The following is a 115,343-nucleotide window of genomic DNA, read 5'->3' on the forward strand; positions in this document are numbered from 1 at the left end:
ACTTGCATGTATTAGGCCTGCCGCTAGCGTTCATCCTGAGCCAGGATCAAACTCTCCATTGTAAATAATCTTACGGATTCATTTGACTTGCTCTTATAATTAAAATAAGAATTGTCTATCCAATCTTGTTTAGAATGCTACAATTAAATCTTACCCTCTTCGTTTACATCCAAAGAGTAAAATCGTCTACTTCTATCAACACTTCAAAGAACGTTTTATCTGCTAAATTCTATTTTTCAAAAATCCTTTAGATAAGTGCCGCTAAATTCGTCTATCTAGCCTTTTTCCCGATTCCATGCTCCCTATGTCGCTGAATCGGAGTGCAAAGATTACCCTTTTTTTTTCTTATTCCAAATTACCCCCTAAAAAAAATTGAAGTTTTTTTAACCCTTTTTTCTAATTACTTGAAAATTAAACAACTAAGAACTGGTGAACTGGAGAATTGAGGAATTGGAGAATATGAGAATTGAGGAATATAGGAAAAGAAGAATATAGGAATTGAAGAATTAAAATTCTAAAGTTCTTCAGTTCTTATATTCCTATATTCTTCTATTTATTCTTCAATTCCTAATTTCCCAAAAACGGATATCTGTAATCTTCCGGACTAACAAAAACCTCTTTAATAGTTCTTGGAGAAACCCAACGTAACAAATTTAAATAGGAACCTGCCTTATCGTTTGTTCCTGATGCACGTGCCCCGCCAAATGGCTGTTGCCCAACAACTGCTCCAGTACATTTATCGTTTAAATATAGGTTGCCAGCTGCGTTTTCTAAAACTTTTGCTGCTTCGGAAAGTGCATAAACATCTTGAGAGAATATCGCCCCAGTCAAGGCATAGGCAGATGTACTATCAACAAGCTGCAGGGTCTTCTCCCATTCTGAATCTTCGTAAACATAAATTGTCAATACAGGTCCAAAAATCTCCTCTTCCATTGTTACAAAATGAGGATCATCCGTTACAAAAACGGTAGGCTCAACAAAATACCCCTTAGAATCGTCGTAATTCCCTCCCGCAACCAACTCAACCCCACTTGATTTTTTAGCTAAATCTATATAACCTGTTATTTTCGCAAAGGCTCTTGCATCAATCACCGCATTAAAAAAGTTTCCAAAATCTTCTGTTCCTCCCATTTTAATTGTAGCCAATTCTTTAATCAACAATTCTTTCGTTGCCGACCAAATAGATTTCGGGATATATGCTCGTGATGCCGCAGAACATTTTTGTCCCTGGTATTCAAATGCCCCTCTAATCAATGCCGTAACCAATGCTGGTACATTAGCAGAAGGATGAGCAATTACAAAATCTTTTCCACCTGTTTCTCCTACGATACGCGGATAGGATTTATAGTTCGATATATTATTTCCAATTTTTTGCCAAATCAATTGAAACACTTTTGTAGAACCAGTAAAATGGATTCCAGCAAAATCTTTGTGCCCAAAAACAACATCTCCTGCCTCAGGTCCATCAGCGAAAACCAAATTAATAACTCCTTTTGGCAAACCTGCCTCTTCCAAAATTTTCATCAACAAATCTGCTGAATAAATCTGCTGTGGGGAGGGTTTCCAAACAACTGTATTTCCCATTAATGCAGGTGCCGCTGGCAAATTTCCTGCAATTGCAGTAAAATTGAAGGGTGTTAATGCATATATAAAACCTTCTAAGGGTCTATATTCAACACGATTCCAAACGCCTGGTGATGAAATTGGCTGATCTGCGTAAATCTGTGTGGCATAGTGCACATTAAATCGTAAAAAATCTACCCACTCACAAGCCGCATCTATTTCTGCTTGATAAACACTTTTCGACTGCCCTAACATCGTTCGAGCGTTCAATTCCATTCTATATTTCGTTGCAGAAAGATCTGCTGCCTTCAAAAATATTGCTGCACGTTTTTCCCAAGATAAGGAGGCCCATTCTTTACGTGCCGACAAAGCTGAATCTATTGCATCTTGAATTTCTTTTTTCCCACCTTCATAATAGTATCCTAATACATGTTTATGATCATGAGGAGGATTCATTGCTATTTTCTTGTCGCCTCGTACATCTTTTCCATTGATACGCATGGAAACCTCAATTTCCTGAGCTCGCAATTCCTTAATTTTGTTGGCTAATTGCTCCCTTTCCTTTGTTCCTGGAGCGTAGGAAAATATTGGTTCGTTAATAGGATTTGGCACTTGAAAAAATCCAGTTGACATAGTATTATTTATTTGAAGTGTATTGAACCACAAAGGTACATTTTTTTAAATTATTTCTGACTCTCAAAATCTAAATAGGGTCGAAGACGCTCCCAAACCTTACTATCAATCAATTTAATTCCAATTAGTTCCTCCCAATTTTGCACTGACCCGTGCTGTTTTCGATAAGCTAAAAACAGCTTTGCTTGTGGATAGGGAAGATATGGATGTCGAAATTCTTTCCATTCCAATTTATTAACTTGAAATTTTCGATATATACCTTTACCCAAAATCAATCTTCTTTGATTTTCCTTCACCCATAGAGAGTCCAATCCATACACCTCCTTTAGTTGATCTATGGAAAAAAAACCTCCTAATTTGTCGCGAAACATTAAAATTCGATGTGCAAAGCTTGGACCAATTCCTTTCATTCCCACCCAAGTAATAGAATCAGCCTGATTAATATCAACTTTTTTTAGAATTTCAGGTCCAGCCCTTTTCCAAAATACTGACTTTTTAGACCCCAAAGGTTTATTTTTATAAAAGGTTCTGTATTCAAAATTCCTAAATTTCAATTTCGCATATCCATCTTTTCGCCTTTTCTTCGATTCCAACTCTGACACGTATTTATCCAAAAATTTGGGCTCAAACTTTTGAACGGAAAGTGGTTCTATTTGTTCGTTCCAAAACCATTTCAAACCTTTACTAAGTAAAATCAAAATAATCAAAGAGGCAATCCCATAGATCTCCCAACTACTTAAACCAAATACAAAACGAATGAAATAATGAAAATTAGGCAGTTTCATGGGAATGGTTAGGTTTTAATCTGTGTGGTACAAAATTATAAACAACACCTCAAAATCAGTTCCAATAAACTGATAAAGAATTCCAAAAAACTAATAATTTAAACCCTTATATTTGTCGAAATCAACTTTTAACTTTTCACTTAAATATGGTTCATCCACTTTCCACCTGTCTTTGGTTCAACAACAACGCCCTCGAAGGTGCCGAGTTTTATGAACAAGTTTTTCCAGAATTTAAATGGATTTCAAAAAATCCAATGGCAGTCAATTATACCATATTAGGACATAAATTTATGAACCTTAATGGGGGGCCTGGGTTCCCAATTAATCCTTCCATTTCATTTTTTATTCAGTTAACAGATGAAAAACTACTAGAAAGTACTTGGCACAAATTAATGGAAGGAGGAATGATTATGATGGATTTCAATACCTATCCGTGGAGTAAAAAATACGGCTGGGGCTCCGATAAATTTGGTGTAAGCTGGCAATTAATGCTGGTAGAGGGCGAAAATTCCTTGGTTCCAAGTTTTATGTTTGTCCAAGAAAATGTTGGTAAAGCTGAGGAAGCTATGGATTTTTATACCTCAATTTTCCCAAATTCAGCATCATTGGCCAAAGCACGTTATGAAAAAGGAGAACAAGATGTGGAAGGTTATTTGAAATTTTCAAGAACCCAATTAAATGGAACCATCTTCGGAGCGATGGACAGCTCTATGAAACATTTGTTTTCCTTCTCTGAAGGTGTTTCATTTGTAATAGTCGTAGATACCCAAGATGAAATCGATTTTTATTGGGATAAATTGGTAGCAGGAGGAAAAGAAGGAAAGTGTGGATGGCTAAAGGACAAATATGGGGTTTCTTGGCAAATTGTCCCTTCCATTTTACCCTCATTAATGAATAATCCGGAAACTGCTCCAAAAACCATGTACAATTTTATGCAAATGACGAAGTTTATTATTGAGAAATTGTGAATTGGAGAATATAAGAATTGGAGAATATAAGAATAGGAGAATATAAGAATTGGAGAATATAGGAATTGGAGAATATAGGAATTGGAGAATATAGGAATTGGAGAATATAGGAATTGGAGAATATAGGAATTGAAGAATTGAATTAAAGGATTTTCTTAATTTCACCGATTCTTCAATTCCCCGATTCTCCGATTCTTCGATTCTTCGATTCTAATATTCCCCGATTCTTAAATTCTTCAATTCTTTAATAAAACATCCAATTTTCTCCGAAAAAAGTCTTAAAACTCACTTCTTCAGCCTTTAAGTTTGTATTATCTTTTAACCAATCCGTAACTGCCCCTTTATTACCATTAAAAAAGATGCGATGGCCCCATTGTAATTTTCGATCACCTGACTGATAAATTGGGGCATCTGCCATGTTTTCATCAAAGGTACAGCCCAACAAATAAATTTGAGCCTCGCGGTGATACCGACCTAATTTATACCCTTTATCTCCTCTAAATGAACTATTTTTGATAATCGATCGATCGCCTTCTTTAGCAGAACCATCGTGCCAAATTGCGGCCGACATGTTATGACAAATGAACTCACAATTCTCGGCTAATGCATTTCCTCTTGGACAATACATGTCCACATGGCCTTCAAACGAACAATTTTTGAAATAATACAGTCCTTTTTCCACATCCCATGGACTCACTGTATCCCCACCTCCAGAAACAAACGTGCAATTCTCAAAAGCTAATCGGGTTGCTCCGGGCATGCTTCGCATCGCAAATTGGTGCCCATCTGCTCGAACTATTTTCTCTCCCTCTTTTTCACCCTTTTCTCTAGGCAATGCATATTTTTGAACAGTTGTTACAAGCTCCTTACCTGATTCATTCAAACAGGGAATTACCTTATCCTCTTTGTTCAAAAGCCCATAATCATTGATAAAGGTAATCGACTCAATTTGAATATCATGTCCTTTGATATTTAATGTACCAGCACCATAATCATCTGGATTCGAACAACGCCACATATCACGGGCTTGTGCAAATTTTACAACAACCTTGTTTCTACTTTCTCCACGAATTTTTAAAAATGCTTTAGTACTGTCAATAAAAAGTTTTTCCTGATAAAGCCCATTTTTTATAAAAATCTCATTTCCACTTTTAGCAAATTCAATTGCCTTTTGAATTGTTTTAAAAGTGTTTTTACCTTTTGGATCTACCACTAAAATCTGATGATCCTGATTCATAAAATTAGCCATCAAGTTCGCCACCTTTTCCATCCATTGAGCATATAATAAAAAGCTATGAGGCGATTTTTCAAAAGTGTAAACCCGGGTTTTGATATGTAAATCATGCATCTTTTTTCTAAAATCCTCTCGACCCGCATGCATTCGATCTACACCACTATTAATAAATAAAACAGCAGGATCTTTTTTAGAAACATGATTCAATGCAGACGCTTCATTCCAAATTTTTGCCCCATCTTTTTTATTATACCCAAAATATTGCGTAGCTGCACTTAACTTTTTTGAATCATCTCCTTCCCCTGATTCTGGATGAATATAGGCTAATATTCCATCTAAATCTATTACTGAATGAATTTTGAAAGCTGCTGAATGTTTTCCATATAAAGTTTCGTCCCAGGTACTTCCCAACAAGGCCGCCATTTGTCCGCCAGCTGAAAATCCTGCTACTGAAATTTGATTGACATCTACATGAAACTTTTTCGATTGCTCAAACAAAAACCGCAAACCATCATGTACATCCAACATGGCTGCGGGATATAGTGCCTCAGTCGACAATCGATATTCAATCAAAAAGACCCGAAAACCTTTATCCGCTAAGGATTTAGCTAATTCCCGATGCTGACTTTTATCCCCTGTCCTCCAGCCTCCGCCATGAATAAATAGTAAGGCGGGTAAATTATGGTTTGTTTTGGAACCATAATAATCCATTTTCAATTCACGTTCACCAATTTTTTTGTAAGAAAAATTTATGACCGAATCGACTGGGTTTTGAAGCAAATGAACCCCAAGTGTTAAATCAGGAACCGCTTTTTGATCATTTTTTAAAGCATCTTGATTATTATAGGAATGGTCTCGAATACCCGTTATCCCTTGCAAATTTTGACTAAATAGGGCAAATGGTAAAATCAACAATAGCAATAATTTTTTCATAATTCACAGGTAGTATATGTTCCGAACCACTTTTTACGATTCTTGGCTATAAAAGAATAAACTTTATCCAACATACTCTTTGGAAATATCCTGAACAAACTAATTGCTTGCCAAGGACTTTTTAAATTTTTAGCAATTTGAAATATAGCATCCGATTTAACATAGATGCCTGTTTCATCCAAAAAAATAATTGAATCTATTTCTAAATATTCCGCGTGTTTTTTAAGAATTTTTTTTGCAAAATCACCCGTCAAAGATTCAAACTGAAAATCTGACGAAACAGCATTCTTTTTCACCCATTGAACCGCCCAATGGCACAAGTTACATTCGCCATCATATAACAACAGCTTCATTAATAATGAGAGGTATATTTCTCTCCAGCTAAAATTTGAATGGGTAATTTATTTTCTGCAACAGGCAATGGACAGGTTGCATATGGAGTAAATGTACAAGGAGGATTATAAGATCTGTTGAAATCCATTATGACCTCTTCTCCATTTTTAGGCATATCCACATACAAAAATCTGCCTCCGCCATAGGTTTCGTGCTTGTTGCTCGTATCTCCAAATACAATAAACAATTGGTCTCCTTCTTGCGTAGCCAATAGGGCATATTCCTTACCAGCAACATTGAAAACTACTTTCCCAGGCGATTCTTCCTCATAAACTCGACCCGTCACATCCACTATTTTTAGTTTACGACCCTTCGTCGGAACAAATTTGGCCTTCAAAACCAAATTGCTTTGAAACGGAAAATATTCAATCCCTTTGAAATTTTTCACATATTCACTTTCCAAGTCCCGCAAACGAATGGCATATTTTTCGCCTCGCTTAATGATAAACCAACGCAAGGATTGATGAACCAGCACGGGCGACTCTTTCCCTTCTTCAAAAATCAATCCTCCCGAAAATGGAACTCCTTTAACAGTAATAGTTGCGTTAGCAGGCACATCCTTTAAATAAACCTTTCCCTTTTCTAAGTAAATATTTCCCAATTTGCCTACTGAATGTTCGGTCGGAAATTGACAATCATTTCCATCTGCACCTCCAATCGTATTATTCCCGTCTTTTAACCAATACAATCCCGCCAAATTCAACCAACCTGTTTCTGAAAGTAAGCTTTTTAGTCTTTTTGCCTTCCAAATCTCAAATTCAGACTGATCAAAATTTTGGGCAAATCCTAAACTTGGAAGAAATAATACTAAAGCCAAGAAGGAAATTATAATTCTCTTCATTTTAATTATTTAAATAATTCGACAGCTGTTTAATTGATTGGGCAACTTGATGAATTTGTTCTTGCGCCTCATCAAATTGTTTTTGTTCAATGGCCTCACGAACACCTGGAACAGTTTTTACTCCGTAACCTGTATAAAATCCAGGTGCATAAAGCGTATGTTTATACCAAGGGCGTCGTGGCAAGCCTTTTACGTTTAACATTTGTTGTTCTGCTTGGTACAACTTCACATTCAAACCTTGAAGTGCCGCTCCTTGTAAAGTAACTTTTTTTGACTCAATTAACTTTGCTGATTCTTCCAAGGCATTTAATGCATTTAATAGTGGTGAAAAATCAAGGTAGGGTACTTGCTTTTCAATTTTGGGAACTTCGTTTTTTTCTCTTGGGTCAGCAGCTAATAAATATGCTTTAGTTGCAATCAACTCATTTTGTGCCTTTGCCTTATCTCTCTGTTGCTCAACTAATTCTTGCAACTCTCCAACATATCCTTTAATTGTATGGTGTAAACTAGTAAAATCAAATGGTAAAACATCCGCATCCGCCAATCGAAGAGCTGCTCTTCCGGCAGTTTGAGCTAAGGTAACACCATATACAAAATCAGGATCTTTGAATCGAGCATAATGGTCATAGGAATCAAAAATTGAATGGTATTCTCCACCTTCATCTTCTCCACCAAAACTAATATTTAAAGATGGAATTCCGATGTGTTGTATAAAGGACGAATAATCGGAACCCGAACCCATAGCTCCTAGGCGTATGGTTTGTTGTTTCAAAGCATCCAATTTTGCTTTAGGATTGGCAGCACTTATTGCCTGGTGGGCACGAGCCCTTTCAAAAACACTAACTTTTGTTTGTGGATCAACAACAGATTTTGCCACATCACTCATCAACGGAATAAAAGCATGTGAACCTTGGGCTTCTAAAAATCCACGCGCGTTACCATCCGAATTGATATAGGCTACTGCTTTCTGTTTTAACTCATTCTGATGATCTTCCACCCATTCTGTTGAACCGATTAAACCCGGTTCTTCAGCATCCCAAGCACAATACACTAAAGTTCTTTTGGGTTTCCAACCCGTTTTCAATAGTTGTCCAATAGAAATAGCCTCTTCTAATTCAGCAGCTAAACCACTTATCGGATCATTAGCACCATTCACCCAAGCATCATGGTGATTTCCGCGGATCACCCACTGATCAGGAAATTCAGAACCTTTAATGGTAGCAATTACATTTTGTGCATCTGTGATTTTCCAATCAAATTTTAAATTCAAATGTACCGTTGAAACAGAGGGTCCGAAATGATAGGTGAACGGTAAGGCCCCTGCCCAAGATTTTGGCACAACTGCCCCAGCTAAATCCTTCAACAAGGGTGCTGCATCATGATAAGAAATGGGCAAAACAGGTATTTTTAAGAGATTTTCTGCATCCTCATGCTTTATACGCTCAACATTTCCCTTGGAACCTTTAAAAGGTGTACTAGGGTCGCCCGGATACACCACCATGTCCATGATGGAGCCTCGTTGAACCATGTATTCATTTTTAAACGCTCCCTTTGGATATACATCTCCAGCTACATAGCCATCATCTATCGGGTCAGAATAAATCAAACAACCAATGGCGCCATGTTCTTGGGCAACCTTCGGTTTTATTCCTCTCCAACTTCTTCCGTATTTAGCAATAACAATTTTACCTTTTACATCAATTCCTTGCTTTTCTAATTCAATATAATCTTCGGGCAAACCATAATTCACAAAAACCAATTGTCCTCTCACATCACCATCAGCACTCCAAGCGTTGTATGGGGGAAGTTGGTCTGCTTGTCCAGAAGTTGCATCTTCTTTCAAAGGAATTTCTTTCAAAACTGCCTTGAAATTGGTAAGTCCCGACATCTCTAATTGTCGAACTTGTGGACTTGGAAACAAAACTTGATAAGTTTCTATTTTTGTCTCCCAACCGTTTTCTTTGAATATTTTTTCAACATCAGAAATGATTTTTTTTGAGCCGACCGAACCCACATGATGGGGAACAGAAGACAATAATTTGATGTGCTCTCCTACGCGCTTTGCGCTCATGTTTGCATCAAATTGTTTTTCCAAAGATTCCTGTTTGACAGAAATTTTGCCTAGATTTTGCTGAGCAAATCCCAAGGAAGAGCAAGCAAGGAAAAATAGGCCAGTAATTGATATTTTAGTCATGTTGAATAGGTTGATTCAACGGTCAAATTATCAAAATTTTCTGGAAAAGCCTACACGTACTACTTGGGTTTCGTAATAATCCTTAGATGTGTATTTTAAATCGCCACTCTGAATGGATTTGGAAATTACCATAGTATTAAATAAATCAGTTGCATTCAAAAACACTTCATTTTTACCTTTTGAAAATTTCTTACTCAAGCCCAAATCCATTCCATATCGCTCATCAATTTTACCTTGCGGGATTAAATCGGGCGCCAAATAGGAAACAGATGCTTGTGCATCCCATCCATTCATTTTGAAAAAAGTATTCAATTTCAAACTTCCTGAATTAATTTGTTGCTGCACATTTTGTACGCTTCCCAAACGTGGATACACATAATTTGCTGTAAATGCATCAAAAGTATTTTGATAAAAATTCACATTTACATTATATCGAAAATTTGAACTTACCGTTTCTGAATAAAACCATTCTGTGCCACGAATGCTACTTAATCCTGCATTTTGCATTACATTGAAGACGGTATAACTCGATGGATCAGTCACAGCAATTCTAGTAATAGTTCCATTGGTCACGCGTTGATACAATGCACCATATAAATAACCTTTTTCCAAATTCTTTTTGAACCCTAATTCCACATTATTGGTGTATTGCGGTTTTAATGCGGGATTCCCCACTTTCACAATCTCTGCATCGTCATATTTGGGAAAAACTCGAATATCCAATTCAGCCGGACGGTCTACACGTCGATTAAAATTCAATTGAATTTTATCACCATTTTCTAGTTTGAAGCCTAATTTGAAATTAGGAAATGGCTGAAAATATTCATAGCCATCTGTTTTATAAGCTTTGTTATTGGGATCCACCGCATATTGCACATTCACATACTCCATGCGAAGTCCCGCTTCCAATTCTAAATTTTTGGTATCGATCAAATAATTCAAATAGGCAGCCGGAATGGTTTCCTTATAATTAGCCCAGCCCCCTGCACCCATATCGAAAGGGGTGTGTGCTCCTGGGTGAAAAATCATATTGGTTGGAATGAAACGATACCTGGTTTTTAAGCCCGACTCTAGCTTTCCAAATTGTAAAGGCTTTTGGAAATCTACATTCAAATCAAAAACGTTTTCGTCTGACAACAATTTAAAATCGTTTAAATCTGTATAGGTAGGATTTATATCTGTAAAGAAATACTTTTCATCTTCTTGGTGCCAGGTATAATTGAAGGCTACATTTAATAGTTGGCCTGGTTTTGCATAACTGTGTTTATATAGATTGGTAGCCGTTACAGTAGTCTTTAGTTCGTCTTCCAAAAACTGCCAAAGTCGTCTTCGATTCGACAAATCTCCATTGAAAAAGGGCTCATCTCCATCATCTAATATTTTTTCAGAACTAAATAATATCGAATGAGAAAAGGTGTTTTGGTCGTTTATTTTCCAATCCAATCCTGCAATGGCGGTTCCTATTTCCGTACGGCGATTACGTTTTATTTGTTGACGAACTACGTCACTATTCGTATAATTACGATTAATGTATTCATTTTTATTCAAAGTTGGATTGTGGTAATAATCTCCTTGAAAATAAATTTGATACCGGTCTGATTTTTTACTTAAACTTAAAGATGGGTTGAGTTTTAAGGTTGATTGAAACTGGGGGCGAATTCCTGGCAAATTGCTCATTTTTTCCCAAATAGCTCCAGCTCCGCTGACCATTTGCATTTTTCCATTGAAGCCCGTCGCCGTACTTTTTTTGAAAATAATATTTACAACACCTGCATTTCCGTTGGCATCATATTTTGCAGAGGGATTATTGATAATCTCAATTTTTTCAATGGATGAGGCTGGAATATTATCTAAACCCGATTGACTAGAAAATCCAGTTAAAGCAGTTTGTTGACCATTGACCAACACTGCCACATTTGAACTTCCACGAATATTCAGTTTCCCGTCCTGAACCGTTACCCCTGGCAAGGTATTTAACACCTGCAAAACCGAGCCACCAGTCTGACTTTTCAACTCTTCTGCCGAAAATGTTTTTTTGTCTAATTTGGCATCTACTTCATCCTTTTTAGCAAGCACTTTAATTTCTTCAAGTACTTGAATATTAGGCGACATTTGAACTATTCCTAAATCCAAATAATTACTTAATGCCCCAACAAACACATTTTTATCTAATTTCTCAAAACCTACACTTGAAAAAGTGAAAATATATTCCCCAGGCACAATTCCTTCTAATAAAAATTTACCTGCTTCATTACTAATGGCACCCGTAATAAATTTTTGAGTATTGGAAGATTTGACAACTATGTTGACGAATTCAAGGGGCTCTTTGGTTTGACTTTGAATACTCCCTGTTAAATTAACCTTAATTTGTTGTGCGAAAGCCGCAAATCCAATTAAGGTTAAAACTAAGGTTTGATATAAATGCTTATTCATTTGGCGGAAATTTTGACAAATGTAAAAGAATTTACAAAGGCAGATGATTAATTGGGATAAACAGTTCCAAAAAATAGACAAACGGCTAGCTCTTTTCCTTTTTCTTCAAATGTTCTGAAATACTCTCCTTCAAACTTAAAAAGTCTGATAAAATAAAAACGAGGGTAACAAAGGACATAATAACCTCCATTACAATGATCAATTTGCCAGGAATGGTGGTGGGCATGATTTGTCCATAGCCAAAAAAAGAAAAATTAAGTACCGAGAAATACCAAGTTTCAAAAACCAATTCATAGGTATTCAAGTGTTTTTCAATACCCACAAAATTGAGAGGATTCACCTGGTTCAAACAGAAGTAGTCAAGCCCGAATGAAAAAATAACTAGAGAAATATTAACCATCATGAACAACATGAAATCGTGGTACATAACCTCGTGTCGGCTGGCTTCTAAAATCTTTTTGTAACTAAAATAAACATAATAAGCCGATTTCAGGGCGGCCAAAATCACGATCAAGCTGGTGGTCAACAAAGGATTAAAAAATTCTTGGTCGTCTACAATGAAAAGGAAAAATCCTAGCAGTGTCACCAAAAGATATTTAAAAATAATTTGCCGATACTTCATTTTAATTTTTTTCTCGAAGATAAAAAAAAGCGGGAAATTCCCGCTTTTAAAACCTTAATAACTTATTCCTTCTCCAAATTTAAACAGTCCGTATCCCTCTCCTTCCATGAATCCGGGCACGTCCGATTTATTGTCTATTACCACTTGCATATTTTTCGGAGTAGTAAATGGCATTTTTCCGGTTGGATTAAATGCTCCTCTCACAACATCCAACAAGGCATCTTGGGTGGTTCCAAAAGTTGCAATTACAGAAGCTTTTGCAAAATCAATTTCTTCAATCACCCATGGATTTGAGTAATTGATGGCCACAACGGTTGGTTTGGAATTGATCAATTCATTCACATGTTGCACATTTATTCTGTTGGCAGATAAACGAATATCAATTTCTTTGTATGAATTATTAAACAATCCGCCAGAAGTTGGGATCAACCAAAGTAATACCACATCAGCATCTTCTTTTTTATCCACAAATTCTAGACCTTCAACTGTTGGCTTGTTGACTGTTATTGGCGATTTCCCTTGACCTTTGTCATAATACGTTTCAAAATATACTTTCGTAGCTGCTTTGATAGGCAAAGTTTTTTGCTCATTTCTTAACAAAACGATTGATTTACGTAAGGCCAAATCAGCCTTCTTTTGAAACTCAGCACTTCCCACTGTTTTAACTGCATTTTCAACATCTACATAAGGATTTTCAAACAAGCCTAAGTCAAATTTTTCCTTCAATAATTTGGCAACCGATTGATTAATTCTCTCCTCTGTAACCATTCCTTTACGTACTGTTTCTAAAAGCAAGGCTGGATCAGCAGCACCAGAAAAAATATCTACTCCAGCGTTTAAAGCTTTTTGGTAACGCTCATTGATACTTAGGTTTTCCACACCCCAAGGCATCATGTCGATTGGACCTGTATCTGAATTGATAATTCCTTGATAGCCTAATTTTCCTTTTAATAAATCATTCACAATTGCTTTGTTGAACGAGAATCCAACTTCTTCAAATTCTTTTCCCTTCGGTGCAGAATAATAGGGCATTATTGAGGCAGTACCAGCTTCAATGGCTGCTTTGAATGGTTTTACATGGTATTCAAACATGCCACCAGGATAATGCGCAAATTTTCCGTAGTCGAAGTGGGAATCTTGTCCACCCATTTGTGGTCCACCCCCAGGGAAGTGTTTAGTAGTCATTGCTACTGATTCTTTCCCTAATTTATTTCCTTGAAAACCGATCACAATATTTTTTATCATTTCGTATGTCAGGTCTGCATTTTCTCCAAAAGTACCTTCCACGCGCATCCAACGAGGTTCGGTGGCTAAGTCGGCCATGTACATATAACCTTTTCGAAGTCCCACCGCCGACCATTCTTTGGCTGCAATTTGTGCAAATTCACGTGTTAATTTGAAATCACGCATGGCTGCTAATCCCAATTCCCCAGGCCATTTAGAAAATGCAGTAGAACCAACGCTTAAACCAATAGCAGCATCTGTAGTCACATGATTTCTTGGATTAGAAGCTATGATGGCAGGGATTCCCAAACGAGAGGCCTCACAAATTTCTTGTAAATTATTCGACCATTCGGCTAAGATTTTCGGACTCGTATTGGCGCGTAAAATGAAATGGCGCAAATGAAACTGGTTCACTCCTTTGGTAGTTCCTGCTGATGCCATGTTGGGAATTTGCAAAGGCTTGCGCGTAAACATGTTAACCGTTTGCACTAAATCCTCTTCATTAAATCCATTTCCGATTTCTGCTTTTGGAGCATTTTGTTGAAAAGAATAATCTCCCGATAAGCGGGTTGTGCTAATCAACATGAATCCAACCTTTTCCTCTAAGGTCATTTGAGCAACCAGATTCTTGATTCGGGCCTCTACGGGCAAACGCCAATCTTCGTAAGCATCCAGCTTATTGTTTTTGTTTAAATCTTTAAATTTTAATTTGCCAACTGAGATAATTGATGCTTTTTTAGCACCTAAATCGGGCTGTGAAACTTTTTGTGCAAATGCCAAATTAGAAAGCATCGCAAGGCTTAAAACGGATGTTAAAATATATTTAGGGTACATTGGAAAGATGTTTTTCTATAAAAGCAAAAACTATCCAAAACCTAATTGTTTGAAACTGAAAATCTTAAATTTCCATTTCTAAAAGATAAGAAGATAAGGTCTTCCCGTGCGGATCTAGAGATAGAGAGGTGGTCACACCTGATTCCAAGGCATTTTGACAAACAAACAAAAGCGCCTGCACATTATCCATTTCGTACCGAACAATTTCACCTTTCACAATGTGTTGCAAATGAACCTTCAGTTTTTCAATGGTTACTTTTTCTTTCAATAAAGTATAGTTAGATTCCTCGAAAGGAATTAAAGAAAGGGTAGAAATATTTCCTTTGTCACCAGCTCTACTATGTGCTATTTCGTACAATTTCATGCTATACAAAGATTACAGTTTGCTCAATTAATTCTCTTGGGAACAACACAGAAACAATTCCAATTTGTTCAATCGTATTTTTACGAACACCTCCGCCACCTGCTGGACCATTGGTGTACAGCGCATCCACCTCTTCTCCAATAAGGTTCGCTAATTCAGCTGTTGTCGCTTTTCCAACCACTCGTAAACGAACTTCTGTGGGTTTTGAATTTTGCAGGCTTCCTTGGAAAAGGGAATCGACGCCGATTAATTCTATTCGTAAATCCCAAATTTGATCTTTTTTACCCCCAGTTTCACTGAGGGCTATTTGAAGTTCAAGTCCTTCGGACTTGTTATTTGCATTTATTTGAAAAAAACCTTGCTCACTCTGCTCACTTTGCTCACTCTTAAATCTTTGTAAAATAATCTCTCCCGCCAATTTTGCCCTTTCAACCGCATCAGAACCACCATAGGAAATTTCCCCCTCACCCTGAAAAAAGGCACGATACCCAACACTTACTTTTAAGGTTTTGGGTTTTTCATTTCCTCCGCCTGCAAAAAGTTGGACCTGATTGGGTTCTATTTCTTTTAATTGTACCGACATAAAATCGGCACTTACATCGGGAGTTAAATAGGCATGCGGATTGACAACTTCATATAATAACTGTTCCTTGGCCGTTTTCAAATTCAGCAAACCGCCAGTTTTTGGCAGTTTACTAAAAGTCGCTAGGCCATCTTCTGACACATCAGCGAAAGGGAATCCCAAATTGGCAAGGTCTTCTATTTTTTTATGTCTGAGGTCAGCAAAATAGCCTCCAGTTAATTGTCCAGCACATTCTAGTAAGTGTCCAACAATTGTTCCTCGTCCCAATTTTTCCCAGTCGGTGGATTCCCAATTGAATTCAAAAAGCATAGGAGCCAAAAACAAAGATGGGTCTGCCACTCGGCCTGTAATTATAATATCTGCTCCTTGGTGGAGTGCCTCCACGATGCCTTCTGCGCCTATGTAGGCATTTGCAGAAAGAATATCATATTTGGCCAAGGATTTGCCGGTTTCTAGGGTTTGCAGAGAACTTTTATTCAATTCAACAAACTCTAAGACATCATCGCCTAAAACGGCGGCAATTTTAAATTCTAGCCCTAATTCAATAGAAATTTCTTTGATTTTCTTTGCAGCGGCTAGGGGATTTGCTGCTCCTATATTACTAATTAATCGAACTTTATTTTTTTTGATATGTGGCAATAAAGGCCTTATTCTTTTTTCAAGTAATGGGTCATAACCCAAGTCTGGATTCGCCAATTTACGTTTTTGTGCCAAAGCAATTGTTCTTTCTGCCAAGCACTCTAAAACTAAATAATTTAGGTCCGCCTTTTCAGCCAATAAAACAGCAGGTTCAATCCGATCTCCCGAAAATCCTGCCCCCGAACCTATGCGTATTGTTTTCATTTTAAATTGTTAAAGAACCTGCTAAAAGGGCAAAAATTGTCATCACAACACTGGTCCCAACCGCCCATAAAAAGGTATTTTTTTGATGTTCGCCTAATTCAACTTTCGTTAAGCTGATCAACAAAAAAGTTGAAGCGGTTAGGGGTGAAATGGGAAATCCGACGGTCATTTGTCCCAACAAAGCAGCTCTTCCGATTTGCAAGGCATCCATTCCAAAACTTGAAACCGTTTTGGCTAAGACCGGCACCACGCCAAAATAATAGGCATCTGGGGTAAAAAGTAAACTTGCGGGTACGGAAGTAAGTGCCGTTAAGGTTGGAATCCAGTTGGCGTGTGCAGCAGGCACTGCCTCAACCATGGCTGTGGCCATAGCCTCAATCATTTTAGACCCTGTCAAAATTCCAGAAAAAATTCCGGCCGCAAAAATCATCGATGAAACCGAAAAAATATTAGTTCCATGCGATTTCAAAACCTGACTTTGGGTCGACAAATTTGGAAAGTTAATAATTAAAGCCAACATAGCTCCCACCAAAAACAAAACTGGTGTTGGCCAGAAACCTTTAATCAATAGAAAAATCAGAGTGATGGTCAAAAGCGCATTGAACCAAATCAGGCGAGGACGCTTGAAATTTGGTTCAGCTTTTAAATCAACTTCCTCTCCGAAAAATTCTTGAATTCCTAAACGGGCTCTTTCTTTTTTACCCCAAAAATAAGCGACAAACAAAACCCATAAAATTCCTCCTAAAATGGGAATTAAGTTAGGATTAAAAATATGTGTTGCATCCGTTTGAAGCGTTGAAATGGCACGTGCAGAAGTTCCAGACCATGGCACGAGATGAATGGGGCCCACAGCTAATGCTACAATGCCCGCTAAATACACTTTTTTAATTTGAAGTCGCTCGTAAAGTGGCAAAAATGCGGAAATCACAATCATAAAGGTTGCCGTTCCATCGCCATCCAAATGCACCAACATAGTTAGAATGGCTGTGCCCAAAATGACTTTTAATGGATCACCTCCTACGATTTTCAATAAGCGACGAATGACAGGATCAAACAAACCGACATCCAACATAATCGCAAAATACAATACGGCAAATACCAACATAATACCCGTTGGAGCCACTTGCTTGATTCCATCCAACATCATCGGACCTAATTCTTTCACAGGAATACCCATGATCAGTGCAGAAGCAATTGGGATTAAGACCAAAGCTGTTATCACCGAAATCCGCTTGCTGATAATGGCAACTAAAAAAAATAGAATCGTTAAAAATCCTGCTATTGCCATATCAGAATGTCAAATAATCATTGAAAAATGGTAGCAAATCATTTAAGACACGACCATCCTCAGTCCAAATTTTATTGCCATGGTCTCCAATGTATTCTTCCGCAAAATGGTTGATACCTAAATTTTCCAATCGCTGGCTCAACATCCCAATTTGAATAGGGAAACGCTGTGAATCATTTCTTCCCCAATCTAATTTAATGGCCTTCATTTTGCGCAAATTGTCAGCATACTTGCCTACCATGTACACTGGCATATTGGCTTCCCATTTTTCTAAAACCGATTGATTTACCTTCAATTGTCCGTTTTCATAAAAATAGGGGAAGTCGCATTGAAAAGGTTGCACATTTGGATTTGGCGACCATGCACGCCCCACCGCAGTTAAAACTTTTGGATAGTAAGATTTATTCAATTCTTCTTGGGTTTTAATATTTCCCAATTCACGAAAAGAAGTAGAATTAGGTCCAAATTCTTTAACAAATGCAAGCAAACCCGGACTCAAGGCATATATCGAACTGTACACCTCTGGATGCAACATACCCAATTTGAATGAGCCATAACCACCCATGGAGTGGCCAGCAATTCCTCGAGAATCGCGATTTGCCAAAGTTCTGTAATGGGAATCCACATATTCCACCAATTCCTTTACCATGAAATCTTCCCAATTACCTGTCAAGCTCGAATTACTGTAAAAACTACCATCAGCTAAGTTTTTATTATCTGCTTGAACTAATATAAAGGGTCTTATTTTCCCTTTTTCTATTCCTTTATCTAAAATGGAAAGCATTTGCGGTGTAATCACATCAGTTCCAAAAAAACCATGTAAGTAATAAATCACAGGGAATTTTTTAGTTGAATTTTCATAACCATTTGGAAGGTAAATCGAAATATTACGATTAGGATTTTCACCACCTTTATTTATTAAAGCTTTGCTTTCTAAAATCACTCGTTCAACTCGGCCACCTTGAGCTAAGATTTGAAGGTTTGAAAAAAGAATCAAACCAAAAAGAATTATGTTTTTCATTTTAAAGGTTTATTGTTCATATTAAAAAAACTTTTTTAATAACTTCTGATATTTTTTCCACTCATCCTCGTCTAACAAATATTTGACAGTTGGTCCTTGGTCTACTGTAATTAGTAAGTTCGCATTTTTTAATTCCTTTAAATGCTGCGAAATTGTACTCTGAGCCAATGGAATAATTTTCTCGAAATCCTGAAAAGTCGAAACTTTTTGTTTTACCAATAATTTAATTATTTCAACCCTTGCAGGATGAGCAAGTGCCTTTGAATAATTAGCCAATAATTTCGACTTTTGTGATAGCGACATTTTACTTAAATAACTTCGGTGCAAACTCCTCTAAATTATGTCGCCAAGTAATAAATGTATGTCCGGCATCATAATTTGCTTTTTCATATTTAATACCGAATTTATCAAATAAGGCATTACAATTCAAACCATTTTGGTAGGCAATATCTTTTTGACCTCCCATGCAGATCCAAAATAATTTCAATTTATTAATTTCTGGATTGCGTAAAGCATCTGCATATTTTTCTTCCAAAAGTTTAATTTGTGGTGGAAAATAGCCCGTACTTAATGGCAATACATACCCAAATCTTTGTGGACTAAAAAGCGCCATGTTCATCGCTTGCAAACCACCCATTGATAATCCTGCGTAAGCCGTATGATATCTGTCGGTCAAGGCTCTGAATTTTTCTGCTACCAAGGGCATAATTTCATCAAACATTTGTTTGTAATAAGGATCTTCATCAATACCTGGATTCATGAAAAATCCAGCTCCAGGGTGTCCCATGGGCATCACAACAATCATAGGAACAGCTTTTCGAGCAGCATATAAATTGTCCATGATAAAATTTGCACGACCTACTGTTGACCAAGAGGCATCATTATCTCCTCCTCCGTGTTGAAGATATAAGACCGGCAATTTGCCTTTCATTTTCTCATATCCAGGTGGAGTGTACACATGAAATCGTGTCATTTTACCTGTCACCTTTGAGAAAAACCAAACTTTTTGCAAATTTCCATGCGGCACATTTTGGATAGATGCGTAGGCCGATTCAGGTCCAGAAACTTCAAAATAATTAGAATAACCATTTTCACCTTCCTTCAGCAACACATTTTTTGGATCTAATGTTTTCACTCCATCAACCACAAAATCATACGAATAGACATCAGGAGTTACAGCATCAGAGGTGTAGGACCACACCCCAATGTCATTTTTCACCAGTTGAATAGGCTTGTATTCCTTTAAAAAATCACCCGACAAAGTCACTTGACTTGCCTTTGGCGCATAAATACTAAACATTACTCGACCATCTTTCAAAACCTTCGTCGAATTCAGCGTATCATTCGGCGTCGGCGCTGGCCGTGGCGGCTGTGCATTAACTACAAATGCAACCAATGCCGCTAAAAAAAATAAAACTAAATTAATCTTTTTCATAAACCTTAATTCATAATTCATAATTCATAACCCATCCTTCGACAAGCACAGGAACCTAATTAACAATTTACCATTAACAATTAACAATTATAACGCCGCTCTTCCAACTCCATCTGGATTATTCACCAATTGACACACATCATCCAATATCATTGTTTCTCCATTTTCAGTTGAATAAGGTTTCCAATTTGGCAATCCTCCACCATTTGGGTTTCCAGTTTTGATGAAATTCAAGAAAGATTTAGCCATTTTAGTAGATAAAGCTTTCGGCCTTTTACCCCCACCAGTATGTGTCAGCATTAAATCGGTATTGTAAAACCAAAAACAAATATCATCGCAATGGAATGCACGCATTCGATTATCGAAAAGTGGTGGCTGCCAGCCGAACCAAGAAACGTAAACAGGAGCTTTCTTTTGGCCAGCTTTTGCATTAGCAGCGGCAATCGCATTTTTACGATTAGACACTATCATTGCCCATAATTCAATAGGACGAGCCTTGGGGAAATTCTTATGATAAGCCTCCACAATTTTGGCTGAATCCGCACCAAAACGTGCCTTAATTTTCTCCACAACCCCATCTAAAGTAATGCTTTCTAAACTTGCATCTGTGCGATTTGGATTCATTTCATGGAATGTTGTATTGATGATTAATGGAATATCTGCTGAAAAATGGTTGGGATCACTAAAAAACGGTTGATCCAAAAGATCCACACCATCTGAAACTGGTGCATAACCCACACGAATCACATTCATCCGCTTGGCTTCATCTGCTAACTTTTCGGTTGCTCTATTTGCGATATCGATGTATTGTCGCCATGGAATTTGTTGTAACTTATCAATTTCTCCAGGCTTTAATCCTGCTTCCACCAAGATTTGAGCCCCCAATTTTTGCGAATATTCTTTGCTATTTCCAATCAAGGAACTGCCACTAAGTGCAACTGCCTTATGAAACAATCCTTTTGCGGCAGGCATGTTCATTAGAGTTGTTACTTTTGCACCACCACCCGACTGACCAATAATTGTCACATTACTTGCATCTCCACCAAAATTGGCAATATTATCTTTTACCCATTGCAAAGCTGCAACCATGTCTAAAGAGCCCACATTTCCTGAACTTGGATGCCCCCCTACCGTGGCTAAATTAGAAAATCCAAAGGGTCCCAAACGGTGATTAATGGACACAAAAACGATATTTCCTAAACGAGCTAAATTTTCTCCATGATAGCCATCTTGTTCGATTGCATTTCCATTGGTGAAACCACCCCCATGCAACCAAACCACTACTGGTCTTTTGGACGAATCAATTAAAGGCGTCCACACGTTCAATTTCAAACAATCTTCCGACACATCATCATAATTCCAATGATCCACAAAAGAAGCTACCACATTTGCATAGCGCTTTTCCATAATTTGAGGAGCGGTATTTCCCCACCAAAAACAATTTTTGGTATCAGTCCAGGCTTCTGGTTTTTGGGGAGGCATGAATCTGTTCTTCCCAGCGGTATCAGCTCCATAAGGAATCCCTAAAAAGGTTTGAATACCACGTAATTTAAATCCACGCACTTTCCCATATTGGGTATTGGCCAATGATAAATTATCTCCCACAAAAAGTACTTGTCCATCATCTGTAGTTGATTTTGCCGAAGTATCAGCTAAGGCAGTTTGAGATCCTATTCCCAAGGCAGCAGCACCCAATCCAAATGATTGGATAAAATTTCTTCTATTCGATTTCATAGGTTTATTTAATAGGTTTGGTTATAAAGTTACAAGAAAATTTGAATCATCCACTACTATTGTATCATGATGAGACAAAAGCCTTAGAGCAGGGCTTTTATTTCCTTGTATTCTAAAATTTGTTGGCCAATGCCTTGTTTCAAGGATTGTTGAATCATGGCCTTCGCTACCTCCTTTCCTAAAATAGGTTTATAGGATCCAGGAATTAAAAAAGCCAAAGCGCCCATGAGTCCCTGAAAAATGCGTTCCATCAATCGAAATTCTTTTCGATTACCCATTAAAAGGGAAGGTCTAAAAATAGAGAAAGACTCAAAATCTAATTTCGAAATAGCCTCCTCTAGCTCCCACTTCATCTTTAAGTAGTAGCCTTTTGCATTGGGGCTTGTACCAACAGAGGAAACCAGTAAAAGATGTTTTACTCCCAGCTCCTTGGCAATTTTAGCAAATTCAAATGGGATCTCTACATCCACCCAATGGTATAATTTAAGATCGCCTTTTACTTGTTTAAAGGTGGTACCCATGCAAGAAAAAACGACTTCTACACCTTTTAATTTATCTTTAATTAAATCCCAATTGCTAAAATCTACAAGTACATTTTCCACAGTTGCTGGACAATTTTCCAATGGTTTTCTGGTAAAAGCAACAATTTTTGATGCTTCTGTAAATTGTTCAAGAATAAAGTTTCCAATGAATCCTGTTCCTCCGATAATTGCTACTTTTTTATTGTTCAATGTGTCTTGCTTTATGTGGGTCAAAGATAGGAATGCATTTGCAATTGGTCTCAATATTTTACACCTTTATCGCAAAATAATATAATTTTAATTTTAACCTATAATTTAGGTCATTCAACCTAAACCTATTTACACATGAAAATGAAGCCGACCTTAGGTATTGGCCTACTTGGACTCGTAGCATTCGGACTTACCGCATCTCTTTCTGGTAGTTTTTCTTCCAATAGTTTAATACATGACATTATTAATGCCCAACAAGCAGATACAACTAAAAAAATAAAATTACCTGCAGATGCAGACCCAAACTCAGATGACTGGAAGGGCATTGACTTGTCCGAAAAACCTCCCATTCAGCCCTTGAGTCCACAAGAGGAAGCAAAATTATTTCAATTGCCTCCAGGCTATAAAATAGAACCCGTTTTAACAGAACCTGCTATTCAACAACCAGGCGAAATTGTATTCGATAACGACGGCAGAATGTATGTTTTGGAATTACGTTCCTACATGCTGGATGCAGATTCAAAAAATGAATTGGAACCCACCAGCAGAATTTCCCGCTGGGAGGATAAAAACAATGATGGAGTTTATGAATCGGGAACTACGTTTGTTGATAAGTTAATCTTCCCGCGCTTTGTATTGCCTTATGGCAAAAATGCCATATTGACTATGGAGTCGGATCAAGACAATGTGTACAAATACACTGATACCAATGGCGACGGAAAATCCGACAAAAAGGAGCTGTTTACCAATAAATACGGTAGATCTGGAAACGTAGAACACCAACAAGCCTTTTTGTATAGAGGCATGGACAACTGGTTGTATTCCACTGTCAATGCCTTCCGTATGCGTGAAACTCCCAATGGAATTATTCGCGAAAAAACAGGCTCCAATAGAGCACAATGGGGTATTGCACACGATTTAGAGGGTAAATTGTGGTTCCAAGGAGGCGCTTCAGGTGTTCCTTCGTATTTCCAATTCCCTATCCATTATGGAAACTTTGACTACAAAGATGAGTTGGCAAAAGGCTTTACAACTCCATGGGGCGCTCCTGTAAAAATTGCCGACATGCAAGGCGGAATGGATGAGGTGCGTCAACCGGATGGTTCCTTGAATCGTGTTACTGGATCAGCTGGAAATGAAATTTACAAGGGAGATAGATTACCTAAAGATTTGGTTGGCCAATTATTTTATGGAGAACCCGTAGCACGAATTGTTCGACAAATTAATCCGGTTGTGAAAGAAGGGTTAACCACTTTAAATAATGTTTACCAAGACCAAAAATCTGAATTTTTGAGAAGTACTGATCCATTATTTAGACCAGTAGACATGGCCACTGCACCCGATGGTTCTTTATATGTAGTAGATATGTACCATGGTATCATTCAAGAAGGCCAATGGACGCCAAAGGGTAGTTATTTACGTACTAAAATTGAACAATACCAATTAGACAAAGTAGTTGGACTAGGTAGAATTTGGCGAATCACTCACGATTCAAAATCGCGTGATATTAAAAAGCCAAACATGTATTCTGCTACTCCAGCTCAATTAGTAGCCTATTTAAATCATCCCAATGGTTGGTGGAGAGATGCGGCACAACAAGAATTAGTAGCGAGAAAATCGAAATCGGTCATTCCTGCCTTGAATCAAATGGCTCTAAGCAACAAAAATTTGTATGCTCGCATACATGCCATTTGGACATTAGAAGGAATTGATGGATTAAAATCTGCTACAGTAACGCAATTAATGAAAGACTCGAATCCTAAAATTCGTATACAAGCCATGCGAGCTGGAGAAACTTTGGTAAAGAATGGCGACAAATCTTTGGAGTCAAATTATGTTGCCTTATTAGGAGATAAAGATGATGAGGTGGCCGTTCAGGCAATGTTGAGCAATAAGTTTTTGAAAATCCCTGATTTAGAAAAGAACATCAAACAAACGATGGAGAAAAACCCGATTGCTGGGGTTAAATTGGTGGGTGAACAAATCATAAATCCTCCTAAACCAAGAAACATGGGACCCTTTGGTTCACCTGAATTATCAAAAGAGCAAAAAGCAATTTTAGAACGAGGTGAATTAACATTTAACGAATTGTGCTCTCAATGTCATGGAAATACCGGAATGGGAAAAGATGCAGGAGGCGGAAAATTATTGGCACCGGGCTTATCGGGCAATTCAAGAATCCAAGGACATCCAGAATATGCCATTCGAGTGGTTTTACACGGATTGGAAGGAGCTATTGAAAACAAAACGTATACAGGCGGATTAATGGCCCCAATGAAAGACCAAAAAGATGAATGGGTTGCAGATGTTGTTTCCTTTATCCGAAATGGTTTATCGAATGATGCCTCTTTTGTGAGTCCTGCCCAGGTTGCATCCGTTCGTGCCAAAACCTCCAAGCAATCTGTAATGTACAAATATCCACAATTGGTAAAAGAAGTTCCTGAAGAAATTGCCTTGAGTTCTGATTGGAAAATTACAGCTAGTCATACCGCAAATACACGTGTAGGAGGTAATGTTTCCCCAAATACTGCGTTTACCTATGAAGGTTGGTCAACCGGTATTAATCAGGAAAAAGACATGTATTATCAAATCGAGTTCCCTAAAGAGGTTACTTTGTCGGAATTCTTGTTTGTTTCACCTTCGTCAATTAAAAGAGGCTGGCGACCTGACCCGAAATCACCTCCAACAAGCATTCCAATGATAACAACTTTCCCTAAGTCCTATGCTGTTTCCATTTCTAAAGATGGACAAAACTGGGAGACTCTTTACGATAATTTAAAAGGAAGTGATGGTGAAAATACTGTCTATTTGCAACAGAAAAAATCAAAATACTTACGACTGCAACTAAAAGAAACACCTCCAAAGGGCGAAAATGACTTACCTTGGGTCATGCGCTCTGTGAAGGTGTATGGATATAAGTAGTTATGAGTTATGAGTTATGAAACAAGAGGGTAAATTTGTTAATAAGAATAAACCCATAACTCATAACCCATAACACCTTACTTGTCTAATCTAAAAAACCTCATTGCATTATTGTACAAAATATCACGCTTTTGATCATGTGATAAATATTGTGCGTTTTCAATGACACCGATTGAGGTTTCCATTAATTTGGGCCAAACCATGTGGTCGGTACCGTACATAACGCGTTTGCCGAATCCTGCTTGCACCAATCGCTTGATGTAGGCGTGGATTTCTTCTAAAGGATAACTCCAGATCATACCGGCAACGTCTACATACACGTATGCATTTGCCCCCATTAAGGCAACCATTTCATCAATCATCGGATAGCCAGCATGCATCACCCAAACTTTTAATTTCGGATGTTTGGCCAATAAATCTTCTAATAATAAGGGATTACCCATCGATGCACGATATTTTGGAGCAGTTAAATTAGCCATACCGTTTCCTCCTGTTCCCATGTGAATAGCCACTGGAACATTTAAACGTTCTGCTACTTCAAAATACCCATCAACCGAGGGGTCACTAGGAGAAATACCTTGGTATTGTAAACCAATTTCCCCCACAACCTTATAAAATCCAGTTTTTAATGAGTCTTCAAAAGCCTTTACTGAAATTCCCTTATTATCGCTGAATCCAATGGAAGGAATAATTCGTTCCGGATTTGGAGAAGCTTTTTTCCAAGCACGGATTACCGATGCATCACCAGAAACAACAATGGTCATGTTCAAGCGCTTCATGGTTGCCAATAACTCATCTTGGAATTCCTTATCTGACTTAGCAGCCTTTAAAGTAATTGCACCATCTGAGCTTAAAAATTTCGGCATCGGTTCATTTGGGTCTGCACCTGGCATATTGCTCAAAAACCAAGGCGACATGTCGTTTGCAAAATTTGGATTGATTTTTGAGGCATGAACGTGCACATCAAAAATAGGGGCACGTTGCGTACTTGTTTGTGCCAAACTACTTAGGGAAAACAGCACTGCTGCTCCAAATACAAGGATTTTTTTCATTGTTTATTTATATAATTTAATCACTAATTTTCTATTTAAATAATCACCTTCACCTTTCCCGCCTAATGCTTTTTCATGTTCAATCACTTTGATTTTTTCTTTTGAAATATCCAAACCAACAAAAACATCAAACATTTTTTCTGCTCTTCGATGTACCATGGCCAACTTTTCTTCTAAAATCGTTCCATCACTTAATTTCGATTTGCCTCGATAAGCATGAATTTCAATTCTTGCAGGTTGTTGGATCTTCGCCACTCGAACAGCTTCCCCGGCAATTCTTGTTTTATGCAAGGTTAAATAATCCGAATCAAAATCGTATAGAATTTGAAACTCCTTGGTATCGTCAGAAAAAGGCTCATATTTGGGAAAAGGAACTGGCGCTGGGGGCTCTAGTCCATCTTCAGCCGGCAATAAGGTTGTACAGGCCACATCCAATTCTGGCATCACAGAGATCACGATTGGGTCAATCACAATGCCTCCACAGCTTGTTTTCTGCGGATCTTGAATAAAACCTTCTACCAACACTTGGTGTTTCAATTGAGGTGGATAAAATGCTGATGCAGAACTACCTTGTTGTCCTAAATAATACGTTGTGCCATCCTTTTCGGCCAACCAACAAGGCATTGCTTTAGAATCTCGAACGATCGGACAGGCCAAAAAGGCTACATATTTGCCAGTGGTTGTTTGTGCGAATGCACAAAAAGTGGAAATCCAGCAACAAAAAATCAAAATGCCATTTCTCATGTTATAAACTGGATAAAAAATTCACTAAATCTTTCTTTTCTTGATCAGCCAATTTCATATTGAATCGGCGATCATAATAATCGACCACTTCCATCAAATTTTTAGCTGAACCATTGGCAAAATAGGGTGCTCGAGCCGCCAATCCTCTAAATTGCTGCATCACAATGGAGCCAATATCTTTACATTTCCCAGAAATCAAAGCCCGACCTGGGTCTGTTGTGTATACCACCCGACCTAAATACGGATGTGGGTCAGCACTCGGACTGCAAGTACATTTAAAAACAGGTAAATCTGTTTTCTGGTTAAAAATTCTGTTTTCTGTCCAATTGGGATAATTGGTAGTTCCCAAATCGACCCAGCCCGGAGCGATGTCTTGGGCAGTCATTTGGCCATTGTGACAAGTAGAACAGGTTCTTCTCAAGGGATTAGCCAAGCCAATACTATTAATATGCGTAACATCATTGATCCAAAAGGGTCTAAACATAAAAATATCATTTCCTCGGGCAACAGATTGTCGGAATTCCTTTTGTTCTTTGGTCAAATCTTTGGACATCGTTTCAGGATTCTCCCAAGTCTTAAACCAATGAAAAATAGGATCACGATTGTTGTTGGCCAATACGTGCACCTTCCCTTCTTTCATAGCTTTGGCTCCCAATCCTTCTGGTTTGCCATTTTCTACCAATGGGCTTCCCCAAGGGTCATGACTTTGCGCCAAATACAATTGATTCTCAAAATCAACAATTTGTTTTTGTTCGGATGGAGTTAAAAAGGTATGCCCTTGCAAATGTCCATGATAAGCATCAATTGCCTGAGCCTTTTGGGTGTAATGCCTGGAATCTGCCATCATGTTCATTCCAACAACAAGTCCTGTTTCCGGATCAGTGACAGCTAATGTACCTGTTTTAATGTTAAAACGCGGGTCTGGAGACATCACATATTTCATATTTCCCACCACTCGAGGTCTCCGATAAACAGAAATACTTGGCTCTTTTCCTTTCAAACCAAAATCGGGATCTGAATTGGCACCCGTTGGGTCACTTACCACCTCAATCGTAAATTCTGGTTTTACGGGAACTCCATTATCTGGTTTGGGAGGCCAAGAAAGTCCAATTCTGAACAATCCTCTATTCAACAATAAGGAATGACTACTTTTTAATTCTTGAGGCAATTTGGGATTATTTGAACCATCCACTGCGGCAAAAACAGGATCTTTTCCATGGGTTTCTTCCCAACGTTTCTGCAAATTCTCCACAGAAACACTCATGGCATTCGAAGGTTGGTGGCAAGACACACAAGCACGTCCATTGCTGCCAATGGGCTCAAAAAAAGGATGATTTTTCAATTGAACTGGACCGTCCGCATTCAGAATTTCCAATTTTCCATAAGAATTAGGGTAGGTAATTAATTCAGGCAGGACTTGATCTGAACTGGGTTCAATCCATGATAAATCCTTTTTTTCGGAAATAGAAAGCAGGAACGCCAAGCTGGAAACCAGCAAGAGCTTAAGTATTATTTTCATCAATGTAAATAGGTTCCTCAAAAGTAGGACATTATTTTAATAATGCCTGCATTTTCTTTGTGATAAAATCAGTTGCATACTTAGGCGCCAAGCGATACAAAAAATTTAAAAATTTCGAATCGGAGCCAACCAAAATATGCAGTTGATCCTTTTGAATTCCCTCAATAATAATCTGGGCTGCCTTTTCAGCAGGTAAGGCTTGCATACTTGAATTTTTAGATTGTTCTTCAACAGGCATATCCATTTTCACACCGGAATTTGCTGTAATATTTGTTGCAATAGCCCCTGGAAAAACAACTGACACCTTGACTGGGCTATTTTTCAATTCAGCATAAAGTCCTTCGGTAAATAATTTTACAGCGGCTTTGGATGCCCCATATACACTTTGTCCGGGCACTGGTAGAAATCCACCCATGCTCGAAATATTTACCACGTGTGCCTCAGGTCTTTGTAATAAAATTGGCAATGCGGCTTTTGTCAAATAAACTGTTCCATAAAAATTCACATTCATCACTTGAATGATTTTTTCGATGGACAGATCCTGAATTTTAATAAAAGGTTGAATGATACCTGCATTGTTAATTATTCCGTCTAATTGTCCAAAATGTTGTTCAATTGAAGTAACAATTTCACCTGCTTTTTCAAAATTTGTAATATCATGTACAATCGGAAAAAATAAAGATTGATTCCCTCCGCACAAGTCCAAAGTTTCCAACAATGGTCCTTCGTGTAAATCAATCCCGCCTACCTTTGCCCCTTTGGCAATGAGTTGCAATGACAATTGTCGGCCCATGCCACTTCCAGCACCTGTAACAATAATTACTTTTCCGTGAATTTTCATATCTGAAACTTTGCTTTTATTTGCTTTAATTTAATAAATTTTTAGACAGAATTAGTGATAATTTTATATATTTAAGTTAAAATATCGATTATGGAAACAAATTTGCCTTGGGTAGAATCTCCTTTTTTTGAAAAAATATTAGCAAAGAAAAATTTAAGTAAAGAAAACGAGGAACTTGCAAAAAGTTACAACAAAGATGGATACATAGTATTAAAAAATATTTTTTCTGAGCAAGAAATCGACCTTGTAATTAAAGATATGAAGGAAATTGGTTTTAACCCAGATTTTAAAACTGATAATTTCCGAAATGATGTTCGAATTCAAGATCTTTGGATGTATTCTGAACCCGTTAAAAACTTATCAATTAATCCAAAAATATTAAGTGTTTTGGAGATGTTATACGATAGAGAAGTTGTACCGTTTCAAACTCTAAATTTTAAAGTTGGTTCCCAACAGATTGCGCACTCAGATACCATGCACTTTAGCTCCCTTCCTGCAAGATTTATGTGTGGAGTTTGGATTGCTTTAGAAGACATTACTGAGGAGAACGGACCACTTTTTTACTACCCCGGCTCACACAAAACCCCAGAATATACTTTTGCTCAGATTTATAATGATGTAAAGGATTCTAGCTACGATGATTACCCCAAATATGAGGAGTTCATGAGCGAATTAATGGAAGTTTCACCTTTTGAAAAAAAGAAATTTTTTGCAAAAAAAGGAGATGCATTAGTGTGGTCATCAAATATAATTCATGGAGGAAGCCCCGTTTTAAAGGAAGGTAGCACAAGGTATTCTCAAGTAACTCATTACTATTTTAAAGATTGTATTTATTATACTCCAATGTTATCAAATATGGTTACAGGTGAGTATTTTCTGAGAAGACATATTGTAAACATGAGAAATGGAGAGATTGAAGATCAAAATTACAATGGTGAAAAAGTCAATTTCAATAGAACATATAAACAATTATATACTTTAAATCAGCACATAAAAATTGGAAAATACATGAGATTTTTAGCTGAAAAATTTTTAAAATTCACGAAATAAACCTTTTAAACATGAAAATTAAATCAATTTTATCCATTTTCTTATTAGCTATTTCAAGCATTGCATTTGCCCAAAATACTTATCATTTAGGTATAGAAGGTTTCGATTGGGGGCCCAATGCAAACAAGGTTATTATTCCACTTGGAAGTACTCAAAAAGAAATTTCCGCAGCCGATTTTCAAATTTTTGTAAAAAGAAGCTCAACACAAGGTGAAATCCCTGCAGCTGTTGCCGCAGGAAAAAGAGATATTTTAACTGCTTTTATTTCGGATGAAAAAGGCTTTAAAACAGAATCAGGAAATTTTGCAACACTTCTTTTAGCAGTTGGACCAACTAATTCCATCGCATCTCCTATTCAATATTTTAGAACAGGTGGTAATAAATGGATAGATTACAACTTAACCATTTTAAATGCTAAAACGGGACAAATCTGGAACAAAGAGTCAAGCCGTTCCTTAGGATTAACCGACAAATTTGATGTTTCGGGTAAGTTTTCCCATAAAGACATCAACCTAACATACGGTTTATTCAAACCCACAACAGCAAAAGAAAAGTCGCCATTATTGATTTGGTTACACGGTGGTGGTGAAGGTGGCACAGACCCAACTATTGCCATTATTGGAAATAAGGCAAACAATTATGCGTCTGACGCCATTCAAACAATTTTTGAAGGTGCTTATGTATTGGCTCCTCAAACACCCACTCGTTGGATGCATTCGGTGTCAAATGGATCTACTTCAGGAAAAGAAAATGATATTTACAACGAAGCTCTTTTCGCATTAATTCAAGATGTGGTAAAAAACAATCCAGGCATTGATGCTTCACGCATATATTTAGGCGGCTGTTCAAATGGCGGTTATATGTCATTGAAACTTATTTTCCTTCACCCTGAATATTTTGCCGCTGGTTATATTTCAGCTTTAGCATATAAATCTGAATTTGCCACGGATGCTGATATTCAAAAAATTAAAAATATACCCATCTGGTTTGTTCATTCAAAAGACGACAATACAACTAAACCTGACGAAACTGTTGTTCCAATGTACAATCGCTTAAAAGCCGCTGGTGCGAAAAATACGTATTTAAGCTACTACGACCATGTTACAGACGTAACTGGTGTTTTTGGCGGTGAAAATTTTCAATACATGGGTCACTGGTCGTGGATCTATTCGCATGATAATCGAGCTTCCAAAGACATGGACGGCAGCCCTGTAAAAGTAAATGGAAAACCAGTTACAATTATGGAATGGCTTGCGGCGCAGAAATTGCCGACAGGGAAGAAGAAATAATTTGAGGTATGAGGTATGAGGTACGAGGTAAGAGGTATGAGGTATGAGGTATGAGGTCATATTGATCCAGGCTTTGGGAAAAGAAAAATATCAGTTTTTTTTTATTTAAAACTTGTAAATTGCAGGGGGTAAGGGGAGTGTTTTCCCCAACAAAAAAATAAATAAAGTTCCTATCAATTTACTGATATTAATATTCCAAAGTGCCCCTCCCTCTTACCTTTTACCTTTTACCTCTTACCTCTTACCTCTTACCTCTTACCTCTTACCTCTTACCTCTTACCTCTTACCTCTTACCTCCCATAAACGTTTTCCAAAAACCTCACCTCCCCCTTATCATTGAAATCCACCAAGGAATACCATATGATGAGGGGGATGGTGCGTTTTACTGGTAAATAAATCGGACTAACATCAACCTGTTTGGTGTTTGGATTCAAGGTATCTAAGGCAATGGAATTGCCATTTAAAAACAACTTTCCTAATTCAAGAGGTTTTTCTAAACGGATGCAACTGTGACTATAAAAACGTTTCTCCTTTGCAAATAATTTCTTTTCAGAGGTATCATGCAAATACATTTTGAATGGATTGTCGAACAAAAATTTAAGTAATCCCAAAGTGTTCCAATAACCTGTTCGCTGCACCATCCGGTACGGAAAATAATTAGCGTTTAATCGATGCCACGGAACTGATTCCGGAGTCACACGCTCATTGTTCCGGTTGTAAATTAGCAAATGACTTGCATGGAAATACCGAATCCTTTTTTGAATTTCAGGGACTAATTCTTCAACACTTATACTTCTAGGAACCTCCCAAAGGGGAAACATAATCATGGTTTTAATTCTACTTGAAAGGGTTTTAGAAGGTTTTTCAGGCCTACCTACAACTGTTTTCATTGCTAATTTTACCTCCCCCTTTTCAAAATATTTCAATTCTGTGGCAGGAATATTTATCAAAACCAATGGATAATATCGTTTCACTTGATGTAACCAACGAAATTCTTGAATGGCCTTATCGATCAAATTTTTCTGTGAGATTTTCCAATGGGTTGAATCCCTTTTCACTTGTAAAAGGGTTTGCACTTCTTTAGATTCTGTTTCGCTAATTTGTCGAAACAAATCATTCAAATCTCCTTTTGAAACAGCCAAATTGACTTTATTTTTGAAAACGCTTTCCTTCAAATCAAACTTAAAACCTTCAAAACGCAAACTCGGTTTCTGGGTTCCAAACCTGAAATCATGAAAAAATTTATTTGCAATAAGCTCTAATTTTTTCCTAATTCGTGCGCTGTCAGAATCAACCAAAAGGCCGTTTTTTAAGGAATCTAAAAAGACATTCTGATAGGTTTTTGCTTGTAAGGAAACCGTTTCTGATTGAGTTATTAAACTATCTAAATTCTTAGCAACTTTGGTGTATTTCGAGGGATTATTTCTCGAAAATTGTACAAACCCCCAAGCTGAAATACCTAGGATTATGAAACCCGAAAGAACTACCCTAACCTTATAACTCAACAATTTCATCCGGTTCTGGAATATAAGAATCCCAAGCTTTTTTTTGTTTCAAAATCTCCTGCAACTCGAGTGTAGCTTCCTCCTCGCCATGAATTAACATTAATTTTTCGGGCGCTACATGAATATCAGACAACCAATCTAACAAATCATTTTGGTCCGCATGGGCAGAGAACATTTCAAAATTGACTATTCTGGCCCTTACTGGATAATCTTTCCCATATATTCTTAGTGTAGAAGCACCCTCTGCCAATCTTCTTCCCTTAGTACCCACCGCCTGAAAACCAGTTAAAGCCACCGTTGAATCTGGGTCGCTAATATACTTTTGCAAATACCTCAATACACGCCCACCACTCAACATTCCGCTTCCAGCTATAATGATTTTAGGTTCATCTGATTCTACGGAATGCAAAGATTCTTTGAATTTTTTAATGATCGTAAATTGGCTAGATAAAGCATGTAAATCCTCCACTGAAATTTTGTGCCAAGATGGAAAGCGACTAAACAATTCCAAGACCTCTGCGGCCATCGGACTATCCAAGACCATTTTAATGGGTGGAATTTGCTTTTTATTCAACAACTCCCATAGCAAAAACATCATAGTTTGTGCTCTTTCTACGGCAAAACAAGGCAAAATTAAGGTACCTCCTCTTTTAGCATTTTCCAATACTGCATGTTTCAAAGCTTCTTTTCCAGATTCATCTGGATGCACGCGATTACCATAAGTACTTTCAATCAATAATAAATCTGCTTTTTCAGGTTTTTTGTATGATTTAAGTAGTATTTCCTTTTGTCGACCTATATCTCCTGAAAAAACCATTCGTTTACCTTGGTATTCAATTTCAATAAAACAGGCTCCTAAAATATGACCAATGTATTGAAACCGAACCGAAATCTCTGAACTTAATTTGATCCAATCACCCTCCTCCACACGTTGAAAGTGTCGAATTGCTTCCCGAGCATCCTCTGCGGTATAAATGGGGATTTCGGGTTCATCATGTGGGTGAAATCGAGAGTTACGAAGGGCTTCCTCCTCTTGGATTTTACCAGAATCCATTAAGATAATAGCTGCCAAATCAAGAGTTGGACTACTTGCATATATTTTACCACGAAAACCATCCTTAACTAATTTAGGCAAATAGCCCACATGGTCAAGGTGTCCATGGGTCAATAAAACATAATCAATTTCTTCAATTTTAATGGGAAGTGGATCTTCGTTCTTTTCCTTAATTTCCCGATACCCCTGAAATATGCCACAGTCAACCAATATACCAACAGTTCCTAATTTTAAAAAAAACTTGGAGCCCGTAACGGTTTTCGCGGCTCCTAAAAACTGAATACTAAATTGACTCTTACCCATTCTGGAATTATTTTATACTAAGATAAGATAAAAAATAAAAATCCTCTCCGAATAGAGAGGATTTTCAAATTTTCAAAATAGGTTTAATCGATTAATCTCTAAATTACTGCTTGATACGAGTTCCTTCTCCTTCAAACATTCCCATCAAACTTCCACTTGCATGGTCTTCGTCTTTTTTCTTGATGGTCAATGTTACATCATAGCCCTGAGCAGAAAATGCCAACACTAAATCATCTCCTTCAAAGCTCGAACTTGCAATTTTTGATACTTCCTGACCCGCACCATCTGTGATAACACCCGTTAAGTTTCCCTCAACATTCTTTAAATCAAAAATTAATTTCCCATCTCCATTTGGTAAGCCTTTAAATTCAAATGCCCATTTTCCAGCATAATACGTAGGATTAGGGGCAGTTTTGGCAAATGCAGCTACTGAAACAAACATGAATACAACTGCTGCTAAAAACAATTTTACATTTTTCATTTTTTAAATAATTTAAGGTTTATAAAATTTTTGTTTATACTTGCTGAAAATTTATTTACTAAATCTTAGGAAATAAAATTATAGGAGAATTTTATCATTTCCTAATTTTTAACAAATAATCGGATAAATGGAAAAAAATAAGTCATTAGAGGCGTTTTTTACGGAGGGATACAAGAGATTCCGAGATGGCATATCCATTGATTGTGCCATATTTGGGTTTCATAAGGAGAAACTACATGTTTTACTTTCCAAAAATATCATAATTACTCGCTGGGCTTTGCCAGGTGGATTTGTTTTAAAGGAAGAAAATTTAGAACAAGCAGCTAAGAGAATTACTACAGAACGAACTGGAATGGACGAATTGTTTTTTAGACAATTTAAAACTTTTGGAGAGCCCAATAGAAATATTCAAAAAGATTTATTCGATTACAATAAGTTTGCTGAAATAGCAGGATTCGATGTTCCACAAAACACATGGATGACACAACAGTCGATTTCTATTGGCTACTATGCCGTTTCCAATTTGTCAGAATCACAACCACAAATAGATATTTTCAATTCCGAATGTAAGTGGTTTCCCATCGACGAGATTCCAAGCTTGGGTTTTGACCACGAGGAAATTCTAAGTGAAGCTTTACATACCTTAAAAATCCATTTATATCATTACCCGATTGGACAAACCCTCCTTCCAGATAAATTTACCTTGAAAGAAATCAAAAATCTATATGAAATTCTTTCGGGCAAGCATCTTCACGCTTCCAACTTTCCCAATAAATTAATTGGTCTTGGTTTGATTGAAAAAACGGAAGAAAAAAGAAATATTGGAGCACATAGGGCACCCACCTTTTATAAATTCAATCAGGAGGTTTACGAACAAATGCTCAAAGAAGGATTTGTTTTGGTTTAAAAGGACTAAAAACCGTATTTTTGTCCCAAATTTTAGCATTCGTTTTGAAAAAACTTTACATCATTTCACTTGTTGCCTTTGCCGTAGTTGGATTTTTCACCTGGTTCCTTTGGAATTCCGGAAAACAAAAAGGGGAAAAATTAGCGAAAACTCATTGCGCAAGTTGCCACCAATTTCCTGACCCATCTATCCTTCCAAAGTCTGTTTGGGAAAAGAAATTGTTGCCAGAAATGAAAAAAAGAATGGGATTGGGCGACATGGATGAAATGTTGAAAACCCTATCTTACGAAGACTACACGTATTTCACGGAAAAAGGAATTTATCCAATGAATCCGGTAGTTACCGAAAAAGAATGGAAAAACATTGTTGATTATTATGTTACAAATGCTCCTGAAAAACCACTTCCTCAAACCCATAAACAAAGCAGTTCGGAATTGGTAACTATTCCTATTACTGAAGAAAAAGGAGAAAATATTCCCCGTGTTGGAACAACTTTCTTTGGTTCGGAGGGTGACAACATCTACCTATCCAATGTCCAAGGAAAAGTTAAAGTTGAAAATTGGAAAACAGGCAAAGTTTCTAATTTACAGCTTCCAAGTGCATTAGTTCAAATTCATGGTGACCTAATTTTATGCGCCGGAGGAAATATGAATCCCACTGAATCCAAGCAAGGTGGATTATTCAAATTGAATCCTGCAAATCCACAAGGTATAGATCCCGTCCTTATGAATTTGCATAGACCCGTTGATTTCTTGTACGAAGATTTTAACAAGGATGGTATCAAAGATTATTTAATAGCTGAATTTGGCTTTGAAACGGGCGAAATTTCTTTGTTTGATGGAAAAACAAAACAGAAGACGAGTCTAAGTACAATGCCCGGCGCTAGAAACTTTGTGTTGCGTGATGTAAACCAAGACGGATTTATGGACTTTTATGTCCTGATGGCGCAGGCACGCGAACGTGTAAGTTTATTCATAAACAAGAAAAACGGCAAATTTGAAGAGATTGAACAAATCAATTTGCCCTCTTATTATGGAACGAGTTTCCTAGAAATGGCCGATTTGAACAAAGATGGAAAAGAAGAAATACTTTTGGCCATGGGCGACAATGCGGACTACTCCTATTGCAAGAAAAATTACCATGGCGTTCGCATCTATTCTCAAACCCTTGCCAATCACTGGAAAGAAGAAAAATTCTTCCCTATTTATGGGGCAACAACCGTCTTAAGTGGGGATTTCAATGGAGATGGACAAACCGATTTTGCGGCAACTTCCAACTTTGTTGAAGAAGAATTTAGAAAGTCAGAAACGCTTATGATTTTTTACAATCAAGGAAAAATGCAATTTAATATCAAATATATCAAAACCCCTAGGCTTAACCCCTTAACCATGCGATTAGGTAAGGTAAAGGGCAAAAGAGAATTATTTTTAGGGAATTTTCAATTTACATCGATGCCACTTAAGGGAATTCGCTTACCTTTGTAGTCTATTTACTAATTTTTAGTTTATAGCAAAAAATCCAACTTTCATCTATAAATTCAGCCGTTGGTATATTTTTTACCTTGCTATAAAAAAAGAATTAGCAATTTCGCCATCGATTGTTCGACGAAGAATTAATCATCAACATTAGCCTTATGAAAAAAGTAAGTTTATTATTCTTATTTCTCCTAACTTTTGGAGCTTTTGCGCAAATTCCACAAGGTGGAAATATGCCCAAAGGAAGAATATTTGGAAAAGTAGTAGACACCCAGGGAAAACCTGTAGAATTTGCAACGGTTGTTATCATGCGTTCAACTTTTGACGCTGCAACTAAAAAGAACAAGGATGTATCTTTAAAAGCGATGCAATCTGAATTAAATGGAGATTTCAATTTAACCGATTTACCGATGATGGGAAAATTGAAATTGAAAATCAGTTCTATTGGATATAAGTCGTTTGAAAAGGATGTTTCTTTTGAAATGCCAAAGATGGAGGGTGGATTTAAACCAGGACAAGCTCCAGATCCAGCAGTAATAGCAAAAATGATGTCGGCCTTGGAAAAGGATTTAGGAAACATCAAATTAGAAACAGATTCTAAGGAATTAGAAGCTGTGGTTGTTACAGGCACGAAAGCATTGATGGACTTAGATGTTGACAAAAAAACATTCAATGTAGATAAAAACATCGTGACTGCAGGTGGTACTGCTGTTGATTTGATGCGTAATATTCCATCAGTTCAAGTTGATATTGATGGAAACGTGAAAGTAAGAAATGCCGCTCCGACTTTGTTTATTGATGGTCGTCCTACCACTTTATCCCTAGACCAAATCCCTGCAGACGCGATTGAAAAAGTTGAAGTAATTACGAATCCTTCTGCTAAATATGATGCTTCTGGAAGTATGGCTGGTATCTTGAATGTGATCTTGAAGAAAAACAAGAAAAGTGGCTATAATGGAATGATTAATGCAGGTGGCGATAAGTACGGTGGAACCAATTTCATGGGTAACTTCAATGTTCGTCAAGGGAAAGTTAATTTCTCTGCCATGGTGATGAACATGAGAAACCGAATGAATGGTATTGGTAACAGTGAGCGTACAAATACGATTTCAGATGTTACTTCTACTATTTCACAAGATATTACCAACAAAATGAGAGGTAATATGACCTTTGCTCGTGTGGGCTTGGATTATTATGTAACCAACAGAACTACTTTATCTGCTGCTGGAATGTTTCCGAATGGCCACATGGAACCCAATAGCGACATTCAATTAACTACAACTGTTGCTGGTATTACTTCTAAAAGCAATCGTATTTCAACAGGCGAAAGAAGTTTCAAGCCAATGGGATTACAATTAGGTTTTAGACATAATTTCCCGACTCAAGGTGAAGAATTGTCGTCTGACTTAAATTTATTTAGCGGTACAAATGAAGGAAATACCATTACTACCACCAACTATTTAAATAACGCAGGAAACATTACAGGAAACCAAGTACAAAAAAATATAGGCTCAGGAAGCAATTCCATGTTCACTTACCAAATTGACTATGTAAAACCATTGGCCAATGGCAAGAAAATTGAAACTGGTATTCGTATCAATTCAAATACCTTGAAAAACGAAAACCAAAATTTGGTAAAGGGAATTGGATCGGATACGTACGTAAATATTCCTTCGGCATCAACAAATTATGAAAGTACAAACTCGGTTTATGCAGCTTATTTTTCATTGGAAGGAAAGCCTAGCAAAACCTTCTCTTACAAAATTGGTTTACGCCAGGAAAGTTCTTTTTACGATGGTAAATTGTTAGCGACAAGTCAAACATTTAGTAACAAATATCCATTGAATTTCTTCCCATCTATTTTCTTAAGCAAAAGCTTAAAAGGTGGAGATCAAGTTCAGTTGAGCATCACTCGTCGCGTAAATAGACCTAATTTTTTCCAAATTATTCCATTTATTGATTATTCTGACAGTTTGAATATTCAAAGAGGTAATCCAAACTTAGTTCCAGAATTTACTACATCTGGAGAATTATCCTACAGCAAAACAAAGGGATCTGGTACATTTATGACCTCACTTTACTACAAATACACAGATAATTTAATTACACGTTATTTGAGCAAAGATGTGAATCCGGTTAGTGGAAAGACAGATCTAATCAACACGTTTATCAACGCAAATTCAAGTTATAACTACGGAGTTGAATTTACTTACATGAATAAAATTCTTCGTTATTGGGATATTACTTCAAGTTTAAATCTTTACAACTCGAGAATCAACATGAGTAATATTGCAAATACGACTCAACAAGATGCCATGTGGACAGTATTTGGTAAGTTAAACAACAACTTTACTTTACCTAAAAAGTATGTTATTCAATTAAGTTTTGATTACCAAGGAAAGACCAATATGCCAGTAACACAAAATCAAGGACAAGGGGGTCCGGGTGGTGGAGGCCCTCCAGGTATGCAAGCACAAAGTTCATCTCAAGGATACATTATGCCATTCTATGGACTTGATTTAGCTTTCAAAAAATCATTCTTGAAGAATGATTTAGCAACGGTCACACTTTCTTTCAACGACCTATTCCGAACAAGAGGAAACCAACAAGTGAGCAGTGGAGATGGATTTACTCAAACGTATTACCGTTTGAATAATCCTCAAAACATTCGCTTGAACTTGTCGATCCGTTTTGGACAAATGACCAACAGCATGTTCAAAAAAGGTGGCGATAATGGCATGGAACAGTCGAATCAATCGATGCAAACGAATTAAAAAATTATGAGTTATGAATTATGAGTTATGAGTTATGAGGAAATTATTGTTAATTGTTAATTGTTAATTGTTAATTGTTAATTAAAAAATAAATTCATAATTCATAATTCATAATTCATAATTCATAATTACTAAAAAACACCCACTATTTGTCCTACTTATTTGTAATTTTTTTACACAGTCTTCCGATAATTCCACACGGCCCAGCTATTGAAAAAGATGGCAAATCCGAGCATTTTCAATAAATGTCCTGAAATATCCGCAAAGCCACTTCCCTTCAAAACCACCATACGCATCACTTCAATAAAATAAGTAACCGGATTGAATTTTGCCATGGTAATAGCCCAATTGGGCATGCTTTCGATGGGCGTAAACAAGCCACTCATTAACATAAAAATCATCATGAAAAAGAAGGCGACCGACATGGCTTGTTGCTGAGTTTGTGAATAGGTTGAAATCAATAAACCTAATCCTAAAACCGCCACCAAAAAGACCGCTAAAAACAAATACAATAACAAGATTGAGCCTAGCGGACGAATGCCATAAATACCCATTCCGATAAAAAAGAAACCTACCGAAAACACAAAAAATCCGATGATCCAAAAGGGGATTAACTTGCCCAAAATAAACTCATGCTTTTTGATGGGCGTCACATTGATTTGCTCGATAGTACCCAATTCTTTTTCCTTCACAATGTTCAAAGCACACATGTAGGCGCCAATCATGGTCACCAAGGTAACTAATACTCCTGGAACAATGAAAAATGGATAATTCATGAATTTATTGTACCAATTACTGTAGCGCAGATCCACTGGATTTGTCAGCCCAAATTCTTTTTGGATAAATTCTAAATTGTAGGTCTTTAAAATACTTGATAAATAGGTAGCCCCAATATTGGCTTTGGTACCATTGATCGCATTAACAAAAATCAAGACCTTCCCTTTCTTTTCCTTTACCAAATTTTCTTCCAAATCGTTCGGGATTTGCAATACCAAATCGGCTTGATCTTTTTCAATCAATTCTTTCCCTTCTTCAAAACTGCTGGTTTCTTTCACCAATTTAAAAAAGCCAGAGCACGTGATTTTTTGAATCAAATGTTGGGTTTCAGAAGAATAATGACCACTTACAATTGCCAAATTGATATTCTTGATTTCGTAATCGGCTGCCAGCGGCATGATGATCAATTGAATCATGGGTGCCACAAAAATAGCAGGCAAAATCGACCGATTCCGAAGAATATGCTTAAACTCTTTTTCGATGATATACAGGATATTTCTCATAGTCGAATTTTAAACTTTTTTAAACTCAAAGCCAATAAAAAAATAGCCATTCCCATCAGTATCAGCGTTTCCTTCCAAAAGTATTTGATCCCTAGGCCTTTGATCATTATATCTTTGACAATAATATAATACCATTTGGAAGGCATGATATTGGAGATAATTTGAAGGGGTTTAGGCATGTTTTCAATAGGGAACAAAAATCCTGTGAAAATTAAGGTTGGAATCAGCATGCCCAACAAAGAAATCAACATGGCTGCTTGTTGTGAATTGGTTGTGTTGGAAATCAGTAAACCTAGCGATAAACACACTAAAATCAATAGTCCACTTTCTGCAAAAAGCAACAATATACTACCCTCCATCGGCATGTCTAATAAATTTATTGACAAGAAAACGATGATGCTCAAATTAAAGAGAGAGAGCACAAAATAGGGAATCGCCTTGGCTATGATAATGAAGAATGGGTGAAATGGCGACACCAAAAGTACCTCCATCGTTCCCAATTCCTTTTCTTTGACAATCGAAACAGAGGTCATCAACACACAAATCAACATCATGATGAGGGAAATTACTCCAGGCACAAAATTGGTAGTTCCTTTCAAAGATGGATTGTACATCATGTGTACTTCCGGATTAATTCCAGGCAATGTACTTTGACCAAACCATTTCATTTGAAAATCAAATACGATTTGATTGCCATAATTGACCAATGTGGTAGCCAAATTGGGATCAGAGCTATCGGCAATCAATTGCACATCAATTTTTCGTTCGCGAACAGCATTTTTTTCAAATTGAGCAGGAATCACTAGGCACATTTTGATATTTCCATTCTTAAACCATTGGTCCAAGGCATTGGGATCGTGAATTACTTGAACTACCTTAAAATTGCCACTCGCATCAAATTTTTGAATCAATTCGGTGGCTTTTGTTTCGTTCGATAAATTACACACGACCAAATTCACTTCTTTTACCTCGTTAGACAAAGCAAATCCAAATAGGGCAATTTGAACAATTGGCAAGCCAAACAACATCAAGAGGGTTTTTGAGTCCCGGATGACATGTAAAAATTCTTTTTTAATAAAGGCAAAAAACTGTTTCATACTAATCTCCTTTTCGTTGTGCCTTACGTGCTAATTCATAAAATACTTCATCCATCGTCTCCACTCCAAATTGCTTTTTCAAGTTTTCTGGCGTATCCAATGCCTTAATTTCACCATCCACCATCATGGAAATTCGATCACAATATTCTGCCTCATCCATGTAATGTGTTGTCACAAAAACGGTAATTCCACGAGCAGCAGCTTGGTAAATCAAGTCCCAAAATTGTCGACGTGTTATGGGATCCACCCCACCCGTTGGTTCATCCAAAAATACAATAGCTGGATTATGAAAAATAGCTACCGAAAAAGCCAACTTCTGTTTCCAACCCAAGGGGATAGACTTCACTAAGCGATTTGCAAATTGTGAAATCCCTAATTCATGCACCAACTGCTGTGATTTTTCTTTGATTTCAGCTCTAGACATCCCATAAATTCCGCCGAAAAATTTCAAATTCTCCAAGACAGTAAGGTCTTCGTACAATGAAAATTTCTGACTCATGTACCCAATGTTTCTTTTAATTTCTTCGGTCTGAGTCCACACATCAAATCCCGCCACCGTGGCCTTCCCGGAACTTGGTATCGACAAACCACACAACATTTTCATGGCAGTGGTTTTCCCTGCGCCATTTGCTCCCAAAAAGCCAAAAATCTCCCCTTTATACACTTCAAAAGAAATGTTATATGCCGCTTTGAAATCTCCAAAGGCTTTGCATAGGTTTTCGGTATGTATGACGGTTTGCATGCTATTAATTATAGAACTTTAGAACAAAAGAACTTTAGTACTATTGAACATTGGTTTAAATAATTTTATCAAACAACTTTTAATTAAAATAGGTACCTTGCAGGGGGAAAGGGGCGCCCTTGTCCCCTAAAAAAATTACAAACTAAATCCTATCAACTAACTGATAAAATTCCCCCTTCGACAAGCTCAGGGACCAAGTCCTATAGGTCTCTCATTCTTTCAATAAAACAATCCTCAATTCCCGCCGCAATTTCCTTCCAAACAATATTTGTGTGCCCCTTTAATGACAAATAATCAATTAATTGTTCCATTGTATTTCCATCATTAAAAACCAAATGATTCCATTCCCCAAAAATATGTGCACTATGCAACAATTTACTTTCAATCATATCTTTGTGCAGTTTTGCCATTTCTTTCGACTTGATTTGAAACAATGGATATGGGAACGAATCAATAATTCCTTTTGGGGTATCCACTGACAAAATTTTCCCATTTTGAATAAGTGCCACTCGATCACACCTACTTGCCTCATCCATATAGGGAGTTGAAACTAAAATAGTCAATCCGGTTTTTTTCAGCTTGCCCAACATGTCCCAAAATTCCTTTCGGGAAACAGTATCAACCCCAGTTGTTGGCTCGTCGAGCAATAATAATTCTGGCTTGTGAATCAAAGCACAGCACAAGGCTAATTTCTGTTTCATCCCTCCAGAAAGTTGTCCTGCCTTTCGCTTTTTAAAAGGCTCCAATTGGATGTAAATATCCTTGACCAAATCATAATTCTCTTCCACCGTTGTCTCGAACAAAGTGGCAAAAAAATTTAAGTTTTCTTCTACTGATAAATCTTGGTACAGGGAAAATCGACCGGGCATATAGCCTAATTTTCTCCGAATAGCATAAATGTCTTTTACCACATCGAGTCCCATTACGCTTGCCCTGCCAGAGGTAGGTAGCAATAAGGTTGCCAAAATCCGAAATAAGCTGGTTTTCCCGGCACCATCTGGACCAATCAAGCCAAACAACTCTCCCTTTTCGACGTTCAAATTGATGTCGTGCAAGGCAAAATCCTTTTGCTCTTTGTATCGGATATGAAGATTTTGAACTTCTACCATTTTATTTCAACTTCAACTCGCTGGTCATACCAATCTTCAATAATCCTTCCTTATTTGGTACCGCCACTTTTATAACATAGACCAAATTGGCTCTTTCTTTTTTGGTTTGGATGGTTTTCGGGGTGAATTCAGCTTTATCGGAAATCCAATAAACCACTCCTTGATATTCCGCATAATCCTCTCCCTTATCCACAAACACCTTCACTTTTTGCTGCAATTTGATGTCTGAAAATTGATCTCCTGTGATGTAGGCACGAAGGGTCAAAGTATCCAATTTGCCAATTTTATACAAGGGTTTTCCAAGGGCTGCCAATTCCTTTTCGTTTACATATTTGGATAGAATTGTACCACTGGCTGGAGACACCAAGCGATACTTGGTTAATTGATCTTGCAATTGTTCCTTTTGTAAAATCAATGCTTGTGGATCTTGATTTAAACCCTTCAGCTGCACATTCAAATTTGAAGATGCCGCTAATTTTTGTTGCCTCACCAAAGCTACTTGTGCATCTAATTCTTCCATTTGTGCTTCAATATCGTCTAATTGCTTACTTGGCGCTGCCTTTTGTTGTACCAATTTTTCAAACCGAGCCTTCTCCTTTGTCAAAGTTTCTTTTTTAATTTTTAATACAGCGATTTGGTCATCAAATACTTTTAATTGGGTGGCAACCTCTGGCTTCCGTGCTGCAATCGATGCAATTTGCGCATTCAATTGTTGTAATTTTAAGTATACTTGGGTGCTATCTACAAAGCCCAAAAATTGACCCTCTTTCACTTGGTCGCCTTCATTAAAATTAAGTTGCCCAATCTGCCCCATTGCCTCCGAAGAAACCATAATTTCTTCTGCTTCAAAAGTTCCTGTGGCATCAAAATCTAGCTTTGATTTGTTGCATGCACTCAAGAAAAGAATGGACACAAAGGCAGGTACGATATATTTCATTGCTTTCATATTAATTTCCAAATAAATATTGTTGCTGATAAACCGATTGTAATTTTTGTAATTGATGTAATTGAACTTGTTGATTTGCTTGTTCCAATTGATTGATATAAGCCAAGTAATCTAATGATGACAAGGTGCCTTGTCCAAATTGTACTTCTGCGGCTGCTGCAATCCGTTTTCGCGTTTCCACTAATTGTCCGTCCGTACGAAGCAAGGCATCCCATTTTTCAATTTCTCGCTGCACTTGCACATTGTTGAGGTTGGTTTGCTGTTGAAAAACTTCTCGTTGTGCCGCAATCATTCCTTTTTGATTTTCAATTGTTTTGCGTTCCCTTGCGTTGGTGTAAAATGAACTAATCGACCAAGAAAGTTTAAGTCCTCCAATATAGTATTCCTTAAAATCATTGTTCAACATGTTAAGGGCTGGTCTACCGTAGCCAATTTGTCCCATCAAGCCCAAGCGTGGACTCAATTTATTTTGAATTAAGGATTTCTGTTGCTCCAAATTGCCTATTTGCAAATCAAAAAGGGCCAATTCTGGTCGTTTGTTTTCTGGTAAAGCGCTTGTTTGCTTAGGTATTTCGAAGCTTGCAGTTTCTGAAATAGCTTCGTTTATCAAAACACCCAAAGAAGACAGCAAGGATTTTCTTGCAAAATTCAACTCTTCAATTCGTTGTAAAATTTTTATTTTTTCTGCCTCAAAAACTTCTTTGTTCAAGGGATTAACAACTCCTTCTTTAACCCCAATTTGTAACTTATTCAAGTTGGCATCAATCTCTGCTAATAGACTATTACTCGATTTCAGTTGAGAATCGAGCAGTAAAATACCAAAATACAACTGATTAACCGTAGCGTTGATTTTATACAATTCAACTTCCACTTTTTGTGCCTCAACGGCAAAAGTAGACTTACTTACAGCTTGTTGTTTTTTTACCTGTTGACCATCCAATAAGGGCTGATAAACCTCCAAATAGGTTTTGTACTGATCTTTATCCAATGATTTGATCGTCAAATTTGGCAAAGAAATAGGTAATGAAGTCACCTCCGATTGGTAAGTTCCCTGTGCATTGAAATTTAGCTGTGGCAGATAGCCTTTGGATAAATTTTCCAAAGAAAGATCCTTTAAGTTTTCTAAAATTCCCAATTGCTTTATCAAAGGAAAATTAGCTCTGGCTTTCAATTTACAAGTTTCAAGGCTGAGATTTTGGGCTTGTAAACCTATGGTGGCAAGCATAAGTAATCCGAATATCAGTTTTTTGAATTTTTCCATATTAATTTTTTTCAAGGGTGGTTTCAAATAACATATCTTTAAGCCACATGGGCACTAATTTCTTTCGTTGGTCCATGAGCAAATCAAATTCCGATTCCGGAATTTGCGTCACAAGCTTAATCATGGGCGATGCCACAAATGGAAAAACAATCATGCCCGCCAAATTCATTAAAAAATGTGCCGGATGAATATTTTTTACCTTTCCTTGTTTAACTAATTCCTGAAACTGCTTAAAAAAGTGCAATTCTGAAATCATGTGAAACATCGAAAATTTCTTTTGAAATTCTGCCCCATTCGACTTCACACAAGAAAGGATAAACAAGGGAACCTCCGGATTTTTCTTCAGGGTTTCAATATAAGTATTTACAAAACCATCGATTTTATCCATCAAGGAGGTATCAGGTTTATTCAAAATCTGAAATACCATTTGGAAAAAATCTTGAACCGTTTCCATCATGATCATTTCAAACAATGCCTTTTTACTCCGAAAATAATAATTCATCAAGGCCAAATTGATTCCTGCCTCCTTGGCAATATCCCTCGTTTTAGCCCCCTCGAAGCCTTTTTCTTGAAATATCTTCCGAGCCACCTCCTTAATTTTCTCTTCTGTTTGTAATTCTTTATCTGGCATTCCGATATAATTTGAATCAAATTTAAACAAATGTTTTAAACAACTGTTTAAATTTAGTGAAAAATATTCAAAAGGTAAAATTGTAATTTTCTTTTTTTTGTCGAAACTTTCTTTTATTTTCGAATTGAAAACAAAACGAAAATAAACGAAAGATGCTTTTGCCGAATCAAAGAAGAGAGAAAATCTTGGATTTATTGAAAGAAGATGGCTCCGCTAAGGTGGTTAGTCTGGCTAAACTGTTTAAAGTCACGGAGGTAACCATCCGTCAAGACCTTGAAAAGCTGGAAGCCGAAGGACTCATCATCAAAGAACATGGAGGCGCCTTTTTAAAAAACGCATTTGATGCTGCAAGGGGTCTGGCCTTGATGAATCAAGAAAACCTCGACAAAAAAGCCCTCATTGCTAAAAAGTGCATGGAATACATTGAAGTTGGGGACACCATCATTCTTGATTCAGGCTCTACGACCACAGAAATTGCTAAAAATTTAATTGGCTTCAAGCACTTAACGGTCATCACAAATGCCCTCAACATTGCCATGATGTTAGGCTCTGAGCCGGGCATTGAATTAATTGTAACAGGTGGAGAATTCAAACCGCCAACCTTGTCGCTTACCGGACAAAAAGCAGCCGATTTTTTCAAAGGATTAAACGTTCAAAAATTATTTTTAGCCACGGCGGGCATTTCCTTGAAATCTGGACTGACCTACCCTTCCATCAGCGACTTAGTCGTAAAAAAAGCGATGATAGATGCGGCGGAAACTACTTATTTGGTGGCAGATTCGACCAAAATTGGACAAAGTTCCCTGGCCAGTTTAGGAGCATTGTCCTTGATCGACTACGTCATTACGGACGAGGGCATCAGCGAAGCAGAAAAAGAACATTTTAGAAATAACGATATTGAATTAGTCATAGCAGAATAATGAAAACACAAGCAACTTTAGGAATCATCATTGGGAATCGCGATTTTTTCCCAGATAGTTTAGTCGAAAAAGCACGAACAGAAATTTTGGACGTCTTTCAAAAACTAGGAATAAATGCCGTTTTGTTAGACACCAATCAAAGCAAATTGGGGGGAATCGAAACCTTCCAGGAAGCTAAAACCTGTGCCGAATTGTTCAAAAAGCACAGAGATGAAATTTCTGGAATCTTGGTTTTGTTGCCAAATTTCGGAGATGAAAAAGGGGTTGCAGACACCTTGAAATTAGCGGATTTAAATGTGCCCGTTTTAGTTCAGGCTTACCCAGATGATTTAGCCAAAATGAATGTCGTGAATCGTCGCGATGCATGGTGCGGAAAGATTTCTGTTTGTAACAATTTATACCAGTACGGAATTAAGTACAGCCTAACTTCTCAACACGTTTCCGCTCCACAAGATCCAATTTTTCAAAAAGACTTGTTGAATTTCGTGGCAGTTTGCCGCGTAGTAAAAGGTTTAAAATCGGTACGTATCGGGGCAGTAGGTGCTCGTCCGGGAGCCTTCAATACGGTTCGTTATTCAGAAAAAATATTGCAAAGAAATGGTATCACCGTTACGACAGTAGACCTTTCTGAAATCTTAGGCAAAGCCAATAAATTAACGGTAAACGATCAAATTGTAAAGGACCATTTAGACAGCATCAAAGCCTATGCCCCACAAGGCAAAACGCCAAACGAGGCAATGATTCAAATTGCTAAATTGGATGTGGTCTTGAAGCAATTTATGGAGGAATATGATTTGGATGCAACAGCTATTCAATGCTGGACTTCTTTGCAACAAAATTACGGTTGCAACGTATGTACAAGCATGAGTATCATGAGCGAAAACATGCTTCCAAGTGCCTGCGAAGTAGATGTTACAGGGACATTAAGTATGTATGCGATGCAATTGGCATCCTCATCCCCTTCTGCTTTAGTCGATTGGAACAACAATTATGCAGATGATCCGGACAAGTGTGTCTTGTTCCACTGTGGAAACTGGGCAAAATCGTTTTTACCAGATATTGAAATTTCGAATGCCCCAATTTTGGGCACATCTGTTGGAGTAGAAAATACCTATGGTGCCTTAGATGGCAGAACTCCAGCCATGCCTTTAACCTATGGTAGAATCAGCACCGATGACCCGAAAGGTATCATCAAAGCATACATTGGTGAAGGCGAATTGACAAACGATCCATTGAGCACTTTCGGAAACCGTGCCGTTGCACAAATTCCAGATTTGCAAAAATTAATGAATTACGTGTGTAAAAACGGCTTTGAGCACCATGTAGTGATGAATGCCTCTAAAACAGCTGGAATTTTAGAAGAAGCCCTTGGCAATTATATGGGTTGGGAAATTTACAAACATTAAATATTTACCACCCCCGGCGCTTTGCGCCACCCCCTCCTTCACAAGGAGGGGGCTGGGGGGGAGGTCAAAAATTGGGAATAATGACAATTACACAATTAAAAGAAAAATCAAAAACCTATAGGAAAAAAATCCTAGAGTTGATTTTTCATGCGAAAGCCGGCCATACCGGCGGTTGTTTGTCCATCATAGACTTGCTCAATGTATTGTACAACCACGTACTCCGCATTCCTTCACCCAAAGACCCCTCTCGCGATCGCTTTATTCAAAGTAAGGGTCATGCGGTTGAGGCGCTTTATGTGGTCTTGGCCGATCAAGGATTTTTTCCAGAGGAAGATTTAAAAACTTTGGGACAATATCAATCGCCCTACATTGGTCACCCAACGAAGAAAATTCCGGGAATGGAGCAAAATACGGGTGGATTGGGCCACGGTTTATCCATTTGTGCCGGCAATGCCTTAGCAGCGAAAAAAGATAAATCGGACATCAAAGTGTACACCATTTTAGGGGATGGTGAAATGGCAGAAGGCTCCAATTGGGAAGCCATGATGTTTGCGGCACATTACAAATTGGATAATTTATGTGGCATTTTAGACTACAATAAATTACAGATTTCAGGTGCAAATGCGCAGGTAATGGGACTTGAACCTATTAAGCAAAAGATTGAATCCTTTGGCTGGTCGGTGAAAGAAGTGGATGGACACAATATCGAGGAATTGGTGAACACCTTTGATCAATTACCTTTTGAAAACGGAAAACCTTCTTTTATCATTGCCCACACAGTAAAAGGCAAAGGCGTATCCTACATGGAAAATGTGGCGAAATGGCACCACGGCGTACCGAGTGCCGAACAATTAGAACAAGCATTAGCTGAATTAGCATAAAATGAAAGCGAACTTAGAAGTATTTTCAGAAACCTTACAAGCCCTTGCCGAAAAAGATCAGCAGATATTGGCGGTCACCAGCGATTCGCGTGGTTCTGGAAAATTAGTACCCTTTGGTGAAAAATTCCCAGACCAAATCGTTGAAATTGGCATAGCCGAACAAAATTTAGTAGGAGTTGCTGCCGGATTAGCCGCCATGGGAAAAAAGGCATTTGCCGTTTCTCCAGCCTGTTTTCTGACCGCTCGTTCTTTGGAACAAATCAAAAACGATGTGGCCTATTCTAACAATCCCGTTCGTTTAATTGGTATTTCTGCCGGAGTAAGTTACGGTGCTTTAGGCAGCACTCACCACAGTTTACACGATTTTGCAGTAGTTCGTGCCATCAACAATTTACCAGTTGTAGCCCCAGCTGATGCTTTTGAAACAGAAGAGGTCATTAAATATGCGGCAGCAACTGACGAACCTATTTACATTCGTTTTGGCAAGAAAAACATGCCTGATTTAGGTCAGTCTTTGTCCCCAAAATTTGAAATCGGAAAAGCTCGTTTGATAAAAGAAGGAAACGATATCACCTTAATTGGAACAGGAGAAACCGTTTGGCCCTGTCTGGAAGCCGCAATATTATTGAAAGAAAAGGGAATATCTGCAAAAGTGATTTCCATGCATACCATTAAACCCTTGGACACCACATTATTGGCTGAATTAGGAGCGACAAGAAAACCCATCATCACCGTTGAAGAACATTCTATTTTTGGCGGATTAGGAGAAGCCGTTTCCTCCTATTTGTTCCAAAACCAATATTTTGTTCCTTTTAAAATCATGGGATTCCCAGGCGAATATACCGTTACGGGTTCTCAAACAGAAATTTTTGAACATTATGGAATCTCCGACAAAGGGATTCAACAAGAAGCACTAAACCTATTAAAAAAATGAAATACGTTTTAGCCCTTTGTGGACTATTGCTTTTTGGCTGTTCTTCCAAAGAATCGGCCGAAAAACCCAAAATAGCCGTAGTCATTTCAACGCTCAACAATCCATGGTTTGTTGTTTTGGGAGAATCAGCGGTGAAAAATGCAGAAAAATTGGGCTATGAAGCCAAATTGTTTGATTCGCAAAACAATCCAGCCACCGAATCGGACCATTTTGAAAATCTGATTTCTTCCGGATTTGATGCGATTTTGTTCAATCCAACCGACGCCGATGGATCCATTGCCAATATTCTAAAAGCAAAAGAAGCGGGAATTCCTGTTTTTTGCATGGACCGTGAAGTAAACTCTAACGATGCGGCAACTTCCCAAATCCTATCCGATAACTACACAGGCTGCGTGGCCATCGGAGTAGAATTTGTAAAGCAATTGCACGGAAAAGGAAATTATGTGGAAATTTTGGGCTTAGCGGGCGACAATAACACCTACGCACGTTCCAATGGGTTTCATACCGTGGTAGATAAATTCAAAGGCTTGAAAATGCTTGGCCAACAAAATGGCGATTTCGATCGCAATAAGGCCATGGAAGTGATGGAATCGATGATGCAAGCGAATCCAGACTTACAGGCCGTTTTCTGTGGAAACGATGCCATGGCACTGGGTGCTTATCAGGCCATTCAATCGGCTGGGAAATCGCAACAAATTAAAGTATTTGGATTTGATGGAGCAGATGAGGTCGTACAAAAAATCAAGGAAGGAAAAATCGTTGCCACGGGCATGCAATACCCGAAAATCATGGCGAAAACTGCAGCAGAATTTGCGGTTGAATTTTTCAAGGGAAGAAAAGACTTTCCACAACATATACCTATGGCTGTCAATTTAGTTAATTCCAAAACTGCTAAACATTACTAAGATGCTACGAAAAATATTAATCTCAGTCATTGCAATTGTTTTGGTTACCCAATCGGTTCGTTTCGAGAAACTTAGCGAGCATGTCAAAACCGCAGCTGGAAACGCTGATTACGCAAATTTCACCGAAAAGGTAAAAAATATTATACAAAAAGGGGTATTAGAAAATTCTTTGTTGACAGAAGAATCTCAATTAATTAAACAATTAAACAACAATCTAACTAATGCCAAAAAAGAATTGGGAAATCGATTGGGAATTGGTGAGTCGGCCTACTTTTTAGTGAAAGGAAAATCTACCATTGCATCCATCAACGAAAATGAAATTCAATTGGCCAATGGATCCGTGATTGATACACAATTTATTTTCGGAAACGAAATTAGAGATGCTTCCAGAATGGTGAAATTGGAAGATTTTAAATCGCAAAAAGATTTAAATGCCCTGACGGAAGCATTAAATAAGCATGTAAGAGAGGTAATCATCCCCCAAGAAATCAAAGGTCTAAAAGTTGGTGATAACATTTCGTACATTGGGGCCTGTGAGGTGGCGCCAACAGATATTCCCGTAAAAGCATTGACTATTTATCCCGTAGAAATCAAACATTAAGATGTTAGAAGTTCAGAATCTTACGATGGAGTTTCCGGGGGTGAAAGCCCTTGATGGGGTAAACTTATCCTTTGAAAAAGGAAAAATCAATGCGCTTTTGGGAGAAAACGGTGCTGGAAAATCTACCTTGTTAAAAATTTTATCGGGAGTTTATCAAGGCTATTCCGGAGAAATTCGAATGAATGGCCAAACAGTTTCCTTTCCGGACACCATTGCTTCACAAGCAGCGGGCATTGCCATCATCCATCAAGAATTAAATCTTTTCCCCAATCTAACAATTTGCGAAAACATCTTTTTAGGCAAGGAAATTGAAAATAAATTCGGACTACTAGATAAGCAATCCATGAACGCGATATGTCTAGACCTATTAAAACAGGTGGGCGTAAAAGCTAATCCAAATACTCGTGTAGGCGATTTAAAAGTCAGCGAACAACAACTCATTGAAATAGCCAAAGCATTGCACAGCAAAGCATCTGTCATTTTGATGGATGAGCCAACTTCAGCCTTGTCCGACCAAGAAATTGACCGATTGCATCAGCTCATCCGAAATTGGCAGTCGCAAGGAAAAACCATCGTGTACATTTCGCACAAAATGGACGAGCTTTTCCGAATCACAGAATACTACCAAGTACTAAGAGATGGCAAAAGTATTGCTTATGGATGGATGAAAGACACCACCGAAGCCCAACTCATTGCTCACATGGTGGGTAGAAATGTAGTGATTGAAAAAAAGAAGGAAAATTATGTCCAAAAGGAGATTGCCATCGATGTAAAAAATTTGTCATTAAGAAATCAGGACTCCAAAATTTCTAATCGTCTACAAAATATTCATTTCAAAGCCTATAAAGGCGAAATTTTAGGAATTTTCGGACTCATGGGTGCAGGTAGAACTGAATTATTGGAGACTTTATTCGGACTTCATCCAGAATATTCAGACATGCAGATTTTTTTACATGGAAATGTCAAAAAAATTGCAAGTCCAGCTGATGCCATTTTAAACAAAATGGCCTTTGTTACCGAGGATCGAAAAAAGGACGGCTTGGTGATGGAACAGGATTTGACCTTTAATATTAGTTTGCCAAACCTGGAACTTTTCGAATGGCTGAAAGACGAACCGGCAAAAGCTAAAGCAGAACAATATCGCACCGATTTACGTATCAAAAGTTCATCTGTGGAACAATTATGCGGAAAATTAAGTGGGGGAAATCAACAAAAAGTAATCCTAGCCAAATGGCTTTCAACCAATCCTGAAATATTGTTGCTCGACGAACCCACACGTGGAATTGACATCCAAGCCAAAGACGAAATATACCAATTAATGAAGCAAATAGCCTCCAAAGGCACTTGCATCTTGTTTGCCTCCTCCGAAATTCCAGAAATTTTAGCACTTGCAGATCGCGTGTTAGTGATGTGCAACGGACAAATTCAAGCGGAATTAACAGGAGATTTACTCAATGAACATAACCTATTAAAAGAAGCACTACCCAAACTATGATATCTTCTTCAATCCTTAAAAAATCACAATCGCTCATCGCCCTTTTACTGTTGATGATTGTGCTGAGCATTGTCACCGACAAATTCCTAACCGCAGGTAATTTGTGGAATGTATTGCGACAAATATCTGTCAACATGTGTTTGTCCATCGGTATGACCCTGGTCATCCTAACTGCTGGAATTGACCTTTCGGTTGGGGCAGTGTTGGGGCTTTCGGGTGCCATTTGTGCAGGCTTGTTAAAATCTGGCATCTCCATTCCTGCCATGGATTTATGGATTGGCTTTACCGTTTTAGGGGCCATCGTTGCTGCCATTACGGTAGGAACGGCCCTTGGATTATTCAACGGTTGGGTGATTACTCGCTTTTCGGTCCCTCCTTTTGTAGCAACACTTTCTATGTTAACTGTTGCTCGCGGATTAACCTTTTTATACACACAAGGACAACCCATTTCTGATTTAGGGGCGAATTTTGAAAAAATAGGCGCAGCATGGTTTTTGGGTGTGCCCGTACCTGTTTGGATTTCGGCTTTATTTATTTTGGTGTTTTATGTTCTAACCACCAAAACCAGTTTAGGTCGTTTCATTTATGCTATTGGAGGTAACGAAAAAGCCGCTCAGGTTTCTGGAGTACCCATCCAAAAAGTAAAATGGATCGTCTATGCACTTTCAGGCGCCATGGCTGCCATTGGTGGGGTATTAGTTACGTCTCGACTCAATTCGGCCCAACCCAATGCAGGAATCAATTATGAATTAGATGCCATTGCCGCCATCGTGATTGGAGGCACATCGCTTTCGGGTGGACAAGGCTCCGTAAAAGGAACGATCATTGGCGCGATTTTAATTGGCGTATTGAATAATGGTTTGGTTTTACTGAACGTATCGCCTTTTTGGCAGCAGGTTGTGAAAGGACTGGTGATTTTACTAGCAGTTATTGTAGATAAAATGAATCAAAAAGCTAAATAAATGGAAGACTTAATTTTAGCGATTGATCAAGGAACCAGCAGCACAAAAGCGCTGCTAATGAATGCACAGGCAACAGTGGTTAGTGAAGGAATTTCAGACCTAGAAACAACTTATTTTCCTAATGGTCTTGTTGAGCAAGATCCTTATGCTATTTTAGCCAGTGTTGAAAAAGCTGTTCGAGCATGTGTAGAAGGAATTGAAATTGAAAAAATAAAAAGCATAGGCATCAGCAACCAGCGAGAAACTTTTGTCTTGTGGAATGCAAAAGGTGAACCTGTTTTCCCGGCAGTTGTTTGGGCCTGCAAACGATCTACACAAATTTGTGACGACCTAAAAGAGCAAAACGAATGGATTCAGGAAAAAACAGGCTTAATTATAGACCCCTATTTTTCGGGCACAAAATTATTGTGGATTTTAGAAAATCATCCTCAAATAAAAACTGAATTAGAACAAGGGAATTTATTTTTTGGAACTGTTGATACTTGGTTATTAATTAAATTAACAAATGGTAAATCGTATTTTACCGATTTAACAAATGCAAGTCGAACTTTATTTTTAAATCTCAAAACTTTGACTTGGGATAAAGATATTTTAACTACTTGGGGATTGAAAAATTTAAATTTACCAACACTTAAAAGATCTTCTGACGACTTTGGAAGTACCGATTTATTTGGACTTTCCAAAAATCCTATTCAAATCGGCGCAATGATTGGCGATTCCCATGCCTCGATGTTTGGTGAAACGTGTTTTGAAGAGGGTGACACCAAAATGACCTTAGGTACGGGTTGTTCCTTGTTGATGAGCCTTGGCAGTTCTCCTAAAAAATCTACCAACGGCCTATTAAGCACCATTGGTTGGAGTACGAAAAATCAAGTTGTTTTCGCTTGGGAAGGAGCTATTGTAGCTTGTGGTTCCATGATTGAGTGGTTGAAAAATTCAATGAAAGTAATTGAAGATGTCAAACAAACTGCCGCCATTGCCGAATCGGTGAAGGACGAAAAGGGAGTCTTTTTAGTACCCTCATTTAGCGGAATGGGAGCCCCCTTTTGGCAAATGGATCGAAAAGCTTCTTTTGTAGGCATGACCTTTGGAACAAGTCCAGCCCAATTGGTAAAAGCCACTTTGGAAAGCATTGCCTTTCAAATCAAGGCCGTAACAGATGCCATGGAATCTGATTTAGGAAAACCCATCCTACAAATTGCCATGCACGGAGGATTGTCGAAAAACACCTTTGTTCAAAACTGCTTGAGTGAATTAATTGCAGCAAACATTCAAGTGCAAGACAATCCAAACATTTCTGCCCAAGGTGCCGCCTTTTTAGCCGGCCTTCAAGCAGGTATCTATTCCGATTTATTTGAATTGAAACAAAAAATAAAGATTCAAACCTTACAAAAACAAAGTAAAAACACTGCTCTTTTACAACAATTTGAAGAGTGGAAAAACATTATCCATACCAATACCTTTTAAAAATGAAAAAGTTATTTATCCTATTTACTACCGTTTTGATGTCCTTTGGGGCACTCGCTAAAGGCAATTTACCCCGCACCATTGTGACAACAGATGGAGAAATCGACGACGTCGACACCTTCATCCGTATGCTACTTTACACCAACGAATTTCACGTGGAAGGCCTTATTTATTCAAGCTCCATGTGGCATTACAAAGGTGATGGCAAAGGCACCAAATTTGAATCTGAAATGCCATCGACTAAAAAAATATATGGTGTTCGAACCGACTTGCGTTGGGCTGGTGTTACTTGGATTCAAGATTTATTGGACCAATATGCTAAAGTGTATCCAAACTTATTGTTACACAGCAAAAACTACCCTACCCCAGACTATCTGAAATCTTTGGTAAAAGTAGGAAACATTGAGTTTGAAGGAGAAATGGAGAAAATTACCGCAGGTTCAGAGTTGATTAAACAAAAATTGATGGATGAAAGTGATGCAGAAGAAATTTATTTGCAAGCTTGGGGTGGCACCAACACCATTGCTCGGGCCTTAAAATCTATTGAAGACGAAAATAAAAACAAGCCAAATTGGGCAGCTATTAAAAGCAGAATTTCAAAAAAGGCCATCATTTACACCATTATGGATCAAGATGCCACCTACAAAAAGTACATTGGCGTCAACTGGCCAGAGATCAGAGTATTTTATAATGCCAACCAGTTTTGGTGCATGGCTTATCCATGGAAACGCCAAGTGCCAAAATCATTCCAAAAATACTTTGAAGGAACATTTATGGGTCCTTTAATCAATGAGCACGGTCCTCTTTTGAAAAAATATTATTCCTATGGTGATGGACAGAAACAAGAAGGAGACGAAGAACACAATCACGGAAATTTAGAAAAAATCACAAAAGACGGAATATACAAGAAATTCGATTTCATTTCAGAAGGGGATTCTCCAGCATTTTTAAATTTAATGGATACGGGTTTAGACAATTATAAAAATCCTTCTTATGGTGGATGGGGTGGTCGATTTGTGAAGGCAAAAGATAACCCGTTCCGTTTCGAAGACGGAGAAACGGCTGCCGATTTGAATCCGGAAACTGGCAAAATGGACAAAGCTTTTCCACAGACTCGTTGGTTGGAAGCCATGCAATTAGACTTTTTAGCACGTGCCGAATGGTGTATCAAACCTTATGAGGCTGCCAATCATGCCCCATGGATTACAGTGAAAGAAGGCACACAATTATGGGCAAATGCTGGCGAGAAAATCACTTTGCATGTTTCTGCCCAAGACAAAGACAAAAACAATGTGGTACAATTTAAGGCTTGGCCTTATGCAGAAGCAGGCGATGGAAAAGCTACTACTCTTTTGGAAGGGAATATGGTAAAAGTACAAATTCCTTCTACAGCCAAAAAAGGCGATAAATACCATGTGATTGTGGAAGGAACCGACAATGGAACTCCACAGTTGACTCGCTACAGAAGAGTAGTGATTAGCGTTATGTAAATAAAAATATACCGATAAACCTATTTAATTGAAATGAAAAAAATCTTAGTATTTGGTGCATTTATTGCACTTTCAACAACCGCTTGGGCACAAAGAAGACCCAATAATGTAGTATCAACGGATATTCAACCGGACAATTCGGTAATTTTCCGAATCAAAGCACCGGAAGCTACGAAAGTAGAGGTTTCTGGAACTTGGCCAAGAGCTTTGAAGAATATAATCCCAATGATTAAAAAGGATTCAATTTTTGAAGTAAAGGTTGGCCCTATGCCTTCGGACATGTATGAATACGAGTTTATCGTAGATGGTATTCCAACCTTGGATCCTAATTCAAGTTTAGTTACCAGAGATGGTGCTTGGATTCAAGGAGCCATGTTTGTTCCGGGTGCAGAGGCAGATGTGTACGACACCAAAAATGTGCCTCACGGAACTTTAACTTCGGTTTGGTACAACTCTCCATCCATTGGCATGGAACGTAAAATGAACATTTATACCCCACCCGGATACGAAAAAGGGAACAAAAAATACCCTGTAATGTACTTGTTACACGGCGGGGGCGGTGATGAAGAAGTGTGGTTGAGTCGCGGTCGTGCCAACTACATTTTAGACAATTTAATTGCATCAGGTAAAGCAGAACCGATGATTGTGGTTATAACGAATGGCAATCCAAATACCCCGGGTGCTCCTTTGAGTCGTCCACAAGCCATGAACAAAACCTTGCCTGCCGGCATAGGATCGATGGCATCGGGAGTATTTGAAAAGAGTTTAGTAGAAGATGTAGTTCCTTATATTGAGAAAAACTATCGCGTGATAGCGGATGCTAATCACCGTGCTTTAACCGGTTTTTCGATGGGAGGTTACCAAACACAAAACATCAGTAATGCACATCCTGAAATGTTCAAATACATTGGCGTAATGAGCATGGGTTTGTTTTCTTCTGCCTTGAGAGGTCCGAGTACCTACAGCAAAGAGGCGCATGTAAAACAATTGAAAGCCTTGCAAGCAAGCAATCCAAAAGTGTATTGGATTGGCATGGGAAATCATGATTTCTTATACGATAGCGGGGTCAAATTGCGTGCCTTATACGATGAGGTAGGCTTAAAATACACCTACCGCGAAAACGAAGGAACACACGATTGGAACTCTTGGAGAATGTATTTGAAAGAATTTTCTCAATTGTGTTTTAAATAATATATTTGCAATGTTTCGTCTTAACGAAACATTGCCGTCATTTAATCCTTAACGAAAGATTTGAATGCAGCGAAAGGCGAGGCTTTGACAATGCGCATAGGCTATGTGCGTATGTGTCAAAGATAAAAGCCGTTAGCGTAATGAAAATCGGTCCGCTTGCGGATTCGTTTTTGATTAAATGAAAAGTTTTTTTGATTCTTTTTTTTCAAAAAAAGAAGACTTAATTATAGCAAAATGAAAACTTATACTTTAGAAGAAGTTCAAGACAAATTAATTGGCAAAAAAGGTACCCCAGAAAGAGATTTATTTGAATATGAACTTCAGATAGACTTGATAGGAGACGCCATTAAAAAAACTAGAATTGAGCGACAATTGACCCAAGAGGAATTAGGCAAACAAATTGGCGTTCAAAGAGCCCAAATTTCAAGACTTGAAAATCATACAGGAAATGTGACCTTAGAAACCTTAATTAAAGTTTTTGCTGCATTAAGAGCAAAAGTAACCTTACAAATTGAACTATGAAAAATTTACAAATTAAACAATTGGCAATCCTGCTTATCATTTGTTTGTTAGGCGTAAACGCACAGGCCCAACAAACAAAAAAACGCGTGATCGTTTTAACCGACATCGAAGCAGATCCAGACGATTCGCAATCGCTGATTCGATTTTTAATGTACAGTAATCAGTGGGACATTGAAGGATTGGTGGCAACCACTTCCATCCATCAAAAAACCACCGTATTTCCTGAATCCATTCACAAAATTTTGGGTGCCTACCAAAAGGTACAGCCCAATATGCTGTTACATGAAAAAGGATTTCCTTCGTATGAAAGTTTAAAAGCTTTGGTCAAAAAAGGTTTACCTGTGTATGGTATGGAAGGCGTTGGCGCCGGGAAAGATTCGGAGGGCTCCAATTGGATTGTTCAACAATTATTGAAAAAAGACGATCGTCCTATTTGGTTTAGCATTTGGGGAGGACCTAATACCCTGTCCCAAGCGCTCTACAAAATCAAAGAAACCTTGCCAGCTGCTGAAGCCACAAAGGTTTTTCAAAAAGTTCGAATTTATACCATTTCAGACCAAGACGATTCGGGTCCATGGATTCGTAAAACCTTTCCTGACATCTTTTTTGTAGTTACTCCAGGCTATAGTTATTCTTATGCAACTTGGTTGGGGATGTCGGCCAAAGCACCAGGCTCAGACCAGGAATCTGTTTCCAATGAATGGTTGGCAAAAAACATCCAACAAGGTCATGGTCCATTGGGAGCCTTATATCCTGACGTAGCATACGGTATGGAAGGAGATACTCCCGCTTATTTAGGATTGATTGAAAACGGTTTGAACAATGCAAACCACCCGAACATTGGCGGTTGGGGAGGTCGATACGAATTGTATGTACCCAAATTTAGAGATTCTAATTCAGGCGGATTTAGGAGAGAAAATTGGCCAAAAGATGAGCCGGAAACAAGAGCCATTTGGACCAACGCAGAAGATTCTTTGCGTGGATTAGACAAGGTGGCCTACAAAAGCAACACAGCCACTATTTGGCGTTGGAGAACTGCTGTACAAAACGACTTCGCTGCAAGAATTGATTGGACCACCAAAAAGTTCAACGAAGTGAATCACCCTCCAGTCGTAAAAACTACGCATCCCGATAATTTTACAGTAAAATCCGGAGATGAATTTTTCTTAAATGCAGAGGGAACCATCGATCCTGATGGAGATTCGATGAGTTATTTGTGGTTTCAATACAAAGAAGCAGGTACCTATCCAGGCTATGTAAGCACCAGGCCCTATTCTCCTAATTTGTATCGTTTACCCATTACCGCTCCTAAAGTAGATAAGCCTGAAACGATTCATTTTATTTTACAAGTAACAGACAAAGGTACACCTGCTTTGACGAGGTATAAGAGAGTAGTGGTGAGGGTGGAACCGAAATAATTGTTAATTGTTAATTGTTAATTGTTAATTGTTAATTGTTAATTGTTAATTGTTAATTGTTAATTGTTAATTGTTAATTGTTAATTAAGTCGAAAATAGTTTTCATAAACAAACTTTTAAGGATTTATTTTAATTCTGTTTTCAAAAAAAATTAACAATTAACAATTAATAATTAACAATTAGAACAGCTTCTCCTGAGGAGGCTTCACTCCTGCCAAACGGATGTACACTGTTGTTTGTCCTCGGTGGTGAGTTTGGTGCTCAAAGCATTTGTTTAGAGCTGTGCCTTTGCTCATTTCAAAACGTCCAAACATTTTTACTGTTTCTTTGAAAGAGGCATCCGACATTTTGCCAATCGCATTGATCACAAAATCGTAACTCGCATTAACTAATTTGGTTACGTTCGCTTTTGATTGGTCAGTTGCTTTTTCAGATTCACCCATTCCTACTGGACTTTTCTCTCCGGATGCTGCAGATGCAAACGCATAATTGGCATCAGTGAAGTGCAACATTTGCTGCGCAAAAGAACGCATTTCAGGAGTGGGTTTTAAGTCGTACTTTTCTGCGGGCATTGCATCAAGGTACTCTTGAGTGTACGCCTTGGCACGCTGCCATTCTTTAATCATCTCTTCTTTGGATTGTCCCAACATAACATTACTTACTAAAAGTGTTACAAAAAATAAAAGTGTTTTAATCGTTTTCATACGTATGATTATTTTGTTTTTGCAAATCTATACAAATTAGTGTAAATTTGTAACTAATTTTAGTAAATACTGGTAACCAAATGGTAACTAACACAATTTCTCGCTTAATTGAAAATCCACACAATTGTCCAGTAACCCGTGCCATGAGTATCATTGGAGGTAAATGGAAGCCTATTATTCTTAATTGCATCGGCGAAAAATCCTTGCGATTTGGAAAATTAAGACAATACATTCCCGCCATTTCCAACAAAGTGCTAAGCAACGAACTGAAGGAATTGGAGCAATTTGGCTTAATTGAGCGTATAGAATACAAAGAATTGCCTCCACGTGTAGAATATCATTTAACACAAGCTGGCAGATCACTATTACCAATTCTTCATGAAATTGCTCGCTGGGGAAAAACCGAATTGGCCATAGAAATTATAGAAAAAGCGAGTTAATTGAACCATAAAATTTTATGCAACTAAGTAGTAACACTAAAAACAAAATCATTTTTGTCCTAGGGGTATTGTCGGCCATCGGGCCATTGTCGATCGACATGTACCTGCCAGCCTTTAAAAACATTGCCACAGCGCTTCATTCCTCTCAAGTAGAAGTAGGTTATACGCTTTCCAGTTTCTTTTTTGGAATCTGTTTAGGACAATTGATCAATGGTCCGATGCTCGACCATTTTGGCAGAAAACGCGTCTTGTACATCGGATTAGGCATCTATGTGGTATCTTCGATTGCTTGCACCTTATGTACCACGGTAGATCAATTAATTGTCCTGCGATTTTTCCAAGCCTTAGGTGCCAGTGTGGGCATGGTGGCACCCAATGCGGTTGTACGCGAAACGTTTGAAGAAGAAGATCGTCCGAAGGTACTTTCTTTGTTAATATTAATTTTGGGTGTTAGCCCCATTTTAGCACCAACTTTGGGCAGCATTATCCTTTCCACTTCAAGTTGGCCCTATATTTTTTGGGTTTTGGCAGCCATTATGTTAACCATGATCTTCCTCATCAAGGCCTGGTTGCCTGAAAATCCGGAACAATTGAGTGGTGAAGCAAGACCAAAGCTTTCATTAAAGGAAATTGGAAAGGGTTACATAGGTGCTTTTCAAGAGAAAAAATTCATTGGCTTTGCCTTTGCAGGAGCCATCGGTTCAGGAAGTATTTTTGCTTATGTGACCGGAGCCCCTCTAACATTCTTAAACTTTTATCACCTCAACGAACAACAATTTGGCTGGGTATTTGCCATCGTGGCCTCTGGAATTATAAGTGCAAGTCAATTAAACACACTTATTTTAAAAAGAAAATCGAGTGTGCAAGTTTTGGCAGTCGCCTTACCCGCTCAATTTGTTTTCGGATTATTGATGGTTATTGGGGTTCATTTTGATCTATTGAATATGCCACTTTTAATTGCCCTTCTATTTTTGATGTTGGCATGCCAAGGTTTAGTTTTCCCCAATATGGCCACAGTGGCACTTCGTCCGATTGAAAAAAATGCGGGTTCTGCTTCTGCGCTAATGGGTGCCTTACAAATGGCCATGGGCTCTTTTAGTGCATCTTTAGTGGGTATTTTATATACGGGCAACGCGGCTTCCATGGCAATGGTCATGACTGCTTGCGTGGGCATTGCAACGCTTATTTTTTATTGGAATAAGAAGCAGGCGGTGTAAAAAAGCCCCAAATGGGGCTTTTTTTTATTTCTTCAACACCAACTCCACCACTCCAAACTCACCTGCTTTACCATATCTTTCCATTGCCTTTTCGCCTTTCCAAACATTCATGCTGGCAATTTTGTCGGGACTCACTTGATTCACATTTTGGTCCAAGGCAATTTTCCCATCAATCACAAGCAATTTTCTTTTCGCGCGCTGTGCATCAAAAAACTTAATCATTTGGGCAAAGTAAGGGTCAATCATCACACCTGGACCATGTCCACCGCCAGGTATCAACACGTATTCGCTTTGTATTTTTTGCTCCTTTAATTTTGCCTGCAATTTTTCACTTTGACAAAAGGGAACCAAAGGGTCTTTATCCCCATGGAAAATTAAAAAAGGTGCTGAATGGGGATTTACAAATGATATCGGATTAGCTAGGTTGGCCAAGTCTTTATTGTCTTGAATGGGTGCACCTATCAAACTTGATTCCGGCGATTTCGAATCATCGTGTTTCATCGAACTTCCGCAGGCGTCCATACTTAAAAATTCTGTTGGACCAAACCAATCTACCACCGCATCCACATTACTTGGTGTGTCTAAAAATTTACCCACTTTACCTTCTAAATCAGCCGATATTCCATTGATTTCAACCGTTTTCTTAAAATTACTTGTACCTGCAGAGGCAGAAAGGTGTCCGCCTGAAGAAAAACCAGAAATACCAATAAAGCCAGGACTTAAAGAAAAGGTTGCCGCATTAGCACGAATAAATCGGATAGCAGCTTTTACATCTTGAATCTGTGCTGGCCAGATAGCATCTTTGCTTGAGCGATGATTGATACTCACTACAGCATAGCCTGCTTTAAGTAAACTTTGTCCAAATCCAGTTAAAAAAACGGTTCCTTTTGAGGAGTTCGAAAAAAAAGCACTTCCGTAAATAGTAACAATTACCGGGAAGGGGCCCTTCCCCTCTTTGGGTAGAAAAATGTCTAATTTATGTCCAATGATTTGATCTCCTGCATAATCCACTTCTATCCATGATTTGGAAGCTTCTACATACGATTTAGAATAATCGGGAGCGTTTTGGGCGAAAGTTGAAGAGGTAAGAAGAAATAGGGATAAGGTATAAGGGAAGAGGGATGATTTTAAGGATTTCATAGGTTTTTTCAAAATTTTATAAATGTACTGATAATTTTAAGACCTGATTTATAATTGTAAAAAATGAACAAAAATAATTCGTAATTTTGGAGAACCAATTCAAATTAAATGAAACTATTATTAGAAATTGAGGACAATAAGGCATCACACCTTTTAGAGGTGTTGAAATCCTTGCCTTATGTAAAAACTACAGAAATTTCTAAAGAAAAAGCAGAGTTGATTCAAACAGTAAACGAATCCATTCAAGAATATAATTTAATTCGAAAAGGAAAATTGAAGGGAATATCTGCTAACCAACTACTTGATGAATTATGAAATTATTGCCGTTCCAAATTTTCTAAAAGAAGTAAAAAAATTATCAAAAAAATACGCATCTCTGAAGTCTGATCTTTCAGATTTGTTTTTAAGCTTAGAAAAAAATCCAACTTTAGGAACCCCACTTGGAAGGAATTGTTTCAAAATAAGATTAGCAATTACATCAAAATCCAAAGGGAAAAGTGCTGGAGCAAGAATTATTACTAATTTTACAATTTCTGAGAATAAAATATATTTACTTTCCATTTTTGATAAATCGAATAAAGAAAGTTTAACAGACAAGGAGCTAATAGATCTCTTTAAATCAATAGAATAAATCAAAACAATGTCTCAAAAACCTTACGATTACCTGATTGTTGGAGCTGGATTTTTTGGCAGTATATGTGCGCATGAACTGCAAAAACGTGGAAAAAAGGTTTTGGTGATTGAGAAAAGAAACCATATTGGAGGGAATTGTTATACAGAAAATCGGGACGGCATTAATATTCATTATTACGGTGCGCATATTTTTCATACCTCAAACAAAACCGTTTGGGATTGGATTAATCAATTTGCAGAATTCAATCATTTTACCAATCGAGTTGTAGCCAATTATAAAGGTAAATTATTTGCATTACCCTTTAATATGTGGACTTTCCACCAATTATGGGGTGTAATTACACCCGATGAGGTAAAAAAGAAAATTGAAGAACAAGGAAGTTATATCCAAAATCCGCAAAACCTAGAGGAACAAGCCATCCACTTAGTTGGAAAAGATGTCTACGAGACCCTGATCAAAGGATATACTGCCAAGCAATGGATGAAAGATCCAAAGGAATTGCCCAAGGAAATCATCAAGCGTTTACCCGTTCGTTACACCTTTGACACCAATTATTTCAACGATCCTTACCAAGGAATTCCTAAAGGTGGATACACCCAAATTTTTGAAAAATTATTGGAAGGTATTGAGGTGCAATTGGGGGTTGACTTCTTGGCAAGCAAAACAGAATGGTTAGACAAAGCCGACAAAGTGATTTATACAGGACCCATTGATGCCTATTTCAATTATGAATTTGGGCCTTTGGAATACAAATCGGTTACCTTAGATCTGCAAAAAAAGGATACAGATAATTTCCAAGGAAATGCGGTGGTGAACTACACTGAACAGGAAATTCCATATACAAGAATCATTGAACACAAACATTTTGAGTTTGGTACTACAGATTCAACTTGGATAAGCTATGAATATCCTACCCCATACGAGGCACAAAAAACAGAGCCATATTACCCTGTAAACGATGCGACAAATAATGCCTTGTTCCAAAAATACAAAGAAAAAGCTGCCGAATTTCCAAATGTAATTTTTGGGGGTCGTTTAGCAGAGTACAAGTATTATGACATGCACCAAATCATTGAGCGAGCCTTAGATTTTTTAGCCAATCACTGAGACGCCAATCAATTTTCCGATTCCAAAAGTGATCGCAGCTGCGGCGAGTCCAAATAATACTTGACGCATCCCTGATGACCAAATGCTTTTACCAGTAAAAAGGGTAATGGCACTACCAATACCAAATAATCCCAATGCACTCATACCTGCACTTAGCAAAATAGCTTGAGTTCCACCGGTAAAAAAGAATGGGAAAACTGGAATAATGGCGCCTAATGCAAACAACAAAAAGGAAGTTACGGCCGCTTCCATAGCAGAACCTTCCAAGTCTTCCGGATTAATCCCCAATTCCTCTCGAATTAATAAGGCATGTGCTTTGTCTTTATCTGCCATTATTTCCTTGGCCATTTGATGTGCCTGTGCCTCGTCGATCCCTTTTGCCAAATAGATCAAAGCAATTTCTCTTTCCTCACCTTCCGGATTCACCTCCAACTCTTCCATCTCAAGTTCCATTTGGTTTTCAGATAATTCCTTAGAGCTTTGAACGGATATCCACTCACCCAAGGCCATCGACAAGGCTCCCGCCAATAGACCTGCTAAACCAGTTAATAATACTTCTTTTTGTCCAGAACTTGCCCCAGCAATCCCCATCACCAAACTGAAATTTGAAACTAAGCCATCATTCCCACCTAAAACTGCAGCACGCAAGGCATTTCCACCAACAGACCGATGTCTTTTTTCAAATCTGGCAAGGGTTGGCCCAGATAATTCCTTATGATGGGATAAAACATTTTTCAAAATACTGACATGAGCAGTGTCAGAAATGGAAGATTTTGTATTGGTTTTTTTTCTAGCAGAAATTATAGAATTAGACAAGCCCTTTTCGGTGTCCATTAAAACTCCTAATATGTAATCATTTCCAAAAAGTTTACCTATCAATTTTAAAACTTTTGCCCGATTTGAAGGTCCCGGCATGGCAGATTCTGGCAAATTATTTTTGACCATAAATGCCTTAGCGTGACCTAGTTCTATATCACTCATTTCGGAAAAAACCTTCGAAACAAGTGAATCGGTCTCTGTTTCTGCCAAAATTCCATACAGAAAACTTGCGTCAATTTCGGTTTGAATATGCTTTAAATCTGAAGAGTCCATAGTGCTTTACTTTGTGAATATTTTTTTTACATCCTGGGTTTTCTAAAAACCATTTTTTAGACAAGTCCATTAATTTATCAGGACTCATTCTAAATTATATAGTACTTTAAAATGACAGAATTTAAATAATTTTGTTCCGAACGTAAGAGTTTATCTTGTCCCTTAATCCAAACAAGATAAAAATAATTACAAATAATATAAATAGAAAACAGAAATTAGAAAGCACATTTTTTTTAAGAATGTGCTTTTTTATTTAAATTTATTTAAATTAATTCTATAAAACTCCTCCGTGACCGTATATTTCTTTGCATTTCTTTACATTTATCTGACAATAATTATATTGTTTTTTAACGTCAAGTTAAACAGAAATGCCATATACCTTGCAGGATTAATGTTTGCCTATTCCACCTTTGGAATTATGCATAACTTGATTTTTGATGGAGATTCCCCTTTTCTATTGGCCATTTTTAGAGGATACACAATTCCCTTAATTTACCTAATCGGCCCCCTTCTCTATTTTTATGTTAGAGGCACCATCAAAGACAGTTTCAGATTTTATAAAACCGACTTCTTGCATTTTATTCCTGCAATTTTCGCATTTATATGTATTCTCCCCTACATTTTCACAAGTTTTGACTACAAATTGGAGATTTCAAAAATAATCATAGAACGTCCGTCTGATAGTAATTTGGATGAAGCTTTTTGGTTTTTCCCACAATACAAACACTTTTTTTTACGGCCGGTCATTACCAGTATATATGGAATTTACTGCCTTTGGCTAACCTATAAATTTAACAAAAGAACTGGCCAAAAAAAGGTACCTAGCCATCAACGAAAAATTGTTGTAAGGTGGCTATTTATTTTAACTACTTTAACGAGTTTTATCTTCTTATTCTATATTCCTCTTAGTTTATACCTTTTTAAAAATGTTTCATTCCATTCAAATAATGTGATTTTTGAATGGTTGGACCACATTGTTGGTTATAGTTTTTGTGTAATTCCTCTGGTGGTTTTGGTGAGTCCACAAATATTATATGGTGTGCCAACCTTAAAAACACCTGAACAAAACACTATTGGAAAAGATCCCCTAGAATTAAGTATAGATATTTTTGAAGAAGATCCGTTTTATGATGTTTCGAAAAAAATTATTGAACATCTAAAAACACATAAACCTTTTTTGGACCCGGACTTTAATATGGATATGCTTTCTGAACAAATAAAAGTTCCAAAGCACCATTTATATTACTGCTTTGGAAATATAATAAAAGTAAAATTTGCAACTATAAGAAATCGGCTACGCGTTGAGCATGCCAAAGAACTTTTGTTGGAAGGAAAGTCCAATAGCATCAAATTAGAAGGAATAGGATTCGAGTCTGGATTTAATTCAAGATCTCATTTTTTTGCTACGTTCAAAGAAGAAACTGGCTTTACTCCTTCTGAATTTTTGGAAAGAAAGGGGCATTAAAAACTCCACCGAATTCTTCCCAACAAAACATTTGATATGGACCTAAATTCTGATTGATAGGACATCCAAAAACTTTGCCAAAACAAATTTAATTCCATCTGATTGCTTAGGCTATAAGAAAAACTAGGCATACCTATCAACAATTTTGTTCCGGGTGCATAGATACTTGTAAGCGAAAAGGTACTCAATGGACTTAATTGCTTACTTCCCATCAATAATACATTGTGCTTGGTCGGCATCAAATTTCGAGATGATAAATTTAAATTAATTGATTGTCCAAAGTTAAGTGGCTCTGCTATACCTAAGCTATTGTACAAATAAGCACTTGAAACATACCAGCCTTTGGAAAACATATAATCAATGCCCAATGTGGCATTCGTTTGTGCAAGAATAGATACACTATTCAAATAATGTTGAATTTCTCCCTTCAATCCCGCATCGCCCCAACTGCCTGCAAATCCGATGCCGAAAGTTCCTACCTCTTGATACTTTCCAGCAATAGCTTGAAAATCAAAATTCCATTTATTGAAAAAATACTTTGCAGCAGCAATACTTCCCGACTTTCCAGTTCTTGCATATACTACATCTAAAGAACTTAAATTTTCCCAATTTCTTTGGTATTTAATAGCGTCCGAACCTGGCCTTTCCTCGTAATCAACATCCAAAAAATTATAGGCATTAAAAATGTCATTGGGATTCCAAATAGAAGAAATACCCCAATTGATACGTTGCCGACCGATTCGAACATTTTGATTTTTCCCCTTCCAATCGACAAATAAACGATCAATATTTGAATACCCGACCCATCCACTTTGTTCTAACCAAGCAGCGCTTAAGTTGAGGAAGTCGTTTGAATTGCTTAAATATTGAACAAAATACGGGTTACTTTCCACACTAGTTCCCCAAAAGACCCGATTACGTACTTCTGCTTGAATGGTCATTTTAGGTATTACATTCCACTTGAATCGTAACCTGTTGTGCAATAAATGGGTAGCTAAATTAGACTTGGAAAGATTGTCAAAATTTTGGGTTTCCAAGTATTTCACATAGCCCGAAAGCTTAAAATTAGACACTTTTGTAGAATCTTGTGCACTAATTGAAAACCCCAAAAGGCAAACTCCCCAAAAAAGAGAAAAGAATCTTTTCATCATCAGTGGTTAATTGGGACTTGATTTGTATCTGATACAATTCTACCGTCCACAAGCGTAATAACCCGTTTGGCTCGATCAATTACACGTTGGTCGTGGGTAGAAAAAATAAAGGTAATATGCTCCTCCTGATTCAACTTCCACATGATGTCCAATAAATTATTTGCCGAGGCCGAATCTAAATTGGCAGTGGGTTCATCTGCCAAAACAAATTGAGGCCGAGAGGCTAATGCCCGAGCAACGGCAACTCGTTGTTGTTGTCCGCCTGATAATTGAGAAGGCCTATAATCCATTTTGTCCTCTAATCCTATTTGCTTAAACAAAAGTTTTACCCGTTCAATCCTATCCTTCTCATTAATGCCTTGTAATTGCATAATAAACTCAACATTTTCCTTTGCTGTAAGAACAGGAATTAAATTGTATGACTGAAAAACAAAACCAATGTTTTTCAATCGAAAATCGATTAAATCACCGGAAGACATTTGAGTAATTTCTTCCCCATTAATTGAGATGCTTCCTTCATCTGCACGATCCAATCCACCTATTAAATTTAGCAAGGTGGTTTTACCTGATCCAGAGGGTCCTACCAATGCCGTAAACTCTCCTTTTTCAATGTGCAAATGCACTTGATTAATGGCATACACAGGAATGGATTCCTTGTTGTATATTTTGGAAATATTGTGTGCGTCTATGATAGTTTCCATGTTTCAATTGTTTTTTACCGTGTCCCGGGGGTTTCACCCCGGGTTATTTAAAATTAAACCCCTGCGGGGTTTGTTGCCACGTCTTTATTACCATATTTCCCGGGGTTTCACCCCGGGCTATTATAAGTAAACCCCTGCGGGGTTTGTTGCCTTATAACCTATTTCCTATTTCCTAAGCGCTTCCATCGGATTTAATTTCAAAGCTCTAATGGCTGGATATAAACAGGAAATGAAGGCTGTAGTCACTACAAACAATATGGTCATAGCCAATTTTTCATAGGCAAAATCCGTATAAATTGTGGTTCCAAAACCATATTTTCGCATCATTTCCTCGCTATTTGCCCCAAAGGAAAATCCATTTTCGGCAATGTAATTACTTAAACTTATGGCAGCTATAATTCCCAAGGGAAGTCCCGAAAGAGTTAAAAAAGTTGTTTCCATCAAAACCAACACAAATAGTTTTAATTTGTTCATTCCCAATGCCATCATCATTCCAATTTCCCGAGTGCGTTCCAAAATCGACATCAACATTGTGTTTATAATTCCGAAGGCCAAAGCAATTAGAATAATGACCATGATAATGTATGAAGTGATGTCCACCGTATCAACCATTAATTCGGTTTCGGGTGAGAGTTTTTTCCAATCTTCTAAAAGCACGGATTTCATTTTTGACTTTAAATCCATCATCGCAACAGGCAATTCTTCATTTGAATTCAGGATAACCGCTATTTCATGAGCACCGTTGGGCAGTCCTAACAATTCATTTAATTCATTTCTTTGTACATAAACATTTCTTTCTTCCCAAGCAGAATTACTCGTTTGCATAATTCCAACCACCCGGAAAGCGCCCGAAACAATTTCATCGGTATGGTCTGTAAAGGTCAACACAACTTTGTCACCCAAGGAAATTTTCATTTTTTTAGACAATTTTTGTCCAATGATTATTTCATACTTTTTTTGATTTGAAAAAACCTGACCAATAATAATTTTTTTATTTAATTCGGAACAATTATTTTCTGAAGCAGGGTCAATTCCATTGATTTGCAAACCAGCTGAACCGTTCGTTGTTGCAAGCATTCCCTGGGCAATACTACGCAATGTAAACTTTTTTACATGTCTGTTTTGGGTCAACAAATTGTTTACATTTGCTAAATTGTCAATAGTAAACTTTACTTCATAGTCATTTTTAAAAGAGGGATTATGCAATTGAAGATGGCCTGTTTCTTGGTAAATCAAGGCTTTGATACGATCGCGCATCATACCTTTGTAAAGGGCCATAACCATTAATCCCGCAAAAATACCGAGCGCAACTGAAAACATGATCACAAAGCTTCTTGCTTTGTTTCTCCAAATATTCCGCCAAGCCATGGATATAATTACTAACATTATCTTTTCATAGAATCCACCGGATTCGATTTACTAATTTGAAACATCGGATAAAGAGAAAGCACCAAGCCAATACACAAAACTATAAATGCTTGAATCAGAAAATTCCGACTATCAGTTGAGGTTGGGAAAATAGGTTCAAATCCAAATTGCTCATACGCTTTAGCAGTTGAACCTGTAATCCGTATGGGATGCACATGGAAATAATAAACAACTGGTATACTTGCCAAAAGCCCTAACAAACAAGCAACAAAAACATTTAAAATAGATTCCATTAATAATAAAATGGAGATTTTCGATTTTCGCATACCTATGGCAAGTAACATGCCAAATTCATATTTTCTTTCTGCCATCATTATCAATAAGGTTCCAAAAATTCCAAAGGAAATCAAGACATACAAAAAGATTTGAACATACATCATATTGGCAGAATCAACCTCTATATGCTGTTTGATGTCGGGCATCATTTCCTCCCAAGTCATAACCTCCAAATTAGAGTCTGAAATTTTCAAAACTTCCTTTTTCACATCATCTATATTACGCCTATTTTCCAATTGAAGAATATAAGAAGTGACCATCCCATAGGCACCAAATAATTCTTGAGCACTTTCGAGTGGCATGTATAAAACCGAATTATTGATTTCGGGGGAGCCAAAATGTACAACACCAACAATGGGATATTTCCCCGCAGCAGTGGCTCCGTGATAGCCCTGACCAAGCAACATCAAGGTGTCTCCCACTTTCATTTTCATGCGACGAAGTAAGCCTTCCGTCAAAATAAGTCCACTTTCTCCCTGTTGAAAATAGGATCCAGAAACAATTTTTGCCTTTAAATTAGTGATTATATTTTCCCGATTCGGATCCACCCCTTGTACTAAACAGCCTTTGGTTAAATCACCAGATGAAGCCAAAGCAAATGATTCTAGTCGAGAAGTGAAGCCCTTAATTTGTGGGATTTTTAGCATTTTTTGCTCCAAAATTGGATTTTGCTCCTGACTATTGTCCAACAGTTGCTCGTCCCAATATCCCTTTTGATGTATTTGGATGTAGCCAGAATAATAACCAACCATATTATCGACTAAATTGTCGAATATACCGGTTTTTAGACTGCTCATTAAGGTTGATAAAAGTACAGCAAAAAAAATAGAGGCCATTGTAATCAATGTCCTACTTCTATTTCGCCATAAATTTTTCCACGCAAGAGATAAAAGCCACATTTAATCTAAATTTTTAATCTGCTCTAAAGAAAAGTAATTTTCTCCGATAGGTCTATTAAATAAAATGCTTTTATAAATAATTTCTGTCCGCTGATTCTTTTTGTTTTTAGGAACCATAATAATTCTAGTCGGAATCAATCGCCCGTCCATCACCTTCACCTCTAAACCTTGCATGGTTGAAACCAATTCATTTCCTTCATCATAAAATTCGGTGTACAATTGTAGATAATCTTTTTTATCAACAGCAACTTTTAATTTTCCCCAAACTACGGCAGTACTGGGTTTAGGGATTAATTCAATTTGATAACAAGTAAGATTATTAATGATGGTATCTTTTAAAAAACGTTGGGTATAATCATCCACAACGGAAGATTCCTTTACTAAATCATCATTAGAAAAATCGGTACCCATCCAGGAGTTCGCCATCATAGATGGGGGAAGTTTGATAACGCGTTCCAAAACTGGAATCCAATTCCAAACTTCTTTTTTTCTTTTCAAATAAACAATTCCCTTTTCCTTGGCTGGTGATGTCACTAAAATCATTGCCAAATCTTTCCCTTTCGACCAGGTTTTTACTGACATCTCCCGTGTCCAAGTGCTTCTGATCGTCTTAAAAGCCATCTCTGCCTGTGAACTGTTTCCTCTCATTTTTTCGTCTGCCTTGCGCATGATGTCGTTAGCGCTTTGCGAAAAAGAATCGAAATAAAGGAAAGAAACGAAGAAACTAAGAAGTAGGAATCTCATATTAGTTTGGGGCATTAAAGACTAAGACTGGAATAGGAAGATAATCTATGGCATCTCTCGTTTTGGAGGGTGAAACAATTTGAGTAAGGAGGTTTCTTTTATGAGTCGTCAAACAAATTAAACTTGCATTTTCATCCTTAATCAATCGAATAATTCCAGGCTTGAAGGATTTTGTATCTGCATTTTTGTAATAAACTTCTTCCTTCTTAAGGGCTTCTTTTATTTCTTCTAAAAACTGATGATTTGGAATTAAATCTGTTTCGAATTCTTCGTCCAAATGTGCAATTGTTAGTTTATTTTTACCCTTTTCTGACCATTTTAGTGCAGATTTGATGTAAGGAATTTCATCGAATTCCAGCTGGGTTGCATACAAAACTTTTTCAAAAATATCTGCGTGAAAATTCGAAGGAATAATCAATAAGGGGACGTGTAAATCGTGCAACAACCCTTTGGCAGTACTTCCAATTAATTTATCTAAAAAATTGGTTTGGGAGGTTTTACTGATAATAACCAAATCCAATTTTTCTTGTTCTTCAATAGTTTGAATACAAGAAGACAAATCTCCTAATTCAACTCGAATTTCTGATGAAATTCCATCCTTTTTATCCTCTTCTTGAAAATGCGAGAGGGCTTTTTTTAGATCTTTTAAGGTTCCTTGAATGTCTGTTTCTGGTGTGGAAAGATAAATGCCATTCGGATCCAAATAATTGGTTGGAACTATAGGATAATGCGCATGAAGATAAATTAATTTTGCCTTTAATTGTTTGGCAATTTTTCTAGCATGCTCAATTGCATTCTTCGACCCTTCTGAAAAGTCGGTTGCGATTAGGATGTTTTTCATGATATACGGATTAATTATTACAAGTTAATCAAATATCGAAACGAAAAAACAAAAACTGATTAATATAAGGTTATGAAATAATCCAAAGTCCAATAAGTCCAATCAAATAAACAACTAGAACAATTAATGAATCTTTTCCCATCCGCCAAATTTGTTTTGAACTCGGCAGAACCATCCCGACTAAATAAATACCCGTCAAAATAATTCCCAAACAAGCCAGGTAAATATTAGAGGCTGAAAGATGCGATAAAACCGAACTGCCGTTTAAAAAGGAGGCAAAAAAGAACAATACGGGTAAGAATGCATTACCCCCGAAAATGTCACTCACAGCCATGTTGTAATCGCGTATTTTGGCGGAGGCAATTCCAGTAGAAATTTCTGGAAGTGCGGTACACAAAGCCAAAATAGTGCCTCCAAAAAGTACGCCATTGATGCCAAAGTGATTACTTAACCTCGTGCCACTCATTTCCAAAGTTACACCGGCAATAAGAATTAAAATTGCACCAAAAATGGTCAATAAAATAGCGGAGGTTGGGGATCCCTTGAAATGTTTTTTAGGATTTCTCGCATGATGCACCTTGATCAATTCCTTGTCTTGGTCTTCCTTTAGCCCTAATTTCGCCAAAAGATAAACGGAAGTAATCCAGATAAACACAATTAGGTACTCTACAGGACTAGCAAATGACTGGTCGAAATGACCTTCAAATTGTTTGCCAATGATGACCAAGGCCAAGATAAAAATCAAGGAAATTCCTTCCAAAATAAGGACACGGGAATGCCCTTTCCAAGTCAATGGGGCCTTTCTTCCAACCCCAATAATATCTATAACTACCAATACAACTGTTTGAATGGCGATGCCTCCGATGATGTTACTGATTGCAATATCGTAATCGTGCTTATAGGAAGCTACGAATGTAATAGCAACTTCTGGTAAATTGGTAATAATTGTTAATAAAATCATCCCCCCAAAAGCTTCCCCAAGTCCAAAATGGACTGTAATAAAATCGATGATATGCGTTATTTTTACCCCTACAAACCAAATGATTCCACTGGAAAGTAAAAAAATCACTAATAAGGAAAGATTTGAAAGGTTTTCCACCATTTTAAGCCATTACATTAATCATCCAATTTAGACAAAAGTCACGAATCAATTTATTATTAATTGGTATTTTTGACAACAATTTAATTTACCGTTTTCAAAAACAATATGTCGACACCGCAAATAAAACTAGGACTTAAAGAGAATTGGCAACAATTTACCTTGTTGGTGATTGCTAATATGTTTGTTGGGGGAATGGTTGGATTGGAAAGAACCATATTTCCTCAGTTTGCTGCACAAGAATTTGGTGTTACCTCCAAATTTGCTGTTTTGTCATTCATCATTGCTTTCGGATTTTCAAAAGCCATCAGCAATTATTTCACTGGGAAATTAGCCAACCGCTATGGTCGAAAAAATTTATTGGTTTGGGGTTGGCTATTGGCTTTTCCCATACCACTTATTCTTATTTATGCACCCAATTGGAATTGGGTCGTATTTGCAAATATCTTATTGGGTGTTCATCAAGGATTGGCCTGGAGCAGTACCGTGGTGATGAAAATTGATTTAGTGGGAGAAAAAGATAGAGGTTTGGCCATGGGTCTCAATGAATTTGCAGGTTATTTGGCTGTTGGCATCGTTGCCTATTTATCTGGCTGGGTGGCTAACAGATATGGCATCACTCCTTACCCCTTTTACATCGGAATTGCGCTTTCTGTTTTAGGTCTACTAACCTCTTGGATTTGGATAAAAGATACTCGTGGACATGTTGTTCAAGAACAAGGAAATGCAACGCAAACTGAAAAAACAAAAAATTTATTTTGGCTAACAAGTTTTAAAAACAAAACCTTAAGTTCGGTTACGCAAGCTGGTTTGGTGAACAATTTAAATGATGGAATGATTTGGGGATTATTGCCGATTCTTTTATTTTCAGCCCATTTAAAAACGGAACAAATTGGTTTGATTTCTGCCGTTTATCCAACTGTTTGGGGGATTAGTCAATTATTTACGGGTAAAATGTCGGACATCTATTCCAAAAAAGCCATGCTCTTTTGGGGTATGCTCATTCAAGGAATTGCAATTATTTTATTACCCCTCTGCCTTCGAGAACCTCAGGCGCCGGGAGGGCTAATTACTAATGCCTTACACCTCAAACCTTTTCCCTATTACCTATTACCTATTACCTATTACCTCATCCTACTCACCTCTCTCCTCGGTTTCGGCACTGCCCTCGTATATCCAACATTTTTATCCACAATTGCACAAGTAACTCGACCAGTAGACCGCGCGGAAAGCATTGGCGTATTTAGACTTTGGCGCGACGCTGGATATGCTTTTGGTGCAATTATTTCAGGCATAACTGCAGATTTATTCGGATTAGAATATGCCATTTATTTGATAGGAGGAATAACGGTTTTGTCGGCATTTGTGATTCAATTCCGTATGCCTAGAATACTTCCTACTCCGTAAAATTCAAATCTTTATCAAAGGTTTCATCCAAATTACTGAGTCCCCAGAAGGCAATTAAAATTGCTAGCACACAAACTACCATGGCCGATTTTGCTTCTCCAAAATAGGGTGTTAAAAATCCAAACAGTAAGGTTTGAGGAATAACCGTTGCCCGAATTAAATTCAAAGACGATGTCGTTACAGTAGCACGAATATTCGTTCCAAATTGTTCTGCTGCGAGCGTTAAAAGAACTATCGAATAACCCACGGTAAAGCCTAAAAACAAGAAAGAGAAATAATAAATCTCTTTGGAATATCTGCCAAAGGTGAAAAAGACAATGGCACCGACTGTGAACATGAATAAGAAAATACGAATGGCTTTTTTGCGACTTTTTAGCCACTGACTAAACACGCCACCAATCATATCCCCGAAAGTCAAGCCCACAAAATAATAGGTAAATACAGCCGAAACCGTTGGTGCTGGATCCATCCCCCACGATTTTCCAATTTCTGGCGTAAAGGTCATCACAACGCCATTTGTAAACCAAACCGGAAAGCCCATTACACAAATACTGATGTATTTTTTGATATAAGTTCCATTCTTAAACAACAAACGAAGGTCGCCTTTGATGTTGGTCTTTTCTTTCATTTCGTTGAAAATTCCCGACTCTAAAACTCCCAAACGTAAAATCAATAATAAAAAGCCTAAACCGCCACCCAACTGGTAGGTAAATTGCCAAGAAAAATTGGCGCCTACATTAGCCCCCACAATAGCACCTAACATACCACAACCACCTATGATGGCCGGTCCAATTCCACGATATTTTTGTGGCATTTGTTCCGTTAATAAAGTAATGGCTGCTCCTAATTCTCCGGCCAAACCAACTCCTGCCAAAAAACGAAGCAACAAATACACTTCATAAGTACTGGCATAGGCATTTACAAAAGTTGCCGTGGAATACAAAATGATAGAACCAAATAAAACGGATAATCGTCCAAATTTGTCCCCTATAATTCCCCAAACAAATCCACCAATTAGCATACCTGCCATTTGGATATTAATTAAACTTACGCCTTTCGACATCAAGTCGGCCTCTGCCACACCCATTTCCAAAAGACTTTTGGTACGAACGATACTCAAAATTATGATGTCGTATAAATCGACAAAAAAGCCGAGGGCTGAAGCAATAATGGCTAACCAAATGTGACGTTTCATAGCGAGGGTTTAGTTTCGTAAGCTTGGTAATCCAACTCCAGCAGCATCAAATCCGCCATCGACGGCAATGATTTGTCCGTTGATAAAGGATGCGGCTGGACTACATAAAAAATAAACGGCATTGGAAATTTCTTCCATAGTTCCATACCTAGCTAAAGGAATGGCATCGGCATAAGATGTGCGAATGTCTGCACTATGTACCAATTTTGCCATTTCAGTTTCTACAGGTCCGGGTGCAATGGCATTGGCACGTACACCATAGTTTCCATATTCCACAGCCTGTTGCTTCGTTAAGTGCATGATGGCTGCCTTGCTTGTACCATAAGCAATTCGCAAAGTGCTGGCACGAACACCTGAAATACTAGCAATGTTTACGATGGCGCCTTGACCTTTCAGCAAAGCTGGATAAAATATTTTGCTACAATTGAAAGTTCCGCCCAAATTAATACTGAGTACATCATTCCAATCTTCAAAGGTAATATCTTGGGCAGGTTTGAAAATGGCAATTCCCGCGTTGTTAACTAATGCATGAACAGCCTCAAATTTTGAGGTTATTTGATCAAAAACTTTTTGAATTTGTTTAGGTTTTGAAACATCGCACAAAAAATACGAATACCTCTTTTTGCCTTTAAGTTTGGCCTTACAATCTTGCAAAGCCTCTTTGTTGTAATCTAAAATAACTACATGGTATTTTTCCGAATGAAATTTTTGGGCAATTTCTAATCCAATTCCTCTTGCAGCCCCGGTAATAACGGCTACCTTTACTTGTAATTCTGACGACATTTATATTTAAATAGGTTTAAACAAATATAGACAAAAAATGAAAAAGCTCTGTTTCCTTGTTTATTTATTATTGCCCATGCTCGTATTTGCTCAGCAAAGAACTCCTGAGCAAGATAGTTTAATTGCACAAACGCAACGAAAAACCAAGGCCGACCATGCGGATATGCTCCAACAATTGGGTATCAAAGAGCTTCGACCAGGTAGAAGCGGGAATCCCAATGGAACGAATCCAGCAAACTATGACGAATCCAAAGCCAATCCTTTTCCCAATTTGCCCGAACTTTTAACATTGAACAATGGCAAAAAAGTAAGTACGAAAAAACAATGGGAATATCACAGAAGACCAGAAATTGTTAAAATTTTCGACGAAGAAATATATGGCATTACTCCCGAAAATTTACCCAAAGTCAATTGGGTGCTTCAAAGTACCAAGAACGAAAAAATGGGAAAATATGATGTCAATGTTTTGACTTACAAGGGTCAGGTGGATAACCATTTGTATCCTTCCATTTCTGTTAACATCGATTTAACCATCACTTTACCCACAAGAATAAAAAAACCAGTTCCTGTGGTAATGGAATTTGCCTTTGTATTTCCTCCCGGATTTAATCCGCCGCCAAGCAATGAAATCCCTTGGAAAGAACAAGTTATTGCCAAAGGTTGGGGAGCGGCGGTGATTATCCCAGCAAGTTTTCAGGCAGATAATGGGGCAGGACTCACCGAAGGAATTATTGGTTTAGTGAATAAAGGCAAAAGGCGTTCGCCATCCGACTGGGGAACCTTAAAGGCATGGGCTTGGGGAGCCTCCAAAGCCTTGGACTTAATGGAAACTATTCCACAAATTAATGCAGAAAAAGTGGCCATTATGGGTCATTCGAGATTCGGAAAGGCGGCGGCAGTAACGATGGCTTACGATACCAGATTTGCCACGGGCTACATTGCCTCATCGGGTGAGGGCGGATTGAAATTACACCGCAGAGATTTTGGTGAAATTGTTGAAAACATTGCTGGTTCCGGATTGTACCATTGGATGTCGGGCAGTTTCTTAAAATATGCCGGCCCAAAAGGGTGGAACGATTTACCCATTGATGCGCACAGTTTAATCAGTTTAATTGCCCCAAGACCCTTTTTTATTGGTGTTGGAAACAATGGCGACAATTGGACTGACCCAAAGGGTATGTTCATGGCGGCGGTTGGTGCTGAACCAGTATATCAGCTAATGGGAAAAACAGGTATTGGTGCTACTGAATTCCCTGCAGTTGAACAAATGATTGATTGGGGACAAATTGGCTTTAGGTTACATCCAAAGGGGCATGTGACGGGTCCTAACTGGCCATCATTTATTGAATTTATGGCCAAAAAATTAAAATTAGATTAGTAAATTTATTGTTTAAACTTATTTTAAATGAAAAGAAGAACTTTTATGGCAGGAGCAGGCGCATTGACAAGTGTTTCACTCCCAAGCAAACCCAAAAAATACTTAGTACATCACGCAATTTTCTGGTTGAAAAATCCAACTTCAGAGTCAGATAAAAATAAATTAATTGAAGGATTAGAAACCTTACGAGCTGTTAGTTACATCCAAGAATTGCATGTGGGAGCCTTGGCTTCTACGGAGAAAAGAGATGTGGTCGACACTTCTTGGCAAGTATCAGAAGTAATGTTTTTCAACAATACGCAAGACCAAAAGTCGTATCAAGATCACCCAATCCACCAGGCATTTGTAAAAAATTACAGCCATTTGTGGAGCAAGGTATTGGTATATGATGCACAGGATGTTTAATTAAAAAAGGCCGAATGAATCGGCCTTTTTTTATGCATATTTTAATATAATGGCCATTTGTCCTGCATGGTAGGCCGCATGGGTTACAACTCGAGCAAGAGCCTCTGCTTTGGTTTTTGTTCCAAATTCTTTTGTTGTAACTAAATCGTTCCAAGAATTCGGGTCTTGCGACTCAATGGTTTGTTTAAGTGTTTGAAAAGACTCCTCACAAATGGTTTTGAGTTCCCCTAAATTCGTCCAAACACCTGTGTCTTTGCCATCAATTACGGTTTTGGCAATCACTTTTACTTCGGCATTTTGGAATACATTTTTGGAAAACAGCAATTCCACTTCTGCCACATGTCGAACTAAAAATCCGATGGAATTGGGAGCATTTCCCAATTTTTTTGTCAGGTCTTCTTCTTTTAATTGATCCAATATTTTAGAAAAACGGGTACGAGCCTCTAGCCATACTTGAAGCATTTGTGTAGTCATGATTTATAGATTTGTTTGGACAAATTCTAAACAATACGTTTTAATCATTTCGCGAACGCGCGTAAATTCCTGTTTGGTATCTTCCTCTGAACCCACAAATTTGGCCGGATCAGGGAAGTTGTAATGGAATTTCTTTGCATTGGTTGGAAAATACGGACAACGTTCTTTCGCATTGTCACATACCGTAATCACAAAATCAAAATCGATACCTTCGTATTCCAACACATTGTTTGAGGTGTGTCCAGAGATATCAATTCCATCTTCTTGCATCGTTGCAATTGCCTTCGGATTCACACCATGTGTCTCCACTCCCGCACTGTACACTTCTGCTTTTTCTCCCGCAAATTTGGCTAAATAACCGTGGGCAATTTGACTGCGACAACTGTTGCCTGTACAAAGGACTAAAATTTTCTTTTTCATTTTTAAACAAATAACCAAATAATATTTATAACACTAAATTTTGGATCAAACCCAAAAATCAATTGCAAAATCAACACTGAAATGGTAATGATTAGGGGCTTTTTATACTTTATTATTACCTCTTTCATGCTAACAACACCCAGAACCAGGAACACAAGCATTTGCAGGTTTCTCGGCATAAACCGTCACACTAAAAATTCCCGTATTTCCATTTTTGAAAGAATCTATTTCATCTTTACTCAAATAATTTACCAAAATATCATCAGGAATAACGATCGGTTTTTCTTTTTGAATGGTAACATTTTGGAACCCATTGTTAAAAATCATTCCCAAATAAGTATCTTTTTGAATAGCCCCTGCCACACAACCTGCATACATTTCTGCATCCGTTTGAAGTCCCGCAGGCAAAGCTCCTTTTAATACCACATCACTTATGCTGAAATGTCCTCCCGGTTTCAATACTCTAAAAATTTCCTTGAAAACACCATCTTTATTCGGAACCAAATTCAGTACACAATTGCTCACAATTACGTCAGCCACGTTTGAGGTAATTGGCATTTGCTCAATGTCTCCCTGACGAAATTCTACGTTGTTGAATCCACGTTTTTCAGCATTTTCTCTCGCGCGATCAATCATGGCTGGGGTAAAATCAATCCCAATTACTTTTCCGGTTTCGCCTGTTTCGTGTCGAGCTACGAAGCAATCATTTCCTGCGCCGCTACCCAAATCTACTACCACATCTCCTGCTTTTATTTTGGCAAATTGTGTGGGTAAACCACAACCTAAACCTAAATCAGCATCTGGGTTATATCCGTTCAACGTGTCATAGTCTTCGCTCATGATGTTATACACTTCGGTAGAGCATCCTCCTGCCCCACAACATGAGGACATATTGGTCTCTTTGTCTTGTAAGGCAATCTCACTGTATTTGCTCTTTACAATGTCCTTTAATTCTTGATCTGTTTTCATCTTATTAATTGTAATATTACGATAAAATAATTCAAATTTTTTTAACAACAGGTAACTGGCAAGGGGTATAAATCCTGAAATACTTTACTTAAAAGTGTTTCTGCCTCTTTCCAAGCTAATTCATCAATGCAATAACAAACCGTTACACCATCGATGCTTCCTTTGATTAATCCCGATTCTTTTAGGGCTTTTAAATGTTGAGAAACCGTGCTTTGAGAAATGGGTAATTCATCCACAATATCTCCGCAAATACAAGTTTGTCGCTTTAATAAAACCTCTAATATCGCAATTCTCGCAGGGTGCGACAAAGCATTGGCATACTTGGCCAGTTTCAATTGTCTTTCTGAATAATCTGCTAATTTACTTGCTCCCATATTAATCAAACGTAATATTACGATGAATAGTTCAAAAATAAAAACTGAATTTTAAAATTCAGTTTTTATTTTTTTTCTTCTTGCTCGAATCTCCGCTGCTTTTTCCTTGCTAACACCAAAGACCTTACCCTTTTCTGCATCCGACATCAAGCGTTCTACATAGGTATTGCTCAAGGCCGTATTGTCTTTGTATTGTTTACGTAATTTCTCTAATTTCTTATGCAATTCCATCTTAATCTTTGCATAAGCCGGATTGTTGTACTGGTTTTTCAACTCATTCGGATCTTTTTTGCGATCGATCAATTCCCATTGGTCTTCCACATAATAGTAGTGGATTAATTTATAATCTTTCGTCACAATGGCATAATGGCGATTCACCATGTGCTCTGCTGGATATTCATAATAGTGGTAATAAACAGCATCTCGTTTGAAATTCTTTTCGTTTCCTGTTAAAATAGGCAACAAACTTTCACCTTGCATATCAGCAGGTGCTTTTACGCCAGCTGCATCTAAAAAGGTTTGTGCAAAATCTAAATTTTGGACCAATTTGTCCGATTTTGTATCCGGTTTTACTTTTCCTGGCCAGGCAACTAATAAAGGCGTTTTGAACGATTGATCATAAATAAAGCGCTTGTCGAACCATCCATGTTCCCCCAAGTAAAATCCTTGATCAGAAGTGTACACAATGATGGTATTTTCCATCAATTTGTTCGCTTCCAAATAATCGATTAAACGGCCCACATTTTCATCCACAGCCTTGATGGTTCCCAAATAATCTTGCATGTAGCGTTGGTATTTCCAACGCATCTTGTCGGCTTCATTCATGGAAGGGTATTGTTTCTTAAACTCCTCGTTGATGGGAGTGTAAACCTTCATGAAATTTGCTTTTTGTGAAGCATTGAGTCGACCCATTTCTGATTGATAGCGTTGTTTATCAAATCCAATTTCTGGAATTTTTAACTCATCCATTACTTCAGGAAACACCTTGTTATCACCCGCCCAGGACATGTGTTTCAAGATATTCATTTCTGCCTCCGCCACAGGAGTGGTTCTATTTTTATAATCATCGAACAAGGTGGCCGGCTCAGGGAATTTCTTGTGGGTAAATTCATCTAAATGTCGCTCTGCTGGCAGCCATGAACGGTGTGGGGCCTTGTGCAGGTACATTAACATAAATGGTTTGTTGGGATCACGATCTTTTTGAAGCCAATCTAAAGTCATATCGGTAATGATGTCCGTTACGTAACCATCGACCTTAATATTTCCTTGTTTTTTGGTGATAAAATCGGGATTGTAATAATTGCCTTGTCCAGGTAAAATTTTAAACTCATCAAATCCCTTCGGATTATTTCCAAAGTGCAATTTGCCGAACATGGCTGTTTGGTAGCCAGATTGTTGAAGGATTTGCGGGAAAGTTACATTGGTGGTATCAAAGTCGAAATGGTTATCAATTTTCCCATTCAAATGCGAATGTTTTCCTGTTAATATAGTTGCACGAGAAGGCGCACAAATCGAATTTGTTACCGAAGCTTGTGTAAAAAGCATCCCCAATTTGGCTATTCGGTCGATATTGGGAGTTTGAATCAATTTGTTGTCATAGGCAGAGATGGCCTGATAGGCGTGATCATCTGACATAATGAAAATGATATTGGGGCGTTTGTTTGACTGGGTAAATCCTGATAAAACAAACCCGAAAATAAGTCCCAAAACCAATAATAATTTCTTCATAGGTAACGGTTTAAACACTAAATATACGGATTAAAAAATAATCGGAAACCCCAATCCTACCAATAAAAACCAAATCACATAAATAGGTAAAAACTGAACAACGGCCTTTTCAACTTTTTGGAAAGGCTGATTGTAAAATAATACCCCAACAAATTGAATAGTTGTACCTAACAGGTGAATCAAAATCAACAAATTACTTCCAAAAACCGCCAATCGATTGGGAGAAAAACCAAATTCTAAAATACGCTCAATAATGGCATTAAATGCAACTCCATTGACCAAAATAGCCACTATTCCCAGTATACATAACACATAATTTCCAAAAGATTTCGTTTGACCAACTCCCCTGTTCGCTACCGAGAAAAATATCAATGCCAAAACAGCAATTAATATGCCATTAAACAACAACAAAAATTCACGATCCTGAATTTTAGTTTGTCCATTCGTTAAATAAACTACCAAAAATGTACTTAACATGACCAAGGCAATTGGGCTAAAAATATTCGCAATAATGGGAGATATTTTTGAAACCAATTGCGTATTAGTTTGCAATAGATAAACCCCCACCAAAGGGATAGGTGCCAATAACCAACCTACAATATTTTTTCCATAAAAATCACCTATTGGAAAATGAATGGATTCAAACAAATTGATGGTTAAGGCAGAAGATATTCCTGCGCATAGAAGGAGGAGACCAGAAATAATGATTAAATCTCCCACCAATTTTAACAAATTCACTCGACTAATCGACTGTTTCCAATCCTTTCCCAAATAAGCCAATCCAAATAAGCCTACCCCAACACCTCCCAAATGAATGGCACTCAGAATAAATACATCGTCTACTTTTCCTTGGTGAATAAAGGTAATAATTACAGCCAACAACAAAAATCCAGCAGGTATTCCAAACTTATATAGTTTCTCGGAATTATTTTGATTAAGAAAGTAAATCGAAAGTACTGCAAATTGAATCAATGCAAGATATTTTGCGTAATAAATATCTGCCTCCAAACCAAAAATATTAGGGAACTGAATTGCCGTTCCGACTAACACAATAAGTCCAATAAACTGAGCCCAATTGATTGAAACAAGTGTTTTTTCAGCTGTCTTTTTTTTCAAGCGCTCATACCAAACTTGTGCTACAACTTGTTCGCTAATAGTTGGATAGACCTCCAAAAAACCTTTTAGAAAATCCTTTTTGTTTTGATGATAAAGGTTTTCTAGTTCGGATGGATTCTCTATTGAATTTAAAATTTGCTGTTTCATAAGATCGGAGTTTGAATTTTCAAATGTAAAAATTTAATCAATTTTTTATACCCCATTTATCCTCAAAAAATACCATTTGAACCTAAAGCGAGAAGGCTACATACAAATTCCCTTTTGGGGTTCCCAATTTGGTTCCTCCGCAAGCCAAGACCACATATTGTTTTCCATTGACCATATAGGTTGAAGGAGTTGCAAAAGAGGCATAAGGGAGTTTAAATTTCCATACTTCCTCGCCTGTTCGAGCATTGAAGGCTCTAAAATATCCGTCTTTACTTGCGGCAATTAATAGCAATCCGTTTTCAAACAAGATCGGCCCGCCATAATTTTCGGTTCCAGTACCTTTAATTCCTTTGGCTGCCAAAGAGGGTTCATCTCCAAAATTTACTTTCCAAAGGTACTTTCCTGTATTCAAGTCGATAGCATTCAGAGTTCCCCAGGGTGGCGAAATCCCCGGCAAACCTTCTTTGTCCACAAATTTACGATACCCAGCCATTCGATATAAAATAGGCGAATTTGCCTCTGCTGCTTTTGGTCCAGCTTCTTTTGCCGTTTCTTTCATCAAAAAACTTACTAAATTATCTTTATCCACACCTTTGATTTGTGGATATCCAGGCATCATTCCTTTGCCAGTTCCAATCAAATTACTGATAAAAGCGGCAGTTCTTTTCTTATAAATGTCAGAAAGTTTTGGATAGCCACTTGCTGGATTACCCGAGAGGTCATTTTTATGACACATGGCACAATTGGCACGATATACTTTTTCGCCTGGATGGTCGAACACTTCTCCTTTTTTAACGGGATCCATTTTCTGAATCCACGGCATTTCATTGCTGTTTACAAATAAAATTCCTTTGCTAGGATGCGCGGCAGCACCACCCCATTCGCCTCCACCATCAAATCCAGGGAAAATCATCGTACCCGTTTCAGAAGGAGGTGCAAACCAACGCTTATCGATACTCTTGAAGGTTTCAATTAAAGTCTCTTTTTCGCTTGAGTAAGGATTGATATCGGCTAAAGTCAATTCATTGGCTTGTCGACCATAAGGCTTTGGCAATACAGGTCTAGGCTGCGTTTCCCAAGCCAATTCGCCATTTAATTGAGAGGCAGGCACTGGCACTTCCTTGATATCAAACAAAGGCTTCCCTGTTGTGCGTTCAAATAAAAACACAAATCCTTGTTTGGTAATTTGAGCTACAGCATCAATTTTTTTGCCATTTCGTTCCACTTGAATCAAGTTGGGTGGAGCGGGAATGTCGCGATCCCACATGTCGTGGTGCACAAATTGGTAGTGCCATTTACGCTTTCCCGTTTTGGCATCTAAGGCCAATAAACAGTCGGAAAACAAATTTTGCCCCTTGCGATTGGCTCCATAAAAATCATAACCTGCAGAACCTGTTGGTACAAATACAATTCCTGATTTTTCATCAACCGCCATCCCCGCCCAGTTGTTGGCCGCACCCACTTCTTGATTTTTATAAGCATTTTTTGGAAATGTTTCGTATCCAAACTCTCCCGGATACGGAATGGTGTGGAAAGTCCAAACCAATTGACCCGTGATTACATCAAAAGCACGAATATCGCCCGGGGCTGCGTCTTCTCCTTCCGACAAGCGCAAGGGCATGATGATCAGGTTTTGATAGATAGTTCCTGGTGTATTGGATATGATGAACTTGTCTTTTGCAATGGCGGGGAGGCCCGTATGTAAATCTACTTTACCATCTGTCCCGAAAGAGGAAATTGGTTTCCCCGTATTTGCATCCAGAGCCCAAAGGTTGGGTCCGACGGTGTATAAAATACGTTCCTCTGTACCGTTTTTCCAATAACTTACACCTCTTGAAGTGCTTGCCCAATTCTTTAGTGGATCACCAAATTTCCAAATTTCCTTACCAGTTTCTGCATCTAAACAAATTGCTTGTACAGAGGGTGTAACTCCATATAATCGTTTATTTACGATTAAAGGATTTATTTGTATTTGTCCAGAATCGGCACAGGAATAGGTCCATGCCACTTTCAAATTTTTTACATTTTCAAGTGTAATTTGATTGAGCGTACTAAAGTGATTGCGGTCTTTTCCGCCGAGGTATTCAGACCAGTCGAAGTATGAAGATTTGTCGGGAATAAATCCAAAAAAAATTAAGGTGCAAGTAAGAAAGAGGAGCAAGAAATTTTTCATGAAAATATTTTATTCTTTTATCAATTTTAATTGTTCAATTAGTTCTGAATTTGGGGAACTTATTTTCACAAAATACACACCTGGTTTTAAATTAATCATATCAATTAATTGATTGGGGGAATACCTATTTCGAACCAATAATAATCTGCCTAAGTAGTCTGTAATTTCTAATTTAACTTCGCTTCCAAAGCTTGAATCGAACTCCACGAAGCAATTGTTTTGAACGGGATTAGGGATTATTTTAGCCTTTTTAATAGCTTCTTGATTACCTAAAACCACCTCTTTCACTAATTTATTTGTAATTTTTAGTTGTCCATAAGTATATCTATTTAATTGAATATCCTCGATTTTATAGGGCATAATAAAAGTAGTATCCTTGCTTACCTTTGGCAGCGAATTTAATATTAATTTATTTCCTTGAACATCAAAAATAGTTTGACTTTTTAGAAAGGAAAAAACGATAGTTGAAGGGTCAAGTCCAGCTATAGGAAGCAATTTTACATCGCCAATTTTTGAACTTGAATTGATTTCCCAATTGATAGGGTTTTGTTGAAAATCCGCAACCTTTTTACCAATTTGTGAAAGTCCGCTATACAAAGCAATTACCTCTGGATCTCCGTTTTTGTCCAAATCTTTAAATTCAAAATAGTTAAATAAATAATCCTTTGAAGAGGGATCATAAAATTTACCTACTCCAGTTATTTCAAAACCATTCGATGTGCTTTTGAAATATTGAAAATCTTCGCTATTGTTCCAAAAACCAGCCCAATTTTTTGGATTTACCCAATCGTTTTTGGCCGGATCTCTTAACATAAAACGCGGCACAATGTCTAATTTTCCGTCTCCATTTATGTCCTGAATACTAAAAGTAGCTCCTTCGTTAGAAACCATAATTGGTAACACATTCGTATTATTTTTAAAATAAATTGAAGTTGCGTCTACCAGATTACCTTTATTAATTTCTAATATTTTAAAAATTGATTGGGTTTTATATTTTACTTCATCCGCCTCACCGCTATAATCTCTTGAAACAACTAAAACAATTTCACTTTTACCGTCTTTGTTAAGGTCAACCACCTCTGCCTGAGTGATATCATAAGACATCCAATTTGTAGAACTAAAATCGCCTACATACGGAATTACGTCTACCGGATTTAGGTCAAATAAGTTATTGCCAACATTTCTATAATATACAAATCGATTTGGAATTCCATTTTGTGTTGATTTATAATAAATCACTAAATCTTTTTTTCCATCTTGGTCAATATCAACTAACTGATCAATAAAGGTTTGAGGGGATCTATTAGTTGATTCTGAATTAAACGTTTTGACTAATTCTCCTGAGTAGGTAGATGTTTGAAAAACACCCTTGCCATCATTTATTAAAGTCATTAATTGGCCATTTTGAGCTTTATGAACAATGTCCACATCTCCATCGCCATCTGCATCGCCAACAGCTCCCTGAAAAACACCAGTTAAAGCAGTATAGGCCGGAATATTACTTTCTTTACTTCTCCATTTGTCATTTTCAATTTGATAATAATAAAATCTTTTGGCATAAAAAGCGGAATCATATTGAGTAGGCTGTCCTCCAGTACCTTTATAATCTACATTTTTAATCAGGCCAAGTTGTTTGGCAATGGCGTCCCAATTTGGTTTTGAACCTACGTGATAATGTTCTCCCCAACCAACAATTTCTGGTTTTTTGTCGCCATTTAAATCAGCTGCTGTATAATCATCTAAATTGTGGATGAGCGATGCTGGTTTTGAATTAGGACTTGAGACATCTTCATAAGAAACATCAAGTGTCCAAGGTTGATTTGTATATTTCCCGGGTTTGGGTTGCACATAAACGGGCACCATTAATCCCCGCCCTATTTGCTCAATTTTTCCATTGAAATAAATTTGATCATTCCCAAAAATCATATCATCAATACCATCAGCATTCAAATCAGTAAAAAGTGCCAACTCCTTTAATCTAGTTGGATCTAAAATACGTACCCCTTTTGATAGCAGATTCATACCTTCCCCAATTTCTTGAAATTGATAATATGAATTATTCAAAACTTTATAAAAATGGCTTTTCCCATTTTTATATTTAATCGTTTCTGGACCAAACCAAATATCAAATTTTATAGACTTTTCTAATTTTGAAAAAACACTTAGTTTGGGGATAAAATTATCTGATAAAGATGCATCATTCACTTTCAAAGTAAAATAACTATTAGGTGTTCCCTCAATACCTGTTTTCGAAATTTGACTCCATTGATTTACAAAGTCTACATTGTTTAGGGAATCAATTGAAAGAAATAAATCTTTGCCTTTCAAACTAAGATCAGATATATCAATTTTATACGTTTTATTGGTATTCCACCAAATATGCGTTTTGTTGGTTTTATTAATTTGAAACCCTGATGAACCAAGGCTTAAATTTACGCTTTGGTCCTGATCTTGTGCAAAAATTGAAACGGTGGAAAATAAAAATAATCCCAAAAACAATTGATAATTGATAATAGATTTCATTTAAATTTTAGACTAGGAGAATACAAATAACAATTCAATTTTTACTTTGACAAAATTAATAACCCTAAGCCCAGCGCATATAAAATCAACATAAGATTAAGCTTTAATTTCGTTTTTGCTGGTGCTTCTTTAAATTCTTTCCAAATAAAAATTCCCCAGATTGCTGCCACAAGCGTTGCCCCTTGTCCCAGGCCATACGACAGTGCTGGACCTGCTTTTTCTGACGCTATGATTGAAAACGCCATTCCAATAAACCAAATAAGTCCCCCTAATATTCCCATGAAGTGATCTCGTGCACTTCCTTTAAAATAGGTTGAAAAAGTAAGCGAGTGCCCTTGAAATGGAAATTTCATTTGTAAAGAATTAAAAACAAAATTACTTCCTAAAAGTCCAACTGAGAACATAAAAAGTGCCGAATAAGGACTTAATTTACCCATTTCGGGTTCTGCAAAATTGGAAGCCATAGAGGCTGCCACATATTTGTAAAAAAAGCCCATTAAAGCCCCGGCAAACAAAGACAAAAGTAACCCCTTGGACCCTTTTGTTGAACCTAACACGTCTTTATAGGCTAAGGCGTTTAGAATAATTGCCAAAACGATTAGTAACACTCCAACGCTAATTAGATTTATATTTCCAGTTGGGTTTTCTAAATAGTTGGTAATAACTCCTATAACTAAGGCTAAACCAATACCTACTGGAAAGGCAACCGCCATACCAGCGATCCCAATAGCTGCAACTAACAAAATATTGGCTACATTAAATAAGACGCCGCCAATAATTGCGGAATAGAGATTAGCGGTATCAGCTTGCAACATATCGGCAACAAAAGGCCGACCCCCTGAACCGATACTTCCCATGGTAAAGGCCAAAAGAAGTGAGCTCAAAAAAACACCAATTCCATAATCCCAATAATATAATTCAAAGCGCCAAATGTTGGAACTAAACTTTTGGGTGTTGGCCCAAGACCCCCAACAAATCATTGTAATTACACAGAAAAAAATGGCCGAGGTATAAGTTTCTAAAATAAACATATCTTATCTTTTTTTGTACACAATAACATCTTGCAATTTGCACTCAAATCCTGGTACCTGATTTAGTAATTTTAATTTTATCTTGTGCAATCCATCTGGTAATTGATAATTCCAAGAAAGCTCGTGTCTTCGGGTAGTAAAAGATACAGGAAGTTTAACTTTTTCAAATAATTTACCATCGACCCAAACTTCCATTTCAAAAAAATCTTGTAGCGTAACACCCCATTTTGAAGCCTCCCCACGCAATACATAACCAGTCCCTGTAAAGGAAAACTCTTGTTCATCTTTTAAAGATTTACCTAAATTTATTTTTTCTTTGGGTGCGATTCCGCTAAAACTTTCTTCAAAAGGAACTGTCATAATCGGACTTTGTGGAATACTTATTAGTTCACCTTTAACACTTCCGCCATGATTTTCAATGTTTTTAATGGCTTGTTGATAACTTAATTGATACACTTTGTTCAATGAAGTACTGGTATATTTAAAGTCGATATCCTCTGCTTCTTTTAAACCTTGTTTCCAATACGCTGGAATTTTCTCGTAGCCCAACATGACCCCCAATATGCCTGCAGCAGAAGATGGATTGCAATCTGCATCTTGTCCGCAATGTGTTGCCACATCAATTGTTTTGGTAAAATCACCATTCCCATACAATAAGCCCATCACTACATAGGCCGAATTAACCGTCGCATCAATGTTGAATGGCGCATAAACTCCATCTGGGCAACCAATATCATCAGTATATTTTTTTTGCACTTCTAACCATGTTTTGGTCCAATCATTTGGATATAATTTATGCCACTTAATCACGTCTGCAATACACTTATAGTAAGTACTTTCTTTGGGAATAGTTTTTAAGGCCTCATTGACCACCTTGGAAATATCGTTGTATAAAAATGCTTGTGTATAACAGGCCCCTAAAAAGACCCCACCGTAATACCCATCACCGTAATTCATGATGTGTCCAATTTTATTCGAAATTTCAGAAGCCGCATTGGGCATGCCGGGCGACATCAATCCTGCAAAGTCACATTCAATTTGGTAGTCGATACAATCGGCATGTGGATTGTTTAACCAATGGCCAGATGCTGGGGCAGCAATGCCATTCAAAATATTATATCGACCCGCTTGATTGGCGTGCCAAAGGGCATAGCCCGCATGGGCATATGCTTTTGCATGGGAAGAAATAGGCGCATTTAGGCCTTCGCGGTCCATTACTTCCACAAAAGTTATGTCCATGTAAAGGTCGTCGTACAAGCCCGGATTGTTCACCATAGTTTCTTTCAAATAGCCATTGTACCAAGGAATGGGATGGTACTTGTTGATCATCGTTCCGTTGTATCGAAACTCAACAGGGCCACCATAGGTTACTCCAATGGTTTGACCGGCCCAACCTCCTCTTATTTTATCTTTTAGAGCATTGGCTTGAAAGGTTATCGTTCGATTTTGAGCCAAAACCGTTAGCCCTGGTAATAAAAGAATAAAAAATAATAATTGTTTTTTCATGGTTTAGAAATAAGGTTTTGATAGAGATATTTTTTCATGATTCGGTCCAAAAACTCCTTCGAATCAATACTAATTCCAATTTCTGCGTTAGGGGATTTATCTGGAATGATGTGGGTAAATCCTTTGTCATCCACTTCCATGTGGACTTTTTCGGTTTTAAATAAGTTTGGAAAGGCTTCCATGCCTATCGCTACTGGATCAAACAGCGTTGGTGTTTCATTTCCCCAAAGTACGTATAAGGCGCTTAATGCATTGGTCATGGGCGATTGTCGGTACAATAGTCGATCTCTTTGCGCTCGATCAAGTTTGACCATGGCGGTTACGTCTAATCCGGCATAAGTGATTTTTGCTCCGGAATTAACAAATTTCTTGGCAGCAGAGATATCAACTGCAACATTCCATTCTGCATCAATAGGGGCCTTCGTAGAGTAGCCTACTTTAAAAGACCCAAACATGGCATAAATGGCTTTTGCTTTTTTCAAGGCATCAGGATCTTTGTCGATGATATCTCCAAAATTAGTTACGGGACCCACTGAAAAAATGATAATTTCTCCTGGAAATTTATTCAATGCATTTCGTATAAATTCAGAGGCGGACGGGTCTTTTTGTTTTAAGGGTGCCATCCCAATGGCTTGTCGGTATTGGTTAGCAAAAACGGGCGCAACTTTCGGGGCAGGCTTAAATCCCTCAGCATAATAAAACTGTTCGGCAAACCAATTGGCGCGTTCATTTTGCGCGGAAGTATTTCGACCAATATAGACGGGAATTTGCGATTGCCCGGTTTCCTCTAAAATTTTTTGGGCTAACCTGGCGCGGTCTTCAGTCCGACCATAACAAGTAGTGATGCCCAAAATTTCGTATCGATCTTGCATCGTAAGCAATAAACTTAAGGCATAAGCATCGTCGATATCATCACCTAAATCACAATCAAAAATAACTTTTTGTTTTTGTTGCGAAAAAGCTTGTGTTGCAAGGAGTAGCAGAAGTAGTAATTTTTTCATACAAGGTCAGATTTATGTGGCATCGATGCCTGAGCACCTAGTTTTTGTACAGATTTTGAAGCAGCTGTACACGCGAATTCTATTGCAGCGTTCCAATCATTTCCTTCCATTAGTCCAAGAACTAGTGCACCATTGAAACAATCGCCTGCTGCAGTTGTGTCAACAGCATGAACCGAGGGTGCTTTCACATGAAAGGATTGATTTTGTGTGCAATAAAGAGCTCCTTCGGCCCCCAAGGTGATTACCACATGTTGAACTCCTTTTGCGAGTAAAATGGATGCCGCTTTTTCTGCACTGGCAAGGTCTTTTACTTCAATACCAGTTAAAATTTGGGCTTCGGTTTCATTGGGGGTGATGGCAAATAATCCATGCAATAATTCATTGGGAAGTACTTGGGCTGGTGCCGGATTTAACACACACTTGACGCCCTTTGAGTTTGCAATCTTTATGCCATATTGAACAGTTTCAATCGGAATCTCAAGCTGAAACAAGGCAAAATCTCCCACTTGAAAGGCATTTGCCACGGTTTCAATTTCTTTTTTCAAAAGAAATAGATTGGCTCCAGGTGCCACAACAATCGTGTTTTCACCTTTAGCATCTACCGTAATCAAGGCAACCCCAGAAGGTTGATTTGCTTCTAATGTTACGAAATCTTTATTGATTCCTTCGTTTTGGAAATGTTGAATGGCCTGGTGTCCAAATAAATCGTCACCTACTTTGGCAACAAATGTTACCTGCCCCCCTAATCGAGCAGCAGCCACTGCCTGGTTAGCTCCTTTGCCACCAGGATTAATGATGAAATTATTTCCTAAAATCGTTTCTCCCGGTTTTGGGTGGTGTGCCGACTGGATCACCATGTCGGTATTGGAGCTGCCTATGACGAAAACTGTTGACATGAAAGTATTCAATTTACCTAAATTACAATTATTTAAACAAAAAACAGTACATTTAACTGTCTAATTTAACTTCTATTAAATCTATGAAAAGTTCAAGAAGAGATTTTGTAAAATCAGCAGCATTCCTAGGCGCAGCCTTACCAAGCACTCCCTCTTTTTTTATCAACAAAAGCAATCCCGTCAAGGGAAGTAACCGAGAATTGATGATGGAGTTTATGGATAAAGATTCTAGATCTAATCACATTCCCGGCGGATTTTTTATGCATTTTAATAAGAAGGGAGATGAGGCCGTCAAGGCACACCTTGACTATTACAAGGCAACCAAAATGGACTTTGTCAAAATTCAATTTGATGGAATGAGTTTGCCCTTGATGCCAGAAATCAAACAAGCGTCTGATTGGTATCAAATGCCCATTTTCAAGGAAGACTTCTTTGAGCCTATTGTCTATATTATTCGTAAACTTGTAAAGGAGCTCAAGCACGATGCGCTAATTTTACAAACTTTGTATTCTCCGTATCAGATGGCGAAACAGGCTGTACCTTGGGAACTTTTGGTTAAGCACGTATATGAAGATCCCGAGGCGGTATCTCGAGGAATGAAAAATGTTACTTTGTCCATTTTAAATTTTGTTCAAGCAGGGGTAAAAGCTGGTTTAGACGGATTTTATACCTGTGCACAAGGTGGAGAAACCAATCGCATAGCGGACATTCAATTATTCAATCGGACCATCAAAAATTTTGATATGTTGTTGTACAAAGAGGTGAACCAATTAGTACAACATAATATTTTACACATCTGTGATTATGACGGAAATTATGTAGATTTTGAAAAACGGTTTAAGGATTATCCGGGTCAAATTGTAAATGTGCCACTCCAAGCAGACGGAAAAGATTTTAGCCTTTCGGATGCCTATCAAATTTTCAATCGACCGGTGATGGGCGGTATGGACCGACATGGAGTGATTGCCAATGGCACGCCTGAACAGGTAAAAAAAGCTACTGAAAAAGTTTTGGCAGCGGCTCCAGCTAAAACAATTATAAGTGGCAATTGTACGGTGGCAGGGACAACCCCAATAGAAAATTTACGAACTGCTATTGAGGTTGCCCATAGATTTAGAGGCTAATTTATGGAATCACAAAAAAGAAAATTTCTATTAAAATTTAATCTTATCCGTTCCGTATGGACCTCTTTGAGCACGACTCAAATAGGTATTTGCTTCGGCATCGTTGATAAACTGTTCGTTTACAGAATCCCACTTTAGTTTTCTTGAAAGTTTCATGGCTACATGAGTTATCAAACATACGGTACAAGCTCGATGACCGATTTCAATAGGCGATATGGGCTCTTTACGAGTCTCGATACAATCTAACCAGTTTCCATGTTGGTCGTCTGAATGATATAAATGAATCTCTTTTTCGCCAATAACAGATTCCAAAATAGCAGGATTTGAGGCATCAATGGCTTTTGCCATCACTTTATTATTCGGATCACTAGAAGTTACTGCATAATCTCCCCTTGAAACAAACACCCAACCTTCAGTACCTTCAAATTTTATGCCATTTGGGTAGGCTCCACTGGTATACATCGTGATGCCATTTGCATATTCTGCTTTTGCCAAAAAGTCTCCATGGACATCCCAAACACCGGATTTTGGGAATTCTGCAATTGCCTCAATACTTACTGGACCTGTTAGTTCAGTATCCATACCCCAGGCAGCTGAATCAAAGTGATGTTGTCCCCAGCCTGTAATCATTCCAGCACCAAACTGTTCCATACGCAACCAACCCGGACGGTCATAGCCAACCTGTGGATGCACGCGCAATTCATTGTAAGGAATATAAGGCGTTGAGCCTAACCACATATCATAATTTAAGTTTTTAGGCACTTGCATTTCTTGTACCATCGGGCCTGCAGGGTCTCCAGGTAATCCCACTCGAACAGTATGTAGTTTTCCTATGCGACCATTTCTAACCAATTCTGCTGCTCTTTTGAATTGCTTCCATGAGCGTTGTTGGGTGCCCACTTGCAAAATTCTTCCAGTTTTTTGGATGACATTCGCCAACTGACGACCCTCTTTGATAGTCAAAGAAGTCGGTTTTTGTAGGTAAATGTCCTTTCCCGCTAAGGCCGCTTCCATTGCTGGCTGTGCATGCCAAAAGTCAGGTGTACTGATCATCACTGCATCGATGTCTTTATTGAGCAACAATTCTCGATAATCATCGTACATCTTCACGTCAATATAATTGCTATTACCCGTTTTTTTGGTATAATAATTTTCAATCAATTTTTTTGTATCAACTGTTCGATTGCTATCCAAATCACAAACCGCCATGATTCTTGCCTTGTCGAATTTCCATGTACCGGGCAAATCGTGTCCGCGGGCAATTCTACCACAACCAATTTGACCAATATTGATTTTATTACTTGGTGCATCTTTCCCACCTAGTACATTTGCTGGAACTATTGTTGGGAACCCAAATGTACCTACGGCACCTATGGCTGCTTTTTGGATAAAATTTCTTCTTTTCATATCGATCGAGAGATTCTTGTTGCGTTTTTCTGAGCTATTAAAGCTAATTCTGTAGCGTGGAAGCAGTGTGCCTGAGGCATGGCCGTTTCAGTGCGATTCAACACATCATCTACCAACAATTCCCCATGGGTCAATTCCACATTTTTACAGTCGATATACAACATTTCTTTTTGGTTGACCACATATAAATGGCTACCTGGCCCATGCGGATTAGCCACGTCTGTATTTTTACGAACTTCGATGTATCCGTCGGTACCCAAGATGGTCAAACGACCATCCCCCCAGGTATTCAACCCGTCGGGCGTAAACCAATCGACACGGATATATCCTGCTCCACCGTTTCCACGAAGCATTAAATCGCCAAAGTCTTCAAATTTTGGATATTGCGGATGGTGGAAGTTGGCCACTTGTGAAGCTACCACTTGTCCTTGCGTAGATTTGGTGAAATGCAAAAATTGATCCACTTGGTGGGAAGCGATATCTGTGATGATCCCCCCATAATATTTTGTGTCGAAGAACCAATCGGGTCTTGAATTTACACTCATACGATGAGGTCCTGTGCCTAGGGTTTGCAAGACTTGACCAATCATGCCAGACTTAACTAATTCACTAGCTTTTTCGGTCGCTTTGTTTTCAAAACGCTCAGAAAATGAAATGGAATAAATACGTTTGGTTTCCTTTTGTACCTTTTTAACGGCCTCCAATTGTTCTAAATTAACAATTCCAGGCTTATCGACCATGTAATCTTTACCCGCTTTCATTACACGAATTCCAAGAGGAGCTCTTTCGATAGGGGTGATTGAGCTTAAAACCAATTTGATGGAAGGGTCATTTAAAATAGCATCTTCACTTGAAACTAATTTGGCAGTAGGGTATCTTTTGGCAAAGTCTTTGATAAGGTCCGGTTCTTTGGCATAATAGGCAACAAATTCTCCGCCTCCCCGAATGATGGAGTTTGCCATGGAGTAAATATGTCCGTGGTTGATTCCAATCACTCCAAATTTCAATCGCGGTGCGATGGTTTTTTCTTGGTTTTTAGGAACAAATAATTCTGTTGCATCCTTAATTGGACGATGAGTGCCAGGAAATAATGCGGCACCAGACAATATACCCGCTTCTTGCAAAAACTTGCGACGGTTGGAAGTGTTTTCTTTCATTTTTAAATAGGAATACTAAATTTAAAAGAATAATTATTAAAAATTTACTTATTTTGAAGGATAAATTATCTGTTTTAACATGAAAAATTGGGCATTTTTACTCGCTTGTCTTTTAAGTATAATTTCGGGCTGTTCCTCTTCAACCATTCCACCGGGGGCAAAGGCCATTGAAAACCTTGATAAAACAAAATACCTAGGCAAATGGTATGAAATTGCTCGATTAGATTTTTATTTTGAAAAAGGCTTAAACAACACCAGTGCCTTTTACGAATTAAATGAAGACGGTTCAATTAAGGTTGTTAATAGAGGATTTGACCCCGCAAAAAACAAGTGGAAGGAATCGGTTGGAAAAGCTAAATTTGTTGGCAAAGAAACAAAGGGCATGTTGAAAGTTTCATTCTTTGGACCATTTTATGGAGGATATAATATTCTTTCCCTTGATGGTGAGTATCAATATGCTTTAGTTGCAGGAGAAGAGCTTTCGTATTTATGGATACTTTCCAGAACCAAATCCATCCCAGATTCGATAAAATCAAAATACATAAACATTGCCCAAAAGATTGGCTATAAAACCAATGAATTAATTTGGGTGAAACATGAATAAAAAAGCGAATTAGACTTTAACTCTTTTTCAGGTATTTGTCAATAATTTCTTGAGAAGGTTTGTGAATATATGGATGAGGGAATCCATTATCAATAAAACTTGGATCCTTCATGTTGGTATATCTAAAATGACAAGACCAACGTATTTGGTTATTGGTAATTTGTCCAGATTCGTGTACCAAAAGCGTTGAAAAGACAACAATATCTCCTTGATTTACGGGAACTTGTAATTTTGGCCAAGCATTTCTGTCAAAATCAACCTCTGCAAACCCATTTTCTATTTGTCCCGTTAAAGGCCCTAATTTATGTGAGCCTGGATAAAAAATAACTGGCCCATGTTCCAAAGTTAAGTCAATAATTGGCAACCACACCACGATAGAATCGTCGGAGGCTAACATTGAAACCCAATCTTGGTGGATGGGCGTTTTGTAAAAATGTTCTTGTTTAGCCAATTTTGGGTGGTTAAAAAACAACATTGGGCGCGTACACATATTTGGGAACTCCAAACCAAGATCCTTCGTCAATTGAATCAATGATGGATTCACAGCTAATTGGTAAAGTTCAATTAAACCTGTTTGGATTAGTTTACCACAATTGATAAATGTATCCAAATGGTTTTCAAAAAGTTCTACCATTTGGGAAAGATAATCCCCCTTGATGTTATGTTTATCAAATTGAATTTGAAAGATAGCCTTCGCTTGTTGATGGATTTTCTCAATCAATTCCGGCTTAAAAAATCCAGGAATTACAACGACACCATCTTCTGCTAATTTTCTTTTAATTTCCGACAATTGTTCCACAAGTAAAAATTTAATGGGTTTCCTTTTTCAAATATACAGCTTTCTTGTGATAATAATTGGCTACACATTTACACCAAAGATGAGTTGAGTCAGAAGAAAGCTCTTGTGCAAAAAACAATGTTTCTTTGTTTTTTATGGGCTTCAAACCAACAATATTTGCTTGTGACAATCGCAGATTTTCAAATCGTTGCTGATTTTCAAGCGCATAATTTTTTAATTTATCATATTTCCACTCCCGATAAAATGTTTTAAATGTTTTACTAAAAGGTATAAAACAAATAAACAAAATTGCAATCCAAAATATATTAAATTTAGAAATCTGGAATGGGAAAGGCACAAAAGATTTTGCATAAAAACCGATAAATGTACCTAGAAAAAGAAGATACCAAGTTAATAAGCTAAAATTTCGATTAGGAATATAATTTTCTCCTAAACCCGTAGAAAGTGCAAATAAGCTGAGCCAAAATCCTCCAAAAAAGAAAAGAGAGAAAAGTAAAATTTCCCTTTTGTTTAATTTTTTGAGGGGTAACTCATAGGAATAACTAAAAAGTATTACAAAGGCTATCCACATCCAAAATAATGGCTGGGAACAAATGTGAACTAGTAAATCCAGAAAGTATTGATTGGTTTTCAAAAAAATATTGACCCAATTTTTTTCTAGTGTACCTGACCTAGTAAAATTTCCTGGTGCAAACAAAGCTATACCAAGACTAATCAACCAAACAGTTGTTTGAATCAGGTAATTCAAATTTATTTTTTTTAAAAAAAGCCGATTCAAGGAAAATAGAAAAAACAATGCAGAAAAAATCAATAAGGTAAATTCAGAACTACCAATTAAGACAAAAATCAAGATTGTTTCAATCAAATTTTTTCCAGTAAAATTTGAAGTAAATAAATGAAGGTTTAAAAAAAGCAAAAAAAATTGAAAGGAAATAAAATAAATACTTGCAGGAAACCAAAAAATGGTTTCAAACAACCCTTCTGCAGGAATTAAATAGAAACAAACTCCTTGAAATAAAAAAGATAAACCCCACAATTCAAATGAATTAAAGGAAAATCGAAAAGCATTTTTAAAAAAGTAAAGTGTATTCCCTAAACCGAATAAAATAAGTATCCATGGGCCGATAAAAAATAGCTTATAATTTGAACTAAAAGTTAATGGTAATAGGTGCATTATGACGTTTGCCGAATATCTCCCACTCCAATTCGTATAATACAAATACGCCCCTTTAAAAATACCAAAATCTCTCCCAATCCACCCAAAACAATAATCATCGTTTATTGAAGGTTGATTATAAAAGGATAAAATTAAAATTAGGCTAACTATTGATCCCCAAAATCCAATGCTAATTGCCAATAAAAGTTGCTTTCTTATCATATTAAAAAGGGATTAGGAATTGATTTTATCAATATTTTCTTCCTGTTTAATTTTGAAAAATTTCTTTTTAGCAAACATTAAGCTTGGTAAATAATTTAATAAAATACGAACTTTTTTATCGAGCAAACGTTGATTCTTGGGATTTGCAAACATCTTTTTGCCTTCCGAAAGATTTTTATAAAATTTCCAAACCCAAAAAGAAGGTACCAATAAAATGTAATTAAAATATAAAATCAAAAGAGGGAATATTCCATAGGATTTTCTAATCCACAAAAAATTAGACAATTGTACCTGTACAGAAAATCTGTTCGCCCATGAATATTCGGTTCTTCTAAATTCATTTTCGTTAATTAAATGAACAAATTTAACGTTTTCCAGATACGTCAATTTCCCAATTTTACTTAACCGAAAAGATAATTCAGCGTCTTCTGCATACATGAAAAAATCCTCATCCCAGTTTCCTACTTTTTGTAAAGCTGTTTTGGTGGTGAGAATAAAGGCTCCTACCAAATTATTTGTTTCTCCTTTAGAGAAATTTTCTGTTGGCAACAAAGCTAAAATTAGTTTTTGAAAAACCGGTTTGTTGGGTAAAATATATAAATCTTTTCGAATTTCATTGAGTGTCGAATAATAAGGTAAAGGATTTCCATTAAGGTCAACTTGCAAACCGCCAACTGCCACAAAAGCTGAATTCGACTTTAAGAAATTGAGCGCATTAAAAATTGAGTGGTCAATAATCAATGTATCAGCATTTAAAAATAAAACATATTTACCTACTGAATTGGAAAGACCCAAATTATTGGCCCTGGAAAACCCAATATTACCACCCGCATCAATCCATTTTAGGCCAGGAAAATCTGAAACTATTTGTTTGTTGGCTCCAGGTTCGTAGCAATTATCTATTACAATTAGCTCATAAGAAAATCCTGCATCAAATTTTTTTATGCTGTTAAGACAGTCTAAAATTAGAGCCTCTGTTTTGTAATTAACTATTATGATGGATAAATCGAGCAAGGAATTATGAGTTATGGGTTATGAAAATAATTTTTCAAACTTGGCAAATTCCTCCTCATATGAAAAAGGCAAATTAACGCTATTGGTTTTCGCAAAATCCTCTAATGAAAAGTCTTGAATTGTTTGTGCAAAAACCTCGGGTCTATTATCATAAACAATCTTTCCGTTTTGATTGTTGACCAATAAACCAGCGCCACCCGAATTAGAAGCAATTACGGGAATACCCAAAGATATTGCTTCCATCATTACCAATCCCATCGACTCGGAACGAGAGAGAGAAATAAAAATATCTGCAGAATTTAATAAAGAAATATATTCATCTGGCGATTTTGTTTGAATATATTTAACCCAATTCCCTTCCTGATTTTTTAAATTTAAAATTTCTGAAAAACCACTTTCTAAAAATTTCCCTAACCAGATAAATTCGTATCTATCTTTTGGCAAAAGTTGTGCGATTTCTAAAAAAGTATCAGCTCCTTTATTATAACAAATTGTACCAGAAGATATAATTTTAATTTTTTCACTTTTTTTAGAATTGAGCAGTGGGGTTGTTGAAGCTAATTCCTTTATGACTGAATTAATTACAGTAATTTTATTTCGAAATATTTTATCAAAAATATTTTTAACCAAAGTAGAAGAACAAATTAAATGATCAATTGTTTCAAAAATTAAATGAATATTTTCAGCCTTTTCAAATTCAAAATTGTACAATAGTTCATGTACATGAAAAATATTTTTTACAGGAAACTCTTTAGAAAACCTAAGCAAGCCTGCCTGCGCAATGGTATTAAAATAAAAAATATTGGCTGGAAATTTATGATAAATTTTACTCAACCTTGATTTTAAAACATCTTTTCCGAGTTTAAAGTCAACTTTATCTTTCCAATTGAAGGATTGCTCAAAATAAAAAATGGGAATATTAGAAGGGACCTGAGAAACTAATTCTCCTCCTTCCTTGAGGGCAACAATTCCAATTTCAACAGATTGTCTTCTGTTTAATTCTTTAATAAAATTGAACAAAAGAATTTCTGCCCCAGTGCAATTTAAATCATTGAAAAAAAATAAAACTTTTGGCTTCATAACAGATTGAATAAGCAAAAATAAGTAATTTGAGATAATTATTTTTCAAACCTGATTTTAATGTCTAAAGAAAACCCAAAAGTAAATTCCTTTTTTGTGAACTTGAAAAAATGGAGAGAAGAAATGGATGGTCTTAGAGGACTCATTTTGAGCCTCAATTTGGAAGAAGATTTAAAGTGGAATGCTCCTTGTTATATGCTGAATGGGAAAAATGTTGTTATCATTCAGGGATTCAAAGAATATTTTGCATTAATGTTTTTCAAAGGCGCCTTACTAAAAGACCCCAAAAAAATATTGAAAACCCCCGGGAATGTACAAGCTGGCAGACAAATCAGATTTACCTCTTTAGATGAATTAATTACGCTTGAAGAGGATATCAAGTCCTATATTTTAGAGGCAATTGCATTAGAAGAATCTGGGGCAAAAGTGGAAATGAAACAAACTTCCGAATTCCCCATTCCTCCGGAATTTCAGGAAATTTTAGACAAAAACGAAGCGCTCAAAACTGCTTTTGAAAAATTAACTCCCGGCAGACAAAAAGCTTATTGCATGCATTTTAACGATGCCAAACAAACTAAAACTCGCCTCGATCGAATAGAAAAATACACCGACAGAATTCTCAAAGGCAAAGGAATTATGGATTGTGTTTGTGGACTTTCTAAACGAATGCCAACTTGCGATGGTTCCCACAAACAATTGAAACAATGAACAGTAAAAAAGCTTTCTATTTAGGAATTTTAGGGATTTATATAGGAATACTTTTAAAAATCATGGTATTCAAACAAGTGGATACGGTTCATTTAGGACACATGATGTTTAAGTTTGGCGGCACCCAAGAACGACCTGCTAACCTAATTCCCTTTTCCACTATTATTCCTTATTTACTTGGAAGGAATGGACTCCTCATTGGTGCATTGAACATAGGGGGAAATATTTTACTTCTAGTTCCACTTGGAATCCTTTCACCATTTATTTTTTCAAAAATTAATTGGAAAAAAATACTTTTGATTGCTCCTCTTTCCGGACTTAGCATTGAACTCCTACAAGTTTATTTACATGTAGGGATCTTTGATATCGACGATGTAATACTGAATGGATTGGGGGTTATATTGGGGTATTTCTTTTTTGGAATTTATTCTAAATCCTCCACCTCATCCAAATAAAAGCATTTTTCCCATTGGGACATGCCAATTTTTGGATAGTAATCAACCGCCTTAGGTGCAGCTAATAAAATAAGCTTTGCCTGAGGCGTTTGTTTTTTTGCCAGTCGCAAAAGCTCCTTTCCAACTCCCATTTTTTGATAAGCCGCATCTACTGCCAAATCTGATAAATATGTACAAAAAGCATAATCCGTCATGGCTCTGCCCACCCCAATCAATTTCCCATTATCTCGGGCAGTAACAATCAAGTTTGCATAATCTAGCATTTTTTGCATTCGACCCAAGTCTTCAATAGGCCTCCGCTCTGCGAGGGTAGAGTTTTGAAGCACTTCAATAAATTCTTGTACCGTAATTTGAGTTTCGACTTGGTAGGTAATCGCCATTTTTCTATTTTTAAGCTTAATAAAATTACCTATTAAATTTGAAACGAATGAATTCTCTTTCAGAATTTAAAAATTCCTTAACGTTTGCTTCCGCGCCCAACAATCTTTCCCCTCAACTTTTAAGCTTATGGTACGACGGAAAGGGAGATTGGAAAAAAGCTCACGACCAAGTTGATCATCTGTCCGACAAAGATTCTGCTTGGGTGCACGCCTATCTTCACCGAAAAGAGGGCGATTTATGGAATGCCGATTATTGGTATGCAAGGGCAAAAAAAATCCGACCAAACATTTCTTTAGAAAACGAATGGTCGGACTTGGTGCTACAATTTTTATAAACTATTTGAAAATCATTGTCGCAAATTCTGATAAATACACACGCCAGTTGGTCCATGTGTGTCCACCCGGACTTTCTCTATACGTATATTTAAACGTATGCTTGTCTAATTCTTTACGCATGGTTACAACGCTCTCGTACAAGAAATCCTCTTTGCCACAGGCAATCCAATACATAGATGGTTTTGCCTTTTTCAGGTCTTCTATTTGTTGGTCTCTCTTTGATAAATCCACTTTGATGCCAAAGCGGCTCATGTCTGTAAAGCCCATGCTCATTACACCAATGTAATTGAACAAATTAGGATTGTCGAAACTGGTATTCATCGTCTGTAAACCTCCCATACTTAAGCCTGTAAGTGCACGATTTTCCTTATTTTTCTTCACACGGAAATTCGACTCAATGTAAGGAATTACATCTGCCACTAAGCTTTTTTCAAACATCATGCTCGCCATTCCCATCGGATTTGGGTCTGCTTTAGGAAGTGGTGGAGTTACTACAACTGCCGCGGCTTGTGTAGGGTTTCCGTTGGTCATAACCACAATCATTGGCTTAGCCTTACCGCTATTGATTAAGTTATCCAAAATATTTGGAGCAACACCTAGTGTAGGCCAAGCCTCCTCATCACCTCCGCCACCGTGTAGCAAGTACAAAACGGGATAAGAATCTTTCGATGCATCGTATCCTGGAGGAGTATAAACCTGCATTCTACGGGTTAAATTCAATGTTTTTGAATCGTACCAAATTTGGTGAACCGCCCCCTTAGGACCCGTTTTTGCCCAATATAAATCGGATTCAGCACCAGGAACATACAATAAACTTTCTGTTCTGAACGTACCATCTCTTGCTACCTTTAGGTTAGAAGGATCTAAGGTGTTTACATCATCCACTAAGAAAGTGTAGCCATATAATTCTGGGGCTAATGCCTTTACAGTGGTTGACCAAACGCCCTTGTCGTCCTTTACCATATCTACCATTTTTCTAGTACCACCCATGCCGTTGGCACTCGGTATGTTGGGCATCCAGTTGCCTGATAATTTTACTGACGTTGCAGAAGGTGCTTTCAAGCGAAATGTAACATCGTTTGAAGCAGAAATTTCTGGAGAAACTAAGCGAGTAACTTGTCCAACTTCTTGTGCAAAAGTTGTGAAAGAACCCAATACTCCAAAGAGCATAAAGAGTTTAAATGATTTAAATTTCATAGTTGTATGTTTAATTAAAACCCAAAATTAAAAATTTAAAATTGAAATATACTTTAAATGAGACAAAAACCGATTTTAATAAGATTTAATTATGTTTTTTGGATTTTCATAAATAATATTTATAAGCCTATTAAAAAATATAATTTGACTTGAGAAAAAGTCACATCTAATTTCGTTTCGTAAACAAACAAAAATACCATGAAAAAGTTACTAATAGTAGTAGGATTAATGGGTACTATTTTGGCATACGGACAAGAAAATCCGCACGCTAACCCACATGCAAATCCACATGCAGCAATGGGTTCAAAATCCCAAGGAACTACCAATAAAGATTGGTGGCCAAATCAGTTAAATGTTTCGATATTGAGAAACAATTCGTCCAAATCAAACCCAATGGGGTCTGACTTCAATTACATCAAGGAATTTAAATCTTTGGATTATTTTGCTTTAAAAAAAGATATTAATGCGGTTTTAACAAAATCACAGGATTGGTGGCCAGCCGACTTCGGAAACTATGGTCCACTTTTTATCCGTATGGCTTGGCACAGCGCAGGAACCTATCGTACAGGAGATGGTAGAGGAGGTTCAAGAGCTGGACAACAGAGATTTGCCCCCCTAAACAGTTGGCCAGACAACGGAAATCTTGATAAAGCGAGAAGATTATTATGGCCAATCAAACAAAAATATGGCAAAAAAATTTCGTGGGCTGACCTAATGGTTTTAACTGGAAACGTAGCCTTGGAAAACATGGGTTTCAAAACTTATGGATTTGCAGGAGGTAGAACGGATGTTTGGGAACCTGAAACGGATGTTTATTGGGGTAAAGAAAAGAAATGGTTAGACGACAAAAGATATTCAGAAGGTCGTAAATTAGAAAATCCACTGGCGGCAGTTCAAATGGGTCTTATTTATGTGAACCCTGAAGGTCCTAATGGAAATCCAGATCCGGTATTGGCTGCAAAAGATATTCGCGAAACCTTTGGAAGAATGGGTATGAATGATGAAGAAACGGTGGCCTTAATAGCCGGTGGACACACTTTTGGAAAAACACACGGCGCAGGCCCAGCCTCAAATGTGGGTCCAGACCCAGAGGCGGCACCAATTGAAGAGCAAGGATTCGGGTGGAAAAGCACTTACAAATCTGGCAAAGGAAAAGATGCCATCACATCGGGATTAGAAGTAACTTGGACTTCAACTCCAACGAAATGGGGGATTTTATTCCTAAGCAACTTGTTTAACTTTGAGTGGGAGCTTACAAAAAGTCCAGCAGGCGCTCATCAATGGGTTGCAAAAAACGCTCCCGCGATTATCCCAGATGCATTTGATAAGAATAAAATGCAATTGCCTACTATGTTGACCACAGACTTGTCGCTTCGATTTGACCCAGTATATGAAAAAATTTCTCGGAGATTTATGCAAAATCCGGAGGACTATGCAAAAGCATTTGCAAAAGCCTGGTTCAAATTAACTCACAGAGATATGGGGCCACGTTCTACCTATTTGGGGCCAGAAGCACCAAAGGAAGACTTAATTTGGCAAGATCCAATTCCTGCGTTAAATCATGCAGTAGTAAATGCCCAAGATATTACTGAATTGAAAAATAAAGTTTTAGCATCGGGATTAAGTGTTTCTGAATTAGTTTCTACCGCTTGGGCATCAGCTTCTACCTATAGAGGTTCAGATAGAAGAGGGGGTGCAAACGGGGCAAGAATCCGCCTAATGCCTCAAAGAAATTGGGAAGTAAATAATCCACAACAGCTGAATAAGGTTCTCGGCGTATTAGAGAAAATCCAATCAGATTTCAATGCGAAATCTAAAATTAGGAAAATTTCTATGGCAGATTTAATTGTTTTAGCGGGAAATGCGGCACTTGAAAAAGCAATCGCAAACGCTGGACAAAAAATTGCCGTGCCGTTCACTCCGGGTCGTACAGATGCAAGTCAAGAACAAACTGATGCTGCTTCTTTTGCTGTGTTAGAACCGATGGCGGATGGCTTTAGAAATTACTTGAAAACAAGTTATAAATTGGCAACAGAAGAATTATTGATTGACAAAGCTCAACTGTTGACGCTTACAGCACCTGAAATGACTGTTTTAGTAGGTGGTATGAGAGCCTTGAATGCTAATTATAATGGTTCTAAACATGGTATTTTCACCAACAAAAAAGAGACATTAAGCAACGACTTCTTTGTGAATCTTTTAGATATGAGTACCGAGTGGAAGCCAACAACCGACACGAAAGAAGAATTTGAGGGTCGTGACCGCACAACAGGTTCAATAAAATACACAGCTACTAGGGCAGACTTAATCTTTGGCTCGAACTCAGAGTTAAGAGCTTTAGCAGAGGTTTATGCTACTGAAGATTCAAAAACAAAATTTGTTACTGATTTTGTTGCTGCATGGACTAAGGTAATGAACCTGGATCGTTTTGATTTAATTTATAAATAAGGTTGAACCTAATGAAAAAAATAGCACCTAAATAGGTGCTATTTTTTTATTTAACATATTTTTCTAGCCATTGAAATTGTTCCCAAAGCATGTGGAGCAAATTTTCTTTTCCTCGATAACTATGTGCTTCGTAGGGCAAATACACAAAGCGACTTATTCCTCCATTTCCCTTAATGGCGGCATATAACCTTTCAGAATTGATTGGATAGGTACCTGTATTGTCATCTGCTTCTCCATGGATCAACAAAATTGGTTCTTTTAATTTATTTGCATAGCTAAAAGGACTCATTTCATAATATAGACTAGGTGCTTGCCAATAGGTTCTATCCTCATTTTGAAACCCAAATGGAGTTAGAGTTCTATTGTATGCGCCGCTTCTAGCAATTCCCGCTTTGAACAAATCTGTATGTGCAAGTAAATTAGCTGTCATAAATGCCCCATAGCTATGTCCCCCCACAGCCATTCTTTTGGCGTCTCCAATTCCATCTTTCACCAAATAATCAATGGCTGCAGAAGCATTCATTTTCAACTGTTCGATAAAATTATCATTAGGTTTATGGGTTGCATCAGTTGAAACAATTGGCATCTCTGCATTGTCTAAAACAGCATAACCTTGGGTAACATAAAAAATAGGAGATGCCCAACTTAAGCTGGCGAATCTGTCCTTGCTCCCTCTAACCTGAGCAGCATCATTTGCAGAATTGAATTCACGAGGATATGCCCAAATCAGCACGGGAAGAGGTCCATTTTTTGATTTATCGTATCCTTTTGGAAGGTATAAATCACCTGTTAAATCCACTCCATCAGATCTCTTATATTTAATTTTCTCCTTTTTTACACCCTGGAGACTAGGATAGGGATCCGAAAAATTGGTAATTTTTTGTTCTTTGGTATCGGCCAACAATGATTTAATGTAATAATTTGGGACTTCTGTTTGAGATTCTTTTCGTGATAAAACCGTTAAAGTTTTTTCATCTATCACCTCATCTATAAACTCAAAAGAACCTTCTTTTGCCCTCCAAATTATTTCGTTTTTCTTAGTCTCCAAATTAAATTTGGCTAAAAAAGGTAAGTCGCCCTTTTCAGAAGAACCTACCGGATTGTTCATTAGCAAGGTTTTGCCATCATCAAAAGTTTGAATAACATGTTTACCAAAACTATTTTTCTTTCTAATAGGACTACCTGGATTCCCATAAGCATCTGTAAGATTGCGTTCATAAAGTACATTTATCTGTCCAGTTAAAGGATTATAAGCACTCACCCGAGTATTTTGCTTGGCTCTTGAAACCTCTGTCACCATGGCAAAATTTTGGTCTCCCCAGCTTACATCTGAAAAACGCATTTTGGTTTTAAAAAGCTCTGCGGGTTTCTCATTAAATGGAGCTTTAAGGGCCAAAACTACATCATGATATTCAACTTGTTTTTTAATTAAACCACTGTCTAAAGGCATGGTGTATATAACGGTAGAAGGTTCATCATCCCTCCACTCGAAACCTCTTGGGGCATTCAACACATTATCATTGCCAGAAGGAGCATTTTCTGAAGATGGGATTTTAGCTAGCTGGCTAACTTCTTTGCCATCCAATTGAATTACCCGGATGCTTGTATTAAAACCATAAGCAGGTACAGAATAGGAAAATGGTTTTTCAATCTCACGAGTTAAAAGATATTTTTGATCAGGTGAAATACTAAACGAACTTAGCCGATTGGGCAGGCCTATTTTTTTAATTTGACCATTCGCGTAAATCATTAATTGACTTTGAGCAAAGAAATCAAACAACTTTTCATCAAATTCTGATTTAATTAAATCCTGATAGGTTGGTCTAGGAGCAGATTTTCCTAAAGTTTGTTGAACAGTTGGTCCCTTCGGAGTAATTGGTCGAACAGGGATTAGATCTGGAGATTGGATAGTAGATTTATAAACCAAAGTTTGATCATCTAACCAGGCGAAAGAATTACCTAACACCATATTTAAAGGTTGTATATTTATTTTAGTGGCTTTTTTTAATAGCAAATCGATAACATATAAATCAACTGATTTTTTCTCATTTTGGGTAAAGGCAATTTTATTTTCTGCCTGATTCCATAGAAAATTACTCGCAGATAGATTTTTTGGCAGTCCGGAAATTTCCAAAGATTTGCCAGTTTTGCAATTTGAAATAGAAATGGAGTTTACAAAAGTTTGCCGAGTTGGAGAAAAATTTAGGGGATTGATTCTAAGTCCCGCTACTTTAATTTCCGGTTGTCCTAGCTCTTCTACCATTGGGTAGGAGTTTCGACCTAGTAATATCAGGTAATTTAATTTGGAATCAACACGTACGGTAGGAGTTGGTTTAGCCAATAGTAAATCTGATATCTCCCTAGGTGGAAGTTGATATTCCATGGCATCTTGCCCAAAAGAAACAAAAACCCATAGACTAAAAATAATTAGATAAAATAATTTTTTCGTTTTCATAAATCAGGAAAAAAAAGGTGGTTATTTGCATAACCACCTAAAAAATTTATTCAATATTATAAAGGATTTTGTACGATTGCTGGATTCGCATCAATTTCTCTACGAGGAATAAGGAATTCCCAACGTACATCGCCAGGGGCAACATCAAATAGTAAAGCTACTGAAGCAATTGCATTCGTTCCATTTCTGTTCAAAGCAGCATTTGTACGCTTTAAGTCAAAGAAACGGTGGCCTTCACCCCAAAGCTCAATACGACGCTGAACAAGTATTTCATCAATTAGATCTGTACCAGTTTTAACAGATTGAACATAATTTGGATCACGAGTTACCACTAAATCTTTCAACACTTTTGCAGCACCTGCCGCATCATTTAATCGAGCCTTAGCCTCCGCTTCAATTAGATACATTTCAGCAGCACGCATATAAGGCACATCACCCATAGCAGACGTTGAGGGAGTGCCCGGAAGTCTAAACTTTTGATTCAAAAACTTTGGTCTTACACCTCCAGGAGGAACAATTGAATTCGCAGTTGTTGGAGTTTCAACCCACATTTTTGAACGCACATCCGTTGCTGCTATTTGCTTGTAAAGTAGGTTATTAATTACCTTTGGATATGTACGAATTACAGTAGAGTTATAATTACAAGAGATATACGAGTGATAACCACCAAAATATTCTGTCTGATCTTCTAGGTGATCAAAACCCCACATCCATTCAGAATTTGTTATATCCTGGAAGCCATCCACATACATAGCAGCTGTCATAGGAGCATATCCTGAACGAGCCTCTGCTGCATATTTTGCCGCATTTGCCCAATCTTGTTGAACCAATGCAACACGAGCTTGTAAACCTTTTACGACATTCAAATTGATATGAGATTTGTTTACACGGTTGACAGATAATAGTGCTGCAGCATCTGACAAGTCTTTGTTTATTTGAGCATAGACCTCTTCAACTGTATTTCTAGGTAATCCGGTTGTAGTAGGTTCCAAAACCAATGGAACGCCAAGCTGAGAATTTGGCTTTTTAGTTGCATCATATCTTTTGCCATACAATTGAACTAAATTAAAATAACCAAATGCACGAAGCGCTAAAGCCTCTCCTTTCAAGGTGTTCTTATCGGCCTGAGGACCAACTGATTTGTCAATATTTGCAATTCCAATATTAGCGTTTCCAATGATACGATAATACATTTCGTACGGGAACTGAGCCATCGTATTTACATCTGAACGGTGGGCTGTCCAACGAGTTTCTCCCACATGCCAAGAAGCTGCTGTTGTGCCAATAACCAAATCTTCGCCCATATGATCTAAAATAATCATCATGGCAGGATGGCCTGAATGACCCTGAGAACTTAAATATCTTACGATAAATGAACGGTAAATACCGTTGATAGCTGCTGCTGCATTCTTCGTTGTAGAATAGGCTGCATTAGCATCAATACTAGCTGTTGGATTCGTATCTAAATAAACATTTTCGCATGAAAATGTTGTTAATCCTAAAAGTAATGCAATAGATGCAATTATTTTATTTTTCATGATTCAAATTATTATAAAGAGAATGAAAGACCTAAAACTAATGATTTGGCAGGGCTATACACGTTACTTGTAGTTCCTCCAAAATTTTGCTGAACATTCATACCACTTCTGCGTGATAACATAAGGAAGTTCTCTCCACTTACATACACCTGAGCATTATCAATTTTAAATCTTGACAAAACAGAACGAGGTAATTGATACGCTAAGGTTACTGAACGAATGTTCATAAAACTTCCATCTATCAACCAGCGACTTGAAGCTGCGTCAAAGTCTGCAGTACGCCCTGCGTCCATACGAGGAACATCTGTCACGTCACCTGGATTCACCCAACGTTTTAAAATATCAACATGTTTTGCATTGTGATAGCCCGCACCCATTAATCCGGCATAAGCTGCATCATAAATTTTTCCTCCCAATTGATACACCATCAAAGCTGATAAAGTAAATCCTTTATAGCGCAAAGAGGTACTCACAGAACCTGTTAGGTCTGGAATTGAAGTGCCATGGTAACGATATTTAGCATTTGCAATATTGTTCGTTACGGTATCTCCATTAGCTGTAATTCGTGAATTGGAGGCAACATAAGAAACAGCACGGTACTCTGCTACACCCGTTTCAGAATTTACGCCCATATATTCACGAAGCCAATAGTCGTACAAAGAACTACCTTCTTTTAACTTCTTCGTGCCGTCAATAATTTCTTTACTTTCTTGTGGCATTTTTGTGATTTCATTTTTAAGCTTAGTAGCATTTAAATCAATGTGCCAATTAAAGTCCTTTTTGCGAATTACATCATAGCCTAATTGAATTTCAACCCCTCGATTGTACATTGATCCAATGTTTCTAGTTTCTGTTCCAATACCTACTGATAAAGGAAGAGGAACGGCAAAAATTAAATTAGTAGATTGGCGATCAAAATATTCAAAAGTACCTGTTAAGCGATTTTTAAATAATCCAAACTCAAGGGCA

General features: G+C 37.5%; 101 protein-coding genes and 1 rRNA gene (1 of these 102 running past the window's edge). 35 read left to right on the forward strand and 67 right to left on the reverse strand.

All coding sequences use genetic code 11. The annotated features are described in order from the left end of the window. From EOJ36_RS08710 to EOJ36_RS08720, 3 genes are all read right to left on the reverse strand, one after another. Nucleotides 1-62: ribosomal RNA gene (locus EOJ36_RS08710) — 16S ribosomal RNA — on the reverse strand; the annotation flags it as partial. Between the two features lie 505 nt (nt 63-567). After that, nucleotides 568-2,196 carry an L-glutamate gamma-semialdehyde dehydrogenase gene (gene pruA, locus EOJ36_RS08715; RefSeq protein WP_127804450.1) on the reverse strand — a complete coding sequence of 543 codons (1,629 nt, stop codon included), beginning with the start codon at nt 2,194-2,196 and terminating at the stop codon, nt 568-570. A gap of 50 nt (nt 2,197-2,246) precedes the next feature. Continuing rightward, entirely contained in the window at nt 2,247-2,981 is a 735-nt protein-coding gene (locus EOJ36_RS08720) for a helix-hairpin-helix domain-containing protein (protein ID WP_127804452.1), read from the reverse strand. Nucleotides 2,982-3,127: 146 nt separating this feature from the next. On the opposite strand from EOJ36_RS08720, the gene EOJ36_RS08725 reads away from it, so the two are divergent. Then, nucleotides 3,128-3,949 carry a VOC family protein gene (locus EOJ36_RS08725; protein ID WP_127804454.1) on the forward strand — a complete coding sequence of 274 codons (822 nt, stop codon included), beginning with the start codon at nt 3,128-3,130 and terminating at the stop codon, nt 3,947-3,949. Between the two features lie 244 nt (nt 3,950-4,193). Here EOJ36_RS08725 and EOJ36_RS08730 read toward each other — a convergent pair whose 3' ends face one another. The 15 genes from EOJ36_RS08730 to EOJ36_RS08800 form a co-directional block, all read right to left on the reverse strand. Continuing rightward, nucleotides 4,194-6,116 (reverse strand): pectinesterase family protein, encoded by a 1,923-nt coding sequence (locus tag EOJ36_RS08730; RefSeq protein WP_127804456.1) that lies wholly within the window; start codon nt 6,114-6,116, stop codon nt 4,194-4,196. Further along, nucleotides 6,113-6,469, reverse strand: a complete 357-nt coding sequence (locus tag EOJ36_RS08735; RefSeq protein ID WP_127804458.1) for a thiol-disulfide oxidoreductase DCC family protein — start codon at nt 6,467-6,469, stop codon at nt 6,113-6,115. The genes EOJ36_RS08730 and EOJ36_RS08735 overlap by 4 nt, the downstream gene beginning before the upstream one ends. Then, complete coding sequence (locus EOJ36_RS08740) at nt 6,469-7,350, reverse strand: DUF1684 domain-containing protein (RefSeq protein WP_127804460.1); 882 nt, start codon at nt 7,348-7,350, stop codon at nt 6,469-6,471. The genes EOJ36_RS08735 and EOJ36_RS08740 overlap by 1 nt, the downstream gene beginning before the upstream one ends. A gap of 1 nt (nt 7,351) precedes the next feature. Then, the gene (locus tag EOJ36_RS08745) at nt 7,352-9,544 is read right to left on the reverse strand and encodes a M28 family metallopeptidase (protein WP_127804462.1); all 2,193 of its coding nucleotides are present in this window, start codon (nt 9,542-9,544) and stop codon (nt 7,352-7,354) included. Between the two features lie 30 nt (nt 9,545-9,574). Continuing rightward, the gene (locus tag EOJ36_RS08750; RefSeq protein ID WP_127804464.1) at nt 9,575-11,977 is read right to left on the reverse strand and encodes an outer membrane beta-barrel family protein; all 2,403 of its coding nucleotides are present in this window, start codon (nt 11,975-11,977) and stop codon (nt 9,575-9,577) included. 85 nt (nt 11,978-12,062) lie between these two features. After that, nucleotides 12,063-12,599 carry a hypothetical protein gene (locus tag EOJ36_RS08755; protein ID WP_127804466.1) on the reverse strand — a complete coding sequence of 179 codons (537 nt, stop codon included), beginning with the start codon at nt 12,597-12,599 and terminating at the stop codon, nt 12,063-12,065. Between the two features lie 54 nt (nt 12,600-12,653). Continuing rightward, complete coding sequence (locus EOJ36_RS08760; RefSeq protein WP_127804468.1) at nt 12,654-14,657, reverse strand: glycoside hydrolase family 3 protein; 2,004 nt, start codon at nt 14,655-14,657, stop codon at nt 12,654-12,656. Between the two features lie 64 nt (nt 14,658-14,721). Continuing rightward, nucleotides 14,722-15,021 (reverse strand): AtuA-related protein, encoded by a 300-nt coding sequence (locus EOJ36_RS08765; protein WP_127804470.1) that lies wholly within the window; start codon nt 15,019-15,021, stop codon nt 14,722-14,724. Between the two features lies 1 nt (nt 15,022). Continuing rightward, nucleotides 15,023-16,447, reverse strand: coding sequence for an acyclic terpene utilization AtuA family protein (locus EOJ36_RS08770; protein WP_127804472.1), 1,425 nt, complete (start codon nt 16,445-16,447; stop codon nt 15,023-15,025). 1 nt (nt 16,448) lies between these two features. After that, on the reverse strand, nt 16,449-17,735 hold the full coding sequence (locus EOJ36_RS08775) for a CitMHS family transporter (RefSeq protein ID WP_127804474.1): 1,287 nt from the start codon (nt 17,733-17,735) through the stop codon (nt 16,449-16,451). Nucleotide 17,736: 1 nt separating this feature from the next. Further along, a complete protein-coding gene (locus EOJ36_RS08780) occupies nt 17,737-18,756 on the reverse strand; it encodes an alpha/beta hydrolase (RefSeq protein ID WP_127804476.1) in 1,020 nt (339 codons plus the stop codon). Nucleotides 18,757-18,777: 21 nt separating this feature from the next. Beyond that, nucleotides 18,778-19,059 carry an ArsR/SmtB family transcription factor gene (locus EOJ36_RS08785; RefSeq protein ID WP_127804478.1) on the reverse strand — a complete coding sequence of 94 codons (282 nt, stop codon included), beginning with the start codon at nt 19,057-19,059 and terminating at the stop codon, nt 18,778-18,780. A gap of 1 nt (nt 19,060) precedes the next feature. Further along, a complete protein-coding gene (locus EOJ36_RS08790; protein WP_127804480.1) occupies nt 19,061-20,191 on the reverse strand; it encodes an esterase in 1,131 nt (376 codons plus the stop codon). An 87-nt stretch (nt 20,192-20,278) separates the two neighbouring features. Next, a complete protein-coding gene (locus EOJ36_RS08795; protein WP_127804482.1) occupies nt 20,279-21,925 on the reverse strand; it encodes a carboxylesterase/lipase family protein in 1,647 nt (548 codons plus the stop codon). Nucleotides 21,926-22,008: 83 nt separating this feature from the next. Further along, nucleotides 22,009-22,710, reverse strand: coding sequence for an NAD(P)H-binding protein (locus tag EOJ36_RS08800; RefSeq protein ID WP_164847880.1), 702 nt, complete (start codon nt 22,708-22,710; stop codon nt 22,009-22,011). 81 nt (nt 22,711-22,791) lie between these two features. On the opposite strand from EOJ36_RS08800, the gene EOJ36_RS08805 reads away from it, so the two are divergent. Next, nucleotides 22,792-25,578 carry a DUF7133 domain-containing protein gene (locus EOJ36_RS08805; protein ID WP_127804486.1) on the forward strand — a complete coding sequence of 929 codons (2,787 nt, stop codon included), beginning with the start codon at nt 22,792-22,794 and terminating at the stop codon, nt 25,576-25,578. A gap of 77 nt (nt 25,579-25,655) precedes the next feature. On the opposite strand, the gene EOJ36_RS08810 is transcribed toward EOJ36_RS08805, so the two are convergent. The 4 genes from EOJ36_RS08810 to EOJ36_RS08825 are packed head-to-tail and all read right to left on the reverse strand — an operon-like array spanning nt 25,656 to nt 29,734. Then, nucleotides 25,656-26,630: an amidohydrolase family protein gene (locus tag EOJ36_RS08810; protein ID WP_127804488.1), complete on the reverse strand. Its 975-nt coding sequence runs from the start codon at nt 26,628-26,630 to the stop codon at nt 25,656-25,658. Between the two features lie 3 nt (nt 26,631-26,633). Continuing rightward, complete coding sequence (locus tag EOJ36_RS08815) at nt 26,634-27,374, reverse strand: hypothetical protein (protein WP_127804490.1); 741 nt, start codon at nt 27,372-27,374, stop codon at nt 26,634-26,636. Between the two features lies 1 nt (nt 27,375). Continuing rightward, nucleotides 27,376-28,893 carry a hypothetical protein gene (locus EOJ36_RS08820; RefSeq protein ID WP_127804492.1) on the reverse strand — a complete coding sequence of 506 codons (1,518 nt, stop codon included), beginning with the start codon at nt 28,891-28,893 and terminating at the stop codon, nt 27,376-27,378. Between the two features lie 31 nt (nt 28,894-28,924). Beyond that, the gene (locus EOJ36_RS08825) at nt 28,925-29,734 is read right to left on the reverse strand and encodes an SDR family NAD(P)-dependent oxidoreductase (RefSeq protein WP_127804494.1); all 810 of its coding nucleotides are present in this window, start codon (nt 29,732-29,734) and stop codon (nt 28,925-28,927) included. Between the two features lie 90 nt (nt 29,735-29,824). Between EOJ36_RS08825 and EOJ36_RS08830 the strand changes: the two genes are divergently transcribed. After that, a complete protein-coding gene (locus EOJ36_RS08830; protein ID WP_127804496.1) occupies nt 29,825-30,784 on the forward strand; it encodes a phytanoyl-CoA dioxygenase family protein in 960 nt (319 codons plus the stop codon). An 11-nt stretch (nt 30,785-30,795) separates the two neighbouring features. Continuing rightward, a complete protein-coding gene (locus tag EOJ36_RS08835; protein WP_127804498.1) occupies nt 30,796-32,073 on the forward strand; it encodes a prolyl oligopeptidase family serine peptidase in 1,278 nt (425 codons plus the stop codon). A 290-nt stretch (nt 32,074-32,363) separates the two neighbouring features. Here the strand turns inward: EOJ36_RS08835 and EOJ36_RS08840 are convergent, their stop codons facing one another. The 3 genes from EOJ36_RS08840 to EOJ36_RS08850 all read right to left on the reverse strand — a co-directional run bounded on the left by EOJ36_RS08840 (nt 32,364) and on the right by EOJ36_RS08850 (nt 35,416). Then, the gene (locus EOJ36_RS08840) at nt 32,364-33,578 is read right to left on the reverse strand and encodes a L,D-transpeptidase family protein (RefSeq protein WP_164847881.1); all 1,215 of its coding nucleotides are present in this window, start codon (nt 33,576-33,578) and stop codon (nt 32,364-32,366) included. Beyond that, a complete protein-coding gene (locus tag EOJ36_RS08845; protein WP_127804502.1) occupies nt 33,568-34,935 on the reverse strand; it encodes an MBL fold metallo-hydrolase RNA specificity domain-containing protein in 1,368 nt (455 codons plus the stop codon). The genes EOJ36_RS08840 and EOJ36_RS08845 overlap by 11 nt, the downstream gene beginning before the upstream one ends. A 103-nt stretch (nt 34,936-35,038) precedes the next feature. Beyond that, complete coding sequence (locus EOJ36_RS08850; protein WP_127804504.1) at nt 35,039-35,416, reverse strand: hypothetical protein; 378 nt, start codon at nt 35,414-35,416, stop codon at nt 35,039-35,041. A 127-nt stretch (nt 35,417-35,543) separates the two neighbouring features. Between EOJ36_RS08850 and EOJ36_RS08855 the strand changes: the two genes are divergently transcribed. The 3 genes from EOJ36_RS08855 (at nt 35,544) to EOJ36_RS08865 (ending at nt 40,572) form a co-directional block, all read left to right on the forward strand. After that, nucleotides 35,544-36,323 carry an NUDIX hydrolase gene (locus tag EOJ36_RS08855; protein ID WP_127804506.1) on the forward strand — a complete coding sequence of 260 codons (780 nt, stop codon included), beginning with the start codon at nt 35,544-35,546 and terminating at the stop codon, nt 36,321-36,323. Nucleotides 36,324-36,343: 20 nt separating this feature from the next. After that, nucleotides 36,344-37,807, forward strand: a complete 1,464-nt coding sequence (locus EOJ36_RS08860; RefSeq protein ID WP_127804508.1) for an FG-GAP repeat domain-containing protein — start codon at nt 36,344-36,346, stop codon at nt 37,805-37,807. 149 nt (nt 37,808-37,956) lie between these two features. Further along, nucleotides 37,957-40,572, forward strand: coding sequence for an outer membrane beta-barrel family protein (locus EOJ36_RS08865; RefSeq protein WP_127804510.1), 2,616 nt, complete (start codon nt 37,957-37,959; stop codon nt 40,570-40,572). Between the two features lie 173 nt (nt 40,573-40,745). Here the strand turns inward: EOJ36_RS08865 and EOJ36_RS08870 are convergent, their stop codons facing one another. From EOJ36_RS08870 to EOJ36_RS08900, 7 genes are all read right to left on the reverse strand, one after another. Beyond that, nucleotides 40,746-41,852: an ABC transporter permease gene (locus EOJ36_RS08870; protein ID WP_127804512.1), complete on the reverse strand. Its 1,107-nt coding sequence runs from the start codon at nt 41,850-41,852 to the stop codon at nt 40,746-40,748. Next, on the reverse strand, nt 41,849-42,949 hold the full coding sequence (locus EOJ36_RS08875; RefSeq protein WP_127804514.1) for an ABC transporter permease: 1,101 nt from the start codon (nt 42,947-42,949) through the stop codon (nt 41,849-41,851). The genes EOJ36_RS08870 and EOJ36_RS08875 overlap by 4 nt, the downstream gene beginning before the upstream one ends. 1 nt (nt 42,950) lies before the next feature. Beyond that, nucleotides 42,951-43,691, reverse strand: coding sequence for an ABC transporter ATP-binding protein (locus EOJ36_RS08880; RefSeq protein WP_127804516.1), 741 nt, complete (start codon nt 43,689-43,691; stop codon nt 42,951-42,953). A 200-nt stretch (nt 43,692-43,891) separates the two neighbouring features. Beyond that, nucleotides 43,892-44,800, reverse strand: a complete 909-nt coding sequence (locus EOJ36_RS08885) for an ABC transporter ATP-binding protein (protein WP_127804517.1) — start codon at nt 44,798-44,800, stop codon at nt 43,892-43,894. Between the two features lies 1 nt (nt 44,801). Next, nucleotides 44,802-45,737: an HlyD family secretion protein gene (locus EOJ36_RS08890; RefSeq protein ID WP_238944449.1), complete on the reverse strand. Its 936-nt coding sequence runs from the start codon at nt 45,735-45,737 to the stop codon at nt 44,802-44,804. 10 nt (nt 45,738-45,747) lie between these two features. Next, nucleotides 45,748-47,007: a TolC family protein gene (locus EOJ36_RS08895; protein ID WP_127804521.1), complete on the reverse strand. Its 1,260-nt coding sequence runs from the start codon at nt 47,005-47,007 to the stop codon at nt 45,748-45,750. A 1-nt stretch (nt 47,008) separates the two neighbouring features. Continuing rightward, complete coding sequence (locus EOJ36_RS08900) at nt 47,009-47,638, reverse strand: TetR/AcrR family transcriptional regulator (RefSeq protein ID WP_127804523.1); 630 nt, start codon at nt 47,636-47,638, stop codon at nt 47,009-47,011. A 152-nt stretch (nt 47,639-47,790) separates the two neighbouring features. Between EOJ36_RS08900 and EOJ36_RS08905 the strand changes: the two genes are divergently transcribed. The 13 genes from EOJ36_RS08905 (at nt 47,791) to EOJ36_RS08965 (ending at nt 61,830) form a co-directional block, all read left to right on the forward strand. Further along, nucleotides 47,791-48,558 carry a DeoR/GlpR family DNA-binding transcription regulator gene (locus EOJ36_RS08905; RefSeq protein ID WP_127804525.1) on the forward strand — a complete coding sequence of 256 codons (768 nt, stop codon included), beginning with the start codon at nt 47,791-47,793 and terminating at the stop codon, nt 48,556-48,558. Next, the gene (locus EOJ36_RS08910; RefSeq protein ID WP_127804527.1) at nt 48,558-49,964 is read left to right on the forward strand and encodes an L-fucose/L-arabinose isomerase family protein; all 1,407 of its coding nucleotides are present in this window, start codon (nt 48,558-48,560) and stop codon (nt 49,962-49,964) included. Before EOJ36_RS08905 ends, EOJ36_RS08910 begins: the two co-directional genes overlap by 1 nt. A gap of 80 nt (nt 49,965-50,044) precedes the next feature. Next, nucleotides 50,045-50,845, forward strand: a complete 801-nt coding sequence (locus EOJ36_RS08915; protein WP_127804529.1) for a transketolase — start codon at nt 50,045-50,047, stop codon at nt 50,843-50,845. 1 nt (nt 50,846) lies between these two features. Then, complete coding sequence (locus EOJ36_RS08920) at nt 50,847-51,779, forward strand: transketolase family protein (RefSeq protein ID WP_127804531.1); 933 nt, start codon at nt 50,847-50,849, stop codon at nt 51,777-51,779. Continuing rightward, nucleotides 51,776-52,684: a D-ribose ABC transporter substrate-binding protein gene (locus EOJ36_RS08925; protein ID WP_127804533.1), complete on the forward strand. Its 909-nt coding sequence runs from the start codon at nt 51,776-51,778 to the stop codon at nt 52,682-52,684. The genes EOJ36_RS08920 and EOJ36_RS08925 overlap by 4 nt, the downstream gene beginning before the upstream one ends. Before the next feature lies 1 nt (nt 52,685). Continuing rightward, the gene (locus EOJ36_RS08930; RefSeq protein ID WP_127804535.1) at nt 52,686-53,285 is read left to right on the forward strand and encodes a DUF2291 family protein; all 600 of its coding nucleotides are present in this window, start codon (nt 52,686-52,688) and stop codon (nt 53,283-53,285) included. A gap of 1 nt (nt 53,286) precedes the next feature. Beyond that, the gene (locus EOJ36_RS08935; RefSeq protein ID WP_127804537.1) at nt 53,287-54,780 is read left to right on the forward strand and encodes a sugar ABC transporter ATP-binding protein; all 1,494 of its coding nucleotides are present in this window, start codon (nt 53,287-53,289) and stop codon (nt 54,778-54,780) included. After that, nucleotides 54,777-55,742 carry an ABC transporter permease gene (locus EOJ36_RS08940; RefSeq protein WP_127804539.1) on the forward strand — a complete coding sequence of 322 codons (966 nt, stop codon included), beginning with the start codon at nt 54,777-54,779 and terminating at the stop codon, nt 55,740-55,742. The genes EOJ36_RS08935 and EOJ36_RS08940 overlap by 4 nt, the downstream gene beginning before the upstream one ends. Continuing rightward, nucleotides 55,743-57,209: an FGGY family carbohydrate kinase gene (locus EOJ36_RS08945; RefSeq protein ID WP_127804541.1), complete on the forward strand. Its 1,467-nt coding sequence runs from the start codon at nt 55,743-55,745 to the stop codon at nt 57,207-57,209. Nucleotides 57,210-57,211: 2 nt separating this feature from the next. Then, nucleotides 57,212-58,699 carry a DUF1593 domain-containing protein gene (locus tag EOJ36_RS08950; RefSeq protein ID WP_127804543.1) on the forward strand — a complete coding sequence of 496 codons (1,488 nt, stop codon included), beginning with the start codon at nt 57,212-57,214 and terminating at the stop codon, nt 58,697-58,699. 33 nt (nt 58,700-58,732) lie between these two features. Further along, nucleotides 58,733-59,890, forward strand: coding sequence for an alpha/beta hydrolase-fold protein (locus tag EOJ36_RS08955; RefSeq protein WP_127804545.1), 1,158 nt, complete (start codon nt 58,733-58,735; stop codon nt 59,888-59,890). A gap of 234 nt (nt 59,891-60,124) precedes the next feature. Beyond that, nucleotides 60,125-60,412 carry a helix-turn-helix domain-containing protein gene (locus tag EOJ36_RS08960; RefSeq protein ID WP_127804547.1) on the forward strand — a complete coding sequence of 96 codons (288 nt, stop codon included), beginning with the start codon at nt 60,125-60,127 and terminating at the stop codon, nt 60,410-60,412. Continuing rightward, a complete protein-coding gene (locus EOJ36_RS08965; RefSeq protein WP_127804548.1) occupies nt 60,409-61,830 on the forward strand; it encodes a DUF1593 domain-containing protein in 1,422 nt (473 codons plus the stop codon). The genes EOJ36_RS08960 and EOJ36_RS08965 overlap by 4 nt, the downstream gene beginning before the upstream one ends. Before the next feature lie 179 nt (nt 61,831-62,009). On the opposite strand, the gene EOJ36_RS08970 is transcribed toward EOJ36_RS08965, so the two are convergent. Continuing rightward, nucleotides 62,010-62,534 (reverse strand): DinB family protein, encoded by a 525-nt coding sequence (locus EOJ36_RS08970; RefSeq protein ID WP_127804550.1) that lies wholly within the window; start codon nt 62,532-62,534, stop codon nt 62,010-62,012. Nucleotides 62,535-62,614: 80 nt separating this feature from the next. On the opposite strand from EOJ36_RS08970, the gene EOJ36_RS08975 reads away from it, so the two are divergent. Then, nucleotides 62,615-62,974 carry a winged helix-turn-helix transcriptional regulator gene (locus EOJ36_RS08975; RefSeq protein ID WP_127804552.1) on the forward strand — a complete coding sequence of 120 codons (360 nt, stop codon included), beginning with the start codon at nt 62,615-62,617 and terminating at the stop codon, nt 62,972-62,974. A gap of 17 nt (nt 62,975-62,991) precedes the next feature. Then, a complete protein-coding gene (locus EOJ36_RS08980; protein WP_127804554.1) occupies nt 62,992-64,191 on the forward strand; it encodes a multidrug effflux MFS transporter in 1,200 nt (399 codons plus the stop codon). Between the two features lie 24 nt (nt 64,192-64,215). Here EOJ36_RS08980 and EOJ36_RS08985 read toward each other — a convergent pair whose 3' ends face one another. Further along, nucleotides 64,216-65,331 carry an alpha/beta hydrolase gene (locus EOJ36_RS08985; RefSeq protein WP_127804556.1) on the reverse strand — a complete coding sequence of 372 codons (1,116 nt, stop codon included), beginning with the start codon at nt 65,329-65,331 and terminating at the stop codon, nt 64,216-64,218. Nucleotides 65,332-65,439: 108 nt separating this feature from the next. Here EOJ36_RS08985 and EOJ36_RS08990 point away from each other — a divergent pair, with 108 nt between their 5' ends. The 3 genes from EOJ36_RS08990 to glf are packed head-to-tail and all read left to right on the forward strand — an operon-like array spanning nt 65,440 to nt 67,072. Beyond that, nucleotides 65,440-65,646, forward strand: a complete 207-nt coding sequence (locus tag EOJ36_RS08990) for a hypothetical protein (RefSeq protein WP_127804558.1) — start codon at nt 65,440-65,442, stop codon at nt 65,644-65,646. Continuing rightward, nucleotides 65,636-65,962, forward strand: a complete 327-nt coding sequence (locus EOJ36_RS08995) for a hypothetical protein (RefSeq protein ID WP_127804560.1) — start codon at nt 65,636-65,638, stop codon at nt 65,960-65,962. The genes EOJ36_RS08990 and EOJ36_RS08995 overlap by 11 nt, the downstream gene beginning before the upstream one ends. A 9-nt stretch (nt 65,963-65,971) precedes the next feature. Next, nucleotides 65,972-67,072: a UDP-galactopyranose mutase gene (gene glf, locus EOJ36_RS09000; RefSeq protein ID WP_127804561.1), complete on the forward strand. Its 1,101-nt coding sequence runs from the start codon at nt 65,972-65,974 to the stop codon at nt 67,070-67,072. Here glf and EOJ36_RS09005 read toward each other — a convergent pair. Beyond that, entirely contained in the window at nt 67,058-68,164 is a 1,107-nt protein-coding gene (locus EOJ36_RS09005) for a VIT1/CCC1 transporter family protein (RefSeq protein WP_127804563.1), read from the reverse strand. The two genes, glf and EOJ36_RS09005, sit on opposite strands and share 15 nt — an antisense overlap. A gap of 391 nt (nt 68,165-68,555) precedes the next feature. On the opposite strand from EOJ36_RS09005, the gene EOJ36_RS09010 reads away from it, so the two are divergent. After that, nucleotides 68,556-69,629: a helix-turn-helix domain-containing protein gene (locus EOJ36_RS09010; RefSeq protein WP_127804565.1), complete on the forward strand. Its 1,074-nt coding sequence runs from the start codon at nt 68,556-68,558 to the stop codon at nt 69,627-69,629. On the opposite strand, the gene EOJ36_RS09015 is transcribed toward EOJ36_RS09010, so the two are convergent. The 7 genes from EOJ36_RS09015 to EOJ36_RS09045 form a co-directional block, all read right to left on the reverse strand. Further along, nucleotides 69,626-70,777, reverse strand: coding sequence for a DUF1302 family protein (locus EOJ36_RS09015; RefSeq protein ID WP_127804567.1), 1,152 nt, complete (start codon nt 70,775-70,777; stop codon nt 69,626-69,628). The genes EOJ36_RS09010 and EOJ36_RS09015 overlap by 4 nt on opposite strands. 2 nt (nt 70,778-70,779) lie before the next feature. Then, nucleotides 70,780-71,481 carry an ABC transporter ATP-binding protein gene (locus EOJ36_RS09020; protein WP_127804569.1) on the reverse strand — a complete coding sequence of 234 codons (702 nt, stop codon included), beginning with the start codon at nt 71,479-71,481 and terminating at the stop codon, nt 70,780-70,782. A 165-nt stretch (nt 71,482-71,646) separates the two neighbouring features. After that, nucleotides 71,647-72,867 carry an ABC transporter permease gene (locus EOJ36_RS09025; protein ID WP_127804571.1) on the reverse strand — a complete coding sequence of 407 codons (1,221 nt, stop codon included), beginning with the start codon at nt 72,865-72,867 and terminating at the stop codon, nt 71,647-71,649. Then, nucleotides 72,867-74,021 carry an ABC transporter permease gene (locus EOJ36_RS09030; protein ID WP_238944450.1) on the reverse strand — a complete coding sequence of 385 codons (1,155 nt, stop codon included), beginning with the start codon at nt 74,019-74,021 and terminating at the stop codon, nt 72,867-72,869. Before EOJ36_RS09030 ends, EOJ36_RS09025 begins: the two co-directional genes overlap by 1 nt. Before the next feature lie 63 nt (nt 74,022-74,084). Continuing rightward, nucleotides 74,085-74,828, reverse strand: a complete 744-nt coding sequence (locus EOJ36_RS09035; RefSeq protein WP_127804575.1) for an outer membrane lipoprotein-sorting protein — start codon at nt 74,826-74,828, stop codon at nt 74,085-74,087. 1 nt (nt 74,829) lies between these two features. Further along, complete coding sequence (locus tag EOJ36_RS09040) at nt 74,830-75,669, reverse strand: universal stress protein (RefSeq protein ID WP_127804577.1); 840 nt, start codon at nt 75,667-75,669, stop codon at nt 74,830-74,832. A 70-nt stretch (nt 75,670-75,739) separates the two neighbouring features. Continuing rightward, nucleotides 75,740-76,768 carry a sodium:calcium antiporter gene (locus tag EOJ36_RS09045; protein WP_238944451.1) on the reverse strand — a complete coding sequence of 343 codons (1,029 nt, stop codon included), beginning with the start codon at nt 76,766-76,768 and terminating at the stop codon, nt 75,740-75,742. Between the two features lie 108 nt (nt 76,769-76,876). Here EOJ36_RS09045 and EOJ36_RS09050 point away from each other — a divergent pair, with 108 nt between their 5' ends. Beyond that, the gene (locus EOJ36_RS09050; RefSeq protein WP_127804581.1) at nt 76,877-78,175 is read left to right on the forward strand and encodes an MFS transporter; all 1,299 of its coding nucleotides are present in this window, start codon (nt 76,877-76,879) and stop codon (nt 78,173-78,175) included. Here EOJ36_RS09050 and EOJ36_RS09055 read toward each other — a convergent pair. Both EOJ36_RS09055 and EOJ36_RS09060 read right to left on the reverse strand, forming a co-directional pair. After that, nucleotides 78,165-79,370, reverse strand: coding sequence for an MFS transporter (locus tag EOJ36_RS09055; protein ID WP_127804583.1), 1,206 nt, complete (start codon nt 79,368-79,370; stop codon nt 78,165-78,167). The two genes, EOJ36_RS09050 and EOJ36_RS09055, sit on opposite strands and share 11 nt — an antisense overlap. Before the next feature lie 9 nt (nt 79,371-79,379). After that, entirely contained in the window at nt 79,380-80,153 is a 774-nt protein-coding gene (locus EOJ36_RS09060; protein WP_127804585.1) for an SDR family NAD(P)-dependent oxidoreductase, read from the reverse strand. A gap of 37 nt (nt 80,154-80,190) precedes the next feature. Here EOJ36_RS09060 and EOJ36_RS09065 point away from each other — a divergent pair, with 37 nt between their 5' ends. Together EOJ36_RS09065 and EOJ36_RS09070 are read left to right on the forward strand one after the other, a co-directional pair. After that, nucleotides 80,191-81,531: a glucuronyl esterase domain-containing protein gene (locus tag EOJ36_RS09065; RefSeq protein WP_127804587.1), complete on the forward strand. Its 1,341-nt coding sequence runs from the start codon at nt 80,191-80,193 to the stop codon at nt 81,529-81,531. Nucleotides 81,532-81,558: 27 nt separating this feature from the next. Further along, on the forward strand, nt 81,559-81,936 hold the full coding sequence (locus EOJ36_RS09070; RefSeq protein ID WP_127804589.1) for a Dabb family protein: 378 nt from the start codon (nt 81,559-81,561) through the stop codon (nt 81,934-81,936). 30 nt (nt 81,937-81,966) lie between these two features. On the opposite strand, the gene EOJ36_RS09075 is transcribed toward EOJ36_RS09070, so the two are convergent. From EOJ36_RS09075 to rbsK, 12 genes are all read right to left on the reverse strand, one after another. Continuing rightward, a complete protein-coding gene (locus EOJ36_RS09075) occupies nt 81,967-82,410 on the reverse strand; it encodes a DinB family protein (protein ID WP_127804591.1) in 444 nt (147 codons plus the stop codon). Between the two features lie 3 nt (nt 82,411-82,413). Beyond that, on the reverse strand, nt 82,414-82,830 hold the full coding sequence (locus tag EOJ36_RS09080) for an arsenate reductase ArsC (RefSeq protein WP_127804593.1): 417 nt from the start codon (nt 82,828-82,830) through the stop codon (nt 82,414-82,416). Nucleotides 82,831-82,959: 129 nt separating this feature from the next. After that, entirely contained in the window at nt 82,960-83,799 is an 840-nt protein-coding gene (locus EOJ36_RS09085; RefSeq protein WP_127804595.1) for an arsenite methyltransferase, read from the reverse strand. Between the two features lie 41 nt (nt 83,800-83,840). Then, on the reverse strand, nt 83,841-84,173 hold the full coding sequence (locus EOJ36_RS09090) for an ArsR/SmtB family transcription factor (RefSeq protein ID WP_127804597.1): 333 nt from the start codon (nt 84,171-84,173) through the stop codon (nt 83,841-83,843). A gap of 51 nt (nt 84,174-84,224) precedes the next feature. Beyond that, nucleotides 84,225-85,901 carry a sulfatase family protein gene (locus EOJ36_RS09095; protein WP_127804599.1) on the reverse strand — a complete coding sequence of 559 codons (1,677 nt, stop codon included), beginning with the start codon at nt 85,899-85,901 and terminating at the stop codon, nt 84,225-84,227. A 30-nt stretch (nt 85,902-85,931) separates the two neighbouring features. Then, the gene (locus EOJ36_RS09100; RefSeq protein WP_127804601.1) at nt 85,932-87,164 is read right to left on the reverse strand and encodes a hypothetical protein; all 1,233 of its coding nucleotides are present in this window, start codon (nt 87,162-87,164) and stop codon (nt 85,932-85,934) included. Nucleotides 87,165-87,246: 82 nt separating this feature from the next. Beyond that, on the reverse strand, nt 87,247-89,337 hold the full coding sequence (locus tag EOJ36_RS09105) for an outer membrane protein assembly factor BamB family protein (protein ID WP_127804603.1): 2,091 nt from the start codon (nt 89,335-89,337) through the stop codon (nt 87,247-87,249). 9 nt (nt 89,338-89,346) lie between these two features. Further along, nucleotides 89,347-91,860 carry a T9SS type A sorting domain-containing protein gene (locus EOJ36_RS09110; RefSeq protein ID WP_127804605.1) on the reverse strand — a complete coding sequence of 838 codons (2,514 nt, stop codon included), beginning with the start codon at nt 91,858-91,860 and terminating at the stop codon, nt 89,347-89,349. Nucleotides 91,861-91,901: 41 nt separating this feature from the next. Continuing rightward, on the reverse strand, nt 91,902-92,891 hold the full coding sequence (locus EOJ36_RS09115; RefSeq protein WP_127804607.1) for a GRP family sugar transporter: 990 nt from the start codon (nt 92,889-92,891) through the stop codon (nt 91,902-91,904). Nucleotides 92,892-92,894: 3 nt separating this feature from the next. Beyond that, entirely contained in the window at nt 92,895-94,397 is a 1,503-nt protein-coding gene (locus EOJ36_RS09120; RefSeq protein WP_127804609.1) for an ADP-ribosylglycohydrolase family protein, read from the reverse strand. After that, nucleotides 94,394-95,398, reverse strand: a complete 1,005-nt coding sequence (locus EOJ36_RS09125) for a nucleoside hydrolase (protein WP_127804611.1) — start codon at nt 95,396-95,398, stop codon at nt 94,394-94,396. Before EOJ36_RS09125 ends, EOJ36_RS09120 begins: the two co-directional genes overlap by 4 nt. Beyond that, on the reverse strand, nt 95,395-96,294 hold the full coding sequence (gene rbsK / locus EOJ36_RS09130) for a ribokinase (RefSeq protein ID WP_127804613.1): 900 nt from the start codon (nt 96,292-96,294) through the stop codon (nt 95,395-95,397). The genes EOJ36_RS09125 and rbsK overlap by 4 nt, the downstream gene beginning before the upstream one ends. A gap of 83 nt (nt 96,295-96,377) precedes the next feature. Between rbsK and EOJ36_RS09135 the strand changes: the two genes are divergently transcribed. After that, nucleotides 96,378-97,418, forward strand: a complete 1,041-nt coding sequence (locus EOJ36_RS09135) for a uroporphyrinogen decarboxylase family protein (protein ID WP_127804615.1) — start codon at nt 96,378-96,380, stop codon at nt 97,416-97,418. A 30-nt stretch (nt 97,419-97,448) separates the two neighbouring features. Here the strand turns inward: EOJ36_RS09135 and EOJ36_RS09140 are convergent, their stop codons facing one another. Both EOJ36_RS09140 and EOJ36_RS09145 read right to left on the reverse strand, forming a co-directional pair. Continuing rightward, nucleotides 97,449-98,825 (reverse strand): Gfo/Idh/MocA family protein, encoded by a 1,377-nt coding sequence (locus EOJ36_RS09140; protein WP_127804617.1) that lies wholly within the window; start codon nt 98,823-98,825, stop codon nt 97,449-97,451. Beyond that, a complete protein-coding gene (locus EOJ36_RS09145) occupies nt 98,822-99,982 on the reverse strand; it encodes a Gfo/Idh/MocA family protein (protein WP_127804619.1) in 1,161 nt (386 codons plus the stop codon). The genes EOJ36_RS09140 and EOJ36_RS09145 overlap by 4 nt, the downstream gene beginning before the upstream one ends. Nucleotides 99,983-100,061: 79 nt before the next feature. Here EOJ36_RS09145 and EOJ36_RS09150 point away from each other — a divergent pair, with 79 nt between their 5' ends. Then, nucleotides 100,062-100,586 carry a lipocalin family protein gene (locus tag EOJ36_RS09150; protein WP_127804621.1) on the forward strand — a complete coding sequence of 175 codons (525 nt, stop codon included), beginning with the start codon at nt 100,062-100,064 and terminating at the stop codon, nt 100,584-100,586. A gap of 16 nt (nt 100,587-100,602) precedes the next feature. On the opposite strand, the gene EOJ36_RS09155 is transcribed toward EOJ36_RS09150, so the two are convergent. The 4 genes from EOJ36_RS09155 to EOJ36_RS09170 form a co-directional block, all read right to left on the reverse strand. Continuing rightward, nucleotides 100,603-101,385, reverse strand: a complete 783-nt coding sequence (locus tag EOJ36_RS09155; RefSeq protein ID WP_164847882.1) for a phytanoyl-CoA dioxygenase family protein — start codon at nt 101,383-101,385, stop codon at nt 100,603-100,605. A gap of 10 nt (nt 101,386-101,395) precedes the next feature. After that, complete coding sequence (locus tag EOJ36_RS09160; protein ID WP_127804625.1) at nt 101,396-102,250, reverse strand: hypothetical protein; 855 nt, start codon at nt 102,248-102,250, stop codon at nt 101,396-101,398. A gap of 525 nt (nt 102,251-102,775) precedes the next feature. Next, nucleotides 102,776-103,777 carry a glycosyltransferase gene (locus tag EOJ36_RS09165; protein WP_164847883.1) on the reverse strand — a complete coding sequence of 334 codons (1,002 nt, stop codon included), beginning with the start codon at nt 103,775-103,777 and terminating at the stop codon, nt 102,776-102,778. Nucleotides 103,778-103,795: 18 nt separating this feature from the next. Continuing rightward, nucleotides 103,796-104,857, reverse strand: coding sequence for a glycosyltransferase family 4 protein (locus EOJ36_RS09170; RefSeq protein ID WP_127804628.1), 1,062 nt, complete (start codon nt 104,855-104,857; stop codon nt 103,796-103,798). A 60-nt stretch (nt 104,858-104,917) separates the two neighbouring features. On the opposite strand from EOJ36_RS09170, the gene EOJ36_RS09175 reads away from it, so the two are divergent. Next, complete coding sequence (locus EOJ36_RS09175) at nt 104,918-105,565, forward strand: DUF1801 domain-containing protein (protein WP_127804636.1); 648 nt, start codon at nt 104,918-104,920, stop codon at nt 105,563-105,565. After that, nucleotides 105,562-106,020 carry a VanZ family protein gene (locus EOJ36_RS09180; RefSeq protein ID WP_127804638.1) on the forward strand — a complete coding sequence of 153 codons (459 nt, stop codon included), beginning with the start codon at nt 105,562-105,564 and terminating at the stop codon, nt 106,018-106,020. The genes EOJ36_RS09175 and EOJ36_RS09180 overlap by 4 nt, the downstream gene beginning before the upstream one ends. Here the strand turns inward: EOJ36_RS09180 and EOJ36_RS09185 are convergent. Then, a complete protein-coding gene (locus EOJ36_RS09185) occupies nt 105,990-106,400 on the reverse strand; it encodes a GNAT family N-acetyltransferase (protein ID WP_127804640.1) in 411 nt (136 codons plus the stop codon). The genes EOJ36_RS09180 and EOJ36_RS09185 overlap by 31 nt on opposite strands. A gap of 47 nt (nt 106,401-106,447) precedes the next feature. Between EOJ36_RS09185 and EOJ36_RS09190 the strand changes: the two genes are divergently transcribed. Beyond that, the gene (locus EOJ36_RS09190; protein ID WP_127804642.1) at nt 106,448-106,735 is read left to right on the forward strand and encodes a hypothetical protein; all 288 of its coding nucleotides are present in this window, start codon (nt 106,448-106,450) and stop codon (nt 106,733-106,735) included. A 1-nt stretch (nt 106,736) separates the two neighbouring features. Here the strand turns inward: EOJ36_RS09190 and EOJ36_RS09195 are convergent, their stop codons facing one another. Further along, nucleotides 106,737-107,933 carry an esterase gene (locus EOJ36_RS09195; protein ID WP_127804644.1) on the reverse strand — a complete coding sequence of 399 codons (1,197 nt, stop codon included), beginning with the start codon at nt 107,931-107,933 and terminating at the stop codon, nt 106,737-106,739. 297 nt (nt 107,934-108,230) lie between these two features. Here EOJ36_RS09195 and katG point away from each other — a divergent pair, with 297 nt between their 5' ends. Further along, complete coding sequence (gene katG / locus EOJ36_RS09200; RefSeq protein ID WP_238944467.1) at nt 108,231-110,381, forward strand: catalase/peroxidase HPI; 2,151 nt, start codon at nt 108,231-108,233, stop codon at nt 110,379-110,381. 46 nt (nt 110,382-110,427) lie between these two features. Here the strand turns inward: katG and EOJ36_RS09205 are convergent, their stop codons facing one another. The 3 genes in view from EOJ36_RS09205 to EOJ36_RS09215 are tightly spaced (at most 56 nt apart) and all read right to left on the reverse strand, a layout consistent with a single transcriptional unit that may run on beyond the window. Continuing rightward, nucleotides 110,428-112,836: an alpha/beta hydrolase family protein gene (locus EOJ36_RS09205; protein WP_127804648.1), complete on the reverse strand. Its 2,409-nt coding sequence runs from the start codon at nt 112,834-112,836 to the stop codon at nt 110,428-110,430. Between the two features lie 56 nt (nt 112,837-112,892). Continuing rightward, nucleotides 112,893-114,374: a RagB/SusD family nutrient uptake outer membrane protein gene (locus EOJ36_RS09210; RefSeq protein WP_127804650.1), complete on the reverse strand. Its 1,482-nt coding sequence runs from the start codon at nt 114,372-114,374 to the stop codon at nt 112,893-112,895. Between the two features lie 11 nt (nt 114,375-114,385). Continuing rightward, nucleotides 114,386-115,343: the end of a SusC/RagA family TonB-linked outer membrane protein gene (locus tag EOJ36_RS09215; protein ID WP_262707597.1), read on the reverse strand. 2,120 nt of this gene lie beyond the right edge of the window; 958 of the gene's 3,078 nt are visible here — the last part of the coding sequence; its start codon lies beyond the right edge, outside the window; the stop codon is at nt 114,386-114,388.

Origin of the sequence: Sandaracinomonas limnophila (assembly GCF_004005965.1) — a bacterium.
Lineage (GTDB): Bacteria > Bacteroidota > Bacteroidia > Cytophagales > Spirosomataceae > Sandaracinomonas > Sandaracinomonas limnophila.

What these genes read in the sequence shown, in the direction of transcription:
- EOJ36_RS08960 (WP_127804547.1), top strand. Translation starts at nt 60,125, where the DNA reads ATGAAAACTTATACTTTAGAAGAAGTTCAAGACAAATTAATTGGCAAA.
- EOJ36_RS08735 (WP_127804458.1), bottom strand. Translation starts at nt 6,469, where the DNA reads ATGAAGCTGTTGTTATATGATGGCGAATGTAACTTGTGCCATTGGGCG.
- EOJ36_RS09175 (WP_127804636.1), top strand. Translation starts at nt 104,918, where the DNA reads ATGTCTAAAGAAAACCCAAAAGTAAATTCCTTTTTTGTGAACTTGAAA.
- EOJ36_RS08850 (WP_127804504.1), bottom strand. Translation starts at nt 35,416, where the DNA reads ATGAAAAATGTAAAATTGTTTTTAGCAGCAGTTGTATTCATGTTTGTT.
- EOJ36_RS08900 (WP_127804523.1), bottom strand. Translation starts at nt 47,638, where the DNA reads ATGCCAGATAAAGAATTACAAACAGAAGAGAAAATTAAGGAGGTGGCT.
- EOJ36_RS08805 (WP_127804486.1), top strand. Translation starts at nt 22,792, where the DNA reads ATGAAAATGAAGCCGACCTTAGGTATTGGCCTACTTGGACTCGTAGCA.
- EOJ36_RS08990 (WP_127804558.1), top strand. Translation starts at nt 65,440, where the DNA reads ATGAAACTATTATTAGAAATTGAGGACAATAAGGCATCACACCTTTTA.
- EOJ36_RS08875 (WP_127804514.1), bottom strand. Translation starts at nt 42,949, where the DNA reads ATGAAACAGTTTTTTGCCTTTATTAAAAAAGAATTTTTACATGTCATC.
- EOJ36_RS08925 (WP_127804533.1), top strand. Translation starts at nt 51,776, where the DNA reads ATGAAATACGTTTTAGCCCTTTGTGGACTATTGCTTTTTGGCTGTTCT.
- EOJ36_RS09135 (WP_127804615.1), top strand. Translation starts at nt 96,378, where the DNA reads ATGAAAAGTTCAAGAAGAGATTTTGTAAAATCAGCAGCATTCCTAGGC.
- EOJ36_RS09190 (WP_127804642.1), top strand. Translation starts at nt 106,448, where the DNA reads ATGAATTCTCTTTCAGAATTTAAAAATTCCTTAACGTTTGCTTCCGCG.
- EOJ36_RS08980 (WP_127804554.1), top strand. Translation starts at nt 62,992, where the DNA reads ATGCAACTAAGTAGTAACACTAAAAACAAAATCATTTTTGTCCTAGGG.
- EOJ36_RS09090 (WP_127804597.1), bottom strand. Translation starts at nt 84,173, where the DNA reads ATGGGAGCAAGTAAATTAGCAGATTATTCAGAAAGACAATTGAAACTG.
- EOJ36_RS08895 (WP_127804521.1), bottom strand. Translation starts at nt 47,007, where the DNA reads ATGGAAAAATTCAAAAAACTGATATTCGGATTACTTATGCTTGCCACC.
- EOJ36_RS09095 (WP_127804599.1), bottom strand. Translation starts at nt 85,901, where the DNA reads ATGAAGAAATTATTATTGGTTTTGGGACTTATTTTCGGGTTTGTTTTA.
- EOJ36_RS09075 (WP_127804591.1), bottom strand. Translation starts at nt 82,410, where the DNA reads ATGACTACACAAATGCTTCAAGTATGGCTAGAGGCTCGTACCCGTTTT.
- EOJ36_RS09060 (WP_127804585.1), bottom strand. Translation starts at nt 80,153, where the DNA reads ATGTCGTCAGAATTACAAGTAAAGGTAGCCGTTATTACCGGGGCTGCA.
- EOJ36_RS09185 (WP_127804640.1), bottom strand. Translation starts at nt 106,400, where the DNA reads ATGGCGATTACCTACCAAGTCGAAACTCAAATTACGGTACAAGAATTT.
- EOJ36_RS09030 (WP_238944450.1), bottom strand. Translation starts at nt 74,021, where the DNA reads ATGGCCTCTATTTTTTTTGCTGTACTTTTATCAACCTTAATGAGCAGT.
- EOJ36_RS09145 (WP_127804619.1), bottom strand. Translation starts at nt 99,982, where the DNA reads ATGAAAGAAAACACTTCCAACCGTCGCAAGTTTTTGCAAGAAGCGGGT.
- EOJ36_RS08920 (WP_127804531.1), top strand. Translation starts at nt 50,847, where the DNA reads ATGAAAGCGAACTTAGAAGTATTTTCAGAAACCTTACAAGCCCTTGCC.
- EOJ36_RS08815 (WP_127804490.1), bottom strand. Translation starts at nt 27,374, where the DNA reads ATGAGAAATGGCATTTTGATTTTTTGTTGCTGGATTTCCACTTTTTGT.
- EOJ36_RS09180 (WP_127804638.1), top strand. Translation starts at nt 105,562, where the DNA reads ATGAACAGTAAAAAAGCTTTCTATTTAGGAATTTTAGGGATTTATATA.
- EOJ36_RS09050 (WP_127804581.1), top strand. Translation starts at nt 76,877, where the DNA reads ATGTCGACACCGCAAATAAAACTAGGACTTAAAGAGAATTGGCAACAA.
- EOJ36_RS09025 (WP_127804571.1), bottom strand. Translation starts at nt 72,867, where the DNA reads ATGTTAGTAATTATATCCATGGCTTGGCGGAATATTTGGAGAAACAAA.
- glf (WP_127804561.1), top strand. Translation starts at nt 65,972, where the DNA reads ATGTCTCAAAAACCTTACGATTACCTGATTGTTGGAGCTGGATTTTTT.
- EOJ36_RS09105 (WP_127804603.1), bottom strand. Translation starts at nt 89,337, where the DNA reads ATGAAAAATTTCTTGCTCCTCTTTCTTACTTGCACCTTAATTTTTTTT.
- EOJ36_RS09140 (WP_127804617.1), bottom strand. Translation starts at nt 98,825, where the DNA reads ATGAAAAGAAGAAATTTTATCCAAAAAGCAGCCATAGGTGCCGTAGGT.
- EOJ36_RS09115 (WP_127804607.1), bottom strand. Translation starts at nt 92,891, where the DNA reads ATGTTTATTTTAGAAACTTATACCTCGGCCATTTTTTTCTGTGTAATT.
- EOJ36_RS08880 (WP_127804516.1), bottom strand. Translation starts at nt 43,691, where the DNA reads ATGCAAACCGTCATACATACCGAAAACCTATGCAAAGCCTTTGGAGAT.
- EOJ36_RS08885 (WP_127804517.1), bottom strand. Translation starts at nt 44,800, where the DNA reads ATGGTAGAAGTTCAAAATCTTCATATCCGATACAAAGAGCAAAAGGAT.
- EOJ36_RS08940 (WP_127804539.1), top strand. Translation starts at nt 54,777, where the DNA reads ATGATATCTTCTTCAATCCTTAAAAAATCACAATCGCTCATCGCCCTT.
- pruA (WP_127804450.1), bottom strand. Translation starts at nt 2,196, where the DNA reads ATGTCAACTGGATTTTTTCAAGTGCCAAATCCTATTAACGAACCAATA.
- EOJ36_RS08740 (WP_127804460.1), bottom strand. Translation starts at nt 7,350, where the DNA reads ATGAAGAGAATTATAATTTCCTTCTTGGCTTTAGTATTATTTCTTCCA.
- EOJ36_RS08820 (WP_127804492.1), bottom strand. Translation starts at nt 28,893, where the DNA reads ATGAAAATAATACTTAAGCTCTTGCTGGTTTCCAGCTTGGCGTTCCTG.
- EOJ36_RS08935 (WP_127804537.1), top strand. Translation starts at nt 53,287, where the DNA reads ATGTTAGAAGTTCAGAATCTTACGATGGAGTTTCCGGGGGTGAAAGCC.
- EOJ36_RS08915 (WP_127804529.1), top strand. Translation starts at nt 50,045, where the DNA reads ATGACAATTACACAATTAAAAGAAAAATCAAAAACCTATAGGAAAAAA.
- EOJ36_RS09055 (WP_127804583.1), bottom strand. Translation starts at nt 79,370, where the DNA reads ATGAAACGTCACATTTGGTTAGCCATTATTGCTTCAGCCCTCGGCTTT.
- EOJ36_RS08790 (WP_127804480.1), bottom strand. Translation starts at nt 20,191, where the DNA reads ATGAAAAAGATTAATTTAGTTTTATTTTTTTTAGCGGCATTGGTTGCA.
- EOJ36_RS09205 (WP_127804648.1), bottom strand. Translation starts at nt 112,836, where the DNA reads ATGAAAACGAAAAAATTATTTTATCTAATTATTTTTAGTCTATGGGTT.
- EOJ36_RS08870 (WP_127804512.1), bottom strand. Translation starts at nt 41,852, where the DNA reads ATGAGAAATATCCTGTATATCATCGAAAAAGAGTTTAAGCATATTCTT.
- EOJ36_RS08725 (WP_127804454.1), top strand. Translation starts at nt 3,128, where the DNA reads ATGGTTCATCCACTTTCCACCTGTCTTTGGTTCAACAACAACGCCCTC.
- EOJ36_RS09070 (WP_127804589.1), top strand. Translation starts at nt 81,559, where the DNA reads ATGAAAAGAAGAACTTTTATGGCAGGAGCAGGCGCATTGACAAGTGTT.
- katG (WP_238944467.1), top strand. Translation starts at nt 108,231, where the DNA reads ATGGGTTCAAAATCCCAAGGAACTACCAATAAAGATTGGTGGCCAAAT.
- EOJ36_RS08785 (WP_127804478.1), bottom strand. Translation starts at nt 19,059, where the DNA reads ATGTCGCTATCACAAAAGTCGAAATTATTGGCTAATTATTCAAAGGCA.
- rbsK (WP_127804613.1), bottom strand. Translation starts at nt 96,294, where the DNA reads ATGTCAACAGTTTTCGTCATAGGCAGCTCCAATACCGACATGGTGATC.
- EOJ36_RS09110 (WP_127804605.1), bottom strand. Translation starts at nt 91,860, where the DNA reads ATGAAATCTATTATCAATTATCAATTGTTTTTGGGATTATTTTTATTT.
- EOJ36_RS08995 (WP_127804560.1), top strand. Translation starts at nt 65,636, where the DNA reads ATGAATTATGAAATTATTGCCGTTCCAAATTTTCTAAAAGAAGTAAAA.
- EOJ36_RS08770 (WP_127804472.1), bottom strand. Translation starts at nt 16,447, where the DNA reads ATGAAAACAATACGCATAGGTTCGGGGGCAGGATTTTCGGGAGATCGG.
- EOJ36_RS08745 (WP_127804462.1), bottom strand. Translation starts at nt 9,544, where the DNA reads ATGACTAAAATATCAATTACTGGCCTATTTTTCCTTGCTTGCTCTTCC.
- EOJ36_RS08930 (WP_127804535.1), top strand. Translation starts at nt 52,686, where the DNA reads ATGCTACGAAAAATATTAATCTCAGTCATTGCAATTGTTTTGGTTACC.
- EOJ36_RS09040 (WP_127804577.1), bottom strand. Translation starts at nt 75,669, where the DNA reads ATGAAAAACATCCTAATCGCAACCGACTTTTCAGAAGGGTCGAAGAAT.
- EOJ36_RS09195 (WP_127804644.1), bottom strand. Translation starts at nt 107,933, where the DNA reads ATGAAATTTAAATCATTTAAACTCTTTATGCTCTTTGGAGTATTGGGT.
- EOJ36_RS08955 (WP_127804545.1), top strand. Translation starts at nt 58,733, where the DNA reads ATGAAAAAAATCTTAGTATTTGGTGCATTTATTGCACTTTCAACAACC.
- EOJ36_RS08780 (WP_127804476.1), bottom strand. Translation starts at nt 18,756, where the DNA reads ATGAAAAACATAATTCTTTTTGGTTTGATTCTTTTTTCAAACCTTCAA.
- EOJ36_RS08810 (WP_127804488.1), bottom strand. Translation starts at nt 26,630, where the DNA reads ATGAAAAAAATCCTTGTATTTGGAGCAGCAGTGCTGTTTTCCCTAAGT.
- EOJ36_RS08730 (WP_127804456.1), bottom strand. Translation starts at nt 6,116, where the DNA reads ATGAAAAAATTATTGCTATTGTTGATTTTACCATTTGCCCTATTTAGT.
- EOJ36_RS08965 (WP_127804548.1), top strand. Translation starts at nt 60,409, where the DNA reads ATGAAAAATTTACAAATTAAACAATTGGCAATCCTGCTTATCATTTGT.
- EOJ36_RS08845 (WP_127804502.1), bottom strand. Translation starts at nt 34,935, where the DNA reads ATGGGTAAGAGTCAATTTAGTATTCAGTTTTTAGGAGCCGCGAAAACC.
- EOJ36_RS09210 (WP_127804650.1), bottom strand. Translation starts at nt 114,374, where the DNA reads ATGAAAAATAAAATAATTGCATCTATTGCATTACTTTTAGGATTAACA.
- EOJ36_RS08970 (WP_127804550.1), bottom strand. Translation starts at nt 62,534, where the DNA reads ATGAAAACGATTAAAACACTTTTATTTTTTGTAACACTTTTAGTAAGT.
- EOJ36_RS08755 (WP_127804466.1), bottom strand. Translation starts at nt 12,599, where the DNA reads ATGAAGTATCGGCAAATTATTTTTAAATATCTTTTGGTGACACTGCTA.
- EOJ36_RS08945 (WP_127804541.1), top strand. Translation starts at nt 55,743, where the DNA reads ATGGAAGACTTAATTTTAGCGATTGATCAAGGAACCAGCAGCACAAAA.
- EOJ36_RS08865 (WP_127804510.1), top strand. Translation starts at nt 37,957, where the DNA reads ATGAAAAAAGTAAGTTTATTATTCTTATTTCTCCTAACTTTTGGAGCT.
- EOJ36_RS08835 (WP_127804498.1), top strand. Translation starts at nt 30,796, where the DNA reads ATGAAAATTAAATCAATTTTATCCATTTTCTTATTAGCTATTTCAAGC.
- EOJ36_RS08750 (WP_127804464.1), bottom strand. Translation starts at nt 11,977, where the DNA reads ATGAATAAGCATTTATATCAAACCTTAGTTTTAACCTTAATTGGATTT.
- EOJ36_RS08855 (WP_127804506.1), top strand. Translation starts at nt 35,544, where the DNA reads ATGGAAAAAAATAAGTCATTAGAGGCGTTTTTTACGGAGGGATACAAG.
- EOJ36_RS09125 (WP_127804611.1), bottom strand. Translation starts at nt 95,398, where the DNA reads ATGAAAAAATTACTACTTCTGCTACTCCTTGCAACACAAGCTTTTTCG.
- EOJ36_RS09100 (WP_127804601.1), bottom strand. Translation starts at nt 87,164, where the DNA reads ATGAAACAGCAAATTTTAAATTCAATAGAGAATCCATCCGAACTAGAA.
- EOJ36_RS08795 (WP_127804482.1), bottom strand. Translation starts at nt 21,925, where the DNA reads ATGAAATCGAATAGAAGAAATTTTATCCAATCATTTGGATTGGGTGCT.
- EOJ36_RS08975 (WP_127804552.1), top strand. Translation starts at nt 62,615, where the DNA reads ATGGTAACTAACACAATTTCTCGCTTAATTGAAAATCCACACAATTGT.
- EOJ36_RS09015 (WP_127804567.1), bottom strand. Translation starts at nt 70,777, where the DNA reads ATGAAAAGATTCTTTTCTCTTTTTTGGGGAGTTTGCCTTTTGGGGTTT.
- EOJ36_RS09005 (WP_127804563.1), bottom strand. Translation starts at nt 68,164, where the DNA reads ATGGACTCTTCAGATTTAAAGCATATTCAAACCGAAATTGACGCAAGT.
- EOJ36_RS09150 (WP_127804621.1), top strand. Translation starts at nt 100,062, where the DNA reads ATGAAAAATTGGGCATTTTTACTCGCTTGTCTTTTAAGTATAATTTCG.
- EOJ36_RS08760 (WP_127804468.1), bottom strand. Translation starts at nt 14,657, where the DNA reads ATGTACCCTAAATATATTTTAACATCCGTTTTAAGCCTTGCGATGCTT.
- EOJ36_RS09035 (WP_127804575.1), bottom strand. Translation starts at nt 74,828, where the DNA reads ATGAGATTCCTACTTCTTAGTTTCTTCGTTTCTTTCCTTTATTTCGAT.
- EOJ36_RS09065 (WP_127804587.1), top strand. Translation starts at nt 80,191, where the DNA reads ATGAAAAAGCTCTGTTTCCTTGTTTATTTATTATTGCCCATGCTCGTA.
- EOJ36_RS08985 (WP_127804556.1), bottom strand. Translation starts at nt 65,331, where the DNA reads ATGAAATCCTTAAAATCATCCCTCTTCCCTTATACCTTATCCCTATTT.
- EOJ36_RS08765 (WP_127804470.1), bottom strand. Translation starts at nt 15,021, where the DNA reads ATGAAATTGTACGAAATAGCACATAGTAGAGCTGGTGACAAAGGAAAT.
- EOJ36_RS08720 (WP_127804452.1), bottom strand. Translation starts at nt 2,981, where the DNA reads ATGAAACTGCCTAATTTTCATTATTTCATTCGTTTTGTATTTGGTTTA.
- EOJ36_RS08905 (WP_127804525.1), top strand. Translation starts at nt 47,791, where the DNA reads ATGCTTTTGCCGAATCAAAGAAGAGAGAAAATCTTGGATTTATTGAAA.
- EOJ36_RS08950 (WP_127804543.1), top strand. Translation starts at nt 57,212, where the DNA reads ATGAAAAAGTTATTTATCCTATTTACTACCGTTTTGATGTCCTTTGGG.
- EOJ36_RS09080 (WP_127804593.1), bottom strand. Translation starts at nt 82,830, where the DNA reads ATGAAAAAGAAAATTTTAGTCCTTTGTACAGGCAACAGTTGTCGCAGT.
- EOJ36_RS09020 (WP_127804569.1), bottom strand. Translation starts at nt 71,481, where the DNA reads ATGGAAACTATCATAGACGCACACAATATTTCCAAAATATACAACAAG.
- EOJ36_RS08775 (WP_127804474.1), bottom strand. Translation starts at nt 17,735, where the DNA reads ATGGCAATAGCAGGATTTTTAACGATTCTATTTTTTTTAGTTGCCATT.
- EOJ36_RS09170 (WP_127804628.1), bottom strand. Translation starts at nt 104,857, where the DNA reads ATGAAGCCAAAAGTTTTATTTTTTTTCAATGATTTAAATTGCACTGGG.
- EOJ36_RS09010 (WP_127804565.1), top strand. Translation starts at nt 68,556, where the DNA reads ATGTTTGCCTATTCCACCTTTGGAATTATGCATAACTTGATTTTTGAT.
- EOJ36_RS08825 (WP_127804494.1), bottom strand. Translation starts at nt 29,734, where the DNA reads ATGAAAATTCACGGAAAAGTAATTATTGTTACAGGTGCTGGAAGTGGC.
- EOJ36_RS08830 (WP_127804496.1), top strand. Translation starts at nt 29,825, where the DNA reads ATGGAAACAAATTTGCCTTGGGTAGAATCTCCTTTTTTTGAAAAAATA.
- EOJ36_RS08890 (WP_238944449.1), bottom strand. Translation starts at nt 45,737, where the DNA reads ATGAAATATATCGTACCTGCCTTTGTGTCCATTCTTTTCTTGAGTGCA.
- EOJ36_RS09120 (WP_127804609.1), bottom strand. Translation starts at nt 94,397, where the DNA reads ATGAAAAAACAATTATTATTTTTTATTCTTTTATTACCAGGGCTAACG.
- EOJ36_RS09085 (WP_127804595.1), bottom strand. Translation starts at nt 83,799, where the DNA reads ATGAAAACAGATCAAGAATTAAAGGACATTGTAAAGAGCAAATACAGT.
- EOJ36_RS08910 (WP_127804527.1), top strand. Translation starts at nt 48,558, where the DNA reads ATGAAAACACAAGCAACTTTAGGAATCATCATTGGGAATCGCGATTTT.